Annotated in this window: 107 protein-coding genes, 3 tRNA genes and 6 pseudogenes; 48 read left to right on the forward strand and 68 right to left on the reverse strand. The window is 59.0% G+C overall.

The features are described from left to right. Positions 1-6: 6 nt before the first annotated feature. Positions 7-1053 (forward strand): ABC transporter substrate-binding protein, encoded by a 1047-nt coding sequence (locus PFAS1_RS02005; protein ID WP_076028010.1) that lies wholly within the window; start codon positions 7-9, stop codon positions 1051-1053. Positions 1054-1306: 253 nt separating this feature from the next. Beyond that, complete coding sequence (locus tag PFAS1_RS02010; protein WP_076028011.1) at positions 1307-2620, forward strand: leucine-rich repeat-containing protein kinase family protein; 1314 nt, start codon at positions 1307-1309, stop codon at positions 2618-2620. 118 nt (positions 2621-2738) lie between these two features. On the opposite strand, the gene PFAS1_RS02015 is transcribed toward PFAS1_RS02010, so the two are convergent. After that, positions 2739-3446, reverse strand: a complete 708-nt coding sequence (locus PFAS1_RS02015; RefSeq protein ID WP_074878420.1) for a YebC/PmpR family DNA-binding transcriptional regulator — start codon at positions 3444-3446, stop codon at positions 2739-2741. A 233-nt stretch (positions 3447-3679) separates the two neighbouring features. On the opposite strand from PFAS1_RS02015, the gene PFAS1_RS02020 reads away from it, so the two are divergent. Beyond that, positions 3680-5104: a type VI secretion system Vgr family protein gene (locus PFAS1_RS02020; RefSeq protein WP_076028012.1), complete on the forward strand. Its 1425-nt coding sequence runs from the start codon at positions 3680-3682 to the stop codon at positions 5102-5104. Position 5105: 1 nt separating this feature from the next. Here PFAS1_RS02020 and PFAS1_RS30265 read toward each other — a convergent pair. The 3 genes and pseudogenes from PFAS1_RS30265 to PFAS1_RS02030 all read right to left on the reverse strand — a co-directional run. Then, a pseudogene (locus tag PFAS1_RS30265) lies at positions 5106-5399 on the reverse strand (FAD-dependent oxidoreductase); the annotation flags it as partial. 54 nt (positions 5400-5453) lie between these two features. Further along, a pseudogene (locus PFAS1_RS30270) lies at positions 5454-5603 on the reverse strand (FAD-dependent oxidoreductase); the annotation flags it as partial. A 10-nt stretch (positions 5604-5613) separates the two neighbouring features. After that, positions 5614-6939 carry an MFS transporter gene (locus PFAS1_RS02030; RefSeq protein ID WP_076028014.1) on the reverse strand — a complete coding sequence of 442 codons (1326 nt, stop codon included), beginning with the start codon at positions 6937-6939 and terminating at the stop codon, positions 5614-5616. 268 nt (positions 6940-7207) lie between these two features. On the opposite strand from PFAS1_RS02030, the gene PFAS1_RS02035 reads away from it, so the two are divergent. Beyond that, positions 7208-8083, forward strand: a complete 876-nt coding sequence (locus PFAS1_RS02035) for a LysR family transcriptional regulator (RefSeq protein WP_074878428.1) — start codon at positions 7208-7210, stop codon at positions 8081-8083. A 169-nt stretch (positions 8084-8252) separates the two neighbouring features. Here the strand turns inward: PFAS1_RS02035 and PFAS1_RS02040 are convergent, their stop codons facing one another. Continuing rightward, a complete protein-coding gene (locus PFAS1_RS02040) occupies positions 8253-9116 on the reverse strand; it encodes a LysR substrate-binding domain-containing protein (protein WP_074878430.1) in 864 nt (287 codons plus the stop codon). Between the two features lie 109 nt (positions 9117-9225). Here PFAS1_RS02040 and PFAS1_RS02045 point away from each other — a divergent pair, with 109 nt between their 5' ends. Further along, the gene (locus tag PFAS1_RS02045) at positions 9226-10335 is read left to right on the forward strand and encodes a 2-aminoethylphosphonate--pyruvate transaminase (RefSeq protein ID WP_076028015.1); all 1110 of its coding nucleotides are present in this window, start codon (positions 9226-9228) and stop codon (positions 10333-10335) included. 151 nt (positions 10336-10486) lie between these two features. After that, positions 10487-11314: a phosphonoacetaldehyde hydrolase gene (phnX, locus tag PFAS1_RS02050; protein ID WP_074878433.1), complete on the forward strand. Its 828-nt coding sequence runs from the start codon at positions 10487-10489 to the stop codon at positions 11312-11314. A gap of 136 nt (positions 11315-11450) precedes the next feature. On the opposite strand, the gene PFAS1_RS02055 is transcribed toward phnX, so the two are convergent. Beyond that, positions 11451-12092 carry a hypothetical protein gene (locus PFAS1_RS02055; protein WP_076028016.1) on the reverse strand — a complete coding sequence of 214 codons (642 nt, stop codon included), beginning with the start codon at positions 12090-12092 and terminating at the stop codon, positions 11451-11453. Between the two features lie 378 nt (positions 12093-12470). Here PFAS1_RS02055 and PFAS1_RS02060 point away from each other — a divergent pair, with 378 nt between their 5' ends. Continuing rightward, the gene (locus tag PFAS1_RS02060) at positions 12471-13019 is read left to right on the forward strand and encodes a cytochrome b (RefSeq protein WP_076028017.1); all 549 of its coding nucleotides are present in this window, start codon (positions 12471-12473) and stop codon (positions 13017-13019) included. A gap of 10 nt (positions 13020-13029) precedes the next feature. Here PFAS1_RS02060 and PFAS1_RS02065 read toward each other — a convergent pair whose 3' ends face one another. Then, on the reverse strand, positions 13030-13947 hold the full coding sequence (locus PFAS1_RS02065) for a 1-aminocyclopropane-1-carboxylate deaminase/D-cysteine desulfhydrase (RefSeq protein ID WP_076028018.1): 918 nt from the start codon (positions 13945-13947) through the stop codon (positions 13030-13032). A 190-nt stretch (positions 13948-14137) separates the two neighbouring features. Next, positions 14138-16177, reverse strand: a complete 2040-nt coding sequence (locus PFAS1_RS02070; protein WP_076028019.1) for an oxidoreductase — start codon at positions 16175-16177, stop codon at positions 14138-14140. A gap of 209 nt (positions 16178-16386) precedes the next feature. Here PFAS1_RS02070 and PFAS1_RS02075 point away from each other — a divergent pair, with 209 nt between their 5' ends. Together PFAS1_RS02075 and PFAS1_RS02080 are read left to right on the forward strand one after the other, a co-directional pair. Then, positions 16387-17517, forward strand: coding sequence for a carbon-nitrogen hydrolase family protein (locus tag PFAS1_RS02075; protein WP_076028020.1), 1131 nt, complete (start codon positions 16387-16389; stop codon positions 17515-17517). A gap of 3 nt (positions 17518-17520) precedes the next feature. Beyond that, positions 17521-18561: an AraC family transcriptional regulator gene (locus PFAS1_RS02080; RefSeq protein ID WP_076028021.1), complete on the forward strand. Its 1041-nt coding sequence runs from the start codon at positions 17521-17523 to the stop codon at positions 18559-18561. 349 nt (positions 18562-18910) lie between these two features. On the opposite strand, the gene PFAS1_RS02085 is transcribed toward PFAS1_RS02080, so the two are convergent. From PFAS1_RS02085 to PFAS1_RS02135, 10 genes are all read right to left on the reverse strand, one after another. Then, positions 18911-19738, reverse strand: coding sequence for a DUF2242 domain-containing protein (locus PFAS1_RS02085; RefSeq protein WP_076028022.1), 828 nt, complete (start codon positions 19736-19738; stop codon positions 18911-18913). A 230-nt stretch (positions 19739-19968) separates the two neighbouring features. Next, positions 19969-21840, reverse strand: coding sequence for a SurA N-terminal domain-containing protein (locus PFAS1_RS02090; RefSeq protein WP_076028023.1), 1872 nt, complete (start codon positions 21838-21840; stop codon positions 19969-19971). Between the two features lie 233 nt (positions 21841-22073). Further along, complete coding sequence (locus PFAS1_RS02100; RefSeq protein ID WP_002552737.1) at positions 22074-22346, reverse strand: HU family DNA-binding protein; 273 nt, start codon at positions 22344-22346, stop codon at positions 22074-22076. A gap of 147 nt (positions 22347-22493) precedes the next feature. Continuing rightward, positions 22494-24890, reverse strand: a complete 2397-nt coding sequence (gene lon, locus PFAS1_RS02105) for an endopeptidase La (RefSeq protein ID WP_074878448.1) — start codon at positions 24888-24890, stop codon at positions 22494-22496. A gap of 161 nt (positions 24891-25051) precedes the next feature. Then, positions 25052-26335, reverse strand: a complete 1284-nt coding sequence (clpX, locus tag PFAS1_RS02110) for an ATP-dependent Clp protease ATP-binding subunit ClpX (protein ID WP_007946893.1) — start codon at positions 26333-26335, stop codon at positions 25052-25054. Between the two features lie 112 nt (positions 26336-26447). Continuing rightward, positions 26448-27083, reverse strand: coding sequence for an ATP-dependent Clp endopeptidase proteolytic subunit ClpP (gene clpP / locus PFAS1_RS02115; RefSeq protein ID WP_007901795.1), 636 nt, complete (start codon positions 27081-27083; stop codon positions 26448-26450). A 93-nt stretch (positions 27084-27176) separates the two neighbouring features. After that, the gene (tig, locus tag PFAS1_RS02120; protein ID WP_076028024.1) at positions 27177-28487 is read right to left on the reverse strand and encodes a trigger factor; all 1311 of its coding nucleotides are present in this window, start codon (positions 28485-28487) and stop codon (positions 27177-27179) included. A gap of 423 nt (positions 28488-28910) precedes the next feature. Then, positions 28911-28995: transfer RNA gene (locus PFAS1_RS02125), tRNA-Leu, on the reverse strand. Between the two features lie 54 nt (positions 28996-29049). Continuing rightward, positions 29050-29125, reverse strand: a tRNA-His gene (locus PFAS1_RS02130). A 40-nt stretch (positions 29126-29165) separates the two neighbouring features. Continuing rightward, positions 29166-29242: transfer RNA gene (locus PFAS1_RS02135), tRNA-Arg, on the reverse strand. A 279-nt stretch (positions 29243-29521) separates the two neighbouring features. Here PFAS1_RS02135 and folD point away from each other — a divergent pair. Continuing rightward, a complete protein-coding gene (gene folD / locus PFAS1_RS02140) occupies positions 29522-30376 on the forward strand; it encodes a bifunctional methylenetetrahydrofolate dehydrogenase/methenyltetrahydrofolate cyclohydrolase FolD (RefSeq protein ID WP_008148421.1) in 855 nt (284 codons plus the stop codon). A gap of 238 nt (positions 30377-30614) precedes the next feature. Next, positions 30615-31553, forward strand: coding sequence for a D-alanyl-D-alanine endopeptidase (pbpG, locus tag PFAS1_RS02145; protein WP_076028025.1), 939 nt, complete (start codon positions 30615-30617; stop codon positions 31551-31553). A gap of 54 nt (positions 31554-31607) precedes the next feature. Here pbpG and PFAS1_RS02150 read toward each other — a convergent pair whose 3' ends face one another. The 3 genes and pseudogenes from PFAS1_RS02150 to PFAS1_RS02160 form a co-directional block, all read right to left on the reverse strand. Further along, on the reverse strand, positions 31608-31823 hold the full coding sequence (locus tag PFAS1_RS02150; RefSeq protein WP_074878456.1) for a hypothetical protein: 216 nt from the start codon (positions 31821-31823) through the stop codon (positions 31608-31610). Positions 31824-31840: 17 nt separating this feature from the next. Continuing rightward, complete coding sequence (locus PFAS1_RS02155; protein ID WP_076028026.1) at positions 31841-32047, reverse strand: DUF6021 family protein; 207 nt, start codon at positions 32045-32047, stop codon at positions 31841-31843. 94 nt (positions 32048-32141) lie between these two features. After that, a pseudogene (locus PFAS1_RS02160) lies at positions 32142-32871 on the reverse strand (peptidase C39 family protein). A 167-nt stretch (positions 32872-33038) separates the two neighbouring features. Between PFAS1_RS02160 and PFAS1_RS29705 the strand changes: the two are divergent. Next, a complete protein-coding gene (locus PFAS1_RS29705) occupies positions 33039-33206 on the forward strand; it encodes a hypothetical protein (RefSeq protein WP_198044944.1) in 168 nt (55 codons plus the stop codon). A gap of 79 nt (positions 33207-33285) precedes the next feature. Here the strand turns inward: PFAS1_RS29705 and PFAS1_RS02165 are convergent, their stop codons facing one another. Together PFAS1_RS02165 and PFAS1_RS02170 are read right to left on the reverse strand one after the other, a co-directional pair. Then, on the reverse strand, positions 33286-34035 hold the full coding sequence (locus PFAS1_RS02165; protein WP_074878463.1) for a TerC family protein: 750 nt from the start codon (positions 34033-34035) through the stop codon (positions 33286-33288). A gap of 28 nt (positions 34036-34063) precedes the next feature. Continuing rightward, on the reverse strand, positions 34064-34306 hold the full coding sequence (locus PFAS1_RS02170) for a hypothetical protein (RefSeq protein ID WP_076028028.1): 243 nt from the start codon (positions 34304-34306) through the stop codon (positions 34064-34066). A 134-nt stretch (positions 34307-34440) separates the two neighbouring features. On the opposite strand from PFAS1_RS02170, the gene nhaR reads away from it, so the two are divergent. Next, positions 34441-35340, forward strand: coding sequence for a transcriptional activator NhaR (gene nhaR / locus PFAS1_RS02175; RefSeq protein ID WP_074878467.1), 900 nt, complete (start codon positions 34441-34443; stop codon positions 35338-35340). Between the two features lie 4 nt (positions 35341-35344). On the opposite strand, the gene PFAS1_RS02180 is transcribed toward nhaR, so the two are convergent. Further along, complete coding sequence (locus tag PFAS1_RS02180; protein ID WP_074878468.1) at positions 35345-36499, reverse strand: MFS transporter; 1155 nt, start codon at positions 36497-36499, stop codon at positions 35345-35347. Between the two features lie 279 nt (positions 36500-36778). On the opposite strand from PFAS1_RS02180, the gene sstT reads away from it, so the two are divergent. Further along, positions 36779-38011, forward strand: a complete 1233-nt coding sequence (gene sstT, locus PFAS1_RS02185) for a serine/threonine transporter SstT (RefSeq protein ID WP_076028029.1) — start codon at positions 36779-36781, stop codon at positions 38009-38011. Positions 38012-38074: 63 nt separating this feature from the next. On the opposite strand, the gene PFAS1_RS02190 is transcribed toward sstT, so the two are convergent. Genes PFAS1_RS02190 through PFAS1_RS02210 form a run of 5 tightly spaced genes read right to left on the reverse strand, consistent with a single transcriptional unit; the run spans position 38075 to position 42186 of the window. After that, positions 38075-38584 carry a DUF1993 domain-containing protein gene (locus PFAS1_RS02190; protein ID WP_074878472.1) on the reverse strand — a complete coding sequence of 170 codons (510 nt, stop codon included), beginning with the start codon at positions 38582-38584 and terminating at the stop codon, positions 38075-38077. 39 nt (positions 38585-38623) lie between these two features. Further along, the gene (locus PFAS1_RS02195; RefSeq protein WP_076028030.1) at positions 38624-40144 is read right to left on the reverse strand and encodes an ArnT family glycosyltransferase; all 1521 of its coding nucleotides are present in this window, start codon (positions 40142-40144) and stop codon (positions 38624-38626) included. A 3-nt stretch (positions 40145-40147) separates the two neighbouring features. Then, complete coding sequence (locus PFAS1_RS02200; RefSeq protein WP_076028031.1) at positions 40148-40426, reverse strand: lipid-A-disaccharide synthase N-terminal domain-containing protein; 279 nt, start codon at positions 40424-40426, stop codon at positions 40148-40150. Further along, the gene (locus PFAS1_RS02205) at positions 40423-41163 is read right to left on the reverse strand and encodes a glycosyltransferase family 2 protein (protein WP_076028032.1); all 741 of its coding nucleotides are present in this window, start codon (positions 41161-41163) and stop codon (positions 40423-40425) included. The genes PFAS1_RS02200 and PFAS1_RS02205 overlap by 4 nt, the downstream gene beginning before the upstream one ends. A gap of 45 nt (positions 41164-41208) precedes the next feature. Further along, a complete protein-coding gene (locus PFAS1_RS02210) occupies positions 41209-42186 on the reverse strand; it encodes an NAD-dependent epimerase (RefSeq protein ID WP_076028033.1) in 978 nt (325 codons plus the stop codon). A 310-nt stretch (positions 42187-42496) separates the two neighbouring features. Here PFAS1_RS02210 and PFAS1_RS02215 point away from each other — a divergent pair, with 310 nt between their 5' ends. Then, positions 42497-43144: a YceH family protein gene (locus PFAS1_RS02215; RefSeq protein WP_074878482.1), complete on the forward strand. Its 648-nt coding sequence runs from the start codon at positions 42497-42499 to the stop codon at positions 43142-43144. 126 nt (positions 43145-43270) lie between these two features. On the opposite strand, the gene PFAS1_RS02220 is transcribed toward PFAS1_RS02215, so the two are convergent. Beyond that, a complete protein-coding gene (locus PFAS1_RS02220; RefSeq protein ID WP_076028034.1) occupies positions 43271-43789 on the reverse strand; it encodes a cupin domain-containing protein in 519 nt (172 codons plus the stop codon). A 12-nt stretch (positions 43790-43801) separates the two neighbouring features. Continuing rightward, a complete protein-coding gene (locus PFAS1_RS02225; RefSeq protein ID WP_076028035.1) occupies positions 43802-44653 on the reverse strand; it encodes a shikimate 5-dehydrogenase in 852 nt (283 codons plus the stop codon). A 245-nt stretch (positions 44654-44898) separates the two neighbouring features. On the opposite strand from PFAS1_RS02225, the gene PFAS1_RS02230 reads away from it, so the two are divergent. From PFAS1_RS02230 to PFAS1_RS02240, 3 genes are all read left to right on the forward strand, one after another. Continuing rightward, complete coding sequence (locus tag PFAS1_RS02230) at positions 44899-45291, forward strand: hypothetical protein (protein ID WP_076028036.1); 393 nt, start codon at positions 44899-44901, stop codon at positions 45289-45291. A gap of 235 nt (positions 45292-45526) precedes the next feature. After that, entirely contained in the window at positions 45527-45721 is a 195-nt protein-coding gene (locus PFAS1_RS02235; protein WP_003179723.1) for a hypothetical protein, read from the forward strand. Positions 45722-45821: 100 nt separating this feature from the next. Then, complete coding sequence (locus PFAS1_RS02240) at positions 45822-46004, forward strand: hypothetical protein (protein WP_076028037.1); 183 nt, start codon at positions 45822-45824, stop codon at positions 46002-46004. On the opposite strand, the gene PFAS1_RS02245 is transcribed toward PFAS1_RS02240, so the two are convergent. After that, positions 46001-47062: an AI-2E family transporter gene (locus PFAS1_RS02245; RefSeq protein ID WP_076028038.1), complete on the reverse strand. Its 1062-nt coding sequence runs from the start codon at positions 47060-47062 to the stop codon at positions 46001-46003. The genes PFAS1_RS02240 and PFAS1_RS02245 overlap by 4 nt on opposite strands. A gap of 163 nt (positions 47063-47225) precedes the next feature. Here PFAS1_RS02245 and trhP point away from each other — a divergent pair, with 163 nt between their 5' ends. After that, positions 47226-48548 carry a prephenate-dependent tRNA uridine(34) hydroxylase TrhP gene (gene trhP / locus PFAS1_RS02250; protein WP_076028039.1) on the forward strand — a complete coding sequence of 441 codons (1323 nt, stop codon included), beginning with the start codon at positions 47226-47228 and terminating at the stop codon, positions 48546-48548. Positions 48549-48671: 123 nt separating this feature from the next. Here trhP and PFAS1_RS02255 read toward each other — a convergent pair whose 3' ends face one another. Continuing rightward, complete coding sequence (locus PFAS1_RS02255) at positions 48672-49535, reverse strand: LysR substrate-binding domain-containing protein (RefSeq protein WP_076028040.1); 864 nt, start codon at positions 49533-49535, stop codon at positions 48672-48674. 95 nt (positions 49536-49630) lie between these two features. Here PFAS1_RS02255 and PFAS1_RS02260 point away from each other — a divergent pair, with 95 nt between their 5' ends. Continuing rightward, the gene (locus PFAS1_RS02260; RefSeq protein WP_076028041.1) at positions 49631-50548 is read left to right on the forward strand and encodes a DMT family transporter; all 918 of its coding nucleotides are present in this window, start codon (positions 49631-49633) and stop codon (positions 50546-50548) included. 140 nt (positions 50549-50688) lie between these two features. Here PFAS1_RS02260 and PFAS1_RS02265 read toward each other — a convergent pair whose 3' ends face one another. Together PFAS1_RS02265 and PFAS1_RS02270 are read right to left on the reverse strand one after the other, a co-directional pair. Further along, positions 50689-50919 (reverse strand): hypothetical protein, encoded by a 231-nt coding sequence (locus tag PFAS1_RS02265; RefSeq protein ID WP_076028042.1) that lies wholly within the window; start codon positions 50917-50919, stop codon positions 50689-50691. A gap of 92 nt (positions 50920-51011) precedes the next feature. Continuing rightward, on the reverse strand, positions 51012-51725 hold the full coding sequence (locus PFAS1_RS02270) for a FadR/GntR family transcriptional regulator (RefSeq protein ID WP_076028043.1): 714 nt from the start codon (positions 51723-51725) through the stop codon (positions 51012-51014). Positions 51726-52009: 284 nt separating this feature from the next. On the opposite strand from PFAS1_RS02270, the gene PFAS1_RS02275 reads away from it, so the two are divergent. Both PFAS1_RS02275 and gudD read left to right on the forward strand, forming a co-directional pair. Then, positions 52010-53353 carry an MFS transporter gene (locus tag PFAS1_RS02275; RefSeq protein ID WP_076028044.1) on the forward strand — a complete coding sequence of 448 codons (1344 nt, stop codon included), beginning with the start codon at positions 52010-52012 and terminating at the stop codon, positions 53351-53353. Between the two features lie 37 nt (positions 53354-53390). Continuing rightward, positions 53391-54734, forward strand: coding sequence for a glucarate dehydratase (gene gudD, locus PFAS1_RS02280; protein ID WP_076028045.1), 1344 nt, complete (start codon positions 53391-53393; stop codon positions 54732-54734). Between the two features lie 127 nt (positions 54735-54861). Here the strand turns inward: gudD and PFAS1_RS02285 are convergent, their stop codons facing one another. Beyond that, a complete protein-coding gene (locus PFAS1_RS02285) occupies positions 54862-55740 on the reverse strand; it encodes a LysR family transcriptional regulator (RefSeq protein WP_076028046.1) in 879 nt (292 codons plus the stop codon). Positions 55741-55899: 159 nt separating this feature from the next. On the opposite strand from PFAS1_RS02285, the gene ampC reads away from it, so the two are divergent. After that, entirely contained in the window at positions 55900-57042 is a 1143-nt protein-coding gene (ampC, locus tag PFAS1_RS02290; RefSeq protein ID WP_335720574.1) for a class C beta-lactamase, read from the forward strand. Positions 57043-57121: 79 nt separating this feature from the next. Here the strand turns inward: ampC and PFAS1_RS02295 are convergent, their stop codons facing one another. Both PFAS1_RS02295 and PFAS1_RS02300 read right to left on the reverse strand, forming a co-directional pair. Continuing rightward, positions 57122-57490, reverse strand: a complete 369-nt coding sequence (locus PFAS1_RS02295; RefSeq protein WP_076028048.1) for a DUF6124 family protein — start codon at positions 57488-57490, stop codon at positions 57122-57124. A gap of 222 nt (positions 57491-57712) precedes the next feature. Then, complete coding sequence (locus PFAS1_RS02300) at positions 57713-58261, reverse strand: DUF4174 domain-containing protein (protein ID WP_076028049.1); 549 nt, start codon at positions 58259-58261, stop codon at positions 57713-57715. A gap of 178 nt (positions 58262-58439) precedes the next feature. Between PFAS1_RS02300 and PFAS1_RS02305 the strand changes: the two genes are divergently transcribed. Further along, entirely contained in the window at positions 58440-58808 is a 369-nt protein-coding gene (locus tag PFAS1_RS02305; RefSeq protein WP_076028050.1) for a VOC family protein, read from the forward strand. A gap of 42 nt (positions 58809-58850) precedes the next feature. On the opposite strand, the gene PFAS1_RS02310 is transcribed toward PFAS1_RS02305, so the two are convergent. Beyond that, complete coding sequence (locus PFAS1_RS02310; protein ID WP_074878514.1) at positions 58851-59636, reverse strand: sulfite exporter TauE/SafE family protein; 786 nt, start codon at positions 59634-59636, stop codon at positions 58851-58853. Positions 59637-59843: 207 nt separating this feature from the next. Next, the gene (locus PFAS1_RS02315; protein ID WP_074878517.1) at positions 59844-60593 is read right to left on the reverse strand and encodes a hypothetical protein; all 750 of its coding nucleotides are present in this window, start codon (positions 60591-60593) and stop codon (positions 59844-59846) included. A 253-nt stretch (positions 60594-60846) separates the two neighbouring features. Here PFAS1_RS02315 and PFAS1_RS02320 point away from each other — a divergent pair, with 253 nt between their 5' ends. The 3 genes from PFAS1_RS02320 (at position 60847) to PFAS1_RS02330 (ending at position 63409) form a co-directional block, all read left to right on the forward strand. After that, positions 60847-61995, forward strand: coding sequence for an aldose epimerase family protein (locus PFAS1_RS02320; protein WP_076028051.1), 1149 nt, complete (start codon positions 60847-60849; stop codon positions 61993-61995). Positions 61996-62087: 92 nt separating this feature from the next. Next, on the forward strand, positions 62088-62909 hold the full coding sequence (locus tag PFAS1_RS02325) for an aldo/keto reductase (RefSeq protein WP_076028052.1): 822 nt from the start codon (positions 62088-62090) through the stop codon (positions 62907-62909). A gap of 29 nt (positions 62910-62938) precedes the next feature. Then, positions 62939-63409 (forward strand): DUF1810 domain-containing protein, encoded by a 471-nt coding sequence (locus tag PFAS1_RS02330; protein WP_074878523.1) that lies wholly within the window; start codon positions 62939-62941, stop codon positions 63407-63409. Here the strand turns inward: PFAS1_RS02330 and PFAS1_RS02335 are convergent. After that, a complete protein-coding gene (locus tag PFAS1_RS02335; protein ID WP_198044964.1) occupies positions 63374-65734 on the reverse strand; it encodes a DNA polymerase II in 2361 nt (786 codons plus the stop codon). The genes PFAS1_RS02330 and PFAS1_RS02335 overlap by 36 nt on opposite strands. A gap of 358 nt (positions 65735-66092) precedes the next feature. On the opposite strand from PFAS1_RS02335, the gene PFAS1_RS02340 reads away from it, so the two are divergent. Then, positions 66093-66533: a CBS domain-containing protein gene (locus PFAS1_RS02340; protein WP_074878529.1), complete on the forward strand. Its 441-nt coding sequence runs from the start codon at positions 66093-66095 to the stop codon at positions 66531-66533. A gap of 1 nt (position 66534) precedes the next feature. Here PFAS1_RS02340 and PFAS1_RS02345 read toward each other — a convergent pair whose 3' ends face one another. Beyond that, positions 66535-67158, reverse strand: coding sequence for a glutathione S-transferase (locus PFAS1_RS02345; protein WP_076028054.1), 624 nt, complete (start codon positions 67156-67158; stop codon positions 66535-66537). Positions 67159-67455: 297 nt separating this feature from the next. On the opposite strand from PFAS1_RS02345, the gene PFAS1_RS02350 reads away from it, so the two are divergent. Beyond that, positions 67456-67740 carry a hypothetical protein gene (locus PFAS1_RS02350; RefSeq protein ID WP_076028055.1) on the forward strand — a complete coding sequence of 95 codons (285 nt, stop codon included), beginning with the start codon at positions 67456-67458 and terminating at the stop codon, positions 67738-67740. Between the two features lie 81 nt (positions 67741-67821). On the opposite strand, the gene PFAS1_RS02355 is transcribed toward PFAS1_RS02350, so the two are convergent. Continuing rightward, positions 67822-68916, reverse strand: coding sequence for a DUF1615 domain-containing protein (locus tag PFAS1_RS02355; protein ID WP_076028056.1), 1095 nt, complete (start codon positions 68914-68916; stop codon positions 67822-67824). 211 nt (positions 68917-69127) lie between these two features. Between PFAS1_RS02355 and PFAS1_RS02360 the strand changes: the two genes are divergently transcribed. Then, entirely contained in the window at positions 69128-70663 is a 1536-nt protein-coding gene (locus PFAS1_RS02360; protein ID WP_076028057.1) for an FAD-dependent oxidoreductase, read from the forward strand. Positions 70664-70706: 43 nt separating this feature from the next. On the opposite strand, the gene hemB is transcribed toward PFAS1_RS02360, so the two are convergent. The 3 genes from hemB to PFAS1_RS02375 all read right to left on the reverse strand — a co-directional run bounded on the left by hemB (position 70707) and on the right by PFAS1_RS02375 (position 73530). Then, entirely contained in the window at positions 70707-71681 is a 975-nt protein-coding gene (gene hemB / locus PFAS1_RS02365; RefSeq protein ID WP_046047616.1) for a porphobilinogen synthase, read from the reverse strand. A gap of 274 nt (positions 71682-71955) precedes the next feature. Beyond that, complete coding sequence (locus PFAS1_RS02370) at positions 71956-72798, reverse strand: PhzF family phenazine biosynthesis protein (RefSeq protein WP_076028058.1); 843 nt, start codon at positions 72796-72798, stop codon at positions 71956-71958. 18 nt (positions 72799-72816) lie between these two features. After that, positions 72817-73530, reverse strand: a complete 714-nt coding sequence (locus PFAS1_RS02375; protein ID WP_076028059.1) for a glutathione binding-like protein — start codon at positions 73528-73530, stop codon at positions 72817-72819. A gap of 370 nt (positions 73531-73900) precedes the next feature. Between PFAS1_RS02375 and PFAS1_RS02380 the strand changes: the two genes are divergently transcribed. Then, complete coding sequence (locus PFAS1_RS02380; protein WP_076028060.1) at positions 73901-74575, forward strand: histidine phosphatase family protein; 675 nt, start codon at positions 73901-73903, stop codon at positions 74573-74575. A 160-nt stretch (positions 74576-74735) separates the two neighbouring features. On the opposite strand, the gene mnmH is transcribed toward PFAS1_RS02380, so the two are convergent. Both mnmH and selD read right to left on the reverse strand, forming a co-directional pair. Beyond that, on the reverse strand, positions 74736-75839 hold the full coding sequence (gene mnmH / locus PFAS1_RS02385; RefSeq protein ID WP_076028061.1) for a tRNA 2-selenouridine(34) synthase MnmH: 1104 nt from the start codon (positions 75837-75839) through the stop codon (positions 74736-74738). Further along, positions 75839-76873 (reverse strand): selenide, water dikinase SelD, encoded by a 1035-nt coding sequence (gene selD / locus PFAS1_RS02390; protein WP_076028062.1) that lies wholly within the window; start codon positions 76871-76873, stop codon positions 75839-75841. Before selD ends, mnmH begins: the two co-directional genes overlap by 1 nt. Positions 76874-77216: 343 nt before the next feature. Between selD and PFAS1_RS02395 the strand changes: the two genes are divergently transcribed. The 3 genes from PFAS1_RS02395 (at position 77217) to PFAS1_RS02405 (ending at position 78914) form a co-directional block, all read left to right on the forward strand. After that, positions 77217-78173 (forward strand): nucleoside-specific channel-forming protein Tsx, encoded by a 957-nt coding sequence (locus PFAS1_RS02395; RefSeq protein WP_076028063.1) that lies wholly within the window; start codon positions 77217-77219, stop codon positions 78171-78173. A 196-nt stretch (positions 78174-78369) separates the two neighbouring features. Next, positions 78370-78597 carry a DUF6555 family protein gene (locus tag PFAS1_RS02400; protein WP_074880815.1) on the forward strand — a complete coding sequence of 76 codons (228 nt, stop codon included), beginning with the start codon at positions 78370-78372 and terminating at the stop codon, positions 78595-78597. 38 nt (positions 78598-78635) lie between these two features. Then, positions 78636-78914, forward strand: a complete 279-nt coding sequence (locus PFAS1_RS02405; RefSeq protein ID WP_074878551.1) for a hypothetical protein — start codon at positions 78636-78638, stop codon at positions 78912-78914. Between the two features lie 26 nt (positions 78915-78940). Here PFAS1_RS02405 and PFAS1_RS02410 read toward each other — a convergent pair whose 3' ends face one another. The 3 genes from PFAS1_RS02410 to PFAS1_RS02420 form a co-directional block, all read right to left on the reverse strand. Then, complete coding sequence (locus tag PFAS1_RS02410; RefSeq protein ID WP_074878553.1) at positions 78941-79105, reverse strand: metallothionein; 165 nt, start codon at positions 79103-79105, stop codon at positions 78941-78943. A gap of 73 nt (positions 79106-79178) precedes the next feature. Then, on the reverse strand, positions 79179-79634 hold the full coding sequence (locus PFAS1_RS02415) for a DMT family transporter (protein ID WP_074878555.1): 456 nt from the start codon (positions 79632-79634) through the stop codon (positions 79179-79181). Then, positions 79634-80119 (reverse strand): DMT family transporter, encoded by a 486-nt coding sequence (locus PFAS1_RS02420; protein WP_076028064.1) that lies wholly within the window; start codon positions 80117-80119, stop codon positions 79634-79636. The genes PFAS1_RS02415 and PFAS1_RS02420 overlap by 1 nt, the downstream gene beginning before the upstream one ends. A gap of 224 nt (positions 80120-80343) precedes the next feature. Between PFAS1_RS02420 and PFAS1_RS02425 the strand changes: the two genes are divergently transcribed. Continuing rightward, complete coding sequence (locus PFAS1_RS02425) at positions 80344-81279, forward strand: LysR family transcriptional regulator (RefSeq protein ID WP_076028065.1); 936 nt, start codon at positions 80344-80346, stop codon at positions 81277-81279. Positions 81280-81439: 160 nt separating this feature from the next. Here the strand turns inward: PFAS1_RS02425 and PFAS1_RS30275 are convergent, their stop codons facing one another. The 3 genes and pseudogenes from PFAS1_RS30275 to PFAS1_RS02435 form a co-directional block, all read right to left on the reverse strand. Next, entirely contained in the window at positions 81440-82261 is an 822-nt protein-coding gene (locus PFAS1_RS30275) for a methyl-accepting chemotaxis protein (protein WP_371922184.1), read from the reverse strand. 84 nt (positions 82262-82345) lie between these two features. Further along, a pseudogene (locus tag PFAS1_RS30280) lies at positions 82346-83122 on the reverse strand (cache domain-containing protein); the annotation flags it as partial. 207 nt (positions 83123-83329) lie between these two features. Further along, a complete protein-coding gene (locus PFAS1_RS02435) occupies positions 83330-84646 on the reverse strand; it encodes a Na+/H+ antiporter family protein (protein ID WP_198044965.1) in 1317 nt (438 codons plus the stop codon). A gap of 1589 nt (positions 84647-86235) precedes the next feature. Between PFAS1_RS02435 and PFAS1_RS30285 the strand changes: the two are divergent. Both PFAS1_RS30285 and PFAS1_RS30290 read left to right on the forward strand, forming a co-directional pair. Continuing rightward, a pseudogene (locus PFAS1_RS30285) lies at positions 86236-86292 on the forward strand (hypothetical protein); the annotation flags it as partial. A gap of 201 nt (positions 86293-86493) precedes the next feature. Then, positions 86494-87198 (forward strand): methyl-accepting chemotaxis protein, encoded by a 705-nt coding sequence (locus PFAS1_RS30290; protein ID WP_418329265.1) that lies wholly within the window; start codon positions 86494-86496, stop codon positions 87196-87198. Between the two features lie 119 nt (positions 87199-87317). On the opposite strand, the gene PFAS1_RS02445 is transcribed toward PFAS1_RS30290, so the two are convergent. Genes PFAS1_RS02445 through PFAS1_RS02460 form a run of 4 tightly spaced genes read right to left on the reverse strand, consistent with a single transcriptional unit; the run spans position 87318 to position 89919 of the window. After that, on the reverse strand, positions 87318-88631 hold the full coding sequence (locus PFAS1_RS02445) for a sensor histidine kinase (RefSeq protein ID WP_076028069.1): 1314 nt from the start codon (positions 88629-88631) through the stop codon (positions 87318-87320). Beyond that, positions 88628-89296 (reverse strand): response regulator transcription factor, encoded by a 669-nt coding sequence (locus PFAS1_RS02450; RefSeq protein WP_008152159.1) that lies wholly within the window; start codon positions 89294-89296, stop codon positions 88628-88630. The genes PFAS1_RS02445 and PFAS1_RS02450 overlap by 4 nt, the downstream gene beginning before the upstream one ends. A 3-nt stretch (positions 89297-89299) precedes the next feature. Then, complete coding sequence (locus PFAS1_RS02455) at positions 89300-89611, reverse strand: PepSY domain-containing protein (RefSeq protein WP_074878568.1); 312 nt, start codon at positions 89609-89611, stop codon at positions 89300-89302. Next, positions 89611-89919 (reverse strand): PepSY domain-containing protein, encoded by a 309-nt coding sequence (locus tag PFAS1_RS02460; RefSeq protein WP_074878570.1) that lies wholly within the window; start codon positions 89917-89919, stop codon positions 89611-89613. Before PFAS1_RS02460 ends, PFAS1_RS02455 begins: the two co-directional genes overlap by 1 nt. 244 nt (positions 89920-90163) lie before the next feature. Here PFAS1_RS02460 and PFAS1_RS02465 point away from each other — a divergent pair, with 244 nt between their 5' ends. The 5 genes from PFAS1_RS02465 to codA all read left to right on the forward strand — a co-directional run bounded on the left by PFAS1_RS02465 (position 90164) and on the right by codA (position 95559). Then, positions 90164-91243 carry a hypothetical protein gene (locus PFAS1_RS02465; protein WP_076028070.1) on the forward strand — a complete coding sequence of 360 codons (1080 nt, stop codon included), beginning with the start codon at positions 90164-90166 and terminating at the stop codon, positions 91241-91243. A gap of 94 nt (positions 91244-91337) precedes the next feature. Next, the gene (gene queD, locus PFAS1_RS02470) at positions 91338-91694 is read left to right on the forward strand and encodes a 6-carboxytetrahydropterin synthase QueD (protein WP_008152165.1); all 357 of its coding nucleotides are present in this window, start codon (positions 91338-91340) and stop codon (positions 91692-91694) included. Positions 91695-91856: 162 nt separating this feature from the next. Next, positions 91857-92681: an alpha/beta fold hydrolase gene (locus tag PFAS1_RS02475; protein ID WP_076028071.1), complete on the forward strand. Its 825-nt coding sequence runs from the start codon at positions 91857-91859 to the stop codon at positions 92679-92681. 345 nt (positions 92682-93026) lie between these two features. After that, a complete protein-coding gene (gene codB, locus PFAS1_RS02485) occupies positions 93027-94298 on the forward strand; it encodes a cytosine permease (RefSeq protein ID WP_076028073.1) in 1272 nt (423 codons plus the stop codon). 13 nt (positions 94299-94311) lie between these two features. Further along, entirely contained in the window at positions 94312-95559 is a 1248-nt protein-coding gene (gene codA / locus PFAS1_RS02490) for a cytosine deaminase (protein ID WP_076028074.1), read from the forward strand. Positions 95560-95672: 113 nt separating this feature from the next. On the opposite strand, the pseudogene PFAS1_RS02495 reads toward codA, so the two are convergent. Further along, positions 95673-96665 (reverse strand): annotated as a pseudogene (locus tag PFAS1_RS02495) (diaminopimelate epimerase). Positions 96666-96932: 267 nt separating this feature from the next. Between PFAS1_RS02495 and PFAS1_RS02500 the strand changes: the two are divergent. After that, positions 96933-98084 carry an MFS transporter gene (locus tag PFAS1_RS02500; RefSeq protein WP_076028075.1) on the forward strand — a complete coding sequence of 384 codons (1152 nt, stop codon included), beginning with the start codon at positions 96933-96935 and terminating at the stop codon, positions 98082-98084. A gap of 225 nt (positions 98085-98309) precedes the next feature. Here PFAS1_RS02500 and PFAS1_RS02505 read toward each other — a convergent pair whose 3' ends face one another. The 5 genes from PFAS1_RS02505 to PFAS1_RS02525 all read right to left on the reverse strand — a co-directional run bounded on the left by PFAS1_RS02505 (position 98310) and on the right by PFAS1_RS02525 (position 103217). Continuing rightward, positions 98310-100733 (reverse strand): TonB-dependent siderophore receptor, encoded by a 2424-nt coding sequence (locus PFAS1_RS02505; RefSeq protein WP_076028076.1) that lies wholly within the window; start codon positions 100731-100733, stop codon positions 98310-98312. Positions 100734-100830: 97 nt separating this feature from the next. Next, complete coding sequence (locus tag PFAS1_RS02510; RefSeq protein ID WP_076028077.1) at positions 100831-101814, reverse strand: FecR family protein; 984 nt, start codon at positions 101812-101814, stop codon at positions 100831-100833. A 40-nt stretch (positions 101815-101854) separates the two neighbouring features. Then, positions 101855-102355, reverse strand: a complete 501-nt coding sequence (locus PFAS1_RS02515) for a sigma-70 family RNA polymerase sigma factor (RefSeq protein ID WP_076028078.1) — start codon at positions 102353-102355, stop codon at positions 101855-101857. 176 nt (positions 102356-102531) lie between these two features. Further along, a complete protein-coding gene (locus PFAS1_RS02520; protein WP_074878600.1) occupies positions 102532-102798 on the reverse strand; it encodes a hypothetical protein in 267 nt (88 codons plus the stop codon). Continuing rightward, on the reverse strand, positions 102744-103217 hold the full coding sequence (locus tag PFAS1_RS02525; protein WP_335720575.1) for a DUF6124 family protein: 474 nt from the start codon (positions 103215-103217) through the stop codon (positions 102744-102746). The genes PFAS1_RS02520 and PFAS1_RS02525 overlap by 55 nt, the downstream gene beginning before the upstream one ends. A 461-nt stretch (positions 103218-103678) precedes the next feature. On the opposite strand from PFAS1_RS02525, the gene PFAS1_RS02530 reads away from it, so the two are divergent. Both PFAS1_RS02530 and PFAS1_RS02535 read left to right on the forward strand, forming a co-directional pair. After that, positions 103679-104275: a helix-turn-helix transcriptional regulator gene (locus PFAS1_RS02530; protein WP_076028079.1), complete on the forward strand. Its 597-nt coding sequence runs from the start codon at positions 103679-103681 to the stop codon at positions 104273-104275. Continuing rightward, positions 104268-105146 (forward strand): queuosine precursor transporter, encoded by an 879-nt coding sequence (locus PFAS1_RS02535; RefSeq protein ID WP_076028080.1) that lies wholly within the window; start codon positions 104268-104270, stop codon positions 105144-105146. Before PFAS1_RS02530 ends, PFAS1_RS02535 begins: the two co-directional genes overlap by 8 nt. Before the next feature lie 57 nt (positions 105147-105203). On the opposite strand, the gene queC is transcribed toward PFAS1_RS02535, so the two are convergent. Further along, positions 105204-105893 carry a 7-cyano-7-deazaguanine synthase QueC gene (queC, locus tag PFAS1_RS02540; protein WP_076028081.1) on the reverse strand — a complete coding sequence of 230 codons (690 nt, stop codon included), beginning with the start codon at positions 105891-105893 and terminating at the stop codon, positions 105204-105206. 261 nt (positions 105894-106154) lie between these two features. Between queC and PFAS1_RS02545 the strand changes: the two genes are divergently transcribed. Further along, positions 106155-107276 (forward strand): HlyD family secretion protein, encoded by a 1122-nt coding sequence (locus tag PFAS1_RS02545; RefSeq protein WP_076028082.1) that lies wholly within the window; start codon positions 106155-106157, stop codon positions 107274-107276. After that, positions 107273-108865, forward strand: a complete 1593-nt coding sequence (locus tag PFAS1_RS02550; RefSeq protein WP_076028083.1) for a DHA2 family efflux MFS transporter permease subunit — start codon at positions 107273-107275, stop codon at positions 108863-108865. Before PFAS1_RS02545 ends, PFAS1_RS02550 begins: the two co-directional genes overlap by 4 nt. A 10-nt stretch (positions 108866-108875) precedes the next feature. Here the strand turns inward: PFAS1_RS02550 and PFAS1_RS02555 are convergent, their stop codons facing one another. Continuing rightward, on the reverse strand, positions 108876-109316 hold the full coding sequence (locus PFAS1_RS02555) for a carboxymuconolactone decarboxylase family protein (protein WP_076028084.1): 441 nt from the start codon (positions 109314-109316) through the stop codon (positions 108876-108878). Positions 109317-109522: 206 nt separating this feature from the next. On the opposite strand from PFAS1_RS02555, the gene PFAS1_RS29395 reads away from it, so the two are divergent. Further along, the gene (locus PFAS1_RS29395) at positions 109523-109948 is read left to right on the forward strand and encodes a hypothetical protein (protein WP_156886693.1); all 426 of its coding nucleotides are present in this window, start codon (positions 109523-109525) and stop codon (positions 109946-109948) included. Here PFAS1_RS29395 and PFAS1_RS02565 read toward each other — a convergent pair. Continuing rightward, positions 109896-111338 carry a mechanosensitive ion channel family protein gene (locus PFAS1_RS02565; RefSeq protein WP_076028086.1) on the reverse strand — a complete coding sequence of 481 codons (1443 nt, stop codon included), beginning with the start codon at positions 111336-111338 and terminating at the stop codon, positions 109896-109898. The two genes, PFAS1_RS29395 and PFAS1_RS02565, sit on opposite strands and share 53 nt — an antisense overlap. Before the next feature lie 209 nt (positions 111339-111547). Then, a complete protein-coding gene (gene ycaC / locus PFAS1_RS02570) occupies positions 111548-112174 on the reverse strand; it encodes an isochorismate family cysteine hydrolase YcaC (RefSeq protein WP_076028087.1) in 627 nt (208 codons plus the stop codon). Between the last annotated feature and the right edge of the window lie 123 nt (positions 112175-112297).

Raw genomic sequence — 112297 nt, forward strand, 5'->3', positions numbered from 1 at the left:
GCGCTAATGAATAACGTCAAACGCACTGCACTGCTCGGTATCTCCTGCCTGGGCGCTCTGCTCGCCGCCACCCAGGCCCAGGCCGAACCGACGCTTTACCTGGGCATGAACGGCGGGACCATGGAGCGGCTCTACGCCGACAAGGTGCTGCCGGTTTTCGAGAAGGCCAACAACGTCAAAGTGGTGATCGTGCCCGGCACCTCCGCCGATATTCTGGCCAAGGTCCAGGCCAGCAAAGGCAACCCGCAGATGCACGTGATGTTCCTCGACGACGGCATCATGTACCGCGCCATCGCCATGGGGCTGTGCGACAAACTTGAAGACAGCGCACCGCTGGCGCAGATTCCGGCCAAGGGTCGCATCAAGGATCAAGCCGTGGCAGTCAGCCTCGGCGTGACCGGGTTGGCGTACAACACGCGGCTGTTCAAGGAGAAAGGCTGGTCCGCACCGACCTCGTGGATGGACATGGCCGACCCGCGCTTCAAGGACAAACTGGTGTTCCAGTCGATGGCGTCTTCGACCTTTGGCCTGCACGGTTTCCTGATGTTCAACCGGATTCAGGGCGGCAGCGAAACCGACGTCGAGCCAGGCTTCAAGGCGTGGCCGAACACCGTCGGGCGCAATGTGCTGGAGTACATTCCGAGCTCGGCGAAGATTTCTGAAATGCTTCAGACCGACGAAGCAGCGTTGTTCCCGTTGACGCCGACCCAGGTCACCGCGCTGAAACTCAAGGGCATGCCGGTGGAGTATGCGCAGCCGAAGGAAGGCGCCGTGGTGCTCAACGTGGCCGAATGTGCCATCGCCAACAACACTCAGCCGGAATTGGCACAGAAACTCGCCGCTTTCTTGCTGACGCCTGAAGCCCAGGCCGCCGCGCTTGAAGACGGTGACCAGATCCCGTCCAACCCGAATACCCCGACCACCGACAAGACTCGTGGCCAGGTCGAAGCGATGAAACAGTACCTGGCCACTGCCATTGCGATCGATTGGGATCAGGTCAACGAACAGCGCCCAGCGTGGAATGCGCGGTGGAATCGCAGTATCGAGCGCTAACCCGAGGCAACACAGAAAACCCTGTGGGAGCGGGCTTGCCCGCGAATGCGTAAGGTCAGGCAACCGAATGGTGAATGACACACCGCCTTCGCGAGCAAGCCCGCTCCCACATTGGATCGGTGTACAACACAACCTCAGTGTGGGAGCGAGCCTGCTCGCCATAGCGGTTTAACAGCCACCCCACATTTGCCGGTATCATGTCGCCCGCTTCCGGGCCTGCGCGCCCTCCTCTCGATCAATAGTGAATCTGTTCATGGATACCCTTGCCCAACTACGCGCCGGCCAACTGTCGGGCGTTACCCGCCTGGACATCACCGATGGCCTGACGGAGTTTCCGCGAGAAATCTTCGACCTGGCGGACTCGCTGGAAGTCCTCGACCTCAGCGGCAATGCCTTGAGCAGCCTGCCGGGCGACTTGCACCGCCTGACCCGTTTGCGCGTGTTGTTCTGCTCGGACAATCTGTTCACCGAACTGCCCGACTGCCTGGGCCAATGCGCCGCACTGACGATGGTCGGCTTCAAGGGCAATCGTATCGAGCGCGTGCCAGGCGCGGCCCTGCCACCGTTGCTGCGCTGGCTGATCCTGACCGATAACTGCATCACTGAGCTGCCGGCCGAACTGGGTGAACGCCCGCACCTGCAAAAACTCATGCTTGCCGGCAACCGCTTGCAAGGTTTGCCACAGAGCTTGCGGCATTGCCATCGACTCGAACTGATCCGCATCGCCGCCAATCAGTTGAGCGAGTTGCCCGAGTGGTTGCTGACCCTGCCCAGCCTGAGCTGGCTGGCGTACGCCGGCAACCCGCTGGAGACCGAAGCCGATGCGGCTGCCCTCGAAGCCACACCCCGCATTCCGTGGTCTGAACTGCGTCTGGAGCAGCAACTGGGCGAAGGCGCGTCAGGGGTGATTCATCAGGCTGTTTGGGATCGACCGAACCACCCGGCCACAGCGGTCGCCGTCAAGCTCTACAAGGGCGAAATGACCAGCGATGGCTCGCCGTTGCACGAGATGAACGCCTGCATCACCGCCGGTAGTCACCCCAACCTGATCCGGGTTAAAGGCCGCATCTTCGCGCATCCAGAAGCCCAGGCCGGGCTGGTGATGCAATTGATCGATCCGAGCTATCGCAATCTGGCCGGCCTGCCGAGCCTGGCGTCATGCACCCGCGACGTTTACGCCAACGGCACCCGGCTCAGCGCTGGCGTGGCATTGCGCATCGCCGCTGGCATCGCCTCGGCAGCCGAACATTTGCACCAGCATGGCATCACCCACGGCGACCTCTACGGCCACAACATTTTGTGGAACGAGCACGGTGATTGCCTGTTGGGGGATTTTGGCGCCGCGTCTTTCCATGCCATCTCGGACAGCCTTGAAAGCCGTGCGCTACAACGGATAGAAGTGCGAGCGTTCGGGATTTTGCTGGGGGAATTGCTGGAGCGGATCGACTCGGGGCTGAGCGATGAAGGTCGTGTGCATCTGGAGCAATTGCAGCAGCGCTGCTGTCAGCCGCAGGTGCTGGAGCGACCGGGGTTCGCGGAGATTGTACGAGTACTGGAAAATCGGTGACCGCTGCGCGGTCATTCGCGAGCAAGCCCGCTCCCACATTAGATCGCGTCCTTACAGACAACTTGGTCAATTGTGGGAGCGAGCCTGCTCGCGATAGCGGTATCACTGAAAAATCAAATTACCCCGCCAACCCGACAAACATGTCCTGCACGTCATCGTGGTTATCGAGGCCTTCGAGGAAGGCCTCGACTTCAGCCATCTGCTCATCGCTCAGACCGCTGACCGGGTTTTTCGGCTGATAGCCCAGCTTGGCCGACAACACGGTGAACCCTTGCTCGGGCAGGGCTTTCTGCACGGCGTCCAGGTCCGCAGGCTCGGTCAGGAACAGGGTCGTGCCCTCTTCGTCACCCGCCTCGAAATCCTGGGCGCCGGCTTCGATAGCGGCCATTTCCGGATCGGCGTCCGGGCTGTCCGGGGACGCCTCGATCATGCCGACATGGTTGAAGTCCCACGCTACCGAACCGGAAGCGCCCAATTGGCCCTTGCGGAACGCAACGCGGATTTCAGCGACGGTGCGGTTGATGTTGTCGGTCACGCATTCAACGATCAGCGGCACCTGATGCGGTGCGAAGCCTTCATAGGTCACGCGATGGTATTGCACGGTTTCACCCAACAGGCCCGCGCCTTTCTTGATCGCGCGATCCAGGGTTTCCTTGGGCATCGAGGCTTTTTTAGCCTGTTCAACCACCAGCCGCAGATGTGCGTTGGTAGCGACATCGGCACCGTTACGCGCAGCAATGGTGATTTCTTTTACCAGTTTGCCGAAGATCTTGCCCTTGGCGTTAGATGCCGCTTCTTTGTGTTTAACCTTCCACTGTGCGCCCATTACTCACTCTCTTGATCTGTGGCGCCGAGACATCTATTGGCCGACGCATGGGCGCAAGTTTATACGCCCTAAAGTTGGCAATCGACCAAAAAATCCACCCTGTTGACCCGCATGACCAATCGACATCTTCACCGTCAGTTGTAGGGCGATTCTGAAACTTCGATTTGCGGTGACTATAAAGGGCTATGGTTTCGTACCCTCTGCGCCCGAATTCCATGGCAGAAGCGCGTTCGATGCACAACGACAAGGAAAGCCCCTTCACCCTGACACTTCTCGACGGCGATTTGAGTTTGCAGGTGTTGCAGTTCAGTGGTCGAGAAGCCCTCAACCAGCCCTATCGATTCGACATCGAAGTGATCGGCCTCGCACCGGCCATGAACCTCGACCGACTGCTGCAACAACCGGTGTTCCTCAGCCTGATGGAGGGCCAGGGTATTCATGGCGTACTTCACAGTGCCAGTCGCGAGCATCGCGGCCCACACCGGATCGGCTACAAACTGGTGCTGGTGCCCTACCTTCAATGGCTCGACCGGCAGCGTTCACGCCGGGTCTTTCATCACCTCAGCGTACCGATGATCCTGCGCCAACTGCTGGAGGAACATGATGTGCCCGAGGCGAGCTATCGCTTCGAATTATCCAGCGGACACTATCCCGTCCGGCCTTTTTGCATTCAGTACGAGGAGAGCGACCTGGCATTACTGCAACGGCTGTGCGAAGAAGAAGGCATTCACTATCACTTCGAACATCAGCGCGAAGGGCATGTGCTGGTCCTGGCAGATGACAGCCTGAGCTTCCCCCAGGACCCCGTCCTTACGCCATTCCAGGGCAACGCGCCCGAAGACAGTGACGGGCCGACGATCAGTGAGTTGTTCCAACGCCATGACTCGCCGCCCATTCCCTCACGACTGGAGGCCAGGAACCGTGGCTCGCATAAACCCGACGATGGCGCGGCCAACCACGCGTTCAGCAAACCATTGCCGGTCATGGTCCGCCCCGCGCCCGAGCACATCCATCACGATCAGTTGAGCCGACGACAACTGGAACGTCTGCGTTGCCAGTACCTGCAGATCCACGGTCAAAGCAACCAGAGCGCACTGCGCAGTGCACGGATCGTGCAAGTGTCAGAACATCCACTGGCGAATTTCAACGATCAGTGGCTGCTCACCGAAACCCGACATCAAGGGCAACAACCTTCGATTCTTGCCACCGACAAACCGGTCACTGTCGGTCATTACCGCAATCAGTTCACCGCCATTCCCTGGTCAACGGTATTCAGGCCGGCACTCAAACAGACCAGGCCGAGCATCCCGGGTTACCAGCCCGCCCAGGTACTGGGCCCTGCCGGGCAACCGCCGGCGCTGGATGATCAAGGTCGAATACAAGTCAGGCTGTGGCCAACCGCGCAAGCGGATCCGCTTGAATCTGTGGGTATCTGGTTACCGGTGGCCTTTGCAGCGCCGGACGGTCGGATTGATGCGTCCAGCCTGCCAAAGGCCGGCAGCGACGTGCTGATCAGTTTTCTCGACAGTGACCCGGACCGACCGGTGCTGTGTATCGGCATGGGCCATCACCCGCGCACCCGGCCTGATCCCGAGCCACGCCGCGATAGCGATTTGCTGCTCGATTGGCTGGTCAATCGCTCGGACCCATCGCCCTGACTCAGCCCTTGTCGGCCTTGCCTGCCGCCGCCGCGAATTTCGCCAGACGCACATCCAGATGCCGCGGCCGATGCCCATGATCTTCGGCGCGCTCCTTGCGGCGGATGGCCTTGCGCACCATCAATGAGCCAAGGTAACGAATCGGTTCCGGCGGAAACAAGCCCAACGGGCCGTTGACCAGAGGCGAACGGGTCCAGGCATTGTCCAGCCCTTGAACCATCGAGGCGAGAATCTGCCCACCCATATGACACGGGCCAACCCCGCTGCCGGAGTATCCGAAACCATAAAACACGTTGCCACTGGCGCCGGCGCCGCAGATATCGGCTTCGATCAGCAGCACATCCAGTTCGGGGTTCTGTTGCTTGAGCATGATCGCCGTCCACAACCCGGTGTAGCCACCGCCGACGATGCAGACATCGGCGCGGGTGTCGCCCGCCAAGGGTTCGCATGGCGCGCAGGACTCGGCCGCCAGCGCCTGTTCCAGCCAGAAAGGTCTCATGGGTCAATCCTTAAGTACGCAGAGGTTTTACGCTGATCGGTTGGTTAGGCACGAAAGCGCTTTCGGCACGCAGGGCAGCCGGGCGGCTGTTCCAGTGTGGGATCAGCACCAGGGCCGAAAACAATGCGCAGCCCGCGAAGACGATGAACACCGTGACCGAGTCGAAGTAGCCCGGCAGCAATCCGCCGAGAATCGCCCCGACCGAGCCGCAACCGTTGACGAAACCGGCCGCTGTGGCGCCCGCCTTGGCGGTGCCGAAATCGATCGCCGCCGCGCCGCTGATCATCGAGTCAGGTCCGTACAGGGTCAGGCCCATGACGAACAGCAGCGCCACCACCAGCATCACGCTGCCGGTATGCAGGGCACCCATGAACAACGCCAGGGTCACGGTCAGCGCCAACAGGCTGAGCACACACGCTGGCATGCGTCGGGCGCCGAACAGTTTGTCCGATGCCAGCCCCAGCAGAATCGGCCCAAGCAACCCGGCCAGTTCAAAGGCAGTCGGAATGATGGCCGCGCCGACCTTGCCCACCGAGGGCATCTGCTCGAAGACGATCACCGGGCCCCAGAGCAGAATCGCGTAGCGTGCCGGTTTCAGCAGAAAGTACGCGAGCCCCAGGACCAGCACGGTGCGGTTGCGCAGGATTTCTTTCAACGGTTCCAGAATGCTGATCCTGCTTTGCGCATCAGCCTCTTGCGCCGTCAGTTGCGGCTCCGGTTCCACCGCCGGCAAGCCAACGTCTTCGGGTTTGTTGCGCTGAAAAATAAAAAACAGCACGGCGACCAGCCCAACCACCGCCGCACTGGAAAAGAACGCCGCATGCCAGGTGCCGATCAGCGTATACGCCCACCAGCCAGCAAACGGCGACGCCACCAACCCACCAAAGGCGTAGCAGGAACTCCACAGCCCCAGCACCCGCCCGCGCTGTTCAGAGGGAAAGAAACTCCCGAGGTTCTTGCACAGCCCGGACCAGCCGGTGGACTGGGCAAACCCTTGAATCAACATGCAGGTAGCGAAGATTGGCAACGTCGCAAAACTGCCCATCACCAAGGCTGCCGCCGCTGAAATCAGCAACCCGCCAAACACTACGACCCTTGGACCAAAGCGGTCGGCCAGGATGCCCCAGGTGAATTGCCCGATGGCGTAAGCCGTGAGGTAGATGGCGTCGAGGTTGGCCATGGCCATTTTGTCGAGCATGAAGGTGGGATCTTCGGCGATCCCCAGTTTTGCCACGGAAAAGGCTTTGCGGGTGAAGTAGAACGCGGCGTAAGCGAGCCAGGTGATCGCGAAGATCTGCACGCGCCAACGCTTGATGGTGCCGATGTGCTTGTTCATGGTGGTTCTGACCTCAGGGTGTGAGTGTGCCGGCAGAAATTGAGAAATAACGCCTGTTTTTTTATTGTTGAGCACTTCGATATCGCAGCTTCCCTGAGGCGATATCGGTCAGATGAGTCCTGCTGTTGCACGCACAGGCTCATGACCGCCGACGCTGTTCGACTGACCAGTCACCGGGGCTGAGGTGGATAAAAACAATTACTGATTAATAAGTGAAATCGATTTATCGTATTTCCAATATAAGCTCAGCTTGTTACTGGAGTTTTCGATGTCGGTTTCCCACGCCCAGCTCAAAGCCTTCCATGCCGTGGCCGTCCACGGAAGCTTTACCAAAGCCGCCGAGCGGCTATTCCTCACGCAACCGGCGATTTCCGACCAAGTGCGCAAGCTCGAAGAGCGTTTCGGTGTGCTGCTGTTCCACCGCAACAAACGCTCGGTGCGCCTGACGGATCTGGGTGAGCGCTTGTTGAGCATTACCCAGCGGCTGTTCGTCATCGAGGCCGAGGCTCAAGAGTTACTTCAGGAATCCCAGGCATTGCAGACGGGCACCCTGATTCTTGCCGTCGATGCGCCGGTGCATGTGCTGCCACAGATCGCGCGGTTCTGCGAACGCTACCCCGGTATCAGCGTGAAGATCGAAACCGGCAACACCGATGAATCGCTGTTCCGGTTGTTCAATTACCAGGCCGACCTGGCGTTGCTCGGTCGCGATGTCAGTGACGAACGTCTGATCTCGCTGCCGCTGCGCAATGACCCGATGGTGGCGTTCGTTTCGCGCAATCACCCGTGGGCCGGCCGTGAGTCGATTTGCCTCGCGGACCTGGATGACACGCCTTTGGTGCTGCGGGAAATCGGTTCGGTGACGCGCCAGACGCTGGAAGAAGAAATGGCTCAGGCAGGCTTTCGCATTCGCCCGGCGATTCAGGTTGAAGGCCGGGAAGCGGCGCGGGAAGCGGTGGTGGTGGGGATTGGCGTTGGTGTGGTTTCTGCTGCCGAGTTCGGTGCAGATTCGAGGGTTTGCGCGTTGCCTATTACCGACTGCAAACGGCGGTTGACCGAGACACTGGTGTGCTTGCGCGAGCAGAGTTCGCGGCGAGTGGTGGCGACGTTTCTGCAGATGGTTCGCGAAAGCCTCCCCCAATGATCGTTCCCACGCTCTGCGTGGGAATGCAGCCCGGGACGCTCCGCGTCCCAAAGCGGACGCAGAGCGTCCATTGAGGCATTCCCACGCAGAGCGTGGGAACGATCCAGACGATCCAGCGCTCACAAAATCCCTGTGGGAGCGGGCTTGCTCGCGAAGGCCGCACCTCGGTCTATCGGCCGGGTGCCAACTCGAAAAACGCCTGTATCAAGCGCAAATCCCGCCGCCGCTCCATGCAGCCAATCATGTGTCGGTTTACCAACCCTTCACCAACAATCGGCACCGCCGCCACCCGCGGGTCGTGGCTGACCTCCACCGACGACACCACGCCAACCCCCAACTCTGCGGCGACGGCTTCGGTCACCGCTTCGCGACTGTCCAGCTCCAGCAACACCCGTGGACTGACCATCGCCGCGGCGCACGCCTCGTCGAAGGTGCGCCGGGTGATCGAACTGGGCTCGCGCAACACCATGATCACCTGATCCAGCGCCTTGAGCGGTACGCCCTTCGACATCTGCGCCCAGGGATGGCCATCAGGCACCAGCGCACAAATCCGTGATTCGCTCAAGTCTTGCAAATGCAGGCCCTTGCGCGGTTCGACCTCGGTCAGCACCGCCACGTCGGCATGCTCCGACAGCAACGCCGCCAAGGTTTCCTGAGCATTGCCCAGTCGCAGGTTCACGGTGATGCCCGGATACCGCGCCCGCAAACTCGCCAGCATCGGCATCACCATGTGCGGCCCGTCCGCCGCAACTTCCAGACGCCCTGTCAGCAACTGTCGGTTGGCCTCGAGCATCACCTGCGCTTCTTCGGCCAGACCGAACATCGCCCGGGTGATCGCGGCCAGTTTGGTGCCCTCCTCCGTCAGTTCCACCCGTCGCGCGGTGCGCCGCAACAGGGTGATCTGGTAATGCTCCTCCAGCGCCTTGATGTGCCCGGTGACCGCCGGTTGGCTGATGAACAGTCGCGCGGCGGCCCGGGTGAAACTGCCCTCGCGGGCCACCGCATCGAATGCGCGGAGCTGGAACAGGTTCATGAATAACCCTCACTGATGACTGGCATAACAACAAACAATTTGATTGATAGCTCGGCAAATTGCAATTTAAGCCCCGTAGCTTCATCCCATCGATTGCGAGGACACGAGAATGAGTACTGCCGAACCCATCCTGCTCACCCCCGGCCCACTGACCACATCGGCCCGCACCCGTCAGGCGATGATGGTTGACTGGGGTTCATGGGATGACCGCTTCAATCAACTGACCGCCAGCCTGTGCGAACAACTGCTGGCGATCATCAACGGCGGCGACAGCCACCATTGCGTGCCCCTGCAAGGCAGCGGCACGTTCGCGGTCGAAGCGGCGATCGGCACGCTGGTGCCGCGCGACGGCAAAGTCCTGGTGCTGATCAATGGCGCTTACGGCAAACGCCTGGCGAAAATCTGCGAAGTGCTCGGCCGCTCCTTCAGCACCTTCGAAACCGCCGAAGACGAGCCGACCACCGCCGCCGACGTTGACCGCCTGCTGCGTGCCGACGCCAGCATCACCCACGTCGCGCTGATTCACTGCGAAACCAGCACCGGCATCCTCAACCCGCTGCCGGAAATCGCCCACGTCATCGCGCAACACGGCAAACGCCTGATCATCGACGCCATGAGTTCTTTTGGCGCCTTGCCGATCGACGCGCAACAGGTGCCGTTCGACGCACTGATCGCCGCTTCGGGCAAATGCCTGGAAGGCGTGCCGGGAATGGGCTTTGTCTTCGCTCGCAAAGAAGCGCTGGCCAATGCCGCCGGTAACTCGCATTCGCTGGCAATGGACCTTTTCGATCAGCACACCTACATGGCCAAGACCGGCCAGTGGCGCTTCACCCCGCCGACCCACGTAGTCGCGGCGTTGCACGAAGCCCTGCTGCAATACAACGAAGAAGGTGGCTTGCCCGCCCGGCATCAGCGCTATGCCAACAACTGCCAGGTGCTGCTCGATGACATGGCCAGACTGGGGATTCGCAGTTTCCTGCCTGCCGCGATTCAGGCGCCGATCATCGTCACCTTCCACGCGCCGAAAGATCCGCGCTACCAGTTCAAGGAATTCTACGAACGCGTCAAGGCCAAGGGTTTCATCCTCTACCCCGGCAAATTGACCCAGGTCGAAACCTTCCGTGTCGGTTGCATCGGCCACGTCAACCAGGCCGAGATGCACGCGGCGGTGGCGGCTATCGCCGAAGTACTGCGCGAGATGGAAGTCCTCGAAATATAAACCACACCGCATTCCCCTGTGGGAGCGGGCTTGCTCGCGAAAGCGGACTGACATTCAACATTTATGTCAGCTGGCATACCGCCTTCGCGAGCAAGCCCGCTCCCACCAAACGCAGCTCTCCTTTAGCCAGTTGCCACAGGATTTGATCACCATGAACTATACAAACCCAACCAAACTGCAAGCCGCCATCCTCGACTGGGCCGGCACCGTGGTCGATTTCGGCTCCTTCGCCCCGACCCAGATTTTTGTCGAAGCCTTCGCCGAGTTCGACGTCCAGGTTTCCATCGAAGAAGCCCGCGGCCCGATGGGCATGGGCAAGTGGGACCACATCCGCACCCTCTGCGATCAGCCGCAAGTGGCCGAACGTTATCGCGCCGTGTTCGGCCGTACGCCGACCGATGACGACGTCACCGCCATCTACAAACGCTTCATGCCCCTGCAAATCGAAAAAATCGCCGAGCACTCGGCGCTGATTCCGGGCGCGCTGGACACCATCGCCAACCTGCGCCAGCAAGGGATCAAGATCGGTTCCTGCTCCGGCTACCCGAAACAGGTCATGGACAAAGTGGTCGAACTGGCCGCCACCAACGGTTACGTTGCCGATCACGTGGTCGCCACTGACGAAGTGCCTAACGGTCGCCCATGGCCGGCCCAGGCGCTGGCCAACGTGATCGCCCTGGGCATTGATGATGTCGCAGCCTGCGTGAAGATTGACGACACCGTGCCGGGCATTCTTGAAGGTCGTCGCGCCGGCATGTGGACCGTGGCGCTGATCTGCTCGGGCAACGCGCTGGGCCTGGACTACGAAGGTTACCGCGCCCTCGGCAGCGACCAACTGGACAGCGAACGCAAGCGCATCCACGGAATGTTCGAGGGCTCGCGCCCGCACTACATGATCGACACCATCACTGATTTGCCGGAAGTGATTGCTGATATCAACAAACGTCTGGCCAAGGGCGAGATGCCACAGACTGCATAAAATCGCGACTATAAAAAACGCCGTAACCCTGGAAGGGTACGGCGTTTTTTTATAATCGAACTTTTATTAATGACGCTCTAACTTATAAACTAAGCATCCGAACGATACTGTCAGAGCGCCTTCTATCCGCTCGAATTCACTCCTCATTTATTTGATTACCGCTGGCATCAAAAATTGAGCCGTCCGCATACTTTACACGGCCATCGGGGTACTGCTCGGTGCCATCCTTCCAGACCAGGCGACCATCCGGATATTCAATCGTTTCATCTGGCCATACGATGCGACCGTCTGGGTACTCTACCCTTCCGTCCGCGTGCTGGATAATGCCGTCCGGGCGTTTCACCGAGTTTTTATCGGCGTTGACCAGACTGCCATCGGGTAGGGAAGTCGTCCCGTCACTGTTTCGAATGCTGCCGAGGGTGTTCAGCAGGTTAATGAAGGCTATCGGATCAATGTTGATGTTAAGGGTTGGCCACTGCAGCGGCGGCCGGACGGGCCCCACTGGCTTGGTCGGCGGGATCGGCGCCTTCCCGGGAGGCAAGGCAGGCTTGACCGGTGGTTTAACGGGTACGGTCGGTTTTACGGGTGGCTTGACGGGCACTGTCGGTTTGACCGGAGGTTTGACAGGTACGGTCGGTTTGACAGGCGGCTTGACGGGCACGGTGGGTTTGACGGGTGGTTTGGTTGTTGGTTTTGGTTTGGGGATCGGCGCTTTAGCCATCATCTTTTTTACAACGCCGGCATAGATCTTATTATTACTTGTCATTTTAACACTCATAAAAATCCTTTTTAGCCGCTCGACAAATACTATGATTTTCGAACTTTTCAGTTTGTCTCCCTGACAAACTTTACGCCTTCAAAATAACCAACCTCTTTGAGCGATGCAAACTCCTCCCAAATACCAAATATAAACAACAAACAGTTACACTCCTCTTAACACCACCTCAGTACTGATACTAAATTCAAGACTTACTTACAACAACTGCATGGATGAATTCAGGTGAACCCGGCAAACACTGATGCAATGTCTGCATATCACCGACGACATCTGATAAAAAATTGACTCAACTCAGGCAGAAAGAAATTAAGAGGATTACAGTTAAAGCACACCGTCGAATTAGAACGGTGGCTCGACCTGACCTGTGAGGAACACCGTATGCCCTGGAAGAATTCCGACTCACGCTACAGCACCGTATCGATCACGCTGCATTGGTTGATGCTGGTCCTGCTGGCGCTGGTTTACGCCTGCATCGAATTTCGCGGGATCTTTCCAAAAGGCAGTGGGGGGCGGACGCTGATCACCGAATCGCACTTCATGTTGGGCTTGACGGTGTTTGTGCTGGTTTGGCTGCGCTTGTTTGCTCGTAGCCTGGGCCCGGCACCGCAAATCTTCCCGGCATCGCCTCACTGGCAGACCGTATTGGCCAGACTGATGCACTGGGCGCTGTACATTTTCATGATCGCCATGCCGATACTAGGCTGGCTGGTCACCAGCGCAAAAGGTCATCAAGTGATGTTCTACGGCTTCGACCTGCCGCTGCTGATCCCGGAAGACAAGGCGTTGGCCAAGCAGATCGAGGGCTGGCATGAACTCGGCGGCACCATCGGTTACTGGCTGATCGGCCTGCATGCCTTGGCGGGGATTTATCACCATTACGTGGTGCGCGATAACACCTTGCTGCGGATGATGCCCAAGCGCGGGTGATTTCCGTCGTTCACTGGAAACCCCGGCGGCCCTGCAAACCGCCGGTATGAATGAAGATCAGGCGCGTGCCGCTTGCGAATCTTCCCGCTTCTACTTGCAGCTTGAGCGCCAACAGAGCTTTGCCGGTGTACAGCGGTTCGAGGGGAACGCCGCTGGCCTGTTCGGTCCGATCGATGAATTCGAGTAACAGCGGATCGACTTTGGCAAAGCCGCCACGACTGGCGTCGAACCATTCATAAGCACGATCCGGCAAACCCGCCTCTTGCATAACTGATTCGACCTGCTGCGCAGCGCCATGATCGTCGGGCACCGCCAATGCGCCATATACCGGGTGCTCGCCCGCCTCGGCCAGCACCAGGCCGGCCAGGGTGGTACCCGTTCCGCAGGCCAGCCACCAGCCGTCGTAGTCGCTCCAGCCCAGACCGTTCAGTTGCTCGCTGACCATTGTCCTCAAATGCACGCAGCCCTTGGCTCCCTGCACACCGCCGCCCCCTTCCGGCACCGGATGCAGATCGGGATACTGCGCCTGCCATGGCAACCAGAAACCCGGCTCGTGCCGCGCTCGATAACCGCCATAACCCAGCCAATGCAACTGCATGCCGAACGCCTGCAAGTCTTTCACCGTCGGCGTTTCTTGCGGATGACCGCGCAGCAGGCCAACGGTGCGAAAACCAAATCGCTTACCCGCCGCGGCCAGTGCATGCAGATGATTGGAGTGGGCACCGCCCAGACTGATGATGCCTTTGGCACCGATCCGGTCAGCGGCTTTCAGGTGCTCAATGAGTTTGAACCACTTGTTGCCACTGATCAGTGGGTCGATCTGGTCGAGGCGCAGGATCGCGACTTCGATGCCAGCGTTGGTCAGCCAATCGAGATGAAAGGGTTCGAGGGGGGCCAGGGGTAGCCAGTCTGTTGGTGGGGAAAGCATTGACGCCGGCTCTGGGTAAAGAGCCGGTATCTTAGCAGCAGACTTGTGGCGAGGGAGCTTGCTCCCGCTTGGCTGCGCAGCAGCCACAGAATCAGCGACGTTGATTAACCTGACACTACATCATCGCTGATAGAGGGAGTCCTTCGGCCTCCAGCGGGAGCAAGCTCCCTCGCCACAGATTTTGTGTTGATTACAACTGCGCAGCCAACCGCGACCCCTGGTCGATCGCGCGTTTGGCATCCAGCTCCGCCGCTACATCCGCGCCGCCAATCAAATGCACGTTCTGCCCGGCTGCCACCAGACCCTCGTGCAATTCGCGCAGCGGATCCTGCCCGGCGCAGATCACGATGTTGTCCACCGGCAGCAGCTGCGGCTCGCCGGTTTCGCCGATGCGAATGTGCAAACCTTCGTCGTCGATCTTCAGGTACTCGACGCTGTTGAGCATCTGTACCTGCTTGTTTTTCAGACCGGTGCGGTGAATCCAGCCAGTGGTTTTACCCAGGCCATCGCCGACCTTGGATTTCTTGCGCTGCAACAGGAACACTTCACGCGCCGGTGCGTGCGGTTCAGCCTTGATGCCGGCGACACCGCCGCGCGCTTGCAGATGCGTATCGATGCCCCACTCCTTCCAGAACGCCTCGCGATCCAGGCTGGTGGCGACGCCTTGGTGAACAAGGAACTCAGAGACATCGAATCCAATACCCCCGGCGCCGATCACCGCAACGCGCTTGCCCACCGGTTTGCGCTCAAGGATCACGTCCAGGTAGCTCAGCACCTTGGCGTTCTCGACACCCGGAATCGCCGGGGTTCTTGGCGCGATGCCGGTGGCGAGAATGATTTCGTCGTAACCGCCCTCAACCAGTTTCGCCACGTCGACACGGGTGTTCAGGCACACCTCAACGTGGGTGGTCTGCAGTTTGCGGTTGAAGTAGCGCAGGGTTTCGAAGAACTCTTCCTTGCCCGGTACACGCTTGGCGATGTTGAACTGGCCGCCAATTTCGCTGGCCGAATCAAACAGTGTCACCTGATGACCACGCTCGGCGGCCACAGTCGCTGCGGACAGACCCGCAGGACCGGCACCGACCACCGCGATTTTCTTGATCTGCTGCACCGGCAGGTAATTGAGCTCGGTTTCGTGACAGGCGCGTGGGTTCACCAGGCAACTGGTCAACTTGCCGCCAAAGGTGTGGTCCAGGCAAGCCTGGTTGCAACCGATGCAGGTGTTGATTTCATCGCCACGGCCGGCCGCGGCCTTGTTGACGAAGTCCGGGTCGGCGAGGAACGGCCGCGCCATGGAAACCATGTCGGCATCGCCTTCGGCCAAAATCTGCTCGGCCACTTCCGGGGTATTGATCCGGTTAGTGGTGATCAGCGGAATGCTCACCGAGCCACGCAGCTTGGCCGTGACTTTGCTGAACGCCCCGCGCGGCACTTTGGTGGCGATGGTCGGGATCCGCGCTTCGTGCCAACCGATGCCGGTGTTGATAATCGTCGCACCGGCCTGCTCGATGGCCTTGGCCAGCGTCACGATTTCTTCCCAGCTGCTGCCGCCTTCCACCAGATCGAGCATCGACAGGCGGAAGATAATGATGAAGTTCGGGCCTACCGCTTCGCGCACCCGACGGACGATTTCCACCGGCAGGCGCATACGGTTTTCATAGCTGCCACCCCAGCGGTCGGTGCGGTGGTTGGTGTGGGCGGCGAGGAACTGGTTAATGAAATAACCTTCGGAGCCCATGATCTCGACGCCGTCGTACTCGGCCTGTTGCGCCAGGGTCGAACAGGTGACGAAATCGCTGATCTGCTTCTCGATGCCTTCCTCGTCCAGCTCTTTAGGCTTGAACGGGTTGATCGGTGCCTGAATGGCGCTCGGCGCGACCTGTTTCGGGCTGTACGCATAACGCCCGGCGTGAAGGATCTGCATGCAGATCTTGCCGCCCGCCTCGTGCACCGCGCGGGTGACGATCCGGTGCTTGAGCGCTTCTTCCTCAGTGGTCAGTTTAGCTGCGCCGGAGTACACCCCGCCCTCGTCGTTCGGGCCGATACCGCCAGTGACCATCAGGCCGACGCCGCCACGGGCACGTTCGGCGAAGTACGCCGCCATGCGCTCGAAACCACCGGGCTTTTCCTCAAGACCGGTGTGCATCGAACCCATCAGGGTACGATTGCGCAACGTGGTAAAACCCAGGTCCAGCGGGGCCAACAGGTGCGGGTAATGAGCGGCGGCCATCGGTAACTCCACATCGAGCGATCACGGAAAAAGTGCAGGAGCTCTACGGCCCCCGTCAGTCATGCTGGACAGACTAAGAGTCGCACCGCTGTCACTCAATGACCGTAACTGACAACTTATTGATCCAAATGTGCAGCGCCCCTTGGCAAGCGCCGGTATGCGCCCTACCCTAGTCGCGAATCCTGCACACGGCCGTTGACTGTTTCCCCATGCGCAAACTTCTGTATCTGACCTTCTCCATGGCATTGATTGCCGCCCTTACGACCTACGCCATGTGGGCCGCGGACCGTCCGGTGGGTCATTACCTGTCGGACCTGCGCATCAACCTCGCGGTCGACCAAGGCACACCCGCCGATCGCGGCAACCTGCTGGGCATCCAGCCCGAACTGTTTCCCACTGACTATCAAAGCCCCGAGCGCCTGCACCGCAAGCTCGCGGCTTATTTGCAAAAGGCCCAGGAGCAGGGCCTGCTGAATGAAAAAACCATCGTCGTCCTGCCCGAACATGTCGGCACCTGGTTGATGGTCAGCGGCGAGAAAGATGAGCTGTACCAGGCCACCACGCTCAAGGAAGCCATGAACTGGCTGGCGGTCAGCAACCCACTGAAGTTCCTCCGCGCTCTGATCAGCGCCGAGGGCGACAAACGTCTGGACGACGCGCATCTGCGCATGAAGGCCAAAGGCATGGCCAAGGACTACCAGGCACTGTTTGGTGGACTGGCGAAAGAATTCCACGTGACGTTGGTGGCGGGTTCTATCGTGCTACCTGAGCCCAGCATCATCGACGGCACCCTGAAAATCGGCCGCGGCGCGTTGTACAACAGCAGCGTGGTATTCGGTCGCGATGGCTCGCCGATCGGCCAACCCCAGCGCCAGATGCACCCGATTTTCGATGAACATGAAGTCATTGCCGCCAATGGCGAGCATACGCTCAACGTCGTCGACACCCCGGCCGGACGCCTGGGCGTGCTGATCGGCAGCGACAGCTGGTACCCGGACAATTACCGCAAGCTCGACCGCCAGGGTGCACAGTTCGTCGCAGTCCCGGCGTTTGTGCTCGGGCGCGGCACCTGGGACCAACCGTGGCGCGGTTACAAGGGGCTGTCGACGCCTGGCTCAGTCAGTCTCAAGGCCGGCGAACTCAGCGAAGGCCAAGCCTGGCATCGCCTGACACTCACCGCTCAACCGCCCAGCAGCCAGGCAATCGCCGGCATGAGCGTGTTCCTGCGCGGTCAGTTCTGGGATCAGGGCAGCGCCGGTCAAAGCTTTCTCAGCAGTAATGGGCAGCAGTTCGTCGACGGCAATGCCCGTGGCGCGCGTTTGCTGAACCTCTGGTTGTAACCGATGAAACCGTTGCCGATGCGCCTCGGCGATCTGTCGGTGGGCTTTGTTCATAGCCTGGCCGACGCCGTGCGCAGCCATGGCGTGGATCCTCAGCCGCTGCTCGAACAATACGGCCTCGACGCCGCGCGCCTCAGCGAAGCGGGGGCTCGGCTCTCGATCCCGCGTTACATGCGCCTGGGCCACAGCGCCATTCAACTGACCGACAACCCGGCACTCGGTTTGCGCATGGGCCAGCTCAGTCGCCTGAGCCAGGTCGGCCTGGCCGGGGTCACGGCCGCTCAGGCGCCGACGGTACGTGAAGCCGCGCGCTGCCTGATTCGCTTCGAAGCCTTATATGGCTCCAACTATCGCGGACAATCGAGTTTTCACGAAGACGCCCAAGGTGCCTGGCTGCGGTTTTACTCCATCAGCCCCTACAACGCCTATAACCGCTTCGTGGTGGACTCGATCATCGCTGGCTGGTTGCAGCAATTGTCCAGCATCAGCCCTGCCCCATTGCGGGCCGAACGTATCGAGATCGAGTTTGAAGAGCCGGATTACCGCACGGCGTATGAAGTGCTGGGTGACTGCCCGATCCAGTTTGGCTGCGAGCACAATCAACTGCGCTTGAGCCTTGCCAGTCTGGCCCAGCGCAACCCGGAACACTGCCCGAGCACCTGGCGACACTTGCTGCAACTGTGTGAGCGGGAACTGGAGCAACTGACACGCACCCGCAGCCTGCGTGAACGCATCACTCAGTTACTGGGGCCGTTGCTCAATGGTGGCCGGGAACCCGACCTGGAAGAAGTGGCGGCACGCCTGAAACTGCCAACCTGGACCTTGCGGCGCAAACTCGCCGAGGAAGGCACGCAATTTCGCGCGATCCTCAATGACACGCGTCGCGACCTGGCCATGACCTACATCCGCGATACCGAACTGGCGTTCGGAGAAATCGCCTACCTGCTGGGCTTTGCCTCAGCCGAAGCCTTTCAACGGGCCTTCAAACGCTGGAGCGGTCAGACTCCCGGCGAGTTTCGCCGCAGTCATCGCCAATCCGCTTGACGCTTATAGCTCGGTAGCGTCTTCGGCCGGTTCCAGCGGGTCCAGTTCAAACGCCTGATACTCGAGCAGCTCTTCTTGATACTCATCCATTTTGAATCTCCCACGGCTCGTTGAAAAAACGCCTGAATAAATGACCAGCGCCCCGAGCATAAAGTGCCCACGTGAAAGAAAAATGACGCAGACACACCGCCCAGCGGCTACTTAATAAAACGTAGCAGGCGGTCAGGAATTTATCACAGGATTTTTTCGATACAGGCTGTAGGACAACGGCCTGGTTGACGCGGATCAATTTAACAGCGCACTACGGGAGCGGATTTGTCTGAACCGGTCCCGCAGCGTCAGAGCACGATTACTGGCCTGAAACAGGAATGGCCGAAATAGGCTCGGTGGGTGGCGGCAGGCTTGATTGGGGCGGCGGAGTGACCGTTTCCGTGGTCGATGCCGGCTCGGCGTTGTCGGCCGGAGCAATCGGAGCGGCTTCAGGCGGCGGTGCCACAGGCTCAGAGGCTGCTGGAGCAGCTTCAGCAGGCGCCGGCGCGGGTTCTGCCGCAGGTGCCGGAGTCGGCGCTAACGGAGCCGGTGCGGCCTTGGCTTCAGGCACGCCGAGATCGGGTTTCGGCTTTTCCTGGATGTGCGCGGCTTTTTTCGCTTCCGGCGGCAGGAACAATTCGACCAAGGTAAAGAAACGTTCGTAGAACTTGGGCGACGATACGGTTTCGCTGGCAACCTTGACCATCGAGTCGTCGGACGAACCGATCGGCATCGACACAGAACCCAGCACGCCCACACCAACGCTGGCGGAGTTGTTGGTCTTCTTCAGCGCATAACGATCCTGCAAGGCGTTGGCGAACATGGTCGCGTGGCGCCCCTCACTGCCGTCATCGGCACAGACCACACTGAAGCTGATCTCCATGTGGGTCTCGCCGGTCTGCTGGAAGCTTTTGTGTCCGCTGACCAGTTTCGGGTCCGAGCTGGTGATGATGTAGCCCTGGCTGAGCAACGCCCGACGGGCGGCTTCGCACGTCTGCGCATCAGTCACCGGGTAGCTGCGCGAAAACGTTCCGGAGTCGTCGAAGTTCTCATGCTCGTAGATAGGGGCTTTCTTCGACGAGCAACCGGCCGCGGCGGCCAGCACCAACGCCAGCCCTGCAACACGCATGGGAATTGATTTAAACATTGAACATCCTGAGGAAAACGGTCCGGGGCGTATTGTGCAACAGATCGATGCTTAGCGGAGTATCGATTAGTGTCTTAAAACAGTTACAAGTCTACTGACTGTCATTTACAGCAAAAAGTCGCACGGTAAATTATTCAGGCGACGGATAACCCGTGCTGCTTTCGTTTCACCCATAAAAAACCCCAGCCTTTCGGCCGGGGTCTTTGTGTAGCGCAAAACTCAGTCAGGCATCAGAAGCGTTTGATCTCAGCCTGGCTTTCCAGCAGTTTGCGGTAGGCCGCAAAGTCTTGCTGGCCAATGCGCGAAGCGAGGAAGCGACGGTATTGAGCCTTCTCTTCTTCGGTCGGCGCAGCCGCTTCGTTCACGCCGTCCAGACGCACAATCACCAGGCTGCCATCAGCCAGAGTCACGTTGCTGAAGGTCGGCTTGTCCTTGGCGACGGGCTTCGGCATGCGGAACAGCGCCTGCAGCACGGTTGGGTCAACCCCTTCCTGGCCACGAGTAGCGGCCTGGGTCACTTTCCAGCTCTGACCGTCGATCGCCTTGTCCAGCGGAGTCTTGCCTTCGCGCAGGCTGACAATCAGCTCTTCAGCCTTGGTCTTGGCGGCAGCACTGGCGTGCTCCTTGGTCAGTTGCACGCGAATACTGGCAGCGACGCTTTCCAGCGGCAGTTGCGCAGGCTTCAGGTGCTCCTTGGCGCGCAGCACGATCACGGTTTCCGGATCGAGCTCGATGGCGGTGCTGTTGGCACCCTCATCCAGCACTTCAGGACTGAACGCTGCAGTGATCACGGCACGGTTGGCCGCAACACCTTCGCCACCTTCACGGCCGAACGGTTTGGACGTATGCACAGTGAGCTTCAGGTCCTGCGCCGGCTGAGCCAGATCGGAGGCTTCGAACGACGAGTCTTCGAGTTGCTTGGTCGCCTCGACGAAACGCTGCTCGACCTGCTGGGTTTTCAGCTCACGGGTCAGCTTGTCTTTCAGGCTGGCGAACGTCGGCACTTCAGGTGCCTCCACGCCCAACAGCTTGATCAGGTGGAAACCGAAGTCAGTACGGATCGGCGCCGAAACCTGATCCTTGGCCAGCGCATACAGCGCTGTTTCGAAGGCTGGATCGTAGACGCCAGGACCGGCATAGCCAAGGTCACCGCCGTTGCTCGCCGAACCAGGATCCTGGGAGAACTCCTTGGCCAGGGCTTCGAACTTCTCGCCTTTTGCCAGACGTGCCTGGATCTCTTCGATCCTGGCCTTGGCTTGCGCTTCGGTCACCTTGTCGTTCACTTCGATCAGAATGTGCGCGGCCCGACGTTGTTCCGACAGGTTCGCGATTTCTTTCTGATACGCCGCTTGCAAGTCTTCGTCCTTGACGCTGACCTGATCAAAGAAGGAAGCCTTCTTCAACTCCACGTAATCAATGACCACCTGATCCGGCGTCATGAATTCCTTGGCGTGTTCGTCGTAATAGGCTTTGACTTCATCGTCGGTCAGCTTCACTGCCGCCGGGTCAGCCTTGACGTTCAGCGAAGCGAAATCGCGGGTCTGTTTTTCCAGACGGGCGAATGCCAGAACCTGTGCGTCGGTAACGAAACCACTGCCTGCCAGGCCCGCGCGCAACTGACCGATCAGCATTTCCTGAGCCAGCATCTGGCGGAACTGCATGCGGCTGTAGCCGAGTTGGCGAATAACCTGGTCGAAACGCTCTGGGCTGAACTTGCCATCAACCTGGAATTCAGGCGTTTGCAGGATCACCTGGTCCAAAGCAGTTTCGGAAAAAGCGAACTTCGAGTTTTCTGCGCCTTGCAGCAGCAGCTTGCGATCGATCAGGCCTTTGAGGGCCGATTCGCGCAGCATTTTTTCGTCGAGCAAGGAAGCATCGAAATCCTTGCCCAGCTGTTGCATGAGCTGACGGCGTTGCATATCGACCGCCTGGCTCAGCTCGTTCTGGCTGATTTCTTCACCATTGACCTTGGCCGCATCCTGGCTGTTGGTCGTCGCCTGAAAAATGGCCTCGATACCGGTGAAAGCCATCAGTACAACGATGATCCCGATAATGGTCTTGGCAATCCAGCCTTGTGAATTGTCCCTGATATTCTGCAGCATGCGTCCCCCAGAAACGGTTGAACTTCAAAATTAGGCAACCGTGGAGCGTGGGTAGAATCCGGATAGAAGAAAGGCGCATCCGAGGATGCGCCTTCTCGTAACTGGCGGAGCGGACCGATGACTCGAACGTGCGAGCCTCGGCGTCTCGGATCGACGACTCGTCGACTGGACTACCGCTCCGCTGCCAGGTCAGGCATGACCCCGACCCGGATAGGCAAAAACCTGAATCGAACTTAGTTGACAGCTTCTTTCAGTGCTTTACCGGCTTTGAAACCTGGTTTTTTGGCTGCTGCGATTTCCAGCGTCTTACCGGTCTGTGGGTTACGACCAATGCGAGCTGGACGATCGGTAACGGAGAAAGTACCGAAACCAACCAGAACAACAGAGTCGCCAGCCTTGAGAGCGCCAGTGACGGATTCGATTACAGCGTCCAGCGCACGGCCAGCAGCAGCTTTCGGGATATCAGCGGATGCAGCGATAGCATCAATCAGTTCCGACTTGTTCACTCTAAGTCCCCTTATATCTATTTGAGTATGATTCTAAGTTTTTTGGTGAAAGCAAAAACGAGTGCTGAATGGCCTACAGACACTTAAGAGCCGCTTTATAACAAGGGCTCTAAAAAGCTGTCAACAAGCCACCCAGGCAAATGCGTACTAATGCGTGCTAATTCTTTCCTTAGAGTCAGACTCGCGTTTTTCATCCTTTGCAACTATCTCTGGAGCTACATCTGGCAAGGGCTCCGGCGCGTATTGCAGCGCAATTTGCAGGACCTCGTCAATCCATTTAACCGGTTTAATCTGCAGATCTTGCTTGATGTTGTCAGGAATTTCCTTCAGATCGCGTACGTTCTCTTCAGGAATGATCACCGTCTTGATTCCTCCACGGTGAGCTGCGAGCAGTTTTTCTTTCAAACCACCAATCGCCAGCACCTGGCCACGCAGCGTAATTTCGCCAGTCATGGCGACGTCCGCGCGCACAGGGATCCCGGTCAATGCCGACACCAGAGCCGTGCACATGCCCACACCGGCGCTAGGGCCGTCCTTCGGGGTTGCCCCTTCCGGCATGTGGATGTGCGTGTCGCGCTTCTCGTGGAAGTCCAGGGGAATCCCCAGGCTCTTCGCACGACTGCGAACAACGGTCAGGGCCGCAGTGATCGATTCGACCATGACGTCACCCAGGGAACCGGTCTTGATCAATTGGCCTTTACCCGGCACGACGGCGGCTTCGATGGTCAGCAATTCGCCGCCCACTTGAGTCCACGCCAACCCGGTGACCTGACCGATCTGATCCTGCGATTCGGCCAGACCATAGCGGAATTTGCGCACGCCCAGGAAGTGTTCGAGCATCTCGGCAGTGACCTTCACCGAGAAGCGTTTTTCCATCGCGTGCTCTTTGACCGCCTTGCGGCAAACCTTGGCAATCTGGCGCTCCAGCCCACGTACACCGGCTTCGCGGGTGTAGTAACGGATGATGTCGCGGATCGCTTCGGCGTCGAATTCCAGCTCGCCTTTTTTCAAGCCGTTGGCAGCAATCTGCTTTGGCGAGAGGTACTTGACGGCGATGTTGATCTTTTCGTCTTCGGTGTAGCCCGGCAGGCGAATCACTTCCATCCGGTCCAGCAAGGCGGGTGGAATGTTCATGGAGTTCGAGGTGCAAAGGAACATCACATCGGACAGGTCGTAGTCGACTTCCAGATAGTGATCGTTGAAGTTGTGGTTCTGCTCAGGATCGAGCACTTCCAGCAACGCCGATGCCGGATCGCCACGCATGTCGCTGCCCATTTTGTCGATTTCATCGAGCAGGAACAGCGGGTTGCGGACGCCCACTTTTGTCATCTTTTGAATCAATCTTCCCGGCATCGAACCGATATAGGTACGGCGATGACCACGAATTTCCGCTTCATCACGCACGCCACCGAGGGCCATGCGCACGAATTTGCGGTTGGTGGCGTGAGCAATCGACTCCGCCAGAGAGGTTTTACCCACCCCAGGAGGACCGACCAGGCACAACACCGGACCACGAATTTTCTTCACGCGTTTTTGCACGGCGAGGTATTCAAGGATGCGCTCTTTGACTTCTTCCAGACCATAGTGGTCTGCATCGAGAATGTCTTCTGCGCGCGCCAGATCCAGGCGCACTTTGCTCTGCGCCTTCCATGGCACCTGAACCAGCCAGTCGATATACGAGCGCACCACGGTCGCTTCCGCAGACATTGGCGACATTTGTTTTAACTTGTTCAGTTCACCCTGGGCTTTGGCCAAGGCGTCTTTCGGCAAACCGGCGGCATCGATGCGCTTTTTCAGCTCTTCGATTTCGTTGTGGCCTTCGTCGCTGTCGCCGAGTTCTTTCTGAATGGCCTTCATCTGCTCATTCAGGTAGTACTCGCGCTGGCTGCGCTCCATTTGTTTTTTGACGCGACCACGAATGCGTTTTTCGACTTGCAGCAGGTCGATCTCGGCATCCAGCAACGCCAGAACGTGCTCGACCCGGGCCGACAAATCAATGATTTCGAGAATTTCCTGCTTCTGCTCGATCTTCAGGGCCATGTGTGCGGCCATGGTGTCGACCAGGCGGCCTGGCTCGTCGATGCTGTTGAGCGACGACAGGACTTCAGCCGGGACTTTCTTGCCCAACTGCACATATTGTTCGAACTGAGCCAGCAGGCTGCGTACGAACACTTCCGACTCGCGCTCTGGCGCGTCGACTTCGTCGATCAATGAGACTTCGGCACGGCAGTGGCCGTCCACTTCGCTGAAGCGCTCAACGGCGCCCCGCTGCTCACCTTCAACCAAAACCTTGACCGTGCCGTCAGGCAGCTTGAGCAGCTGCAGAACGGTAGCAATGGTACCTACACGATAAAGTGCTTCTTCACCGGGATCGTCGTCAGCAGGGTTTCTCTGAGCCAGCAGAAGGATCTGCTTGTCGCCCGTCATCGCTGCCTCAAGGGCTTCGATGGATTTCTCGCGCCCCACGAACAGCGGGATAACCATGTGCGGATAAACCACAACATCACGCAATGGCAGGAGAGGCAATTCGATGGTTGTCTTCATGATTTCGCCTCTACGGCGGCCATAAGGCCGTAAACAGATGGAAGTGAGCTTGAAACCAAGATGGGGGCTACCTTCAAAAAAAACAAGCTTAAAGAAGGTGTTAAAACGCGCTAAAAGCAAAGGGGCCCGAAGGCCCCTTCTTTATTCCAGCAGCTGGACGCTTAGGCGTCTGGCGCTGCTTTGGCAGCCGGCTCACTGTTTTCATAGATATACAGTGGCTTGGACTTGCCTTCTATAACGCTTTCGTCGATCACTACTTTACTCACCTCGGACTGCGAGGGGATTTCATACATAGTGTCGAGCAATACACCTTCGAGAATCGAACGCAGTCCACGGGCACCGGTTTTACGTTCCAAGGCACGTTTGGCGACCGATTTCAGAGCGTCGGCCCGGAATTCCAGGTCTACACCTTCCATCTCGAACAGCTTGGCATACTGTTTAGTCAGGGCATTTTTTGGCTCGGTGAGAATCTGCATCAACGCAGCCTCATCAAGCTCGTCCAGCGTGGCAAGTACCGGCAGACGACCGACGAACTCAGGGATCAGACCGAACTTGACCAGATCGTCAGGCTCGACTTCACGCAGGGACTCACCGACTTTCTTGCCTTCTTCCTTGCTGCGCACTTCCGCGTTGAAACCGATACCGCCCTTGGTGGAACGGTTTTGAATAACCTTTTCCAGACCGGAGAACGCACCACCGCAGATGAACAGGATGTTACGGGTGTCGACCTGAAGGAATTCCTGCTGCGGATGCTTGCGACCACCTTGAGGCGGGACGGAAGCGACCGTGCCTTCGATCAACTTGAGCAGGGCCTGCTGCACGCCTTCACCGGAAACGTCCCGGGTGATCGACGGGTTGTCAGACTTGCGCGAGATCTTGTCGATCTCATCGATGTAGACAATACCCATTTGGGCCTTTTCTACATCGTAATCGCACTTCTGCAGCAGCTTCTGAATGATGTTTTCGACATCTTCACCCACGTAACCTGCCTCGGTGAGGGTGGTTGCGTCGGCGATGGTGAACGGAACGTTCAGCAAGCGAGCCAGTGTTTCAGCAAGCAGGGTTTTACCCGAGCCTGTCGGGCCGATCAGCAAGATGTTGCTCTTGCCAAGTTCGACATCGTCATTCTTTTTGTCACGCTGGTTCAGGCGCTTGTAGTGGTTGTACACCGCTACGGCCAAAACCTTTTTCGCACGCTCCTGACCAATTACGTACTGATCAAGGATGCCGCTGATTTCTTTAGGCGAAGGCAATTTATGCGCGCTGCTTTCGGCCTGGGCTTCCTGCACCTCCTCACGGATGATGTCATTGCACAGGTCGACGCACTCGTCGCAGATAAAGACCGAGGGGCCGGCAATCAATTTGCGCACTTCATGCTGGCTTTTGCCACAGAAGGAGCAATAGAGCAGCTTGCCGTTGTCCTCGCCGTTGCGGGTGTCAGTCATTCGTTCGATCCAAATCCGATAGGCTTGCAACACAAGATGAAGGCTATTGCGGGCTTTTTCAAGCCCGCTGGTGATCGGACGCGCCGACCAACCCTATTTTGAGCTGCTTATTTTAAGCGGGGCGCTGATTGATCACTTCATCGATCAACCCGTACTCACGCGCGGCTTCTGCACTCATGAAATTATCGCGGTTGGTATCGCGCTCGATTTCTTCAAGAGTGCGCCCGCTATGCTTGGCCATCAGCGTGTTGAGACGCTCACGAATGAAGAGGATTTCCTTGGCATGGATTTCGATATCCGAAGCCTGGCCCTGGAAACCGCCCAGTGGCTGGTGAATCATCACACGCGAGTTCGGCAGGCAATAACGCTTGCCCTGGGCACCGGCGGTCAGTAGAAACGCGCCCATGCTGCACGCTTGACCGATACAGGTGGTCGACACGTTGGGTTTGATGAACTGCATGGTGTCATAAATCGACATGCCCGCCGTTACCGAACCGCCCGGGGAGTTGATATAGAGATGGATGTCCTTGTCCGGGTTTTCCGCTTCAAGGAACAGCAATTGCGCACAGATCAGGTTGGCCATGTAGTCCTCTACCGGACCAACCAGAAAGATCACTCGCTCCTTGAGAAGGCGCGAGTAGATGTCATAGGCGCGCTCGCCACGAGCAGACTGCTCGACAACCATCGGGACCAGGCCGCCTGCGGCCTGGATATCAGAGTTCTGCTGAATATACGAATTACGGAACATGCTCTGCAGTCACTCCCAAATAGTTATGTCTTGAATACGCATAAGCCAGCACGAAGGCTGGCTTATGGTGTGTGCTTCTTACCGCAAAAACGATCAGTCGGCTTGTGGAGCTTCTACCGGCTTGACTGCTTCTTCGTAAGAGACCGATTTGTCGGTCACGCTAGCTTTCTGCAGAACAGTATCCACAACTTGTTCTTCCAGCACAACCGAACGAACTTCGTTCAGTTGCTGGTCGTTCTTGTAGTACCAGGACACAACCTGCTCAGGCTCCTGGTAAGCCGAAGCCATTTCCTGAATCATTTCACGAACGCGGGCTTCGTCAGGCTTGAGGTCGAATTGCTTGACCACTTCAGCCACGATCAGACCCAGCACGACGCGACGCTTGGCTTGCTCTTCGAACAGCTCGGCCGGCAGTTGCTCAGGCTTGATGTTGCCACCGAACTGCTGAACGGCCTGCACGCGCAGACGGTCAACTTCGTTGGACAGCAGAGCCTTCGGCACTTCGATCGGGTTGGTGGCCAGCAGACCGTCCATTACCTGATTCTTGACCTTGGATTTGATTGCCTGACGCAGCTCACGCTCCATGTTCTTGCGAACTTCAGTGCGGAAGCCTTCCAGGCCAGTTTCCTTGATGCCGAATTGAGCGAAGAATTCTTCGTTCAGTTCTGGCAGCTTTGGCTCGGAAACAGTGTTCACGGTTACGGTGAACTCAGCGGTTTTGCCTGCCAGGTCGAGGTTCTGATAGTCCTCTGGGAAAGTCAGGTTCAGAACGCGCTCTTCGCCGGCTTTAGCACCAACCAGACCGTCTTCAAAACCAGGAATCATGCGGCCGGAACCCAGAACCAGCTGAGTACCTTTGGCGGAACCGCCAGCAAACACTTCACCGTCGACCTTGCCAACGAAATCGATGTTCAACTGGTCTTCGGTTTGAGCAGCGCGATCGGCCACTTCGAAACGAGTGTTCTGCTTGCGCAGCACTTCCAGCATTTTGTCCAGATCGGCATCAGCCACGTCAGCGCTCAGGCGCTCAACCGCGATACCTTCGAAACCGGCAACGGTGAACTCAGGGAACACTTCGAAAATCGCGACGTATTCCAGGTCTTTGCCAGCTTCCAGCGATTTAGGCTCGATCGACGGAGCGCCAGCCGGGTTCAGCTTCTGCTCAACGACAGCTTCGTAGAAAGAGGACTGGATCACGTCGCCGACCGCTTCCTGACGTGCATCAGCACCAAAACGGCGCTTGATTTCACTCATTGGCACTTTGCCTGGACGGAAGCCAGCAATCTTGGCCTTTTGGGCAGTCTGCTGCAGACGCTTGTTGACCTGAGTCTCGATGCGCTCAGCCGGCACGGTGATGCTCATGCGGCGCTCAAGAGCAGAAGTATTTTCAACAGAAACTTGCATGGATATTCCTCGTTGCACAGACGTTAGCCGGCCGTTTCCGACCCCAGAATCAAGGGCATGCATTCTAGTGGGTCAAACTCAAGAAGTCACCCTACTGAAAACGGGTAAAAAAGCAGCAGGCAATTTATAGGCGGGGACAAACGGTTGTGCCTCGCCCTGTTAGCAAATACAGCCAATCATGCCAGGGCTCTGCACCAATCCTTCTATATATAGAAGGCATCGGCAATCCATCCCTGACAGTCGACCCCACAAGGGGACCAACGGGCGAATCAGCATCATCGAGAAACATAAATTCGACGATCCTAGCCGCCCTCTCGACCCAGAACCTGCGGCCGCTTTGAAAATTCAGACTTCTGAAACAAAAACGGCGCAGCCCTTTTCAGGTGCTGCGCCGTTTTCTGCTATTAAATAGCTACTTGTAAATGGTGCGGACGGAGAGACTCGAACTCTCACACCTTGCGGCGCTGGAACCTAAATCCAGTGTGTCTACCAATTCCACCACATCCGCATCAAGCTTTTAAAGCAAAGGCGCCAGACTGTTAATCTGGCGCCTTTCTAAATATGGGGTGGACGAAGGGGATCGAACCCTCGACAACGGGAGTCACAATCCCGTGCTCTACCAACTGAGCTACGCCCACCATATTGCCATGTTGCGTTACTTGTGCCAAAGCTGCCTAATGGCGCACCCGGCAGGACTCGAACCTGCGACCATCCGCTTAGAAGGCGGATGCTCTATCCAGCTGAGCTACGGGCGCCTTGTTAATCTGTATTCTTGGACGATTACAAACTAAGTGCTTTCAGCCTCACCGAATTAAACATCAACTCTGCTCGACCTTCTTAACCAGTGCTAGGCTGTGCCCGACAAGTGCGACGAATGTTATAGGTGACCCTGAAGGTCGTCAACTCTTTTTTAAAAAAAATTCATTTAATTAAAGGGGTTAGGGGAATTTGCAGACCAAGCGCCTTTGCCCTCACCTCATGACATGCGAGAATGCGTTCTCTTTTTTTCCCCTCTCGATGGTTAATCACGCGCAATGACTGCACAACTAATCGACGGCAAATCGATCGCCGCCAGCCTGCGCCAGCAGATCGCCAAACGCGTCAACGAGCGTCGCCAGCAAGGTCTGCGCACGCCCGGTCTCGCGGTGATCCTGGTCGGCAGCGATCCCGCCTCTCAGGTTTATGTCTCGCACAAGCGTAAAGACTGTGAAGAGGTCGGCTTCATTTCCCAAGCCTACGACCTGCCTTCCGAAACCACTCAAGAAGCACTGACCGATCTGATCGATCGCCTGAACGACGACCCGGCGATTGATGGCGTTCTGCTTCAGCTTCCTTTACCTGAACACCTGGACGCTTCCAAATTGCTGGAACGCATTCGTCCAGACAAGGACGTCGACGGTTTCCACCCTTATAACGTCGGCCGCCTTGCCCAGCGTATTCCGCTGCTGCGTCCGTGCACCCCTAAAGGGATCATGACGCTGCTGGAAAGCACTGGTGTCGATCTCTACGGGATGGACGCAGTGGTTGTCGGGGCTTCCAACATTGTTGGCCGCCCGATGGCAATGGAGTTGCTGCTGGCTGGCTGCACTGTGACCGTCACCCACCGCTTCACCAAGGATCTGGCAGGCCACGTCGGTCGTGCCGATCTGGTGGTAGTCGCTGCCGGCAAGCCGGGTCTGGTAAAGGGTGAGTGGATCAAGGAAGGCGCGATCGTGATCGACGTCGGCATCAACCGCCAGGAAGACGGCAAACTGGTCGGTGACGTGATCTACGACACCGCCCTGCCCCGCGCCGGCTGGATCACTCCAGTCCCGGGTGGCGTTGGCCCGATGACGCGCGCTTGCCTGCTGGAAAACACGCTGTACGCAGCCGAAACACTGCACAGCTGAGTTCGCAACTTCATTGCTGCGACGAACAAAGGAACCCTGCCATTGGCGGGGTTCTTTTTGCCTGGATTTAAAACACTACCACTCGCCGGAAACCTACAGGTTGTAGGGGTTTTCAAGGACTTTGACCTGTTCATTGATCAACCATCGACAGTTCTTCAGCCATACTCCTAAAATGCGTCGTTTTTAAAGAAACAACCCGTTACAGAACGGCTTATCCACACCTAACGAGTCTGCCAGCGTGAAAATCCGTCTTTCCATCCTGAGCCTATTTTTTGCATTTACAGGGACTTTCACCACGCCAACCGTCAACGCTGCCGACACCACTTCGGCGCCGCGAGATACGTCAACATTGAAGATCGCTTCCAGCAGCGCATTGCTGATGGATCTGCAGACCAACAAAATCATCTATGCCAGTAATCCTGACGTGGTTAAGCCGATCGCTTCCGTCAGCAAGTTGATGACTGGGCTGATCGTGGTTGAAGCCAGACAGAATATGGACGAATACCTGTCGATCAACATCAGCGACACGCCGGAAATGAAAGGCGTGTTCTCCCGGGTGAAACTCAAAAGCGAATTGCCGCGCAGGGAAATGCTGCTGATTGCCCTGATGTCCTCGGAAAATCGTGCGGCTGCCAGCCTGGCCCATCATTATCCAGGTGGCTACGTCGCGTTTATTGCCGCAATGAATGCCAAAGCGAAAGCACTGGGCATGACCAGTACACACTTCGTCGAGCCCACCGGGCTCTCCCCTCGCAACGTGTCCACGGCCCGCGACCTGAGCAAACTGCTGATCGCTGCACACAAATACCCGCTACTGACTGAGCTGAGTACGACCAAGCAAAAAACCGTCTCGTTCCGTAAACCCAACTACAGCCTGGGTTTCCGAAATACCGACCACTTGGTCAACAAGCCGAACTGGGACATCAAGCTGACGAAGACCGGCTTCACCAACGAAGCCGGTCACTGCCTGGTGCTGGTCACCAGCATGGGCAATCGCCCGGTTGCGCTGGTCATCCTCGACGCCTTTGGCAAGTACACACACTTTGCCGATGCCAGCCGTATTCGCAGCTGGGTTGAAACTGGCAGAGGCACCAACGTGCCGTCTGTAGCCTTGCAGTACAAATCCGACAAGAATCTCAAGCATCGTCAGAGCGGCGTGGTTGAAGCCTCGAAATAAATAAACAGCTGGTAAAAGTAAGCCCCGATTGTTCGGGGCTTTTTTCGTCCAGCGTTAATCATTGGGCAACGGCATCTGGTCGTCATCCGGAATGCCATCCCCGGCACTCGGATCTCTCGTGCCGTGGGGATGTTCCGTTGGCACTACCATCGGACGCGCCAAGGGATCCCTTAATGGATCGTTCGGATCCATCACAGGGTCGATGTCTTTTTCAGGCGTGGTTGGAACGCTGTCCGGACGTTTGTCGTTGAAACTCGAATCGGTAGACATACGCACCTCACTCAGGCTCAGGGTTTCAGATCGGCGAGTGGATCGTAAGGCTTCGCAGGAGCCTTGGGATTGTCGCCCGGCTTCACATCCCTGGGTGCCTTGGCAGGTCCGATGGGATCGACCTGCGGATCGGCGAGGTCCGGTGAATCGGGATCGAACCCCAACTCATCACCCGAAGAATGCTCAGACGAATGCGGGCCGACAGGGGTCGTGGAATTTGCCATGGGCGCCTCCGTTGAATCCAGCCCGGAGAAATCCGGGCCCTATTCCATTAGAAGTCGGCAAAGTGCAAGGGTGCCCGGCACATGACGAACGGACTTATTGCGCGTTCAGCGCTTTCTTCGCCCTGGCGGCTGCCTGCTCCTGACCTGCCTGAGCAAGGTCGTTCGCGGCCTTGAGCCATCGCTGCTGATCGACATTGGCCGGCAATTGATTCGGCTTCTGGATCAGCACGGCCCAGCCACCGGCATCCTTGAGCGCCGCTTCAAACGAACCAAAGCCCATCAACTCTCGACGGTTCATGCCCGAGCGCAGCAGCACGGTCTGCTTCTGGCGGTTGTACCCGGCAAGAATGGCGTAACGCGGTTCAGCCCAGAACGCCGAGCCTTCGGTGAAACGCACCATGACCGGGTAACCGGCCGCAACCTGGGTCAACAGTGCCGGCAGATTGCTGTCGAGGGGATAGACGACCATGCCGTACTCGCGAGCGAGGTTCTGCATGTTCTGCTGCAACTGGGCTTCGGCACCCGGCAAATGCAACGGTTTTTCGAGCAAACCTGGCGTAATCACAATGCCTTGCTGGGACAACATGCTGGCCAGCACTTGCGGCCCACTCTGATTCGCCACGCCACGATAGAACGTGCCACTCAGCTCGACACGCTCCGGCAGCCGCTTGATTTCCGGTGCCACACTCCCCGCGCAACCCGCCAGACCGGCAACGCAGCCAACGACCAGCACTAAAGACCGAACTCGAGAAAATACCCGCACCATCATCACTCTCTTGATTTAGACGCCAGGCATCCGCGCTCCCGGCTTGGCCGTCGATCATAGGACGCCGCGCGGCAGCGGTATAGCCTTAAGCGGCAGATGATGGCATTCGATAGAGCGAACTGATTGGTGACAGCCGACCTTTGGTCAATAGTCTGAAACACAGCAGCGACTAGACTGTCATGTGCAAAGAGTGTGTGCCCGCAGCAGGGCGAAGAGGAGGCACTGATGAGCCTGGCGATGACCATTGTGATGTTGATTTCTGGCTGGCTGGCCGTTGCCGCCGCCATGTTATGGGGAGTCCTGCGTATTACTCGTCGGCACCATCATCCGGTTCAGTCGGCTCCAATGGCGAAACCCGATAAAACCCCTGAACAGCACGCTGCCGCGCACTGACCGACACCCCTTACGTATCCAAACAAAAACGGCCGCCTGGGCTCTTTCGAGCGCAGGCGGCCGTTTCGTTTGACGCGAGTTAAGCTTCAGCGGCTAAACGCTTCTGCTTCGCCCGCCGCGACATCATGTTCAAACTCTCGATCGTCGCCGAGAACGCCATGGCCGCATACACGTAGCCTTTCGGTACATGGGCGCCAAAGCCTTCGGCGATCAGCGTCATGCCGATCATGATCAGGAAGCCCAGCGCCAGCATCACCACTGTCGGGTTGTCGTTGATGAACTTGGCCAGAGGGTCAGCTGCCAGCAACATCACCAGCACCGACACCACCACCGCGATGATCATGATCGGCAAATGTTCGGTCATGCCGACAGCGGTAATGATGCTGTCGATGGAGAACACCATGTCCAGCATCAGGATCTGACCGATAGCGGCAGCGAAGCCCAGGGTCACGGTCGAGGTGGCCGACGTTGGATCATCCGGCGCCGGGTCCATGCTGTGATGGATCTCGGTGGTCGCCTTCCACAACAGGAACAGGCCGCCGGCGATCAGGATCATGTCCTTCCAGGAGAACGTCTGGCCGAAGATATCGATCACAGGCTCAGTCAACTGGACGATGAACGCGATGGTGCTCAGCAGCGCCAGTCGCAGGATCAGCGCCATGCCGATACCAATGCGCCGCGCCTTCTGCCGGTGCTGCTCGGGCAGTTTGTTGGTCAGGATCGAAATGAAGATCAGGTTATCGATGCCGAGCACGATTTCCATGACGATCAATGTAGCCAGGGCGACCCAGGCAGTGGGGCTTGCAGCAAGTTCTAAAAGGTATTCCATGGGTCAGTCCTGACTCGTTTAAGACGGTTTAGATTTCCTGGGACGAAGATTCGGTTTTGTCCGTTTCCTTGGCCGATTGTTCTTTCTTGCTGATCAGACCACCCGTGGCATCGCTGATCGCTTGCTCTGCGGCTTTGTGGGTTTCGTCGATCGCTTGTTTGGCGGTTTCGGCAGCCTTGCCCATCAGTTGCTGAGCGCTTTTTTCGGCCTGGTCACAACCGGCCAACACCAGTAAAGACGTGATCAGCAGTGCCGTGGTTTTAAGCTTCATGATGCTTTCCTCGATAGAACAGACAGGGCGAAAAGGCCACCCGTCGATAGCGGGGCATTCTAGGGAGGCAAACACTTCAGGAAAATTCGTATTTTTAGCGGCTATACTTCGGGTTTAACGAACTGTAGGTCGTCATGCTCAACTATCGACAGCTGCATTACTTCTGGGTGGTGGCCAAGACCGGCAGCATCGTGCGCGCCTGCGAGCAGCTGAATCTGACGCCGCAGACCATCAGCGGGCAGATTTCCCTGCTCGAACAAACCTATGGCATCGAGCTTTTTCGACGGGTCGGCCGGCAACTGGAACTCACCGAAGCCGGTCGTCAGACCCTGCCCTACGCCGAGCAAATGTTTCAGTTGGGCGGCGAACTGGAGCTGATGCTGCGAGCCCAGCCCAACGAACAGCAGATTCTGTTTCGGGTAGGCGTGGCCGATGTGGTGCCCAAATCCATCGTCTATCGCCTGATTGCGCCGACCATGGAATTGAGCGAGCCGCTGCGCATCACCTGTCGCGAAGACAAACTGGAACGCCTGCTCGCCGACCTGGCGATCCAGCGGCTCGATCTGGTGATTTCCGACAGCCCGATGCCCTCGCACCTGGACATCAAGGGCTACAGCCAGAAACTCGGGGAATGCGGGATCAGCTTCTTCGCCACTGCTGGACTGGCGGCGCAATACGGTCAGGATTTCCCCCGCGGCCTGCACGGCGCACCGCTGCTGATTCCAGGACCGGAGACCGTGGTGCGCAGTCGCTTGCAGCGCTGGTTTGCCGAGCAGCAGATCCAGCCGCGCATCGTCGGCGAGTTCGATGACAGCGCCTTGATGCAGGCTTTCGGCCAATCCGGCAGCGGGATCTTCATCGGCCCGAGCGTGATTGCCGATGAAGTGATACGCCAATACGGCGTGGAACTGATTGGCCAGACCGACGCGGTGACGGAGTCGTTCTACGCCATTTCGGTGGAACGCAAAGTCAAGCACCCCGGCATTGTCGCCATTACCGAAGGTGCCCGACGCCAGCTGTTCACCGAGATGTGAGGTGTCAGGCGCAGACTTCGCGGGGCTTGAAGGTCATCAGCGCGATGGCCAGGAGGATCGAGGCGAGGATAAACGCGGCCGCCGCGAAACCAAGACCTTGCAGGCCTACGCCGTCGATGACCCTGCCGCCGATCATCGCGCCCAGGCCGATCCCCAGGTTAGCCCCGGCAATGTTCAGCGATGCCGCGAACGCTGGCGCTTCGGGTGCAGCCTTCATCAAGCGCACATGGCTGACCAGGAACAACGCCGCCTGGGTCACGCCCCAGATCCCCATCGCCGCGGCCAGACCCAGCGGCGAATGAATGTTCGGCACCAACGCCACCAGGCCGGCGATCATGAACGCGCAGAACATCATCGAGGCGATCAACGGATGACGATCCACCGCACGGCCGCCCAGTGAGTTGCCGATCAAGCCGACCGCGCCGAAGCCCATCAGGCACCAGCCGACCACCGTGCCGTTGAAACCGGCCAGGCGCTCAAGAATGTCCGCCAGGTAGGTGTAGGCGGTAAACATGCCGCTGAACACCAGGACCGACAGCAGTACATGCCCCACCATCAGCGGGCTGCGCAGGATCCTGAACTGCGAACGAAAGCTCACCTGATGCTGATGCAGATTGGTTTTCGGCAGGTAGATAAACAGCAGCAACGCCTTGGCAAACGCGATCACCGCCAGAATGCCGAAGGCACTGCGCCAGCCGAACGCATCGGAGATCAGTGTGCCCACCGGAATGCCGAACACCGTGGCGCAGACAATCCCGAAACCGATCTTGGCGATGGCACGACCGGCGTAGTCCGGGCCGACAATGTCCACCGCGGTTTCACTGGCCAGCGCCCAGAACACCGGCAGCCCCAGCGCGGGAATCAACCGGGCGACGGACATCACCCAAATGTTCGGCGCAAACGCCGCAAGGGTGTTGGCCAGGCCAAACATGATCAGCACCGAGATGAACAATTTTCGGCGCTCGAACCTTGCGAAATACGCGGTCAGGAACGGCCCGAATGCGGCGACCGTGAACGCGAACAAGGTCACCAGCAAACCCGCCTGGGGAATGCTGACTTCAAGGTCTCGAGCGATCGCCGGCAATAGGCCGACGATGACGAATTCCGTGGTCAGTACCGTGAAACCGGCGGCAGACAACAGAAGGATGGGCAACAGCATGCACAACTCCAGAAAACGACAACACCAGCGATAGCCCGAAGGCCCACTGGCATGACTTGAAAATGAGGATGGCGAATCTTAACAGAGTGTTTCCGATCAGGGTTGCACGAACCTGCCGATCTCGTTGATCCGCGGGCGGCAGATCGTCACAGGTCTGAAGGACAAGGACCACGCTGTGATAAAGTCCGCGCCCTGCGATACGTACACCCTGCTCATCGGCCATTGATTGGCATTGATGTCGCGATACCCCGCACCTAATAAAATCAGAGATGCCGTTTTATGACCGCTTTATCCCCTTCGCTATGGTTCCGCCTGAATCGCTTGAGCCTGGTCGCACAAATCATCATCGGCCTGATTGCCGGGATTGCCCTGGCCCTGTTCGCGCCAGAGGTGGCCAAGTCCACCGCATTCATCGGCAAAGTCTTCGTTTCGGCGCTTAAAGCTGTCGCACCGATTCTGGTGTTCGTGCTGGTCATGGCCTCGATTGCCAATCACAAGCACGGCCAGGAAACCCACATCCGGCCGATTCTGTTTCTGTATCTGCTGGGAACGTTTGCGGCGGCGGTGGTGGCCGTTGTCGCCAGCATGTTGTTCCCGTCGAGCCTGGTATTGGCCACTCACGACGTTGCGGTCAGCGCACCGGGCGGTATCAGCGAGGTGCTGCAAAGCCTGCTGTTGAGCGTGGTCGACAACCCGGTCAGCGCACTGATGAATGCCAACTTCATCGGCATTCTGGCGTGGGCGATTGGCATGGGCATTGCCATTCGCCATGCCGGTGACACCACTCGTGAAGTGCTCGGCGACTTGTCCAACGGCGTGACCCTGATCGTACGCCTGGTGATCCGTTTTGCGCCGCTGGGTATTTTTGGCCTGGTGGCTTCGACCCTCGCCACTTCCGGTTTTGGTGCCTTGATCGGTTACGTGCATCTGCTGGCGGTCTTGCTGGGCTGCATGCTGTTTGTGGCGCTGGTGATGAACCCGGCCATCGTGTTCTGGAAGCTGCGTCGCAACCCGTATCCACTGGTGATCACGTGCTTGCGCGAAAGCGGCATCACTGCGTTTTTTACCCGCAGCTCGGCGGCGAACATTCCGGTCAATCTGGAGTTGAGCAAGCGCCTGGGCCTGCACGAAGACACTTACTCGGTCTCGATCCCGCTGGGCGCAACGATCAACATGGCGGGCGCGGCGATCACCATTACCGTACTGACCCTGGCCGCCGTGCATACGCTGGGCATCGCCGTGGACATTCCGACCGCCATCCTGCTGAGCATCGTCGCGGCGATCTGTGCCTGTGGCGCTTCGGGAGTGGCGGGCGGCTCGTTGCTGTTGATTCCACTGGCGTGCAGCCTGTTCGGCATCCCCAGTGAAATCGCCATGCAGGTGGTGGCCGTCGGGTTCATCATCGGTGTGCTGCAGGACTCGGCGGAAACCGCGCTGAACTCCTCCACCGACGTGCTGTTCACCGCGGCGGCGTGCCTGGGCGAAGACGAGAAAGCCCAACGGTTGGCGTAAAACCCGCGCACTAAAAAGCCCGCCAAGGTGCACACCTTGGCGGGCTTTTTTACGTCGGGAGGTTTAGAACGCGCCCATGTAATCGCGCTTGCCCACTTCCACACCGTTGTGACGCAGCAATGCGTAGGTGGTGGTGACGTGGAAGAAGAATTGCGGCAGACCGTAGCTCAGCAGGTAAGCCTGGCCGGTGAAGCGCTTTTCTTTCGGCGTGCCCTGACGGGTGATGATTTCGATGCCTTCCTTGCCGTCGATCTGTTCCGGTTTGATCTCGCCAATGAAGGCCAGCACTTTGGCGATCAGCGCTTGCAGCTCGGCAAAGGTGGTTTCGGTGTCGTCGTATTTCGGCAGTTCGACTTCGGCCAGACGCGCGGAAACGCCCTTGGCGAAATCAACGGCGATCTGCACCTGACGGACCAGTGGGAACATGTCCGGGTACAGACGGGCTTGCAGCAAAGCATTCGGGTCGATGTTCTTGGCAGTGGCGTGGGCTTCGGCCTTGTTCAAGACGTCGCTCAGGGCGTTGAGCATTTGTTTGAAAACCGGAACGGAAGCGGCGTACAGGGAAATAGTCATGGCAGTCTCGTGTTGTGACAGGAGGGAAACGTGGGGCGATTATAGCGATGCGCGGTCCCAGGTGAAGCGATAGATATTGGCTGGCTGTCCGGGATGACAACGGCCGTTGTCGGCATCGGCACCGACAATCGACCACTGTGCGCGCGAAGTTTCCCCCAGTTCACGGGCGGCCTGCGGATTGAAACACCGGCTCAGCAGTTCGTCCGGCACCAAGGCGTACGCCTGACGGTGTTCGCGCAGCCATTGAGCGGCCTGCTCGACCGTGGAGCCGATCATCCCGAAATGCACGATCGGCTGTCGGGCGAATAACCAATGGCCCTCACGCCAGTTGACCAGCACCAGGTCTGCGCCCTGGGTCATCGCCGCTGCTTGCACCATCAGCGCCTCGTGGGGATTGGGCCCGTCCTTGACCGGATCGACGAAACCGCGCGCAAACCACAGCGCGAACCACGTGACGGCCAACACCTGGAACACCCGCCGACCGCGCGGGCGCTTGCCGAACCAGCGCTTGAACAGCCACGGAATCAGCGGCGCCGCAACCAGCACCAGCGCCGGTAACGCCGGATAGATGTACAACTTGCGCTTGCCGCTGCTCAGGCAGAAAAACAAAACCACCAGTACGACCCAGCCCAGCAGTACCAGCACTCGACCGTCGCGCTTGCGCAACTGCCTGCGCCAGGCGGGCACGAGCCATGGCAAGGCCAGCACCAACGGCATCCAGTATTGCGGGATGACGTTGACGAAGAAGTACCAGAACGGTTCTCGGTGATCCCACGCGGCGGCATAGCGCCCCGCTGTCTGGCGCAGCAGAATTTCCCGTGCATAGGCGATTTCATCAGCGGCGCCATTGAAGGCGATGGACACCGCCAGGGGCAGCAGCCAGATCGCGACGGCGCCAAGCACCACCAAAAAACCCAGGCACCACTTGCGCGCCTCGCCCGGCATGGCCACCACGCCAGGCCAGCCTTTGCGTACTGCATAGGCATACGGAATCAGCATCAACGCCGGGAGAAAGCCGACCCCTTTGGTGATCACGCCAATGCCCATGGCCGCGCAACCCGCGTAGAACCAACGCCAGGCGGGCCCGAGCAACAAGTGACGGGCCAGGCCGTACAGGCCCAGAGAGGTGAACAGAATCAGAAAGCTGTCGATCTGACCGGTCCGCAGAATGCTGTACGTCTGATACGTGGCCAGGTACAGCAGCGCGGCTGTTCGTCCGGCCTGCTGATTCCACAACCGGCGCCCCAGGTCATAGAGCATGGCCGTGACCGATGTGGCCGACAAAAGCCCCGGAATATAAAGGGCAAGGGCGGGCATCCCGGTGATCCAGGTGAAAAACGCCACCGTCCACATGAAAATCGGCGGTTTATCGCCGTAGATTTCGGCGGCTCGATGCGGAATCAGCCAGGAACCGTTGTGCAGCATCTCCAGCGCAACGCCGAGGAATCGCTCCTCGTCGACATTCTGCGGCTGGCGCAGCCCAAACCCGGCGCCGACCAATAAAAGAGCAAGCAACATCAACCCCAGGCATTCGACGCTGGGTGACAGGGTTCGGCGCACGGTTCAGTCCTTCAAGGTTTTGCTGCGGGCAATCAATTGCAGGTTGCGCAAATAGACGATGGAACCAAACGCCTGACCGGCGATGAAAACCGGGTCCTGTCGGTAAATGGCGTAAGCGAACAGCAGCGCGCTGCCGACGATGCTCAGGTACCAAAAGCTCACCGGAATCACGCTGCGTTTCTTGTATTCGCTGTACAGCCACTGCAGGACAAAGCGACCGGTGAAGGCGATCTGGCCACTGAAACCGACCACCAGCCACAGGGTTTCGCGGGACAGGTTCATCCTTCGATCTCCTGCGCACGGGCATGCAGGCGCGTGCGCCTGATCAGCCACCAGACGCCGATCAGATCGAGAATGCCCACCAGGGCGCGGTCGATGTTTCCGTATTTGGAAACCCCGGCCGTGCGAGGCCGATGGTTGACCGGATGGGTGATCATCCGGCCGTTATGACGCTGGATCAGCGCAGGAATGAACCGGTGCATATGGTCGAAGTACGGCAAGCGCAGAAACGCCGCCCGCTGAATCAATTTCAGCCCGCAGCCGGTGTCCGGCGTCTGGTCCTTGAGCATCCGGCTGCGCAACCCGTTGGCAAAACGCGAGGCCCAACGCTTGCTCGCGGTATCGCGACGGTTGACCCGGTGCCCGGCAACCAACTGAAGGTCGACGCGGCCCTGCTCGCTGCGCACTAATGCCAGCATGCCGGGGATATCCGCCGGGTCGTTCTGACCGTCGCCATCGAGCGTGGCCAGCCATTGGCCCCGGGCGACAAGCGCCGCATGGTAGAGCGAAGTGCTCTGCCCCAGCGAACGCTCATGGCGCAGGATACGCAACGTACTCAGGCCGCTGTGCCGCGTCTGCCGTAGCTCCTGCAAGGAAGCGTCAGTACTGCCATCGTCCACGACGATGATTTCATACGCCTCATCGGCCAGTGCGATACGGATTTCTTCGAGCAGCAATTTGAGATTGCTCGCCTCGTTCTTTGCCGGAATCAGGACGGATACAAATATGTCTTGGCTCATAGAGGCCCCTATTTCCCTGGATTTTTATGATCAAGGGCCGACGTTTTATCTCTGATAAAAGTGGCTGTACCACTTCACAAATTCGGCTACGCCGGCTTCAACTGTCACTTGAGGACGGAAATCGACCCACTGCGCCAATGCCGACACATCCGCCCAGGTTTTGACCACATCGCCAGCCTGCAGCGGCAGGAAGTTGCGCCGGGCTTTCCTGTCCAATGCCGACTCCAGACACTCGACGAAATCCAGCAGCGCCACTGGCGTGCCGCGCCCGATGTTGAAGATCCGGTTGGCGCCATCGCCAGGACCGTCCGATAACGGCGGTCTCGGGCACAGGCGCGCAATGCTTTCGACGATGTCGTCGATGTAGGTGAAGTCGCGCGACATCTGGCCTTGGTTGTAGAGGTCAATCGGCCTGTCGTTGAGGATCGCGTCGGTAAATTTGAACAGCGCCATGTCGGGGCGCCCCCAAGGTCCGTAAACGGTAAAAAAACGCAGGCCGCTGGCCTTCAGTCCAAACAGATGGCAATAGCTGTGGGCCATCAGCTCGTTGGCACGCTTACTGGCGGCATACAACGAAATCGGATGATCGACAGCGTCTTCGACGCTGAACGGCATTTTGCTGTTGGTGCCGTACACCGAACTGCTCGATGCATAAATCAGATGCTCGGGGCGATGGTGCCGGCAGGCTTCCAGCACATTCAAGAAACCGGTCAGGTTCGATTGCGCATACACGTCCGGGTTGTCCAGCGAGTAGCGAACGCCCGCCTGGGCAGCCAGATGGATAACCTCTGTGAAGCCGTGATCCTTGAACAAAGCCATCAAGGCCGGTTTGTCGACGATATCCAGTGCCTGGAAATGAAAGCCCGACAGATTCTTGAGTTCGTTGAGCCGTGCGTGTTTGAGTTCCACGCTGTAGTAGCCGTTGAGATTGTCGATACCGACCACCTCAAGACCTTCCTGACACAAGCGCTTGACCGTGTGATACCCGATGAAACCGGCGGCGCCGGTGACCAGTACGGTCATATCGGGCGCGCGCCGATCAGCGCATTATTGCGGGTCGATACCCACGTCAGCTTCATGCCTTGCTCCACTGCACAATTAATAAGGCCGGTGACGTCGTCGATAGGAATTTTCGCCGTACCCGTGATGAACCGCAGTCATCTGCAGCCATGCATACGGTGCACGTCTGATTGTTAAGATGGCGTAACAGATTGATTTAGGTTTTGTGACCATTGCCAAGGGGCGGCGACGAATTCAGTTGCCATTGGCACACGTCTATCTAAAGTGCATGCCAGCAGGAGAAAATCATGAATCCGGGAAGGAATACACAATCATGAGCACCGAGCAAGAAACGACCTTCGACGAACCGCGACTCAACAGCACGGAAATCCGCATTCTGGGTTCGTTGATCGAGAAACAGGCCACCAGTCCGGAAACCTATCCGCTAACCCTTAATGCGCTGGTGATTGCCTGCAACCAGAAAACCAGCCGCGAGCCGGTGATGAACCTGACCCAGGGTCAGGTCGGCCAAAGCCTGCGCGCGCTCGAAGGCCGCGGCTTTACCAAACTGGTGATGGGCAGCCGTGCGGATCGCTGGGAACACAAGGTCGACAAGGCCCTGGAACTGGTGCCGGCTCAAGTCATTCTTGCGGGGCTGCTGTTCCTGCGCGGTCCGCAAACGGTCAATGAACTGCTGACCCGCAGCGGCCGCATGCATGACTTCGAAGATGCCGAACAGGTGGTGCATCAACTGGAACGCTTGATCGCTCGCGGTCTGGCGCTGTTGATTCCGCGCCAGGCCGGTCAGCGTGAGGACCGCTACATGCACGCCTTGGGCGACCCGGCGGACATCGAAGTAATCCTGGCGGCACGGCAGAACCCGACCGAACGTGGCGCAGGTGGTGGCGTATCGGTTGAGCGGATCGAAGAGCTCGAGGCGCGAATTGCAGCGCTGGAAGAGCGCCTGGCCCGCCTCGAATAAACTGACAACAAAGATCAAATGTGGGAGCGGGCTTGCTCGCGAAGGGGCCATGTCAGTCAATATTGATGTCGACTGACACTCTGCATTCGCGAGCGAGCCCGCTCCCACATCAGGTTTGCGGTGCTTCTACTCGCCGTCCCAATAATCCACGCCGTCCGCCGGCCTGGCGACGGCGACGAAGCCCGAGGCATTGCCCTGGGCATCGACCTTGAAATCGTCCATCACCGCGTACTTGCCGGAATCCGGGTATTCGCAAATCTCGGGTGATTGTTGGGTACTGACCGCCAGGTAGCGCAGTTCAGCGTTGCTGGTGTTGATGATCTGGTGCGCGGCTTCAGGGCCACCCGGCGGGCAGGCAATGACATCTCCGGCGCGAATGGGGAAGTGCTCGGTGCCCAAGCGAATCTCCCCTTCCCCGGCCACGATGTAAAACATCTCCTCGTTGACCCGATGACTGTGAAACGGGCTGCCACGCATCCCCGGTTCCAGCGCGTACAGGCGATAACCCAGCTTCTGCGCGCCGAGTTGCTGGCCGATGCGTGCCTGCCGTTGCCGATAGCGGTCGGCGGTGTCTCCCGTCGGCGCAAACGCTTCGGGCAGCGGCTCAAGTTCGGCCTGATCCAGATTAAGAATGGCAGGATGCATGAGTCACCCCAGTCACGGTTTCGCTTGCGGGGCAGCAGGATAGCCAAGGCCGCTTCGGGCAAATTCCACGGCTTTGTGAAACTGCTCAGCGGTCGGCCGCACGCCGGTGTACAGCACGAACTGCTCCAGCGCCTGGATCGCGATCACTTCCAGGCCGGTGATCACTCGCTTGCCTTCAGCACGAGCGCGCACGATCAACGGAGTTTCCGAGGGGACTGCCACCACGTCGAAAACCGTCTCGGCAGCAGCGATGGATTCAGCATCGAATGCCAGCTGATCGGCCTCGGGGCCGGACATGCCAATCGGTGTGACGTTGATCAACATCTGCGGCCGCTCCGAGCCCAGCTCCGCTTGCCATCGATAGCCCAGCGACTCGGCCAACGCCCGCCCGGAACGCTCGTTACGAGCAACGATCAGGCCATTTTTGTAGCCACCATCGCGCAAGGCACTGGCCACCGCCTTGGCCATGCCGCCGCTACCGCGCAGGGCAAAGGTCAATTCCTTCGGCACCTGATGGGTGTCAAGCAACTGGGCGATTGCGATGTAGTCAGTGTTGTAAGCCTTGAGATGGCCATTAGTGTTGACGATGGTGTTGATCGATTGAATGGCCGCGGCGGAAGGGTCCAGTTCATCGACCAGCGCAATGCACGCCTCCTTGAACGGCATCGACACGCCGCAACCACGAATCCCCAAGGCGCGAATGCCGCCAACGGCGCCTGGCAGGTCCTGACTGCTGAAGGCCTTGTAGTAAAAATTCAGGTCCAGTTGCTCATACAGATGATTGTGAAACCGCAGGCCGAAGTTCCCGGGACGTGCGGAAAGCGACATGCACAGCTGGGTGTCTCTGTCGGGGTTCATCTGCATGAAAAATCTCCTTGAGTAGCACTTTCAGATGGACGGGATTAGCCAATCCATCGGGTCTGATCGATCATAACGGCGTGCCTGCACGCGGCATCTCTGGACTGTAAAGATGCTAGTACAGACCTTACACAAAATTTACCCAACGGCTGTGCTGATTTTGAAAAAAACGCTGTCTTAGAAGTATCCCCGCGACAATCCTTGGGTCTATTGCAGACACAAGCGCCGGGGCGAAGAACCGAGGAACTATCATGATCCGGAAAATCCCCACAGTAGCCTTGCTGGTCGGTGCTCTTGCTATCGCAGGGCAGGCAGAAGCTGGCGGCGGTCACCACGGTCACGGTTGGGAAGGACCGGCGGTATTTGGTGCGATCGTTGGCACAGCCATCGTTGGTTCAGCCCTCATCAACAGCAACCGCCCAGTCTATGTACAGCAACCGGTTTACGCTCAGCCACAACCGGTTTACGCTCAGCCACAACCGGTTTACTACGGCCCACCTCCGGTTTATTACCAGCCAGCACCGGTCTACGTGCAGCAACCGGTCTATTACGGCCCACCGCCGGTTTATTACGGCCCCCCTCGCGGGTATTACGGTCCACCGCGCGGTTACTACGGCCCTCCCCGCGGTTATGGTCGCTGGTAACGGAATCAGCAGGCCCCGCCTCAACAGCGGGGCCTTTTTTGTGACCGTCCGTCGGCAGAGGTCTGGATAAATCTCGCCAAGGTCGCTGTCGGGACAGTCTTTGCGGCGCAAATTGGCAAGATTGACTCGCCATCCTTCCCCCGCGCTGGGGAAAACGGTCATATTTATGTCATGTCGGGTCCGCACTCTTGGACTTGTCCGTTAACAACAGGTTGATAAAAACAAGGACGACCTTATGCCCACGCAAAACCCGCACCGTATTGTCGGCTTGTGCACTTCCAGCAAGGTGTACAACGCATTGACCGAACTCAAGCACCTGGAAGGCCATCGCAGCGCCAAGTTTCTTTCGCTGCTGGCAGAAAACCTGGTGCGCAAAGGCCTGCTCAACGAGCAGGAAGTGGTTCATATGCTGGATCTGGTGGTCGACTGAAGCGAAGCCTCATTGGCATCAATGACGACTATCGAAAGCGTTGATTGTCCGATCAGGCGCTCGGTCCGTAAGGTAGCTCCAACGTTTGATGGAGGTACTTATGTCCCAGGTTCAGATCATGTCCGTTATCGGCAGCGCCGTTCCCGCACCGCTCAGAGCGCTAGGATTGCTTGCCTGTTGGTACCTGGTGCAGGACGGCGAACCGATCAGCGGCCCGCTCACCTCGCTGCCAGCCGCCCAGGCTCTGTCGCAACGTTTCGACCAAGGCCAAATCAGCGTTTAAGGTAGCTGCACCCGCGGTTTGGTTTCAATGAAGATTGACCAGCTCGACATGAACAGCGCTGCGATCAGCGGCCCGATCACAAAGCCATTGAGGCCGAAGATCGCCAGACCGCCCAGGGTCGAGATCAGGATCAGGTAGTCCGGCATCTTGGTATCCTTGCCGACCAGGATCGGTCGTAGCACGTTATCCACCAGGCCAATCACAAAGATCCCGAACAGCACCAGCACCACGCCCTGCCAGATCGAACCGGCGAACAGGAAAAACGCCGCCACCGGCGCCCAGACAATCCCCGCCCCCACCGCTGGCAACAGCGACAGAACCGCCATCAGCACCGCCCAAAGCAACGCGCTCGGAATATCCAGAAACCAGAAAATCAGACCGCCCAATGCGCCCTGTGTGATCGCTACCAACAGGTTGCCCTTCACTGTCGCTCGAACCACACGATTGAACTTGAGTTGCAAACGGCGTTTCTGGTTGTCCTGCAGTGGCACGGCAGCCCGCACTTTGCGGGCGAGTTCGGCACCGTCCCGCAAAAAGAAGAACAGCAGGTAGAGCATGATGAAAAAGCTCACCACAAACTCGAACGTGCCTTGGCCAAAACTGAAAGCCTTCGTGGCGATAAACTCATTGCCGGTCACCGCACTCTTGATGATTTTCTCCCGCAGCCCGTCCAGCTCGCCAACCCCCGCCCGATCGAGCAAGTGCTGGAAATACGGCGGCAGGCTGTGTTTGAAATGCGTCACATACCCGGCGATGTCCAGTTCGCCGCTTTCGATGCGGTTGTAGACCGAGGCCCCTTCTTGCACCAGCAAGATACTCAGGGCAATCACCGGCAGAATCGCGATCACCAGGCAGATGCTCAGGGTGAACAACGATGTCAGATTGCGTTCCCAGCCGAACTTCAGTTGCAGTCGTCGGTGCAAGGGCGCGAAAAGGATGCCGAGGATCACCGCCCAGAACACCGCGCCGTAAAACGGCAGCAAAATCCAGATGAAGGCGGCAGTGACCAGCCCCAGCAAGATCACCAGTGATTTGTTTTGTACTGTCTCTTCGTTCATGTCCGATCCATGTCAGTCCGCAAGGACACAATGCCGCGCCCTGATGCTTAGTCCGCCACGGTTCGCGCGAGTGCCATCCGTTTGTTCATCAAGCATAGATCCAGATCAATGAACTCCGCGGACAAGCCGCTTACTCTCGGCAGCTTTTGTGACCGACGCTGCCATGACTCTCCTGCCTCCAGAACTGCTGGCCCCCGCCGGCACCCTGAAAAACATGCGATATGCCTTCGCCTACGGCGCCGATGCGGTGTACGCCGGTCAGCCGCGCTACAGCCTGCGGGTGCGCAACAACGAATTCGATCACGCCAATCTGGCCCTCGGCATTCACGAAGCCCAGGCTCAAGGCAAGCGCTTCTATGTGGTGGTGAACATCGCCCCGCACAACGCCAAACTGAAAACCTTCCTCAAGGATCTGGCGCCGGTAATTGCCATGGCGCCGGACGCGCTGATCATGTCCGACCCGGGCTTGATCATGCTGGTCCGCCGGCATTATCCGCAGATGCCGATTCACCTGTCGGTACAGGCCAACACGGTGAACTGGGCCAGTGTCGAGTTCTGGCAGCAACAAGGCTTGAGCCGGATCATCCTGTCGCGGGAACTGTCCCTGGAAGAAATCGCCGAAATCCGCGAGCAAGTCCCGGCGATGGAGCTGGAGGTGTTCGTCCATGGCGCCTTGTGCATGGCGTATTCCGGTCGCTGCCTGTTGTCTGGCTATATGAACAAGCGCGATGCCAATCAGGGCAGTTGCACCAACGCCTGTCGCTGGAAGTACTCGGCGCAAGAGGCTACGGAAAACCAGCTCGGCGAAATCGTGCAGACCTTCCAGCCCGAACCGACCTTGGGCATCGGCGCCCCGACCGATCAGGTGTTCCTGTTGCAGGAAGCCAATCGGCCCGACGAACTGATGCCGGCCTTCGAAGACGAACACGGCACTTACATCATGAACGCCAAGGACCTGCGCGCGGTGCAGCATGTCGAGCGGCTGACGCAAATGGGCGTGCACTCACTGAAAATCGAGGGCCGGACTAAATCCCATTTTTATTGCGCACGCACCACCCAGGTTTACCGTCGGGCGATCGACGACGCGGTGGCCGGTCGCGCGTTCGACCGCAGCCTGATGACGGACCTGGAATCCCTCGCCCAACGCGGCTACACCGAAGGGTTTCTGCGGCGGCACGTGCATGACGAATACCAGAACTACCAGCACGGCAGTTCGGTGTCGGAGCGCCAGCAGTTTGTCGGCGAGCTGACCGGCGCGCGGCGTGACCGGATGGCGGAGGTCAAGGTGAAGAATCGATTTGGTTTGGGCGACCACATGGAACTGATGACGCCCAAGGGCAACTTCCAATTCGATTTGCAGCAACTGCAAAACGTCAGGGGCGAGCCTGTCGAAGTGGCACCGGGGGATGGGCACACCGTGTATTTACCGATTCCGGATGCGGTGGATTTGCAGTTTGGGTTGTTGATGCGGGATGTCGCGAGCTGAATATCATCAAACGACACAAAACCTTGTGGGAGCGGGCTTGCTCGCGAAGACGGACTCACATTCAACATCTGAGTTGCCTGACAAACCGCATTCGCGAGCAAGCCCGCTCCCACAGGTAACGAGTCAAGCGAACTCTTCGCGCAACATCCCCACAAACGCCTCTCGCGCCGGGTGTACCCCGGCGTTTTCATGCCAGTAAAACAGGTTGTCGATCGCCGTCAGCTCGGGGAACTCATACCCCGCGCAACCTGCCCCTTTGGCGTACTGATCAAACACGCCTTTTGGCACCAGCGCGACACCCGCCCCGGCACTGACGCAGCCGACAATCGCCCCGTAACTGGCCAGGCTGACAATCGGCAACGCCTGCCCCTGCCGCAGCAACCAATGCTCCAGCGCCGCCCGGTAGGGACAGCCCTGGGGCCACATGAACACGGTTTTGTCCTGCAAATCCGCGATATCACGTACCGGGCCCAGGGACTTCGAGGCGATCAACAAAAGCTCCTCGCGGTACATCGGCGTGCGCTTGAGGTGTGAGCGCTCGACATCCACCGCGACGATTGCGCCGTCGAGCCGGTGATTGAGCGTGTCGTCGAGCAATTGGCCCCAGGCGCCGGTGGTCAGTTCCAACGCAACGCCGGGGAAACGTTTGTGGAATTTCGCCAGCAAACGCGGCAATCGGCCGGTTGCCGACGACTCGATGGCGCCAATGCGCAACGGCCCGGAGGGCTCGGCCGAAGGGTCCACCGCACGTTTGGCTTCCGCCGTCAGGGCGAGAATTTTCGAGGCATATGCCAGGAAGGTTTGCCCCGCCGGGCTGATTCGCAGCCCTCGGCCCTCGCGCAGAAACAGCGCGACGCCCAGCTCCGCTTCCAGGGACTTGAGCCGTGCCGTGATATTCGACGGCACGCAATGCAACAACTCGGCCGCCCGGGCGATGCTGCCGACCTCGGCGACGGTCTTGAACATGCGTATCTGTGCCAGCTCCATACATCACCCAAAGTGAAGAGTTGACGCACTATAAGTCAGTTGTGGAGAACAGTCAGGCTTCTGATACTGGGTGCATCCGCCTACAGGTCCCGATCATGAAGCTACTCACGCCCTCCCCCGGTTCGCCGGTCAAAATCTTCCTGGCCATGGCATTTGTGGTCGGCTGCTGGGGTTACTCACCGACCGGGATTCACATCGGTTTGCAGGCCTATGAGCCTGGTCATCTGGCCTTGCTGCGGTTTCTGCTGGCGTCGGCATTCATGGCGGTCGTCGCGGTGTTCCGAGGTATCAACCTGCCGAAAATTCGTGACCTGCCACTGCTGTTCGCGCTCGGTTTCTTTGCCGTGAGCCTGCACCATGTGGCGCTGAATTTCGGCCAGCAAAGTGTCAGCGCCGGCGCCTCCAGTGTGTTGGCGCAATCGGCGCCGTTGTTCAGCACGCTGCTGGCGCGTTTCGTGTTCAAGGACCGGGTGAGTGCGTGGCGCTGGGGCTGCATTTTTCTGGGATTGATCGGCGTGGTGATTGTGGTGGCCGGGGATCATGGACTGGGGAGCATCGACGCCCATGGTGTGTTGATCCTGCTGGCGGCGGTGTCGTGGAGTTTCTACTTTGCCTTGCAGAAGCACTACTCGCGGCGCTACGACGGGCTGACATTGGTGTGTTACACGGTCTGGTTCGGGACACTGCTTCTGTTGGTTTATCTACCGGGGCTGGTGAACCAGGTCATCACCGCGCCGGTTGAAGTGCAGCTGGCCGTCATTGGGCTGGGCATTTTCCCAAGTGCCCTGGCGTATCTCGCCTGGGCCTATGTGCTGGCGCATGTGGATCTGAGCCGCGCGACGATGACGCTGTATCTGATTCCACCGACCGCCATGGCGATTGCCTCTTTTGCACTGGGCGAGCGGCCGACGTTGATGATCGTTGCGGGCGCACTGGTGGTGCTGGTCAGCGTGTTGGCATTGAATCTGGAGCGCAGGCCGGTGGCGATTCGAGGGCTAGTGTCTGATCGATGATTTGTGTTGAGACGCAGAACCTGTGGGAGCGAGCCTGCTCGCGATAGCGGTCTTACATTCAACATCAATGTTGGCTGATCAGGCGCTATCGCGAGCAAGCTCGCTCCCACAGGTTCTGCGTCTTAACTGACTGGTATTTTTTATCGCCTGTCATCGGACAGCGGTGTTGGTTCATCTGCCGGAGGCACGTCCTCGGCCGCATCAGGGTCCATCCAGTCTTCAGGTCGATCAGTGTCTGCGTCAGCCGGGTCCCGCGAAGGGTCCATGCCGGGTGGCGCGTCGTGATCCATGCGCGGCTCGTCGGTGCCGGAAATGGGTCGGGTTGGGTCGGTGTTGGGCGTTGCGCCCTGGAACATTGAATCGTTAGCCATGACGCACCTCACTGATGAGGTCCAGCAAATCTGGGCCGTACTCGTTGGAATCAGGGCCGAGGATGCGGTGCTATCGAGTAGACAAACGGTGGTCAGCCATCGGCCGAAAACCGGTCGCGGCTGTTGGTCAGGTGCAGCCACATGGCCGCCCGCGCCGCATCCGGGTCCTGGCGTTTGATCGCATTGAGAATGGCCTCGTGCTCAAGGTTGGCCAGTTGCCCCAGCTTGCTCAAATCTACTACGCCGCGCTCGGCGGCATTGACGCGGGTGCGCGGGATCATGGCGCTGCCCAGGTGCTGCATGATTTCGCTGAAGCACACGTTGCCGGTGGCTTCGGCGATCAGCAAGTGGAAACGCTTGTCGGCTTCGACGCAGCTGTCGTTGTTGGCCAGCAGGCTTTGATAGTCGTCCAGCGCTTCGCGCATCTGCGCCAATTGATGCTCGGTGCGACGGGTTGCCGCCAGTGCGGCGGCCTGGGTTTCCAGGCCCATGCGCAACTCCAGAATGCTGCGCACCCCCAGCGCGGTATCGACGTTCAACCGCAGTCCCTGCTCCGGCGCTCGCTCGATAACAAAGGTGCCGATGCCGTGGCGGGTTTCCACGAGACCGGACGCCTGCAATTTCGAGATCGCCTCGCGCACCACCGTTCGACTGACCCCGTGCTCCTGAACAATCGTGTTCTCGGACGGCAGCTTGTCACCGGGCAGCATCTGCCCGAGCAAGATGCTCTGGGTCAGTTTGGCGACCAGGTCATAGGCCAGGTTATGGGTGCGCTTGCGGGCAGGCGCGTCGAGGTCTTCTTGCATGGCGGTCATCCGAAAGCAGGGCTATCGGAATCGTAGCACTGCGCCGGGCGGGAATCTCAGCAAAAACGCGCCGACCAACTTGTATGACAACACTCAACAAATCAAGCCTAAACGATCGAAACCAAGCTCATCCATTCGGCAGAAAGACTAATAAATCTCCTGAATAACGCTATTTTGTTGGACGAAGGCACTTGCAGGACGAAAAAACGTAGTTGTATGATGTCTATCAACATCGCAACACCCAGTCACACCCCGCATAAAAATAATCAGTGGGAGATAACGCAGTGAATACATCCATATCCGGGATGAACGATGGCGCCGATTCGGTCCTCAAGTCCGCCATCTCAAAAGTGAAACGCCATGTCCTGCCGCTGTTCGTGATCATGTTCATCGTCAACTACATCGACCGCGTGAACATCGGCTTCGTCCGCGCCCACATGGAACATGACCTGGGCATCGGTGCCGCCGCCTACGGCCTCGGCGCCGGTCTGTTCTTCATCGGTTACGCGCTGTTTGAAGTCCCCTCCAACATCCTCCTGCAAAAAGTCGGCGCGCGAATCTGGCTGACCCGCATCATGCTGACCTGGGGCCTGGTCGCCGCTTGCATGGCGTTCATCCAGAACGAAACCCACTTCTACATCCTGCGATTTCTGCTCGGCGTGGCCGAAGCCGGTTTCTTCCCCGGCGTGATTTACTACTTCACCCGCTGGTTGCCTGGCGTTGAACGCGGCAAGGCGATTGCCATCTTCCTCAGCGGTTCGGCGATTGCTTCGCTGATCTCCGGCCCGTTGTCCGGGTTACTGCTGCAAATCAGCGGTTTGGGCATGCACGGTTGGCAATGGATGTACTTCATTGAAGGGATGTTCTCGGTCGGGCTGTGCGTGTTCGTCTGGTTCTGGCTGGACTCCAAACCCCACGACGCCAAATGGCTGAGCCGCGCCGAACAGGACGCGCTGGTCAAGGCTATCGACGACGAACAACTGGCCCGCGAAGCCGCGACACCGATCAAACCGTCGCTGGGCAAGCTGCTCAAGGATCGCCAGATCATCCTGTTCTGCCTGATCTATTTCTTCATCCAGTTGACCATTTATGCCGCGACCTTCTGGCTGCCGAGCATCATCAAAAAGATGGGCGACCTGAGCGACATTCAGGTCGGGTTGTTCAACTCGATTCCGTGGCTGCTGTCGATCGTCGGCATGTACGCCTTCGCTTCGCTGTCGGCCAAATGGAAACACCAGCAAGCCTGGGTCGCCACTGCCCTGCTGATCGCGGCAGCAGGGATGTTCATGTCCACTACCGGCGGACCGATTTTCGCCTTCGTTGCGATCTGCTTTGCTGCGCTGGGCTTCAAATCGGCGTCGTCGCTGTTCTGGCCGATTCCTCAGGCCTATCTGGACGCACGGATCGCGGCGGGCGTCATCGCGCTGATCAACTCGGTGGGCAACCTCGGCGGCTTCGTCGCGCCGACCACGTTCGGTCTGCTGGAAGAACGCACCGGTTCGATTCAGGGCGGGCTGTACGGCCTGGCCGCGACCTCGATCATTGCCGCAATCATCGTCTTCGCCGCACGCAATAAACCGAAATCAGCACCTGCTGCACTGGCCAAACCAGCGCCCAATCACGCCTGAACACTCATGTAAGAGCACTGTTTTGAAGGACATGAAAATGAACCCACAAGAAACCGCCAAAGCCCCGATCATCACCAGCATGCAAGTTGTTCCGGTGGCCGGCCACGACGGCATGTTGCTCAACCTGAGCGGCGCCCACGGGCCGTTTTTCACCCGCAACATCGTGATCCTCAAGGACAACGCCGGTCACACCGGCGTCGGTGAAGTGCCGGGCGGCGAGCGCATTCGCCAGACCCTCGAAGACGCTCGCTCGTTGGTGGTCGGCAGTCCGATCGGCACGTATCAGAAGATCCTCAATCAAGTGCGCCAGACTTTCGCCGATCGCGATGCCGGCGGTCGCGGGTTACAGACGTTCGATTTGCGCATCACCATCCACGCCGTCACCGGCCTGGAAGCTGCATTGCTCGATCTGCTCGGCCAGCATCTGGATGTGCCGGTCGCGGCCTTGCTCGGTGAAGGTCAGCAGCGCGATGAAGTGAAGATGCTCGGTTACCTGTTTTATGTCGGTGATCGCAACGAAACCGACCTGGCCTACCGCAGCGAACCGGACGCCGACAACGACTGGTTCCGCGTACGTCACGAAAAAGCCATGACCGCCGACACCGTGGTGCGTCTGGCCGAAGCCGCCCACGCCCGCTACGGTTTCAAGGACTTCAAACTCAAGGGCGGCGTGCTCAGTGGCGATCAAGAAATCGAAGCCGTCACCGCCCTGGCCGAACGCTTCCCCGATGCGCGCATCACCCTCGATCCGAATGGCGCGTGGTCACTCAAGGAAGCCATTCGCTTGTGCCGGGATCAGCATCACGTACTGGCTTACGCCGAAGACCCGTGCGGCGCGGAAAACGGTTATTCGGGCCGTGAAGTCATGGCGGAATTCCGTCGCGCCACAGGTCTGAAAACCGCCACCAACATGATCGCCACCGACTGGCGGGAAATGGGCCACGCGATCCAGTTGCAATCAGTGGACATTCCACTGGCCGACCCGCACTTCTGGACCATGCAGGGTTCGGTCCGCGTGGCGCAGATGTGCCATGAGTGGGGCCTGACCTGGGGTTCGCATTCCAACAACCACTTTGATATTTCCCTGGCGATGTTTACCCACGTCGCGGCCGCCGCGCCGGGTGACATCACCGCCATCGACACCCACTGGATTTGGCAGGAAGGCCAGCGCCTGACCAAAGCACCGCTGCAAATCGTTGACGGCTGCGTGCAGGTGCCGAAGAAACCTGGATTGGGCGTCGAACTGGACATGGATCAACTGGCCAAGGCCCATGAGTTGTACAAAGGCATGGGACTGGGCGCGCGGGATGACAGCGTGGCGATGCAGTTTCTGATTCCGGGTTGGAAATTCGATAACAAGCGGCCGTGCCTGGTGCGCTAGCAATCTGAAAAACACCGCAGTACCTGTGGGAGCGAGCTTGCTCGCGATGAGGCCATAACATTCGACATCTCCTCTGCCTGTCAAACCGCTATCGCGAGCAAGCTCGCTCCCACAGGAATGGCATTCGCTAAACCATCTGTGTCACTTGCAGCAGCCAGCCCTTGAACGCCGCCATCGCCGACGTTTCAGGGCGCGACTGCAAACGGGTCAGCCAGTAACTGCCGGTAGTGATCCCGATGGCGAACGGTTGCTCGATTGCACCCGCCGCCAGTTGCCGGGCGAACATCAGCGGCGGCGCCAATGCCACGCCCGCCCCTTGCAGCGCCGCTTCCATCATTGCCAGCGATGAGTCGAAGACGATGCTTCGGTGCGGCGCTGCGTGGGTCGAAAGGCCGGTGGCCTGAAACCATTCGGGCCACTCGTCCGTACGATAAGAACGCAACAGCGTTTGCTGCAACAGGTCTATCGGTGTTTTCAGTTGCCGGGCAATTTCGGGAACGCACAATACCGATAACGGCGCCTCGATCAACCTGACTGCTTCAATCCCGTGCCAGGCTCCCGCACCAAACCGAATCGCGTAATCCAACCCTTCAGCCGCCACATCCACGCGATTGTTGTTGGTCGACAGGCGCAAATCTATGAACGGATGTTTCGCCTGGAAGTCCGCCAACCGTGGCAACAACCAGCCTACCGCGAACGTCCCCACCACGCCGACCGTCAATACCTCACGAAAATGTCCGCCCTCGAATCGCTCAAGAGTTTGCGCGATACGGTCGAAAGACTCGCGCAACACCGGCAGCAGGGTTTCGCCCTCGCTGGTCAGCATCAGCCCGCGGGGCAAGCGCTTGAACAGGGTCACACCTAGTTGAGACTCAAGGCTCTTGACCTGATGGCTCACCGCCGCCTGTGTGACACACAACTCAACGGCCGCCCGTGTGAAACTCAAATGCCGGGCGGAGGCCTCGAAGGCGCGCAATGCATTGAGCGGTAATTGAGGCCGGATCATACTCACTCCCAAATTTTTCTAATGGCTCGTCCCAAATATCATCGGTTGTCGAACCTCGGCAGGCTGCATAGATTTGGCTCGCCCATCAGCACCCCGGATTGAAAAGCCGCTCGAAGTGTAGCGGTTAACACCCTTGAACTCATGGAAAGTGAATCCATCATGCAGAACAAACTCGCGTCCTACAGCGCTTTCGCACTTTTCCTCAGCACCGGTCATTGCGTTGCTGATGACCGCATTGAAGCCATCGTGAAGGGCGCCATCGAACCGGTGATGCAGCAACAGCAGATCCCCGGTGTCGCGGTTGCGATTACCGTCAACGGCCAACCTCATTACTTTAACTACGGCGTGGCCTCGAAGGAAAACGGCAAAGCCGTCACCGAAGACACCCTGTTCGAGATCGGCTCGGTGAGCAAAACCTTCACCGCGACCCTCGCCGCCTACGCTCAGGCCACCGGCAAACTGTCCCTGTCGGACAAGGCCAGTAGCGTGCTGCCGGAGCTGCGTGGCAGCGCGTTCGATAACATCAGCGTGCTGCAACTGGGCACCTACAGCGCCGGCGGCCTGCCGCTGCAATTCCCCGACGCTGCCGATGCACCGGACAAGATGCTCGGCTATTTCCAGCAGTGGAAACCGACTTATGCCGCAGGCACCCATCGGTTGTATTCGAACCCGAGCCTGGGGTTGTTCGGTTATCTGGCAGCCAAAAGCATGGGCGCGCCGTTTGATGACGTGATGGAAAAAACCCTGCTGCCGAAACTCGGGCTGAAACACACCTACCTCACAGTGCCGCAAGCTCAAATGGGGCTTTACGCTCAGGGTTACAACAAGGAAGACAAACCTGTGCGGGTTGGACCGGGGGCACTGGATTCAGAGGCTTATGGCGTGAAAACCAGCGCTGCGGATCTGATTCGGTATGTTGAGGCGAACATGAAACCGTCGGGGCTTGAAACGCCGATGCAGCAAGCAGTCGCCATCACTCACACCGGCTACTACAAAGTGGGCGATATGACTCAGGGGCTGGGTTGGGAGTTCTACCCCTATCCGGTCAGCCTCGATAAATTGCTGGCGGGTAACTCGACGCAGATGGCGATGGAGGCTCACGAAGTCCAGTGGCTGACCCCGCCGCAACCTCAACCGGAAAGCGTGCTGATTAACAAAACCGGTTCAACGGGCGGCTTCGGTGCCTACGTGGCGTACGTGCCGTCGAAAGACATCGGCATCGTGATCCTGGCCAACAAAAACTACCCGAACCCTGAGCGGATCAAGATTGCTCATACGATATTGAGTGCGCTGGCCAAATAGCCAAGAGGCGCGACTTCTCGCAGCGGTAGACAAAATGGGCGACCCCTTTGAGGTCGCCCATTGTCGTTACTGCGTCAGCTCAATGCAGAGTCGGCGGCTGAGCGTCAGGTACACCACTTCTCGGATCAAGATTTTCCCGCGCCTGATTCACCAACAACTCGGTGACCGCCGCCAATTGCTGGATCGACAGCAGCAGCTGGCGGTTCGAACCTTCCAGTTTTCCGGCAAAACTCGCAATCAGCACATTCAGGGAGGCAAGGTTTTCGCAGGCCTGATTCAGCAGGGTCAGCGTGTCGACACCAGGCGCAACAGTGAAAACCTGCCGGGTCGTGGGGGTACGCCTGGGGCTTTGGGTAACGGCGCCTTTTGCGGTTTCACACGGCTTCGCGGGATTGAGTTGATCGGCATCGTTTGGGGTTTGCGATGGATGCTTGCTGATCTTTTTCACAGACGAGGCTCCTTTTTGTGCCATTGGTGTTTACGTCCCTGGATCCCCCAGTGTCGCGGATTCCCACGTCCGACCGCTATTTCGCGGTGGCTGACGAAGGCTAGCCGTGCTCTCTGACAGAAACCAGTTCATAAACACCGACAGGACTTGCAGGAAACTTCCGAGACCAATGGAAATCGGTACATCGCCCCCCGAAACACGCGATTTTTTTAGCCGCCGAGTTCAATCATCCGGCATTTCAGGCGGCTTGGCAGGCTTCGCCGGTTTGCCCGATTTTGCGCCTTTGGCGCCGTTGGCCGGTGCGGCTTCAGTGACCGGCGGCGGTGTCGGTACCGTGGCTTCTCGCTCTGTCGCCGGCAATTGGTCGACAGCGGCGAAAATCTCCTTCAGCTCGATCGTTCCCGATTGCTCAAGTTTCTTTTCCCCGTCCTTGCCCACCAGGATGACTTTGCTCTTGGCACCAGCCCCCAACTTGAGCGAACGGATCAATGCCGCCGTGTCTTGCGGCCCCAGGTCTTTGCCCTCGCGCTGGCCCATCAGATTAAGCACGGTGTACAGGACCATGTTTCGCTCGGTGAACCCCTTGCGATTGGCCGGTTCATCCAGCGATTTTTTCAGACTGACCCACGTGGGATCGACCGTGCTCGGCGCGATGACAATCAACGGCCGGGACCTGCCCTTCTCCATGTCCAGCGGTGAGCCGTCATCGGCAGCGAGCAAGGGGCCGGCGAAAGCCAGCAGGGTAGTCAGGGTCAAAGACCTGATGAGCATGCGCATCTCCTTTTGATATCCACGCTCTAATGATTGCGCATCGCGGCGTTCGTTCCGGGTGACGCACGCAATTATGTCTCGCCTGCCCCAAGCTTAGGTCAGGGCGGTCATTGCGCAACAGCCTGAGCTAATCTCATAAATCAATAACATCGCCCTGATCCGCCGTGAGGACCTCTGCATGAGCGCTCAGTTGAACCACACCATCGTCTGGTGTCGCGACAAGCAGACATCAGCCAACTACCTGGCAGACATCCTCGGCCTGCCCAGCCCCGAACCCTTCGGCCCGATGCTGATCGTCAAGTTCGACAATGGCGTGTCGCTGGACTTCTACGACAATGACCCGCCGATTGCCTCTCAGCACTACGCGTTTTTGATCGGCGACGAGGATTTCGATGCGGCCTTCGCCCGCCTGCAAGCCCGCCAGCAACCCTGGTGGGCCGACCCCAGCAAACAACGACCGAACGAGATCAGCGATTACGGCGGTGGCCGGCGGGTTTACTTCGATGACCCGGACGGGCATCTGCTGGAAATTCTGACACGGCCCTGAGCGCGCCTGCCAAGCTGGTTTGTTTGTGCAACCGCGGCCCGATCAAAAGGCCAGTTTGTACCCGATCAGCACCAGCATCGTGGCCAGGCAAGGTCGCAGCACTTCATCGGAGATGCGGCCAGTGAGGTGGCTGCCCAAGTAAATTCCCGGTAGCGAACCGATCAGCAAGTAACCCAATACGTGCCAATCCATGTTGCCCATGCTCGCATGGCCGAGGCCGGCCACCAGGGTCAGCGGTACGGCGTGCGCGATTTCCGTGCCCACCAGGCGGCGGGTCGGCAGCATCGGATAGAGAATGAATAACGCAACGGTGCCCAGGGCGCCGGCGCCGATGGAGGTCAGGGCAACCATGGTGCCGAGGACCAGGCCAGTGATCACGGTCAGCGCATTCAAGCGATTGCCGCTGGGGTTGTAATGACCGCCCGCGCGTTTGTGGGCGAAATCGAGCAGGCGTTTCTTGAAGAAAATCGCCAGCGCCGTGGCAAACAGGACAAAGCCCAAGGCTTGTTTGATGACCGCGTTCATCGCCTCCGGGGACGTTTGCAAGGTGCTCAGGAACCACAACGTCAGCGCAACCGCCGGCACGCTGCCGAGGGTCAACCAACCGGTGATGGCCCAGTCGATGTTCTTGTTCTTTCGATGAACCAGCACGCCACTGGACTTGGTGATCGCCGCGTACAGCAAATCCGTCCCCACTGCGGTGGCCGGATTGACACCGAACCACAACAGAATGGGGGTCATCAACGAACCGCCACCCACGCCTGTCATCCCGACAATAAAGCCGACCACCAGACCTGCCACGACTAAACCGAAATTACCGAATTCCATTAACACGCCCACAAAAACGCATGAAAAATCAGGCCCGCAGCATAGCGATTTTTCTTATAACCACTTATATCGATGCGAACTATCGTTATACCTAAAGCCCACACACGCTCCTGTGGGAGTGAGCCTGCTCGCGATGACGGACTCACAGCCAGCATCATTGCTGAATGTTAAACCGCTATCGCGAGCAGGCTCACTCCCACAAGGGGTTCACTGTACTGGCAAGAAATTGAGAAACAGCAAACTCTGCGCGTAATTCAAGCCGATCCGGCGGTAGCGCTCGTCCAGCATCTGCGTCAGCAGGTCCAGCCGGGCGACGATCTTGCCGAACTCCACGGCAAAACTCAGGTTGCTGCCCTCCTCCGAGATTTCGTTGGAAAACAGTAAAGGCTCGCCGTTCCTGTTTTGCCGCTGGCTGAGGATCCAGGTGGCTTTCTCGATGTTGCGGGCCGCATTGCTGACGAACGTGGGATTGATCGCATCCGTCATGTAGAACTCAAGCCGATTACCGTGAGCAGTGACGAGCATGCTGCCGATGGCATAGATGAAAGCACCGACCCGGTCGCCGAGAAACTCCGGGCTCATGGCATAGCTCAGCGCTGCCAGGTCTTTTTTGCCTCCCAGGGTCGGCAGCGGCTGTTGCTGTTCGATGGCCATGCGCACTTGTTTGCCCGCGGTGCGGGCGTCAAGGAAGCCGGATTTTTTCAACTCGTCCGGGTTGCGCAGGTAGAGCTTGCTCATCAGCAGGTAGAGGCTGTCGAGGTTGTCGCGCATCGCCAGGGTCGCCATGCGGTCGACGCTGGTCTGGAGGAATTCCTGGGGTTTGCCTTCGCGGAACTGGTTGACGATATCGCTGCCCTGCTGCTGGCTGCACCCGGAGGCGGCGAGCATCGACAAGCAAGCCAACAGCAGGCAACGGCGGCGGATTCGCGGGGTGGTGCGGGGTAAAACTCGAGCCATGGGTTATCGAACTTGGGCATGGGCCGGCGGTGGGGATTCGCCGCAGGCTGGCCAAGGATAGAGCCGTGAATCCTGGAAAAGTGCAGTGCCGACCGTCCGCAAGCGTTGGAACCCGTTAAGCGGCGCCATCAAATTAGTCATACTTTATAATTGCAACATCGCCTGCATAAGCTATAAATCCTTCCTTGCTCCTATTAAAAACCGATTAGTAGTATGACTACTTTGTCAAAAACAATAAAAAGGAAGGTCAACCATGCTTCAATCCCGATACCCGTTCTGCGCCCTTGGACTGTCTCTGATGATCGCCACCCTCTCCGCCCAGGCCGCCGGCCTGTCCAGCGAACACAAGGCCTTTGGCAAAACCAATGACGGCACGCCCGTCGAGCAATACATTTTGCGCAACAGCCATGGCCTGACCGCCACGGTCATTACTTACGGCTGCATTTTGCAGTCGCTGAAAGTGCCGGACAAAAACGGCAAGTTCGACGACGTGGTGCTCGGTTTCGATGACGTGCAGGGCTACCAGAGCGGCACGGCGTATTTCGGTGCGACCATCGGGCGCTTCGGCAATCGCCTGGCCAACGGTGCTTTCGAACTGGACGGCAAGCGTTATCAGGTACCGCTCAACGACAGTTCCAATTCGCTGCACGGCGGCCCCCGGGGTTTTGACAAGCACGTCTGGAAAGCCCAACCGAGCAACGGCAAGGATTCGGTCGGCGTGACCCTGACCTACCTGTCGGCAGACGGTGAAATGGGCTTCCCCGGCAACCTGAAAACCGAGGTGACCTACAGCCTCAACGAGCAAAACGAGTTGCGCATCGACTACAAGGCTTCCACCGATAAAGCCACAGTGTTGAACCTGACCAATCACAGCTATTTCAACCTGGCCGGCGCCGGCAACGGTGATGTGCTGAAACAGCTCGCCACCCTGCACGCCAGCCATTACACGCCAGTCACCGGCAAGCTGATCCCGACCGGCGAACTGGCCCCGGTGGCTGGCACACCGATGGACTTCACCCAGCCGACCGCCATTGGCAAGCACATCAAAGCCGATCACCCACAGTTGAAATTCGCCGAACCGAAACAGGGCGGCTTCGATTTCAACTGGGTGCTGAACGCCGCGGGTGATGTGGGCCAACTCGCCGCCGAGGTCAGCGATCCGCAATCCGGTCGGCGCTTGCAGCTCTACACCACCGAGCCTGGTGTGCAGTTCTACACCAGCAACTTCCTCGATGGTTCGGTCAAGGGCAAGGCTGGCAAGGTCTACCCGCACTGGGGCGCGTTCACGCTGGAGACCCAGCACTACCCGGATTCACCGAATCAGCCGAACTTCCCGTCCACGCGCCTGGACCCGGGCAAGACCTATGCCCAGAGCACGGTGATGAAGTTTTCTGCCAACTAACCCTGTGGCAGCTGCTACAGGTCGATGGAACCACCGGGGTATTCTGTTGCCAACCGAAGGAGTACTCATCGATTCAAAATAAGGAGATTTGAATGCGCACCCTCGAGCTGGCTGGCATCAATGTACCGGTGATCGGCCAAGGCACCTGGCGCATGGGCGAAGACCGTTCCCGGCACACCCAGGAAGTGGCGGCATTGCGCCTGGGTATCGAACTCGGCATGACCCTTATCGATACCGCTGAAATGTACGGCGAGGGCGGCGCTGAGGAAGTGGTCGGTGAAGCCATCACCGGCAGGCGTGATGAAGTGTTTCTGGTCAGCAAGGTGTACCCGCACAACGCCAGCCGCAAAGGGATTCCCCTGGCGTGCGAACGCAGCCTGCGGCGGCTGGATACCGATTACATCGATCTCTACCTGCTGCACTGGCGCGGCCAGTACCCCCTCGAAGAAACGGTCGAAGCCTTCGAACGCCTGCGCGAAGAAGGCAAGATCGGTCGCTGGGGCGTTTCCAATTTTGATGTCGATGACCTAGAGGAACTGGCCTCACCGGCCTGTGCCACCAACCAGGTGCTCTACAACCTGGAAGAGCGCGGCATCGAGTTTGATCTGCTGCCCTGGAGCCGCCAGCATCGAATGCCGCTCATGGCCTACTGTCCGATCGGTCAGGGTGGGCCTATGCTGGACCATATAACGCTCAAGCAAATAGCCGCCCGTCACCGTGTGACGCCGGCCCAAGTAGCGCTGGCATGGATGCTGCGTAACGAAGGCGTGATCGCCATCCCCAAAGCGGTCCGCCCCGAGCACCTGCAACTCAATGCGCAAGCGGCGCAATTGCAACTGGAGGCTGGGGATCTGGAGGCGCTGGAACAGGCGTTTCGCGCGCCACAACGCAAACAGCGGTTGGCCATGGTCTGAGCCATCGCAGTCTGTCAGAGGGCTTCGGCATGAGAAGCACTGATCAGGACGATTCCTTTAATCTGCAACGCTTTATCCAGGCACAGGACCCGGTGTACAAACGGGTCCAGGCCGAGCTGAACGCCGGCCACAAGCGCAGTCACTGGATGTGGTTCATCTTTCCGCAATTCGCAGGGTTGGGCGGCAGCGAGATGTCCCGCCACTTTGCCATTCGTTCCAAAGAGGAAGCTGCGGCGTACCTCAATCATCCACTGCTGGGCTCACGGTTGCACACCTGCACGCAAATGGTGCTGAACATCGAAAAAAGCTCGGTCGCCAGCATATTCGGCCATCCCGACGATCTCAAGTTTCACTCTTCCATGACACTGTTCGCCCAGGTTGCCGGCGCCAACAGCGACTTTCATCAAGCACTGGACCAGTATTTCCACGGCATCCTGGATGACTGGACGTTGTTGCTGCTGGACTCAAAACAGGCCCAGTTGCCCACCAATCAACGTTGAAAAGTCGTCGTCCACGAAGGGCAGAATGGCGTCCGCCACCGGTTGCAGTTGGCGGGTGACATAGTGGTCGTAGTCGATGGGCGCGCTGCGGATTTCCAGCGGCTCGGGCCCGGCGACGGTGATCACGTAACTGATCCAGCCACCGTTCTGGTATTGCCGCGGACGGCCCTGCAGGTCGTTGTACTCATCGGCAATCCGCGCGGCACGCACGTGGGGCGGCACGTTGCGCTGATAGTCATCGAGGGTGCGGCGCAGGCGCTTGCGGTAGATCAGGCGATCGTCGAACTCCCCCGCCAAGGTCTTGCGCACGTAGTCGCGCACATACTCCTGATAGGGTTTGCGATTGAAGATGCGCAGGTACAGCTCCTGCTGGAATTGCCGGGCCAGCGGCGACCAGTCGGTGCGCACGGTTTCCAGGCCTTTGTAGACCATTTCGTCGGTGCCATCGGCGCGGGTCACAAGCCCGGCATAACGCTTCTTGCTGCCCTCCTCGGCGCCACGAATGGTCGGCATCAGAAAGCGCTTGTAGTGGGTTTCGAACTGCAACTCCAACGCACTTTCCAGACCGTATTGCTGCTGCACATGCTCGCGCCACCACTGGTTGACGTGATCCACCAGCGCGTGGCCGATCTGTGCGGCTTCTTGCTGACCGTGGGCACGACGCAGCCAGACGAAGGTCGAGTCGGTGTCGCCGTAAATCACCGTGTGGCCCTGGGCTTCGATCAGCTGTCGCGTACGCAGCATGATTTCGTGACCGCGCAGCGTGATGGACGAGGCGAGGCGTGTGTCGAAGAAGCGGCAACCGCTGGAACCGAGCACGCCGTAAAAGGCGTTCATGATGATTTTCAGGGCCTGGGACAGGGGCGCGTTATGTTCGCGCTTGGCGGTTTCACGCCCTTCGGCGACCCGGGCGACGATGGCGGGCAGGCAATGCCGGGTTCTGGAAAAACGCGCACCGCGAAAGCCTGGCACCGACTCGCTGTCATCCGGATGTTTGAGCCCCTCGATCAAGCCCACCGGGTCGATGAGAAAGGTACGGATGATCGACGGATAGAGGCTTTTGTAGTCGAGCACCAGCACCGATTCGTACAGGCCCGGTTGCGAGTCCATGACAAACCCGCCGGGGCTGGCTTGCGCAGGTTTGTTCCCAAGGTTCGGCGCGACGAAACCCTGGCGGTGCATCAGCGGCATGTACAGGTGCGTGAACGCAGCCACCGAGCCGCCGCTGCGATCCGCCGGCAAACCGGTGACGCTGGCCCGTTCCAGCAGAAAGGTCAGCAGCTCGGTCTTGGCGAAAATCCGCGTTACCAGCTCGCAGTCTTTGAGGTTGTACTTGGCCAGGGCCGGTTTGTTCTCGGCGAACATGCGGTTGATTTCGTCCATGCGCTGGTACGGGTTGTCGATCGACTTGCCCTCGCCAAGCAGGGTTTGCGCGACGTTTTCCAGACTGAACGAGGGGAAACTCCAGGTCGCCGAACGCAGGGATTCGATGCCGTCGATGATCAGCCGGCCCGCGGCCGAGGCGAAGTAATGGGTGCGGCTACCGTGTTCGCGCCACTGCATTTCTTCGCCGCCACGCCCCAGTTTCAGCGGCACCGCCAGGCGCCGGGCGTGTTCGTGGAGCACGCGCAGGTCGAACTGCACGACGTTCCAGCCGATGATCGCGTCGGGATCATGGCGGGCGAACCATTCGTTGAGCTTTTTCAGCAGCAGGGTTCGGGAATCGCAGTATTCGAGCTGGAAATCCACCTCGCTGTCGTCGCCATTGGGCGGACCGAGCATGTAGACCTGGCGCTCGCCGCAGCCTTCCAGGGCAATGGAGTACAGCTCACCCTGAGCGGTGGTTTCGATGTCCAGGGAGACCAGCCTGAGGCTAGGGCGATAGTCGGGGTCGGGTTTCATCTGGGCATCGAGCAGCAGGCCCTCGGCGTTCGGCGTGCCACTGAACCGGGCCGGCGCGGTGATGAAACGCTCCATCATGTAGCGTTCCGGCGGGCGCACATCGGCTTCGAACACGTCGACGCCGGCCTTGCGCAGTGCGGTTTCAAGACGCATCAGTTGACCGTGCTGCTGGCAGTACAGACCGAGTACCGGGCGGTGTTCGAAATCCAGTAACGCCAACGGCCGCAGCTCGACGTTCTTTTCGCCGCGCAGCAGCGTTTCGGCCTGCTCGCGCTGGGCAGCGGGGATGAACGCCACCGAGGGTTGATGAGGCAGGCGGATCCGCTGGGGACCGGTGTCGGTCGCCAGCCAGAACTCGACTTCCGTACCGGCCGGGGTATCGCGCCAATGCCGGGTCAGGACGAAGCCCCGCTGTAAATCCACCACTGCAACCTCTAGATTTGATTCAAGGCGCAATTCTACGCGTCATCGAAGGCGATAGCCCTCTCTGCGAGGTGGATGCAATCCCTGTGGGAGCGGCGGTGCGGCGATCCGACTTGCTCGCGAAAGCGGTGTATCAGTCGACACCTGTATTGGCTGACCCGCGGTCTTCGCGAGCAGGCTCACTCCCACATGGATCGAGTCAGCCCATGGATCAATGAATAACAGTGGAAAACTTCAGGTTTACCGAATAAAAACCTCTGAATGGCGTTTTTTGAGCGTTATCTGCCGCTTTCTGCCTTGCCCTCAGCGCCGGTGTCTACGATTCTTCAAGGACAACGACAACACCTGAGAAACTGCCATGAAAACCGTCGCCCAACTGCTGAAGTTAAAGGCTGAACAGAATCATGAGGTCCACACCATTGCACCGCATCAAATGGTGCTGGAAGCCCTGATGGTCATGGCCGCCAAAAACGTCGGCGCCTTGCCGGTCCTGAGAAATGGCGAGGTCGTCGGCATCATCAGCGAGCGTGACTATGCGCGCAAACTCGTGCTCAAGGGCCGCTCCTCCGTCGGTACACCGGTCGAAGACATCATGGTGTCGCCGGTGATCACCGTGGACACCCGTCAAACCGTCGAAACCTGCATGGGCATCATGTCCGACAAACGCCTGCGCCACTTGCCGGTGGTGGAAAACGGCCAGTTGATCGGTTTGCTGTCGATTGGCGACCTGGTCAAGGAAGCCATCGCCGAACAGGCTGAATTGATTCGCCAGCTGGAGCAGTACATCCGCGGCGAATAGATCAATCCGGCCAATGCCGCGCAAAGACCGGTGCCAATGTCGGGTGCCGGTCAATGCGCGTAAGCCACGCGAAAAATCCGGGCCTTGCACTGCGTAAATACTCGCGACTGCCCGCCCATCTTGAAACCACCGCCGCCAGCACATCCAGTGCCCCCGGCGTCTCGTCGCCCAGATACAAATCGCCCGAGAACTGATCGGCAAACACCTCCCAACTCCGGTGCAGTCGCGCGCGGGCGCCGGCCATGAGGTTTTGCCTGGACGATTCATCCGTCTCGGCCAGCCAGCGCTCGGGGTAGTCGATGATGCCAATCGCCGAATAGCAATTGCTGACGATGTACACCAGGCCGCGAATGGCCTGATCCCGCTCGGCGGCGTTTTTCGGCAACAGGTTTGATTGCGGGAACGTGAGACCCAGGTGAATCAGAATCGCCGCGCTCTCGGTGAGAACGCTGCCATCGGGCAATTGCAGGGTCGGGACCTGCTTGAGCGGATTGAGCTTCTCCAGCGCGTGGGTCGCCTCGGGAGAGGTTTCAACGTCGATGAAGCGGTAAGGAATTTCGCACAGCTCCAGTGCCGCTTCTATCGCGGCAGCGCCGGAGTTCTGGTGTCCGTATAGCTGGTACATATCGCGCGCTCCTGGCGAAACGAAAATAGAGTCAGCAGACGAGCGAATACTCGTCATCGGCCAGTCTAGCCGGTGAACAACGGGGCGGTGGCGCCATGCTCGCCTATGAGCATGGCGTCGAACGCTGGTCACGATGGCGGCCGAGGTGGGGAACTGGAACATCACGCTCATGTGGGGTGAGTCGTCCTTCCTATCATTGCCGTCGATGTTCACCATCACGGCAATGAAGTTCTCATAAAAAATCCGCGGCGTAACATCAGCCTCACACCAAACAACTACACCCCGGAGCACACCATCATGAAACGCCAAACTATCCTCAGCATTGCTTTCTCGGTTTTCGCAGTTAACGCTTTCGCCGCTACCTCTGTTCACCCGGTTGTCGCTGAAGGCGGCTCGGATCGTCTGATTGAAAGTCGTGTGGCCGAAGGTGGCTCCGATCGTCTGATCGAAAGCCGCGTCGCTGAAGGTGGCTCCGATCGTCTGATCGAGAATCGCGTCGCTGAAGGTGGCTCCGATCGTTTGATCGAGAATCGCGTCGCTGAAGGTGGTTCGGATCGTCTGATCGAAAGCCGCGCGGTATAAATGAATGGTTTTTACCGCGGTACTCAATAAAAAACCCGGCCTTATCAGCCGGGTTTTTTTACGTCTGTTTTTAGCGCTCGGTCACTTGCCGGCCCGCGCCATGCAACGCTGATAACGCTCATCGACCCGTTTGGCAAACCACGCGGTGGTGAGTTTTCGGGTGATTTTCGGGCTTTGCAGCACAATCCCCGGCAACACCGCACGCGGTAATGGCCGACCTTCCGCCTGTTCGGCCAGGGCAAAAACCCGTGCATAGAGCTGGGTGTTCTCGAATTCGAAGTTTTTGCCCTCCTCCAATTGGTCCCTAATGGTCGGATTGCGCATGCCCAGTTGCTTGCCGAGGGTGCGCACCGCCAATTCCGTGGTGCCAGGCATGATCGAATCGTAGCGGACCAGGTCACCATCCAGCGCCAGCGGTATGCCCGACGCGCGACTCACCGCGTTCTGAAACGCGGCATTGCGACTGGCGTACCAACCGGCATTGAAATCGGCGAAGCGATACAACGGTTGTTTGTAGCTCACCGGATAACCGAGCAAGTGGGCTATACCGAAGTACAGGCCGCCGCGACGACTGAATACTTCACGACGGATCGAGCCGTTCACCGGGTACGGATAGGCCTTCGCCTGTTGCTCGGCGAAATCGATGCTGACCTGCATCGGCCCACCGGTGTGCACCGGGTTGAACCCACCGAACAGCGTCCGGCCCATGGGCACCATGCCGATGAAGTCATCGAAAATCGCGCTGAGCTCTTTTTCACTGCGCGCCGCATTGAGTCGATCGCTGTAGCTTTTGCCATTGGATGAACTCACCTGCAGCGCACCGCTCACCAGCAAGCCGGGAATGTGGGCTTTGTCGGCACGGCGGTCGATCTCCGCGCGGGCGATTTTGCCCAGGCCCGGTACCGGCGGATCCACCTGGAAAGTCGATTCCTGCTCGGTGACCGCCAGGACCGAGCACAGGTTTTGGGTGGATGGATAAATGTTCTGGGCAGCAAATGCTACGTAAATATCGGTAGCCCAGCCCTGGCGATCGGTGGTTTTGGCCGGCAGCAGGCGCACGATCTCGGCCTTGACCTCGGCAGGCTTGCGCGCCGGGAGCTCTTGCGTGCGCTGAGTACCGCAACCCGCCAGCACCAGCAGCGCGGCGACGCTCATCATCAATCGATTGGCTTGCATGTTGCTCCATCAAATCCGTTGAGGCCGGTTAACCATACGATCAATGGCATGGCGCAGGCTATGACTCTCGTCGCCGCGCCGTGTTCCGTAGAGACCGAGCCTGCGAGGCTGCTTTCAGCTGGGTCTGCGTGCCTTTCTCCGTTTGGCAGACAACCCGCCCGTCCGTCGCGGCTGAACCATACTTGAGCCACACACCGAGGAGGACAGGCTCATGAACCGTAGCGACGTACTGATCATCGGCGCCGGCCCGACCGGACTGGTGTTGGCGCTGTGGCTGAGCAAGCTTGGCGTGCAAGTGCGCATCATCGACAAGACCTCGGCCCCCGGAACCACGTCGCGTGCGCTGGCCGTCCAGGCGCGGACGCTGGAGCTGTATCGCCAGCTCGACCTCAGCAATGCCGTGGTGCAGAACGGTCATCGAGTGGCCGCCGCCAATTTCTGGGTCAAGGGCGAACCCGTCGCGCGCTTGCCACTGAGCCGCATCGGCGAAGGCCTGACGCCCTATGCGTTCCTCGAAATCTTTCCTCAGGACGAACACGAACGGCTGCTGATAGAGCGCCTCGAAGCCTTTGGCGTCCAGGTTGAACGCAACACTGAGCTTGAGAATTTCGTGGAAACCGGTGACGGCATCACCGCCTTTTTGCGCTTGGCCGATGGTCAGGAGCAAACCTGCCAGGCCTGCTATCTGGCGGGTTGTGACGGTGCCCGGTCGATCGTGCGCAAGACCCTGGACACCGGTTTCCCTGGCGGCACCTACCAACAGGTTTTCTACGTCGCCGACGTGCAAGCCAGCGGGCCGACGTTCAACGGCGAACTGCACGTGGATCTCGATGAAGCGGATTTTCTCGCAGTGTTTCCCTTGGCCGGTGAAGGCCGCGCTCGTCTGATCGGCACCGTACGCGACGAACGCGCCGACCAGGTCGACACCCTGCAATTTGAAGACGTCAGCAGCCGGGCCATCGAGCATATGAAAGTGAAGATCGAGCAACTGAACTGGTTCTCGACCTACCGCGTGCATCATCGGGTGGCGGATCACTTTCAAACCGGGCGCGCGTTTCTATTGGGTGACGCCGCCCACGTCCACAGCCCCGCCGGGGGCCAGGGCATGAACACCGGCATTGGCGATGCCATCAACCTCGCCTGGAAACTCGCGGCGGTGTTGAGCGGCGGCGCTGAGGCCAAACTCCTCGACACTTACGAAACCGAGCGCATCGCGTTTGCCCGCAAACTGGTCGCCACCACCGATCGGGTGTTCAGCTTTGTCACGGCCGAAGGGCGCATCGCGGATTTACTGCGCACGCGCCTGACGCCGTTGTTGATTCCGAAAATGGCATCGTTTGAGGCGTCCCGCGAGTTCCTGTTTCGCACGGTGTCGCAGATCACCCTGAATTATCGCGGGATGCCGTTGAGCGCGGGCGTTGCCGGCCATGTTCACGGTGGCGACCGCCTGCCGTGGGCTCACGACGGTGAGGGGGACAATTTCGAATCGCTGAAGTGTCTGACCTGGCAGGTGCATGTGTATGGCGACACCAGCGACGAAATGATCGCCTGGTGCCACGAACATCATTTGCCGTTGCATGTGTTTGACTGGCGGCCGGCGTTTGAAGCGGCGGGGCTGGGGCGTAACGGGTTTTACCTGTTGCGGCCGGACACGTATGTGGCGATTGCCGACAATTCTGCCGATCCCAAGGTGATCGAGCGGTACTTGCGGGATCACGGGATCAGGCCGTTTTTTGGCGTCCGCTGATGATCGTTCCCACGCTCTGCGTGGGAACGATCACGTCAAGATCTCAGATCCCGGCCAGCGCCAGGTCCATCGCGAAGTAAGTGAAGATCAGATCCGCCCCGGCCCGCTTGATCGCGCCAAGGCTCTCACGCACCACGCGATCTTCATCGATCGCCCCGGCCTGGGCGGCGAATTTGATCATCGCGTACTCGCCGCTCACCTGATACGCCGACAGCGGCAAGCGCGAGGCTTCACGGATGTCGCGGATGATGTCCAGGTACGCCCCGGCCGGTTTGACCATCAGTGCGTCGGCGCCCTCCTGCTCGTCCATCAGGGATTCGCGCACGGCTTCGCGGCGGTTCATCGGGTTCATCTGGTAGCTTTTGCGATCGCCCTTGAGCGCGCTGCCGCCGGCTTCACGGAACGGACCGTAGAGTGCCGAGGCAAACTTGGTCGAATAGGCCATGATCGCGGTCTGGTTGAAACCCGCTTCATCGAGTGCCCGGCGAATGGCCTGAACCTGCCCGTCCATCGCGGCCGACGGGGCGATCACATCGGCGCCGGCACGGGCGGCAGCCACCGCTTGTTTGCCGAGATTGATCAGGGTCTGGTCGTTGTCGACTTCATGGTTGTGCAACACGCCGCAATGGCCGTGGTCGGTGTACTCACAGAAGCAGGTGTCGGACATCACAATCATGTCCGGCACCGCATCCTTGGCGATGCGCGACATGCGCGACACCAGACCGTTATCGCTCCAGGTGTCGCTACCGTTGCCGTCCAAATGGTGCGACACGCCGAACGTCATCACCGACTTGATCCCGGCGCGGGCATATCGCTCGATCTCACCTGCCAGTTTCGACTCCGGGATACGCATCACGCCGGGCATGCTTTTGATCGGGACGAAGTCATCGATCTCTTCTTCGACGAAAATCGGCAGCACCAGATCGTTCAAGCTGAACTCGGTTTCCTGGAACAGGCTGCGCAGGCTCGCATTGCGGCGCAGGCGGCGTGGACGTGCTTCGGGGAACTGACTGGACATGTTGATTTCCTGAAAAACGGAGGACGAGACGAAAGTCGTAGGGGGCGAAGCTTATGCCCTGGACCTTGCAGGGCACAAACCTCAGGTGAGGAAAAACCCTTACCGGTTCGGCAATAATCACCGCTCCCCATCAGATGATCGTTCCCACGCTCTGCGTGGGAATGCAGCCAGGGACGCTCTGCGTCCCAAAAGCGTGACGCGGAGCGTCACAAGAGGCATTCCCACGCGGAGCGTGGGAACGATCAGCGCAGGCTCGGCATCTGCCACATGTCGCTTACAGTGTCAGCGTTCCACTGATGCAGGTCACCACCGCGCCGCCGATCCAGATCTCGTCGCCCACTTGCTCGACCTGAATGCGTCCGGCGCGGCCCATGGTCAGGCCCTGGCTGACCACATAGGACGCCGGCGCCAGTCCTGCGCTGAGCAGCCATTGGGCAATTCCGGCGTTCAGGCTGCCGGTGGCGGGGTCTTCCGGCATGCCGTCGCCGGAGATGAACGCCCGCACTTCGAACTGTGCGTCATCACCATCACGCTCGGGATGCCAGGGCGCGATGACACCGACGGCCAGGCCAAGCATTTGCGAATGATCCGGTTGCAGGTCCAGCACCTGCTGGCGATCCTCGACCATCACGGCCAGCCACCCCGCACCGTTGTCGACCCACTGAGTGCGCACGATCGCCCCCGATTCCAGGCCGAGCCCCCGCCGCACCCGTTCCATCACATCGGCTTCAACCTGCCCGGTTTTGAGCAATGGCGGTGCGAGAAAGGCCAGCTCTGCCCCTTGTCGACGAACCCGCACCAGCCCCACGCCGCATTCCTGAATGATCTCTTCGCCCTTGGGCACGCCACCGGCTTCCAGCCACGCATGGCAGGTGCCCAGTGTCGGATGACCGGCGAATGGCAATTCGCTCAGGGTGGTGAAGATCCGCACGCGATAGTCGGCGCGAGGATCGCGCGGTTCGAGTATGAATGTGGTTTCGCTGAGGTTGGTCCAGCTGGCGAATGCCGCCATGCGCTCATCGCTGAGCTCATCGGCGTCGAACACCACCGCCAATGGATTGCCCTTGAGCGCCACACGGCTGAAGACATCTACTTGCTTGAAATCGAATGAGTGCATGGCCTTCCTTGGTATTGATCAAATCGAAGCGTTCGGCTTGGGGATTTCCAGCCCGCGCATCACCGCCGGCCGCGCCAGAAAGCGCTCCAGCACCCGCGTGACGTTGGTGAAGTCGTTTATGCCCACCAGCTCGCCAGCCTCATAGAAGCCGATCAGGTTTCGCACCCAGGGGAAGGTTGCGATGTCGGCGATGGTGTAGCGCTCGCCCATGATCCAGTTGCGCCCTTCCAGGCGGTTATCGAGGACATTGAGCAGGCGTCTGCTTTCATCGACGTAGCGGTCACGGGGACGTTTGTCCTCGTAGTCCTTGCCGGCGAATCTGTTGAAAAAACCGAGCTGGCCGAACATTGGCCCGATGCCGCCCATCTGAAACATCAGCCACGCAATGGTCTCGTAGCGAGCCGCCGATTCCTGGGCCAGCAGTTGCCCGCTCTTGTCGGCCAGGTAAATCAGAATCGCCCCGGACTCGAACAGTGCCAGGGGTTGGTCCCCCGGGCCGTGGGGGTCGAGGATCGCCGGAATCTTGTTGTTGGGGTTCAGCGAAAGAAATTCGGGGGACATCTGGTCATGGGTTTCGAAGCCCACCCGATGCGGTTCGTAGGGCAGTCCGATCTCTTCGAGCATGATCGACACCTTGACGCCGTTGGGTGTCGGCAAGGAGTAAAGCTGGATCCACTCGGGGTATTGAGCCGGCCATTTTTGGGTAATCGGGAACGCGGACAGATCGGTCATGGGAAGCATCCACACGGAAAAAGTCGACGCTGATCATAATGGAGGGCTGGCGAAGGCCGCGAATTTTTGGCGTTATCAATATTGCTGATGAGCAAGATCAGAAGATCGCAGCCTGTAAATGGGGCCAACACCTGTACTGTGTCCATAAATCCGCAACATCCTGTCGATAACCTCTGCTCTAACCCATCTCAGGTTGCCGCTACAGTGCTGCGCACTCGCTCGGATCGAACCAAATGGGCTTCAGAGGACTCTGAGCATTGCCCTTTCGGAAACGGACCGGCCCAACGACATGGAAAACACCCGATGCACGGAGCTGGCGGTGTAAAGGTTTGTCAGCCTTAACTGAATGCGCTGAAGATCACCTATTCAAATGATGAACCTTTTCAAATTAGCCCAACGCTTCAAACATCGCGCGTATGTCCTCCTGCCTTCCCTGTTGGCGGTCAGCGCGCTGTTCCTGTCCCTTGAATCCAGCGAAAGCCGCGCCCAACCGGCGGACGGTACCCAGACGCTGGTGTTCCTGCGCCATGCGGAAAAACCCGCCGGCGGCCTCGGCCAGCTCAACTGCCAGGGCCTGAACCGTGCCATCGACCTGGCCACCTTGCTGCCGGAAAAATTCGGCAAGGCCAACTACGTGTTTGCCGCCAACCCGACGCGCAATGTCGAAGAAGGCGAACTGGACAATTCCTACAGTTACATCCGCCCCCTGATGACCATCAGCCCCAGCGCGATCAAGCTCGGGTTGCCGGTGAACATCAATTTCTCGGCCAACGACACCAGCGACCTGGCCGATGAACTGCTCGACGACAAATATCACAACTCGGTCATCTACACCGCCTGGTCCTCCGGCTACCTGCCGGAGCTGATCAACAGGGTTGCTGGAGAAGCCGTTGGCAAGAAACAGAACATTACCGATGACTGGGAATCCAGCGACTACGACTCGCTGTACGTGCTCACCCTGACCTGGCACAACGGCAAGGCCAGTGTGCAGAGCCATGCCTACAAGCAAGGTCTGGATAATGGGCAGGAGACTTGTCCGACATAAGCTCCGAGGGATTTGGTGCCTGCCAGGGCCTCATCGCGAGCAGGCTCACTCCCACACTGAATCTCGGTGATACACAAAATCTGAGTTCACTAAAAAACTAATGTGGGAGCGAGCCTGCTCCGGGCGGCGTTCCGACAATGGGGCCGGCAAATCCAACAGATTACTTCTGATTGATGCGCCGCTCGCGCAGGTATTCAAGCACCGCAGCCCGCTCCCCGGCGAATTCAATGCGCCCCCCTTTCTTCTCCCGCTGAAACGCATACATCGGGTCGTAATACTCGCGAAGCAACCCTTCGATCCAGCCCCGGTGCAAGTCCACGGCCCCGCTGCTCGCCTGCTCCGCCAGCGCGTCTTCCATCAACATCAACAGCCGCCGATGGCGCTCACCGCCCAGACGTTTCTGCACATTGTTCAGGCTCTCCAGCAAGCGCTCGGAAAACAGCGCGAAGCCTTCATCGCCATGCACGCCGATGAACTCGGCACACAAGTCCACCACGTAATCGCGCAGGATCCGTTCGACCCGCCCTTCCAGGCTATCTTCCAGCCAGACCAACGGAAACTGCTGCATGCCCTGAAACAGCGGCAGCGGTAGCGCACAACTGCCGATCGCGCGGCTCTCGTCTTCCAGCACAAACTGCTCGATGCCCTGGGCGCGCTTCTTCAGCACGTCCACCGCCAGGCAGTTCTCAAAATCGATGTTGGAGGGCTGGCCGGTGGCGCGTTTACCGAAACTGGAGCCGCGATGATGGGCATGACCCTCAAGGTCCAGGCCGTTGCTCAACTGCGTGAGCACTTCGGTTTTGCCGGTGCCGGTCATGCCGCCCAGCAAGACGAAATCACACTGGGCAACCGCCTGATCGAGCGTGTCGAGCAAGAAAGTGCGCATGGCCTTGTAGCCGCCACCCACTCGCGGATAGTCGATGCCCGCCTCGTCCTTGAGCCATTGCTGGACGATCTGCGAACGCAAACCACCGCGAAAACAATACAAATACCCATCAGGATGAGCCCGGGCAAAATCGGCCCAGGCCTGGACGCGCTCGGCTTTTATCTCGCCGGACACCAACTGGTGACCCAGCGTAATGGCCGCTTGCTGGCCGTGTTGCTTGTAACAAGTGCCGACCCGTTGCCGCTCATGGTCATTCATCAGCGGCAGGTTGATCACGCCGGGGAACGAGCCTTTGAGAAATTCGACCGGCGCACGGGCATCCATCATCGGTCGGTCGTTGAGGAAAATGTCGCGGTAATCGGTGAATTCGATGGACATCAAAACACCTCGACCGCGTTTGTCTGTCGCTCGATCAGTTCACCGATCGGCTCGAGGGTCAGGCCCAGCTCGGTAGCCACTTTGAGGAAGTGTTCGTTGCCTTCGGGGGTGACCGCAACCAGCAGGCCACCGCTGGTCTGCGGATCGCAGAGCACGCGCTTGTGCATTTCCTGAAGACGCCCCAGCTTGCTGGCGTAGCTGTCAAAGTTGCGCAGCGTCCCGCCCGGCACGCAGCCTTGGTCGAGGTAATACTCGACACCCGGCAGACGCGGCACACGGTCGTACTCGATGCGCGCGGTCACGTTGCTGCCATCGGCCATTTCCACCAAATGCCCCAGCAGGCCGAAACCGGTGACATCGGTCATCGCGGTGACGCCTTCGAGTTTGCCGAAACGGCTGCCGGGTTTGTTCAGGGTGCACATCCAGTCGCGGGCCAGGCCGATGTCGGCAGGGCGCAACTTGCCCTTCTTCTCGGCGGTGGTGAGGATGCCGATGCCCAGCGGTTTGGTGAGGTAAAGCAGGCAACCGGCGGTAGCAGTGTCGTTGCGCTTCATGTGGCGCTTTTCCACCAGACCGGTCACGGCGAGGCCGAAGATCGGCTCTGGCGCGTCGATGGAATGCCCACCGGCCAACGGAATGCCGGCTTCATCGCAAACCGAACGCCCGCCGCGAATCACTTCCCGGGCAATCTCCGGGGCCAGCACGTTGACTGGCCAGCCGAGGATCGCAATCGCCATCAACGGGTCGCCGCCCATGGCGTAGATGTCGCTGATGGCGTTGGTGGCGGCAATGCGGCCGAAGTCGAACGGGTCGTCGACGATCGGCATGAAAAAGTCGGTGGTCGAGACCACGCCGCGTTCTTCATCAATGGCGTATACCGCCGCGTCATCGCGCGAGGCGTTGCCGACCCAGAGTTTCGGGTCAAGGTTCTGCGCCCCGCTACCGGCCAGGATCACTTCCAGCACCTGGGGAGAAATCTTGCAGCCACATCCAGCACCATGGCTGTATTGGGTCAGACGAATCGGTTCGCTCATGGGGGAGGCACATCTCGTGAAGTCAGTGCCGAGGAGTTTACATCAACCCCTATTTCGCAGGCGCGATCGTTCCCACGCTCCCGCGTGGGAATGCCTCAACGGACGTTCCACGTTCGGCTTGGGACGCAGAGCGTCCCGGGCTGCAGGCTCATGCAGAACGTGGGAAACGATCATCTGACCGAAAGGACAGTTAAACCAGCAATTTCCTAGCCTTTTCCGTGCCTTGAGCAAAATTGGTATGCGTTGTGCAAACGTTTGCGAGTCGCTGATACAAGCGTTTTCGCGACATAACTGCGCAAGCCCGCGGAACCGGGCGTTCGATCCGCACAAAAAGGGACTTTTAATGCACCACACCACCAGCCGCGTGACTTGCACGCGCACTTTGGCTGTTTCCTTGCTGCTGGCCAGCGTTACAGGATTACTCAGCAGCACCGTATTGGCGCAACCCGCTCCCGCCGAAGAATCCGCCCAAGGCGAAAGCCTCAGCCCCGAAGCCAGCCCACCGAAAAAAGATGTGTACCTCTCGGACTGGTTCAATCAGGACCTGACCGTCATCGGCAGCAAAGACATCAGTTTCGGCCCGCAACCGGCCGACGATATCTACCTGGAATACGAGTACTTCGGGCGCAAGGGGCCGTTCGAGTTGTACGGCTATATCGACATTCCAAAGATCTTCGACATCGGCAACAGCCATGACAAAGGCGTGTGGGACCACGGTTCCCCGGTGTTCATGGAGCACGAACCGCGGATCTCGATCGATTACCTCGCCGGCCGCAGCCTGGCCGCCGGGCCATTCAAGGAATGGTACGTCGCCTTTGACTGGATCTACGACCACGGCAGTAACAGCGCCAACCGTGCCAATACGCTCTATAGCGGTTTGGGCACCGACATCGACACCCATTCGCGGGTCAACCTTTCGGCCAACTTCTATGGGCGCTACCAATGGGAAAACTACGGCGCCAGCAACGAATATTCATGGGACGGCTATCGCGCCCAACTCAAATACATCGTGCCGATCAGCAGCTTCAGCAACGGCGCATCACTGACCTACATCGGCTTCACCAATTTCGACTTCGGCTCGGACCTGCACAAGGACAACCCGGCTCGCACCGCCAACGCCACCGTCGCCACCAACGTCCTGCTGTACTCGTTCACCCACGTGCGTTTCACCCTGGTCGGCCGTTATTTCCACAACGGCGGCAATTGGGAGGATGGCAGCGAGTTGAATTTTGGCGACGGTAACTTCCGCGCCCGTTCAGATGGCTGGGGTTACTACGCCGGCGTCGGTTATCAGTTTTGAGACTTGTTTGAACATCGATTTCACTCAGCCCTGGAGGACGACAAGGGCCATGGGCAGCAATCATTGGGGGGTTTCAGAGATTGCAGGGTAACGAACCAGCAGTCTGTCGGCATTGGTGGTATCCGTCTGACAATCCGAGTGAATTTTCCGCCCCCCCAACGATCCTTGTATAACCACAGGGAGGAATATGGGCTTTATGAACAACGCAAAACTTTTCGTCATTGAATACACCCTTCATGGCGCGCCCAAGTCTTTCATCATCCGCCTGGACAAGATGGATAACGCGGAGGCTTGGCATTGGGCAAGTTGCGACGCGGGGATCGGACGAATCCCCCGCTTCGGCCGAGAGAAGGTGCAAAAAACCAGCAAGCCGATGGCAGAGAAGTTCGGCGTGGAAAACGTCAAGTGGCGGCCGGCGAATTAACGGATGGCGCAGCCTTGGACTTTTGGGAGGGATCGGGCATGACAACGACGCAACTTACCAGCAAGGCACACCTGGACTATGGCCTCGATACGCTGTTTGGCCGAATCACCAAAAGTGCCGAGTGTGAGGTCGGCCTTGAACAAGTCGAGCATGACCCGACCCGCTTCGCCCTCCGCGTCCAGTCACCTGTACCGCAAGATCTGGAACAGGCAAAAACGCTGGTGGTGAAGGTGGATGGGCGACGACTCAATGGAATCATCCGCCATACCGAACGGCTGGAAGATCAAAGCCTGAAGCTGGAAGTGGAGCCTGATTAGGCTCCACATTCTGTGCGTCATGGGTGTCAGCCCTTGGCGCACTTACAACCTTTGGTCGCGCATTCTTCGCCGTGTTCATGGTGTTTGGCGCAGGCCTCACAGCAATAGTGCTTGCCGTGTCGCGCGATCGGATGTTCGCCCAGTTTGCAGGAGCACTTGGGGCAGTCGCATTTACTTTCACTGTCGATCATGAGCCTGACTCCATTGGTGGTGGTCGTCCGGGTTTCGCACATGCGACCCGTATCACCAGTGTAGGAGCTTGCGTCACCCCTGCCGGGCACTGCTGCGATACATGAACAGCAATGCCAATGCCAGACACACCATCGCCAGTATCCGGCTGCTGGACAACTCGATCGCCGGGTTGCCCAGCCAGCCGAAGTTATCGATCAACATCCCCATCCCCAATTGCCCCACGATCACCGCCACCGTGGCGACCGCCGTGCCGACCCGCGGCACCGCGCCAACCATCACCAGCATGTACACCACCCCGAACAGTGCACCGCTGAGCTGCCATTTCGGCACGTCCAGCAAACTCACGGCATGGGCCGGCTCGAAAAACAGGATCAGCAGCCCGGTGGTCACTGCACCGACCACGAAGGTCAGCAAACTGCTACGCAACACGCCAACCGTTTCGCCCAATCGCCCATTGATCGCCGCCTGGACACTCAGCACCGCACCGGCCGCCACGACCACCGCCAACAAAATAATCAGATTCATCATCAACCCCGAGCGATCAGAACAAGTGCCGCGACAATCAGCAGCAAGGCCAGCCAACGTTCACCGTTGACCTTTTTGCGGGTAGCGCCGAACCAGCCGAAGTGGTCGATCAACACGCTTTTGCCGACCTGCCCGGAGAGGATCGCGATCATGGTCATGGCAATGCCGATGTGCGGCGTGGCCAAGGTCAGCACGATTACGTACATCGGCCCCAAAAAACCGCCGATCAACTGCCAGCGCGGCAGTTCATTCAAGGCGGGCCCCTGTTGCGGACCGCTGAACAGCAACAGCAAGAACAGAATCGCCGAGCCGACACCGAAGATGCTCAAGGTCGCCCACAAGTGCCCGACCTGAACCCCGAGCGGCCCGAGCAGTCCGGCCTCCACGGACAGGCCCATGCCGGCCAGGATCACCAGCGGGAGCAGCAACAGTCGCAGCACTGGTTGGGGCGCTGGCGTTTCAGCGATGTCGATTGAAGAAGATTGCATAGAGAAGCACCTGCCAGTCATCAGATAAAACACGGACCCATGTGGGAGCGGCGGTGCGGCGATCCGACTTGCTCGCGAATGCAGTGTGTCAGTCGATACAAATATTGGCTGGAAGACCGCTTTCGCGAGCAAGCCCGCTCCCACAATTATCGGCTGGCGATCCTTTGCGATAAATGGGAGCATCCCGACAACACTTTTGCGCAACTCGCACAGCAGGATTCCTCATGCATGGCCTCAACGAACTGGGATTCAAGGCACTTCGGCTGTTTGTAGCGGTGCTGGACCACGGCAGTTTTTCCGAAGTCGCCCGTCGCGAAGGCCTGGCCCCTTCTTCGATTTCCCGGCAGATCCAATTGATGGAGCAAGCCCTGAGCCAGCAATTGCTCTACCGCCACACCCGCGCCGTCTCACCTACCGAAGCCGGGCGCATGCTGGGTCATCACGCGCGGCTGGTGCTGGTGCAACTCGAAGAGGCCGAGCAGGCCCTGCAGGAACAGCAAAGTGAACCGAGCGGACTGGTGCGGATCAACGCGCCAGTGGTGTTCGGTCACCGGCACCTGACGCCGTGGCTGGGGCGGCTCTGCGAGCGCTACCCGAAACTGCAACTGGATATCCAGCAGACCGACAGCTACGTCGATCCCTTGCAGGAAGGCGCCGACCTGCTGTTTCGCATCGGCGCGCTGCACGATTCGAGCATGCAGGCGCGGATTCTGGCGCCCCATCGTTTTCAAGTCGCCGCGAGCCCGGCCTATCTGGAACGTCACGGCACACCGCAACATCCCGAAGAACTGGCCGCGCATCAGTGCCTGGCCTACAAGGGCGTGACCGGCCAGCAACGCTGGTTTTTCCGCAAGGATCAGCAGGACTGGACGCCCTGCTCGGTGAAGGGTCCGATCACCGGCAACCACGCCGACACCCTGACGCAAGCCGCCGAACAAGGCTTGGGGCTGGTGATGTTTCCGTCGTGGCTGATCGGTGAGGCGGTGCGCAAGGGCACGCTGGTGCCGGTGCTGGGGGCGTATCAGGTGTCCAACAGTCCGGAACCGCAGCAGATTGCGGTTCTCTGGCCTGGCAGCCGACGGTTGTCGGTGAAGGTCAGGACGGTGATTGATTTCTTTGTCGAATGCTTCGGCACGGTGCCCTACTGGGACAGACCGTAGCGACCAAGTCGAACACGGCACTGTGGCGAGGGGGCTTGTCGGAACGCCGCATCGCCCCGTTCGAGTGCGCAGCGCTCGCAAGATTTTGGGGCCGCTGCGCAGCCCAACGGGGGCAAGCCCCCTCGCCACACAAGCCCACTCGCCACAAAGGCATCGTCCGTCAGATACGGAACTGGCCCACCAGTTTGCCCAGCCGCTGACCGAGGTCGGCCAGGCTGCGGGACGTCTGGGCGCCGAGTTGGGTTTCGTCGGCGACACTGTCTACGGCCACAGCGATCTGATGCACGCTGCGGTTGATCTCTTCGGCCACGGCGGTCTGCTCTTCGGCGGCGCTGGCGATCTGCGCGTTCATCGAGTTGATGGTGCCGATCAGCTGGGCCATGGTGTCCAGCGAGGCACCCGCTTCGTTGGCCTGGGCCGAAGTGCCGTCCCCGGCTTCGCTGGAACGGCGCATCGCTTCCACCGCCGACTGAGTGCCGGCCTGCAAGCGATCGATCATGCCCTGGATTTCCTGGGTGCTGATTTGCGTGCGACTGGCCAGCGCCCGAACCTCGTCGGCCACCACCGCAAAACCACGCCCGGCCTCACCGGCACGGGCGGCTTCGATGGCGGCGTTGAGCGCCAGCAGGTTGGTCTGCTCGGCAATCGAACGGATCACGCCGAGTACACTGACAATCGACGACACGTCTTTTTGCAAGCTGTCCAGCGACACGCCACTGCTGCGAATATCGTCCACCAACGCATGAATCTTCACGATGCTGCCGGCCACCACACGCTTGGCAGCCTGGCCTTCTTCGTCGGTCTGCTGGGCAGCCACAGCGGCGTTTTGCGCACTTTTCGCCACTTCCTGAGCCGCGGCGGACATTTGGTTGATCGCCGTGGCGACCTGATCGGTCTCGTGACGCTGACGCTCCATGGCCTGATCCGAGCGCTGCGCCTGGTCGGAGACCTGATTCACCAGCCCGGTCAGTTGCGAAGTCATTTCGGTGATCTGCCGTACCAGGCCATGGATCTTGTCGACGAAGCGGTTGAACGAGCCGGCCAGTTCGCCGAGTTCGTCCTGGCTGGTGATGGTCAGGCGACGCGTCAGGTCGCCCTCGCCCGCCGCGATGTCATCGAGGTTGGCTTTCATCAGGTTCAGCGGACGCAAGATGGTGTTGGCCAGCAGCATCCCGGCAGCGGCAATCACCAACAGCACCACCACGGCAATCCCGACGATGCTCAGCACCACGCCTTGCATGCGCTCCTGGACCTTGATTTCGACCAGCGCCACTTGCGCTTCGATGCCGTCGAGGTTGACCGAAGTACCGACCGCCATGTCCCACTTCGACAGGTATTCGGTGTAGCCGAGTTTCGGCACCAGCACTTGGGTGTTGCCGGGCAGCGTCGAGCTGTATTGCAGGTAGTGGGTGCCGTCCTTGGCAACTTTCACCAGGTCGCGGTTGACGTAGACGCCGTTCGGATCGCGGTTGTCCTTGAAGCTCTGGCCCACGCCTTCCGGGCTGTTGGCCTTGAACAGGCGCACGGTGTTGGAGTCGTAGCCGAAGAAGTAGCCGTCCTTGCCATAGGTGATGCTCGACAGCAACTTGACCACCTGGGCCCGCGCCGCGTCATCACCGGGGGCGGCCGCGTCGTAGAGCGGTTTGATCGTGGTCATGGCCACGGCGACGTAACTTTGCAGGGTTGCCTTGGCATCGCTGAGCAGGCGCTGACGGGTTTCCTCGACTTCCTTGCGGGCCTGCTCCTGCAGAATGAACAACGTGGTCAGGCTGATGACCAGCGCAAAGAGCAACACCGGGAGGACGGCAAGGGACAGGACTTTAGCCTTCAGGCTCATGCGCATGACGGTTCACTCTTTTGATTTTATTGGCGTGGTTAGAGGCTTTAACGGCACGCAGCATCAAAAGTTGAATGCGGCTCTTGTTGATCGTTCCCACGCTCTGCGTGGGAATGCAGCCCGGGACGCTCCGCGTCCCATCAAGAGCCGAACGCGGAGCGTCCGTTGAGGCATTCCCACGCAGAGCGTGGGAACGATCGGTGGTGGGCCGGCTTAGAGGACCATCGCCGCTACCCAGCCGAACGCCAGCAACGGCAGGTTGTAGTGCAGGAAGGTCGGGACCACGGTGTCCCAGATGTGGTGATGCTGGCCGTCGATGTTCAAGCCCGAGGTCGGGCCGAGGGTCGAGTCCGACGCGGGCGAACCGGCGTCGCCCAGCGCGCCGGCAGTGCCGACGATGCACACGATCGCGATCGGGCTGAAGCCCAGTTGCACGCACAACGGCACAAAAATCGCGGCCAGGATCGGCACGGTGGAGAACGACGAACCGATGCCCATGGTCACCAACAGTCCGACCAACAACATCAGCAACGCGCCAATGCCTTTGCTGTGGCCGATCCACGAAGCCGATGTTTCGACCAGTGTCTGCACTTCACCCGTGGCTTTCATCACCTCGGCAAAACCGGAGGCGGCGATCATGATGAAACCGATCATCGCCATCATTTTCATGCCTTCGGTGAACAGGTCGTCGGTTTCACGCCACTTCACGATGCCTGACACCGAAAAAATCAGAAAGCCCGCCAGCGCACCGATGATCATCGAGTCCAGCAACAGCTGAATGATGAACGCCACCGCGATGGCCAGACCGGCGATCATCAGGCTCAGCGGGTTGTACTGCACCGCGACCTGTTCGACTTGCTCGATCTTTTCCAGATCGTAGACGCGCTTCTTGCGGTAGCTGACAAACGCTGCCGCGAGCCCGACGACCATGCCCAAGGCCGGAATCCCCATGGCATGGGTAACGTTGATGCCGCTGATGTCCACCCCGCTACGGGCGACGTTGGCCAGCAGGATTTCATTCAGGAAAATGTTGCCGAAGCCCACGGGCAGGAACATGTACGGCGTGATCAGACCGAAGGTCATGACGCAGGCAATCAACCGGCGGTCCAGCTGCAGCTTGGTCAACACATATAAAAGCGGCGGCACCAGCAGCGGAATAAAGGCGATATGTATCGGCAGGATGTTCTGCGAAGCGATGGCCACCACCCACAGCAAACCGATCAACAGCCATTTGACCTGACGGCCACCGCTGGCGTGCTGACGATCGACCATCAGCAAGGCTTTGTCTGCCAGCGCGTGCGCCAGCCCGGACTTGGCAATGGCCACTGCGAAAGCGCCAAGCAATGCGTAGGACAACGCGACTGTCGCACCGCCACCGAGGCCGCTATTGAAGGCTTTGAGTGTGGCGTCGACGCCCAGGCCACCGGTCAAACCACCCACCAGGGCACCTACGATCAGCGCGATTACGACGTGCACGCGGGACAGACTGAGGATCAGCATGACGCCGACCGCAGCAATTACAGCATTAATCATCGTTACCTCAAGGCAAACGGAAGAGCCCGGCCGGCAGTCTGCAAAGAGCCGCCAGCGGATGGAATGTGGGGGTTTTATTAGAGGGCGCGCACTTTGCCGCAGAGTCGGCCCGGTGTCAAAGCGTGTGGCCGGTGATGATGTGTCACTCCTTATGATGACCTGTGGCGAGGGAGCTTGCTCCCGTTGGGTTGCGAAGCGACCCCCTGCATTCCGTCAGCCACAACGCATCGGCAGGTTTTGCGACTGCTTCGCAGCCGAGCGGGAGCAAGCTCCCTCGCCACAGGTAAGCACTCTCGCCACAAAATCAGCGGCGAGCCTTATTCGGATTGCGGCATAAAGAAAGCCGAATTGCGGCCGTTACAGTGCAAAGTCTCAGATAAATATCGAATAAGGACGTCTCCATGTCGCTCAGACAACTTTCCATTCAATGGAAAATCACCCTGCTGGCCGGGCTGTGCCTGGCCGGCATCGTGACCCTGCTGGTGGGTCTTTCGCTGTATCGCATGGAGCACAGCTCCGAGATGGTGAAAGCCTCCAGCATGGAGATGCTCACCGAGGCAGCCCAGGCCCGGATCGAATCCCAGGGTGAAAACCAGGCGTTGGGGATTCGCCAGCAGTTCATGGACGCCTATCAATACGGCCACGGTTTTTCGCGTCAGGTGCTGTTCCTGCGCGACCAGGCCGAGAAGCGTTTCCTCGATGCCTTTGACCTGCGTGAGGACCTGACGCGTCAGGTCAAGTCGGCCCTGCAAGCCAACCCCGACCTGCTCGGCCTCTCGCTGGTGTTCGAAGCCAACGCGCTGGACGGCAAGGACGATCTGTTCGCCGGCCAGGCCGAGCTGGGCAGCAACGACAAGGGCCGTTTCGCGCTCTATTGGTCGCAACCTGTGCCTGGCAAGGTGACGTCGATGGCGCTTCCTGAAAGCGACATGGCCGACACCACCACCGGCCCGAGCGGGGAACCGGCCAACGCCTGGTTCACCTGCCCGCGCACGACCCTCAAGCCCTGCGTGATCGAACCTTACTTCTACGTGATCGACGGCCACAACGTGCTGATGACCAGCATCGTTTTCCCGCTGATGGTCAACGGCAAGGTCATCGCGTCGCTGTCGGTGGACATCAACCTCAACAGCCTGCAAGCCATCAGCCAGGGCGCGAGCAAAAAGCTCTATGACGGCCAGACCAACGTCAGCATCATCAGCTCGGTCGGGTTGCTGGCCGGTTACAGCCCGGACGCCAGCAAACTCAGCCAGCGCCTGGACGCCGTGGACAAAACCAACGGTGCCGAGCTGATCCGCATGCTCGCCGCCAGCAGCAAGACCGAAAGCCTGCACGGCAATCAACAGCTCAAAGTGCTGTCGCCGTTCCAGCCGATTCCCGGTGGCAAGTCCTGGGGCGTGTTGCTCGAGGTGCCGGAGAAAGTTTTGGTCGGCCCCGCCGAAGCGTTGAAAAAGCAACTCGATGAAAGCAACACCGCCGGCACCCTGATCGAACTCGGCCTGGGTGTACTGGCCGCATTGATTGGCCTGTTGCTGGTGTGGCTGATGGCCCGCAGCGTGACCAAACCGATTTTGGGTGTGGCGCAGATGCTCGAAGACATTGCCAGCGGCGAAGGCGACCTGACCCGCCGCCTGGCCTACGACAAAAAGGACGAACTCGGCCAATTGGCCGGCTGGTTCAACCGCTTCCTCGACAAGCTGCAACCGATCATTGCCGAGGTCAAACGCTCGGTGCAGGACGCGCGCAACACGGCGGATCAGTCGTCCGCCATCGCCACCCAGACCAGCGCCGGCATGGAGCAGCAATACCGTCAGGTGGATCAGGTCGCGACCGCTTCCCACGAAATGAGCGCCACCGCTCAAGACGTCGCGCGCAGCGCAGCGCAAGCGGCACAGGCAGCGCGGGACGCGGATCAGGCCACCCGTCGCGGTCTGACCGTGATCGACCGCACCACCACCAGCATCGACAACCTCGCCGCCGACATGAGCGCGGCGATGGTGCAAGTCGAAGGCCTGGCCGCCAACAGCGAGAAGATCGGTTCGGTGCTGGAAGTGATTCGCGCCATCGCCGAGCAGACCAACCTGCTGGCGCTGAACGCCGCCATCGAGGCCGCTCGTGCCGGTGAAGCCGGACGCGGTTTTGCCGTCGTGGCCGATGAGGTGCGCAACCTGGCACGCCGGACCCAGGAGTCCGTCGAAGAAACCCGCCTGGTGATCGAGCAGTTGCAGAGTGGCACTCAGGACGTGGTCGGCTCGATGAACAACAGCCATCGTCAGGCTCAGGGCAGTGTCGAACAGGTCGGTCAGGCGGTGACGGCGCTACGCCAGATTGGTGAGGCGGTGACGGTGATCAGCGACATGAACTTGCAGATCGCCAGCGCCGCGGAAGAGCAAAGCGCGGTGGCCGAGGAGATCAACAACAACGTGGCGACGATTCGGGATGTGACAGAGTCGCTGTCGGGACAGGCCAATGAATCGGCGCGGGTGAGTCAGTCACTCAATAGCCTGGCGAATCAGCAGCAGAGCTTGATGGATCAGTTCAGGGTTTGACCTGACGCCGATCGTTCCCACGCTCCGCGTGGGAATGCCGCCAGGGACGCTCCGCGTTCCGCTTTGGGATGTGACGCAGAGCGTCACGGGATGCATTCCCACGCGGAGCGTGGGAACGATCATCGACGAGGTAATTCGATTACAACCTTCAACCCGCCCCACTCACTCTCCTCCAGCCGCAACACCCCGCCCCACGTATCGACGATGTCCCGCACAATCCCCAATCCCAACCCATGCCCATCCGTTTGTTCATCAAGCCGAGTACCCCGGCCGAACACCTGATCGCGCTGGTTTTCGGGAATCCCCGGCCCATCGTCTTCCACGCTTAACTCAAACCCTTCGGCCGTCTCGACCACGCTCAACCGAACTTCGGCATCCGCCCACTTGCAGGCGTTGTCCAGCAGGTTACCGAGCAGTTCGAGCAAATCTTCGCGATCCCAAGGCAGTTGCAACCCCTTCGGCGCCCTATAGCTGAGGTCCAGATGCTCGCCATGAATCATGTTCAAGGTCGCCAGTAACCCAGGCAATTCGGCATCGCAATCAAACAGCGCCCCCGGCAACGCATCGCCGGATAACCGTGCACGATTGAGCTCGCGATTGAGTCGCTGCTGGACTTGTTCCAGCTGCGCCTTAATGACCTTGCGCAGTTCTGGCTGCGCATCGAGCTTCTCGCTTGAGGCCAGGCTCAACAACACCGCCAGCGGGGTTTTCAAGGCGTGACCGAGGTTGCCCAGCGCATTGCGCGAACGCTTGAGACTGTCTTCGGTGTGCGCCAGCAAATGGTTGATCTGCGCCACCAGCGGCTCAAGCTCTACCGGCACCTGATCATCAAGTTGCGAGCGCTGGCCCTGCTGCAACTGGGCGATCTGCTCACGGGCCTTTTCCAGCGGGCGCAAGGCGCGGCGCACGGTGATGCGTTGCAGCAGCAGAATCAGCAGCAGCCCCGCCAAACCAAGCCCCAGACCGACTTGCTGCATGCGCCGGAAACTCTCGCGCACTGGCGTGTAATCCTGGGCCACGCTGATCGAAATCGATTGGCCGAGCCGTCGATAGTCTGAACGCAGCACCAGCAATTGCTGGCCTTCCGGCCCCAATTGCAGGTTGCTGTGCAGGCCGGCATGGTCGAGGCGCGGCAGTTCCTGATCCCACAGCGAACGGGAACGCCAATGCTTGTCGGCAAAATCGATGCGGAAATAATGCCCGGAAAACGGTCGCTGATAGGCCGGCGACAGGTGTCGCTCGTCCAGCTGTAAACCCTGCGGCCCACGCACCAGCGCCACCAACAGGTTTTCGCTGTCGTTGCGCAGCCCGGCTTCGAGGTAGCGATGCAAACCCATTTCGAACAGCCACAGGCTGGTCTGCGCCAGCACCAGGCCGACGATCACCATCACGCTGATCAAACCCAGGCTCAAGCGGCGCTGGATCGACCTCACTGGGCTTGCCCGCCGAACAGGTAACCCTGGCCGCGACGGGTTTCGATGACGCTGCGCCCGAGTTTGCGCCGCAGGTGGTTGACGTGGACTTCGAGCACGTTGGAGTCGCGCTCGGTTTCACCGTCGTAAAGGTGTTCGGCGAGGTGGCTTTTGGAAAGAATCTGCTCGGGGTGCAGCATGAAATAACGCAGCAGGCGAAATTCAGCGGCGGTCAGCTGGATGTCGGCGCCGTCGCGGGTCACGCATTGGCGGCCTTCGTCCAGGTGCAGCCCGGCGGCTTTGAGCGTCGGCTGGTTGGCATGGCCATGGGAACGGCGCAACAGCGCCTGGACGCGCAAGTGCAGTTCTTCGGGGTGGAAGGGTTTGGTCAGGTAATCGTCGGCGCCGGCCTTGAGGCCTTCGATCCGTTCGGCCCAGGAATCACGGGCGGTGAGGATCAGCACGGGCGTCGACAGGCCAGCGGCCCGCCATTGCGTCAGCACGTCGAGCCCTGGCAAACCCGGCAGGCCGAGGTCGAGGATGATCAGGTCATAGGGCTCGCTGCTGCCCTGATACACCGCGTCGCGACCGTCGGCCAGCCAGTCCACGGCGTAACCCTGCCGGTTGAGGCCGGCCATCAGTTCGTCGGCCAGCGGCACATGGTCTTCCACCAGGAGCAAACGCATCGATCAATCTTCCTTGTCTTTCAGTAACTGGCCGGTAATGGCGTCGAGGTCCAGTTCGCGGACCACACCTTCGCTGGTCAGCAATTCGACTTCATAAATGTAGACGTCGTGTTTCTCTTCAAGCTCGGCTTCCAGCAATTTGGCCCCGGGATAGCGGTCCAGCGCTTGCTGCAACAGCTGCTCCAGCGGCAGGATCACGCCCTGTTGGCGCAGGCGCAGGGCCTCGTCCTGATCCAGGTCGCGAGCCATGACCACCGAGCAAAAAGCCAGAAGCACCAGGGCCATTCGACCTCTGGCGCATAGATTTACGTTCATTACGTATCCTGATGATCCTTGAGAACCTGCCCGCTGACGGCGTCCAATTCCAGATCCCACTCGATACCCTGAGGGTCACGCATTTCGACCTGATAGATGTACTTGCCGTACTCTTCTTCCAGCTCGGTTTCGGTGATGGTGGCACCCGGGTGTTTGGTCAGGGCGGTAGCGTTGAGCTTCTCGAAAGACACAATGGTACCAGCGTCGCGCAGTCTCAGGGCTTCGTCGGGACCGAGGTCGCGAGCGTGGGCGATGCTGGCGGTCATACCGATGATGGACGCGGTGAACAGGGCAGTCAGGGTTTTCATGGGGTGTCTCCGAGTTTTTTTATGTGTTGCCTACGGAGTGCACCTTAACGGGGCGAACTTAATTGAAACTGAATTGCCATCATTGGTGATGACAACGCGACATCACCGGCATACACAAAACCCTGTGGGAGCGGGCTCGCGAAAGCGGTGTGTCATTCAACATTAAATATCGACTGATACACCGCTTTCGCGAGCAAGCCCGCTCCCACATAATCCGCACCGCTTGCCTGCATTCGAGACCGGTATGACCGCCATCCACATCAAGTTCCCTTCCCTGACCCTCAAGGCCGGTCCTCGCGCCTTGGCGCGCATTCGTGAAAGCGGTCTGAGCGCCGCCGATGTCGGCACACTGCCGGGTGCCGCCGGTGGTCCCAAGGCGTTGGGGATTCAAGGCCTGGACCTGGCGTTGTTCGGCGAATGGCTGCCGGCGGCACCGCGGGAGCGCTCGTTGATCGGTGCGTCGGTGGGTTCCTGGCGCTTCGCCAGCGCGTGTCTGCCGGATGCCGCCGAAGGTATCCGCCGCCTCGGTCACCTCTACACCGAGCAGAACTTCGCCAAGGGCGTGACCATGGCGCAGATCAGCCAGAGCTCCCGGCGCATGCTCGATGAGCTGCTCGACGGCCGCGATGCGTCGATTCTGGACAACGCCCATTACCGCCTGAACATCATGGTGGTCAAAAGCCACGGCCTGCTGGCCGACGATCATCGCGGCCGACTGGGGTTGGGCCTGTCATCGGTGATCGCCGACAACCTGCGCGGCCGGGCGCGCCTGTCGCGGCATTTTGAGCGGTTGATCATTCACGATCCGCGCCTGGCACCGCCGGTCAATGCGCTCAACGACTTCCCCTCGCGCTTCGTTGCGCTGGAGGCCGGCAACCTGCGCCAGGCCTTGCTCGCGTCGGGCTCGATCCCGATGGTAATGGAAGGCGTACGTGATTTACCGGGTGCCGGTGCCGGGACGTTTCGCGATGGCGGTCTGCTGGACTATCACCTCGACCTGCCCTACAGCGGCAACGACATCGTGCTCTATCCGCATTTCACCGACCGGGTGATTCCCGGCTGGTTCGACAAGACCCTGCCGTGGCGCCGCGCGTGTCCTGCGCGCTTGCAGGATGTCTTGTTGCTGGCGCCGTCGAAGGATTACCTGGCGCGCCTGCCCTACGGCAAACTCCCGGACCGCAACGACTTCAAACGCTTCATGGGCGATGCCCCGAGCCGGCAGAAATACTGGCGCACGACGATGGATGAAAGCCGTCGCATGGGCGATGAGTTCCTCGAACTGGCTGCCAGCGGTCGTCTTGGGGAACGCTTGCTGACCCTTTAGTCAGTGTTTTCCCGCAACGCCAAACGCAAACTGTTAAACTCGCCGCCTGCCCACATCGCCACGGCGATCGCCACCTGACAGAGCTGAAATCACTTTGGAAATCTTCAAGGAATTTACCTTCGAATCCGCCCACCGCCTGCCCCACGTGCCGGAAGGCCACAAGTGCGGCCGCCTGCACGGTCACTCGTTCAAAGTGGCGATCCACCTGAGCGGCGACCTCGATCCGCACACGGGCTGGATCCGTGATTTCTCGGAAATCAAGGCAATCTTCAAGCCGCTCTATGAGCGCCTGGACCACAACTACCTGAATGACATTCCTGGCCTGGAAAACCCGACCAGTGAAGTGCTGGCCAAGTTCATCTGGAAGGAATTGAAGCCACTGCTGCCGGAACTCAGCGCGATCCGTATCCACGAGACGTGCACCAGCGGCTGCATCTATCACGGCGAGTAAGCTGATTTAAAAGACAACAAAATCCCTGTGGGAGCGAACCGGCTCCGGGCGGCTCACTCCCACAGTGAACTGCGTTTCGTCAGTGAATATAAAAACAGCCTTCATCGGCTGTTTTTTTATGCCTATGCTTTTTGGCTTCCCCACGCCAAGAGGACACCCCCAATGACTGACTGGCCGCTGCCTCAGACCTATCGCTTCAATGGGCGCTCCGTTCGTTACGCCGTAAGGGGCGACGGTCCTCCGTTGGTGTTCGTGCATGGCACGCCTTTTTCTTCTTACGTGTGGCACCGGATTGCGCCGCACTTCATCACCACCCATCGGGTGCATTACTTTGACCTGCTGGGTTATGGGCTATCGGAGAAAATCGAGGGCGATGTGTCGCTGGGCGTGCAGAACGACCTGCTGGCTCATTTGCTCGATCACTGGGGCCTGGAACGGCCAGACGTGGTCGCTCACGACTTCGGCGGCGCCACCGCTCTGCGTGCTCACCTGCTGAACGGCAAGGATTACCGCAGCCTGACGCTGATTGATCCCGTGGCGCTGACGCCCTGGGGTTCGCCGTTTGTGCAGCATGTGCGCCAGCATGAGGCGGCGTTCAGTGGCCTGCCCGATTACATTCAGCGGGTGATCGTGCCGGCCTATATACGCGGGGCGATCAAGCGCGAGATTCCTGATCATGAACTCGCGCCTTACGTGCAGCCGTGGCTCGGCGATCCGGGACAAGCGGCGTTCTATCGGCAGATCGCGCAGATGGACGAGCGCTATACCCGTGAGGCCGAAGGGCTGTACCCGACGATTCGTTGTCCGGTACAGATTCTGTGGGGGGAAGACGATCAGTGGATTCCCATCGAGCGTGGGCAGGCGTTGCATCAGATGATCCCCGGGTCGCGGTTTCAGGCGATTGCGAATGCCGGGCATCTGGTTCAGGAAGATGCGCCGGAAGCGATCGTCGCAGCGCTCCTTCGGTTCCTCCCTTCGGCTGATTGATGATGATCGTTCCCACGCTCTGCGTGGGAATGCAGCCCGGGACGCTCCGCGTCCCTGCCGAAGCGGACGCGGAGCGTCCATTGAGGCATTCCCACGCAGAGCGTGGGAACGATCAAAGCGGGCTTGCTCGCGAAGGCGGAGTGTCAGTCAATACAAGTGTCTACTGACACTCCGCCTTCGCGAGCGAGCCCGCTCCCACATGGGTTCTTTGTTCCTTCAGGTGCACCGCTTTTGTGCCTCCCCGCGCCAAATCCCCCCGCTCGGCTATAAATAACTGCACCACCCCACGCTTGGCACGACCACTGCAACACACCCCCGCGTCACTCATTCAGCAAGGAACGCCCCATGACGCAGAACGATCCCGGCAACGACTACCCCCTCAGCGAAGTCCCGATGCATGCCCGCAAAGGCCTGGCATCAACGGCCATGGTCCTGCTGGGTTTCACCTTTTTTACCGCGACCATGTTTGCCGGCGGCAAGCTGGGTGTGGCGTTCAGCTTCGGCGAGATGATGGCGGTGATCGTCGTCGGCAACCTGCTGCTGGGGATTTACGCCGCCAGCCTGGGTTACATCGCCTTCAAGAGCGGTCTGAATTCGGTGCTGATGGGACGTTTTTGCTTCGGTGAAGTGGGCAGCAAGCTCAGCGATCTGATCCTCGGCTTTACCCAGATCGGCTGGTACGCCTGGGGCACCGCCACTGCCGCCGTGGTGCTGGGCAAGTATTTCGAATTGAGCGAGGGCACCGTTCTGGGGCTGATGGTGCTGTTCGGCCTGCTGTTTTGCGCGACCGCGTATGTCGGTTATCGCGGGCTGGAGATTCTGTCGTACATCGCCGTACCGGCAATGATGTTGCTGCTGATGCTGTCGATGTGGGTGGCCACGGTGAAGGTCGGCGGGCTCGACGGTTTGCTCGCAGTAGTCCCGACGGGAACACTGGATTGGTCGACCGCGATTACCCTGGTGTTCGGCACCTTCGTCAGCGGTGCAACCCAGGCGACTAACTGGACGCGCTTCTCCCGTTCGGCACGCGTCGCGGTGCTGGCGAGCCTGATCGGCTTTTTCATCGGCAACGGCCTGATGGTATTGATCGGTGCTTATGGCGCCATCGTCTACCAGCAACCGGACGTGGTCGAAGTGTTGCTGTTGCAAGGCTTCGCCATGGCAGCGATGGCGATGTTGCTGCTCAATATCTGGAGCACCCAGGACAACACCATCTACAACTTCGCCGTCGCCGGTTGCAACCTGCTGCGCACCGGCCGTCGCAAAACCGTGACCCTGGCGGGCGCGGTGATCGGCACATTGCTGGCATTGCTGGGCATGTACGACCTGCTGGTGCCCTACCTGATTTTGCTGGGTACCGTGATTCCGCCGATTGGCGGCGTGATCATGGCGGACTTCTTCTACCGCTATCGTGGTCACTATCCACGTCTGGCCGACGCCCGGTTGCCGGCGTTCAACTGGTCTGGCTTGGCCGCTTACGCAGTCGGCACCGTGGCTGCGTTCAGTTCACCGTGGGTCGCGCCGCTGGTAGGGATTGCCGCTGCCGCGTTAACGTATGTAGTACTGACCGGCGTGCTGGGTGCCCGTACTGCCGACGCACCATTACAAGATCTATAAAAGGATTCACCTGATGCACATCATCAACGCCCGCCTGCGCAACCAAGATGGCCTGCATGAGTTGCACCTGGAAAACGGCCTGATCAGCAACATCGCCCGACAGACCGAAGCCCCGACCCTGGGGCCCGATGATCTGGACGCCGGCGGCAACCTGGTGGTGCCACCCTTCGTCGAGCCACACATCCACCTCGACGCCACGCTCACCGCCGGCGAACCGCGCTGGAACATGAGCGGCACGCTGTTCGAAGGCATCGAGTGCTGGGGCGAGCGCAAGGTGACCATCACCGAAGAGGACACCAAAACCCGCGCGAAGAAAACCATCCAGACCCTCGCTGCCCACGGCATCCAGCACGTGCGCACCCACGTCGACGTCACCGACCCGCAGCTCACCGCGCTCAAGGCGATGCTCGAAGTGCGCGAGGAAAGCCGTCACCTGATCGACATGCAGATCGTTGCGTTCCCGCAGGAAGGCATCGAGTCATACCGCAACGGTCGGGACCTGATGGAAGAAGCGATCCGCATGGGCGCCGATGTGGTCGGCGGCATTCCACATTTCGAGTACACCCGCGATCAAGGCGTGAGCTCAGTGAAATTCCTGATGGACCTGGCTGAGCGCACCGGTTGCCTGGTGGACGTGCATTGCGATGAAACCGACGACCCACACTCGCGCTTTCTTGAGGTGCTGGCTGAAGAAGCCCGCAGCCGCGACATGGGCTCGCGGGTCACCGCCAGCCACACCACGGCCATGGGCTCTTACGACAACGCTTACTGCGCCAAACTGTTTCGCCTGCTCGGGCATTCAGGGATCAGTTTTGTCTCCTGCCCCACCGAAAGCATTCACCTGCAAGGGCGCTTCGACAACTTCCCGAAACGCCGTGGCGTGACCCGAGTGAATGAGTTGCTGGAAGCGGGCATGAACGTGTGTTTCGGCCAGGATTCGATCGTCGATCCGTGGTATCCGCTGGGCAACGGCAATATCTTGCGGGTGCTCGAAGCCGGCCTGCACATCTGCCACATGCTCGGTTACCGCAACCTGCAAAGCGCGCTGGACCTGGTCACCGACAACAGTGCCAAAGCCATGAACCTGGGTGAGCGTTATGGACTGGAACGCGGGCGGCCAGCGAATTTGCTGATTCTATCGGCGGACAGCGATTACGAAGTGATCCGCAGCCAGGGCCTGCCGCTGTATTCGGTGCGCGATGGCAAGGTGTTGATGAAGCGGCAGATGCCGGTGGTCGAGTTCTTCGGCGATCAGGGCTGAGATTTGCGTTGGCTGGGCTTGCCTCATCGCGAGCAGGCTCGCTCCCACATTTGATCTGTGTCGTTCACAAATCCCCTGTGGGAGCGAGCCTGCTCGCGAAGGCAATCTTGAATTCAATCCATCAACCGCGCCGTGCCGAACAACCTGACCCGACTCAACTCACCCTGCTCTTCCTCCAGAAGAATCGGCGCCGTACCGCCAGGCATGACCACCTTCACCTCCCCGGCACTGACCCACCCCACCCGCCACGCCGCGCAAGCCACCGCACTGGCGCTGGTACCCGACGACGCTGTCGGCCCCTCTCCGCGCTCGAATACCCGCGCGACGACTCATCCTTCAGATTCAAGCATCGCCCATTGCAGGTTGACGCCAGCAGCACACGGCTCCCCTGCCCCGGCCGGCATGGCGTAAGCGATACGCGTCAGCTCTTCGGACAACTCCGGTTCGCGCATTTGCTCATTGCTCGGTAATGCATCGGCGCTCTCTAAAAGCGTCACGCAATGCGGATTGCCGATACGCACGAACTGGCTGCGCGACCAGGAGAAATCAAGCGCCGACAACGCCTGCACATGGCTGACATCGCGATCGTTCAACAGCACGTCATCAACCCCTTTTGCCCCCACCGCGTCAGGCCCGAACGAGGGTTTGCCCAAATCCAGCCAGAACCCTTTCACACCCTCGACCTCGGCCGGTTTCACCGAAGTACCCACTGGCGAAACCGCATCAGCCTTGTCGTGATGAACCCTGAGCAAACAAACCTCATCCCCCGGCAGCCGCCCTTGCTCACTCAGGGCCTGAGAGAAAATCGTCAGCCCGTTGCCACTGCGCTCGGCCAGGGTGCCGTCGGTGTTGACGATCAGCAGGTCAAACGGTGGCAAGTCTTGAAACGGCCCGATCAGCAAGCCATCGCAACGATGATCCTTGCTACCCGGCGGTTGTGTACCGGGTGCCCAGCCACAAAAAGCCTCGATAGCCGAAACCGCCCATGCCGCGCGGGTTTGCGCAGCGCGACTGGCCTGCGCGGGTAAATCCATACCTGCCCGGCGCACGGCGTCGGGCGCCACAACCGCATAGATATTGCCTCGAGCATCGTAGAACGGCGTCATGGTTCGGTCCTGAAGTCAGCCAGAAAGTGCCTGAAAAATGCATCAACGCTATTTCAACCGTCAATCTTTCCCTTCATCGAATAAAGCCTGAGGGGGATGGTCCATATCGCCTCCAACCGGACATTGACGGCACTTGCGCTCGCGGCAGAGGGTCACGCTGTGCAACGATGGCGCCCTGCCTGACTGCCAATCCCGCGGACTGGATATCGAACCCTTACAGGTCGATCACTGTCCCTTGGGTACGCGACGCTTTTGCCAAGGATTGATATGACCAACCTCAACACCCAAACCGCATTTGTTCCCGGACGCCTGGAGCAGATGTCCACGCGCATCGCCTTTTTCATCGCCGGTTTCGGCATCGCTGCGTGGGCACCGCTGGTGCCTTATGCCAAGGCTCGGGCCGGGCTGGATGAAGGGACGCTCGGTTTGCTGCTGTTGTGCCTGGGGGTGGGGTCGATTCTGGCGATGCCGTTGGCGGGGCTTTTGGCCACGCGTTTCGGTTGTCGACGGGTGGTGAGCGCCGGGGTATTGCTGATCTGCGCGGCCCTGCCGCTGCTGGCGACGGTGACGTCGATTCCAGCGTTGATTGCTGCGTTGTTCATGTTCGGCGCGGGCCTTGGCACGGTGGATTCGACGGTGAACCTGCAAGCGGTGATCGTCGAGCGGGCCAGCGGCAAGACCATGATGTCGGGCTTCCATGGGCTGTTCAGCCTCGGCGGGATTGTCGGTGCGGCGGGCGTCAGCGCCCTGCTCGGCTTCGGGGTTTCACCGCTGGGAGCAACGCTGGTAGTGATCGTGATGCTGCTGATCGCCTTGGCCAAGGCCGCGCCGCACCTCTTGCCTTACGGCAGCGAAAGTTCGGGGCCGGCGTTTGCCGTTCCCCATGGCATCGTGCTGTTCATCGGCGGGATGTGTTTCATCGTGTTCCTCGCCGAAGGCGCGGCGCTCGACTGGAGCGCAGTGTTCCTGGCGCAGGAACGCGGGATCGACACCGCTTATGCGGGACTGGGTTACGCGGCGTTTGCGCTGACCATGACCGTCGGACGGTTGACCGGTGATTCGATCGTGCGTCGCCTCGGCGCCACGCGGGTGATTGTGTTCGGTGGGTTGACGGCCGCAGCGGGTCTGTTTGTAGCGACCTTCGCCCCGAGCTGGGAAGCGGCGCTGGTGGGTTATGCAATGTTGGGGGCGGGTTGTTCGAACATTGTGCCGGTGCTGTACACCGCCGTGGGCAAACAGACGGTGATGCCCCAAAGCGTCGCCGTACCGGCCATTACCACACTGGGTTATGCGGGGATTCTTGCGGGGCCTGCGTTGATCGGGTTTATCGCCCATGGCAGCAGTTTGAGTTTTGCCTTCGGGTTGATGGCGGTGTTGCTGGTGGCGGTGGCTATTGGCGGAAAGGTGTTGAAAGTCTAAAAGCATCGCGAGCAGGCTCACTCCCACAGGGATCTTCTGTGAACACAAAATTTGTGTACGGCATGGATCAAATGTGGGAGCGGGCTTGCTCGCGAAAGCGGTGTGTCAGGCGACGTCTTTATCAACTGGACGGCCGCCTTCGCGAGCAAGCCCGCTCCCACAGGGGATCTTCAATGAACACAAAACTTGTGTTCGGCATGGATCAAGTGTGGGCAGCCGGGTCTATCAGAACCCGACGCTAGCCTGCACAAAGAACGTGCGCGGAGCGCCAACGTACATCCCCGAGTTGTTGTCGCTGGAACGGGTGAAGTACTGCTTGTCGAAAATGTTCTTCACCCCGGCACCGACTTTCAGGTTCGAAAGCGTCGCGCCGAAGTCATAACCGCCGCGTACGTTCCAGGTGACGTAACCCGGAATGTCGCCGTACTGGCCGTCCGCAGTGCCTTCGGTGATGTAGTTGCCGCTGAAACTGCCATCAGCGTTCACCGCCACGCCCGGCGAACGCTGCTTGGACTGGGCAAAGGCATCGAGGTTGTAGGTCCAGCGGTTGATGTCGTAACGCAGGCCGGCCGTCGCCACCTGACGCGAGTAGAACGGCAGGTCACGGCCCTTGAAGCCCGGGATCTCGCCTTCATAAACGGCGCGCGTGTAGGTGAAGCCGGCATTGGCGGTCAGTCCATCGAGCCGTGGGTCCAGCGCCGTCATGTCGTAGTGCACCGAGGCTTCAAGCCCCTGGTGCGTGGTCGCGCCGAGGTTGGTCCAGCCCGCATCGTTGCTGATGTATTGCAGCTCTTTATCGAAGTCGATGTAGAACAGCGTCACTTCCCCGCCCCACACATCATTGTTGTAGCGCGTGCCGACCTCGTAGGTCTTGGCCTTTTCCGGTTCCAGGCCATTGGCGGGTTCGTCACCCGAGCCACCCTGGCCGAGCTGGAAATACTGCAGGCTGCCGAACGAGGTTTCGTAGTTGGCAAACAGCTTCCACTCTTCCGACACGTGATACATCACGCTCAGGGCCGGCAGCGGCTCGTTGCTTTCGATGCTGCGGTTCTTTTCCGGCACAGGTCTGCCGGCGGTGTCGAGCACCGGGCGGTCGTGCCAGTCGGTGCTGATGTGTTCAAAGCGGATGCCGGGGGTGATGGTCCAGTTGCCGACGTCGATTTTGTTATCGACGTACACCGAGTTGGCTTCAGTGCCGCCGGTGCGGTCCTGATACACATGGCCGTCCGAGCTCCTGGTCGCGACCGGCTCGTTGTTGACCAGCGCCAGGCGGCTCGCCTCTTCGTGCATGCCTTCCTTGAGGTAGCGATAACCGACACTGACTTCCTGGGTGGTCGGGCCGACATCGAACACACGGGACACCCGCGGTTCAATCCCGAAGGTGTAGTAAGTACGCGGGAACGAGCCGAGGGTTTTCTGATCGCGAGCGGCGATGTTGCTGCCACGGAAGCTGTCGGAATAGTAAGTCAGCACTTCGGCCTGGGTGCGGTCGTCGATCTGCCGTACCCACTTGAACGAGACGTCCTTGCGGCGGCCGCTGAAGTTGTCGTTGTTGCGGTCGGACTGGTACGGATCGGCGTCGTACTGCGCCTGGGTCAGGCCGCCGGGCATGTCGGCGCTGGCGTCGTAGTAGTGAAAGTTGAGGCTGAAATCGTCGACATCGGTGGGTGCCCAGTGGGTCTTGAGGATCACGTCGTCGATGTCGTTGCCGTTGTTGCGTTCACGGTAACCGTTGCCGTTCACGCCCGAGTACAGCAGCGCCATGCCGATGCCGTTGTCCGCGGTGCCGCCGAGAAACGCCGTGTCGATGTGCTTCCAGCCACCGTGCTGGGAAGTTTCCAGGGTCGAGCCGATTTCACCAGTGGCTTTCTCCGGAATCGCGCGAGTGACGAAGTTGATCACGCCACCGACGTTCTGCGGCCCGTAACGCACGGACCCGGCGCCACGAACCACGTCGATGCTGTCGAGGTTGCCGGAGGAAATTGGCGCCATGGACAACTGCGGCTGGCCGTACGGGGCGAACGCTGCCGGCACGCCGTCAATCAACACGGTGGAACGTGGCGACAGGCGTGAAGTCAGGCCACGCACGCCGACGTTCAGGGAGATGTCGCTGCCGCCGGTGCCGTTGGCGTCCTGCACTTGCACACCGGGCACGCGCTTCAGCACGTCGCCGACGTTCATCGCGCCCTGCTCGACCATCGCCTCGCGGCGAATCACCGTACGCGCGCCGGGGTGGTTCTGCACCACAGCGGCATCGGCGTCACCGAGCCAGTTGCCGACCACCTTGATGTCGGTCACGCCCAGCTCCAAAGGGCCGTTGCCAGCGGAGGTCGGCGCCGGCATCAAGGTGACCGAACCTTCATCGATCTGGTATTGCAGACCGCTGCCGTGCAGCAGTTGACGCAGCGCGTCTTCTGGCGAAAGGTTGCCGTCCACCGCCGGGGCCTGTTTGCCGGCGACCAGCTCAGGGCTGAAGAACACCTGCAGCGAAGTTTGCTGACCCAGTTCACTCAGGGCCTGACCCAGAGGTTGCGCCGGGATGCGGATCGCGTCGGCGGCAAAAGCCTGGGGCAGTGCCGCAGTGACAGCCAGGGCGAGAGCGAGGCGTAACCAAGGTGATTTATTGTTTTTAGCGGTGGATTTTTTCACGTCGAACGTAGTCCTGTGGATCGCAAGAGTGTGCGCCTGTTAATGCAAACCAGTTGCAGTTGGACAGGAAGACGATCAACTCAAAAAAAACCTGAATTTATTTTGAAATTATTTCCTGACTGCCGTCATCGAGGGTACGCACGGCCACCGGCAGAATGCTCGGCAAGGCCTTGAGCAGTGCGTCGGTGTTGTCGGATTTGAACACGCTGGTCAGACGCAGATTGCCCACTTTGTCGTTGCCGACGGTGAGCGGCTTCTCTCGATAGCGCGAAACTTCCTCGGCGACGTCGCTGAGCCTGGCGTTGCTGAACACCAGTTTGCCGCTGCGCCAGGCGGTCAGCTCGGCAGGATTGACCGCGTAGGCAGCGGCCACTTTGCCTTGGGCATCGATGTGCGTGCCAAGACCGGCCGTGAGGCTGATGAAATCGCTGTCCGCCGCAGCGTGCCCCTGAACCTTGACGGTGCCCTGCTCCACCACGACCCGGGTTTGGTCAGTGTCGCGGCGCACATCAAAACGGGTGCCGGTGACCGTGACCTTGCCGCTGCCCGCCTCGACCACGAAGGGCCGGCGAGTGTCGTGCTCGACGCTGAACATCGCTTCGCCCTGCGTCAGCTCGATGCGGCGGCGGTCGTTTTCATAGCGCACCTCAACGCGGCTGCGGCTGTTCAAGTCGATCACCGAACCGTCCGGCAACGCCACATGACGTCGCTCGCCGAGGGCCGTGGAAAATTCGGCGGTGTAGATCGCCGGGTGATTCAAACCGCTGAACAACCCCAGGCCGAGCGCGACGGCCAACACGCTGGCCGCCACCGCATAACGCACCAGCGGACGACGCTTGCTGCGCACCGGCGGGGTTTCACACAAGGCTTGCAGACGCGCCGCCGGCAGCAAATCCGCTGCCGACCACAAGCCCTGGAGCAACTGGAATTCATCGCGATGCTGAGGGTGTTCGTCCAGCCAGGCTTCGAAATGCCGAGACTCTTCGACACTGATCGCAGGTTCCTGCAAACGCACAAACCACCGCGCCGCATCGTCGCGAACCGCTGTTTGCCCGCACGCACAATCACGAGTATCCATCATGGAAGTTCCTGTTTGGCTGGGGATGAAAAGGCACCGCCGATCATGGCTGCAATCCGTCAAGGCGGTCGCGCAGATGCCGCAGCGTGCGGATCATATACTTTTCCACCATGTTCTTGGACAGCCCCAGGCGTTCGGCGATTTCGGCCTGGGTCAGGCCTTCGATCTTCTGCCAGACAAACACTTTGCGGCAGTTGACCGGCAACTCGGTGAGCGCCCGTTCGATGGAGTCAGCCAACTGGATCGCCTGCATGAAATGCTCCGGGTCGCCGGACGACGACACACTGTGATCGATCGCCTCCGACTCCATGGCGCTCCGCCGATCCTCCCGCCGATAACCATCCACGGCGATGTTGCGCGCGGTCTGGTGCAAATACGCCCGAGGTTGTGCGACCGCCGCCGAATCGGACTCAAGCACCCTCACGAAGGTGTCGTGGGCCAGGTCCTCGGCCTGCTGACGATTTCTCAGGCGACGGGTCCAGGTCCCGACCAACTCTTCGTAATGCTCGAAAAAGCCGTGTCTGCGGGGCAGCTTGGGGGTCATTGCGATGTGCTGTGAAGACGGGGCGTGAATAGTAATGCTTCCTATTAACCGGAAGCAACGGGATTAACCCGCCGCAGGAACCGGCCGTCGGAGCCGCTCAGTCAAGGAACGGCACCGACCGTAGCAGCTGGCAAAGCCTGCTGCTACGGATCGGATTACGGCTTAATTGATCGGCACTACCTGTTCTCCTGCACGGAAACCTGCCCCTGCAACCGTCGTCCAACGACATCCAGCAAATCACAGCCATCGCGCAATGAAGTCACCAACACCCGCGCCAGCTCACTGTGGACACCCTCGCCAAACGCAAAGCTCTCCAGCAGTTGCGTTGCGGTACGAATGCGGTAGGCCGCCGTTTCATGCAACACATCCAGGGGTGCTTCAGTGTCGATCAGCAATGATGGGACGTTGCAGTCGACGCCGGTAACGGGCATGTATCGATCCATGACAAAAAACCTCCATTGGGAAAAGGCACACGATTATTCAGCACTGGCAGTTGCACGACCTTCAGACGATCCCCGGGGCGGCTCCAGGTTGTCCAGCGCTCGATTGACCAGCAATTCCCCAGCGCGGACAGTTGCTGAATACCCACAATGACATGGCGACGAGGGCCTTCCAGCTCACGGGCAAGATCGGTGGCCATGACACTGAGGGAGGCAAGGGTTTCAGAGGCGTGACAGAGCAGAGCTTCCGTGTCGACATCCGGAACGACGGCGAAGAAATAGCTGGCAGATGCAGGACGTGTGTGAGTGCGCAGGGGCACGCTGACGAGTTGTTCGGCGACTTTGGCGGGACGGGATGAATCGATGGTGTCGTTGGGAGAAACGTTTGGTGATTCTGCGGATTTGGTGGCGAATTTTTTCATAACAGAGCTCCTTGCAAAGTTAAAAATGCAAGTCCCACACTGCCAGCCGGGACAAGGCTGCTTACTGTACGCATGTTATTTGAGAGGTAAATACATTAATAATAAATTTAACCTTGTTAATCAAACAATTGAACATCTGTGCAAAAGAATGTTTATAAGTGGTTAATATTCATACATCCCTATTGAAGTCGATGACCGCAAAAAAAAATAGACGGTTCTGCCGTTTAAAACCGTGCCACACACAAAATCATTATTACTTCCTGATTTCTGTAAGAAAATTCCTTGATTTCCCCGCGCACCCCGTCATGAAACATTATTTAACGTTTGCCCACGTGCTTGCGACATTATTTTGCACATAATTCAGGCACTCAGGATGAAGGGCTCTCTGAAACAACACCACCATCGTTACTCAGCTGTACCTGGGAGGTTTTCTCTAGCAATATACAAACGGTGATTTTTCAATGCACAGAAAAGAAAAAACAGAAAACTTGAAAAATAATATTAAGTATTTGATAAAAAGCCGCGGAGAAACACAACTATCACTGTGCAACTCCATAGGCTTAACCAGAACCACGATATATAACATATTGGAGGGCAAGGTTGTAAACGTTCAACAGACCACAATTCGCAAGATCTCTGATTTTTTCGGAGTATCCTACAAAGAAATAGAAAGCATTGATTTTGAGAAGAAAGAGATAATAGAAAGTAGTATTTCCCTTCACGGAAACATGAACCCAGCAGCAGTCCCCATAATAAAAGAAAGCTTGCTTATTCAGAACCTGGACAAAAGAATCGGTGAGCTAGCGACACTTCACCCTTTGACGTACTATTTCGGCGCAGCGTGTAATTTAATCGGAGTTCTTCTTGAGAGCGAAATCAGTGGAGCCAATGAACCTGGAGATCTGCTGATAATAAACAAAGGACTTTTGAATGGCGATAGAGAAAAATTAATATATAACAAGACCACAAGAAAATTATTTATAGCCAATGATTGCGCTCTTGCCTCTGATGTTTTCTGTGTAGTAGGGGAAATCGTTGAGGAAAGGTTTAATGATTAACAAGGATGAGATCGAGAACAGCAAATACAAATTATTAGGATTTGAAAACGATAAAAACCTAGCAATAATTATGATTCTCTCTACTGGAAAAGTTATCAAAATAACGCTAAGCGCACTGTTAAAAAGCGAGATACTGGACAATTTAAACAAAGGAGAAATTAAAAATGTGTATCGGAAATACTATTCTCGTGGGACAGCACTGACCGCATACGAAATAAATGATCGTCACGAAGGAGCGTGGATTATTTTTGTTGCTCTGAATCTGATACTTTTTACACTGTACATCTTTACAAACTTTGCGACGGCAAAACTGTTTTACCTAGAACAATTCGACGTTATTGTCACGCCTGGCGTATTCCTGTATCCACTAACATTTCTAATAGTCGACTTATTGAACGAGTTTTATGGATTCAGGCTGGCAAGAAAAGCTATTTTGTTTGCCTTCTTAAGCAATGCGTTTGTTTTTGTTCTGTTAAATGCCACTAGCTATCTTCCAGGACTACCTAGCTGGAAGTTTGATAGTTCCTATGGTGAGCTCATCAGCCATGTTTCATCCGTATCAGTGGCGTCTTCCATTTCTTTTCTTTTTTCCGAGCACGTAAATTCTTATTTGCTATGCAAAATAAAAAAACTTACAAACTCTAGGCTTCTTTTTCTACGAGTATTTTTCAGCACATTCTTCGCAGTGATAATCGACAGTTTCATTTTTTGCTTTATTGCGTTTTATGGAACCATGCAAAACAGCGAAATACTACATCTGGTCTATGTACAGATTGCTATAAAAATGTGTTTTGCTGTTTTTAATATTCTGCCAGCCTACGGGGCAAGATCATTATTTAAAAAATACGCATCTGAAGCTAAAACCGCATAAGGTTTAGGGGAGTATTAATTAGCTGCTAATCACTACTCCCCTCCTGCACATTACCTCCTATAGCTCTAATTTAGTTTTTAGGCTTTGAACATGCTCAGTTCTACTCTCCAAAAACTCACTCAACCCTTTCGCACGAAGAGCACACGCATCACAGTCGCCGCACCCACTCCCCATTATTCCGTTATAGCAAGTCAATGTATGGCAACGAACCAGATCCAACTTCTCATGATAATCAGCCAAAGCCCAGGTCTCAGCTTTATTCAGCCACATAAGCGGCGTCTCAACTCGCAATTTATAATCCATTCCCAACTCAATAGCTTTATTCATAGCCTTCACAAACTCATCTCGACAATCCGGATAGCCAGAGAAATCCGTTTCACAAACACCCGCGATGACAGCTTCGGCACCCACTTGATAGGCGTAAATAGAAGCCAACGTTAAAAACAGAATATTCCTGCCCGGCACGAACGTATCAGGCACGCCCTCCCCTGTACTCCTTGCAATGGGAATGTGATCGCGCGTCAAGCTGCTGATAGCCAGTTCGTTTAGCAATGAAGTGTCCAATACTTTGTGCACCTTCACGCCAAGCTGCTTTGAAAGCTGTTGCGCCACTTCGATTTCTGCACGATGGCGCTGGCCATAATCAAACGTAATGCAATGAATTTCATCGTACAGCGGCAATGCGTGGATCAAGCAGGTGGTTGAATCTTGTCCGCCGCTGAAAACGATAACGGCCTTTCTGGTCATGGTGCGTTCTTCCTTGGGAGGCTCGGCACATTGCCGGGGCCATTGACCCTACCGGGAAGCTCAAATGCTGGATGTGGGAAGTTTCCGAAATGACCGTCTCCGATTTCCGTTTGTGTCATTTCCATGCTGGATTCTCGAGCGTCCACAGCTCGCCCTCCTCCGCTAGCAACTGACGACCGGCACCAAAAATCAATTGCCACAAAATATTACCTACGTCATATTACATACATAATAAAGCCCCACATCCCACAGGTAATCGCTATGACCAGCATGCCCACCCTTGAACCCGACCTTGCTGTCCCGGTGAGCACACCCAAGCCTCCCCTGCTCAAACGGTTGATCTTGCTGGCTGCGGTTATCGCTGCCCTGGTGTTCGCCGGGCTGTATGCGACTCATTGGTGGACCGTTGGCCGTTTCATCGAAGAAACCGACGATGCTTACATCGGCGGTGACGTGACGGTGATCGGGCCGAAGGTAGCGGGTTACATCGAAGAGGTGCTGGTCACCGACAACCAGAAGGTCAAGGCCGGCGATGTGCTGATTCGTCTCGACTCCCGCGACTACCGCGCCAACCTGGCCAAGGCCGAAGGTGCGGTGGCCGCCGAAGAAGCGCTGCTCGCCAATCTCGATGCCACCGAACAATTGCAACACGCGGTGATCGGCCAGGCCCGCGCCGGAATTGATGCCGCCGGCGCCGAAACCACCCGCTCCCGGGATGACGATGCTCGCTATAAAAAACTGATCGGCAGCAACGCTGTCTCGGTGGAAAGCGCCCAACGCGCCAACGCCACGTTCAAGACCGCCCAAGCCCTCAGCGCCCGGGCCCAGGCTGAGTTGCTCGCCGCACAACGTCAGTTGAATGTGATTGCAACCCAGAAACAACAAGCTCGCGCGGCGCTGATGCAGGCCCGTGCCGAACGCGATCTGGCGCAGTTGAATGTGGGCTACACCGAACTGAAGGCCCCGGTGGACGGCGTGATCGGCAATCGCCGAGCGCGGGTCGGCGCGTATGCCCAGGCGGGTTCGCAACTGCTGTCGGTGGTACCGGCCAGCGGGCTGTGGGTCGATGCCAATTTCAAGGAAGATCAGCTATCGCGAATGACACCGGGGCAACGGGTGATCATTCATGCCGACGTGCTCTCGGGGCAGGAATTCCACGGTCATCTGGACAGCCTTGCGCCGGCCAGTGGTTCGCAGTTCAGCGTGCTGCCGCCAGAAAACGCCACCGGCAACTTCACCAAAATCGTCCAGCGGGTGCCGGTGCGCATCGCGCTTGATCCGGCCGATGGCGTGCTCGGCCATCTGCGTCCGGGCCTGTCGGTCACCGCTGAAGTGGACACTCGCAAGGAAGCCGAAACGCCAGCCGTGGCCAGTGCGCCATGAGCCGCACTCTCGCCGCCCCCGCGCAACCGTTCAATGCCGCCGACATGGCAACGGCGACCAAGGTTTTCGCCTTCGCCACGATGTGCATCGGCATGTTCATTGCGCTGCTGGACATCCAGATCGTCTCGGCCTCGCTGCGCGACATCGGCGGCGGGCTCTCGGCGGGAACCGACGAAACGGCGTGGGTGCAAACCAGTTACCTGATTGCTGAAATCATCGTGATCCCGCTGTCCGGCTGGCTGTCCCGAGTGTTCTCGACACGCTGGCTGTTCTGCGCTTCTGCGGTGGGTTTCACCCTGGCCAGCCTGCTCTGCGGCGCGGCCTGGAACATTCAGAGCATGATCGCCTTCCGCGCCCTGCAAGGGTTTCTCGGCGGTTCGATGATCCCGCTGGTGTTCACCACCGCGTTCTTTTTCTTCACCGGCAAGCAACGGGTGATCGCGGCTGCGACCATTGGCGCGGTGGCGTCGTTGGCACCGACCCTGGGGCCGGTCATCGGTGGCTGGATTACCGATGTTTCCTCCTGGCACTGGCTGTTCTACATCAATTTGGTGCCGGGGATTTTCGTCGCGGTGGCGGTGCCGATGCTGGTGAAGATCGATCAGCCGGAATTGTCGCTGCTTAAAGGGGCTGACTACTTGAGCATGGTGTTCATGGCGCTGTTTCTCGGCTGCCTGGAATACACCCTCGAAGAAGGCCCGCGCTGGAACTGGTTCAGCGACAGCACGATTCTGACCACGGCATGGATCAGCGCACTGGCCGGCCTGGCGTTCATTGGTCGAACCTTGCACGTCGCCAACCCGATCGTCGATTTGCGCGCCCTGAAAGACCGTAACTTTGCCCTTGGCTGTTTCTTTTCGTTCGTCACCGGGATCGGCCTGTTCGCCACCATTTACCTGACGCCGCTGTTTCTTGGCCGGGTGCGTGGCTATGGCGCGCTGGACATTGGTCTGGCGGTTTTCTCCACCGGGGTGTTCCAGATCATGGCGATTCCGCTGTACGCCTTTCTGGCCAATCGCATCGATCTGCGCTGGGTCATGATGATCGGCTTGGGGTTGTTCGCGTTGTCGATGTGGGATTTCAGCCCGATCACCCATGACTGGGGGGCCAAGGAATTGATGCTGCCGCAAGCGTTGCGCGGGATTGCCCAACAATTGGCGGTGCCGCCAGCGGTGACGTTGACCTTGGGTGGTCTGGCACCGGCGCGGCTCAAACATGCTTCGGGGTTATTCAACCTGATGCGAAACCTGGGGGGTGCCATCGGCATCGCCGCGTGCGCGACCATTCTCAATGACCGCACCAACCTGCACTTCACCCGGTTGGCGGAAAACCTCAACAGCACCAACGAAGCACTGAACCAGTGGCTGTCCCAGGTCGGCAACAACTTCGCCGCCCTCGGCCAAAGCGGTGACGAGGGCGTCACCGCCAGCCTGCATCAACTGTGGCTGCTGACCTATCGCGAAGCGCAGACACAAACCTATGGCGATGCGTTCCTGATGATCATGGTCTGTTTCATCATCGCCACGGCGATGGTGCCCTTGATGCGCAAGGTGCAACCACCGGCCGCGCCGAGTGCGGATGCGCATTGAGCCTCGGGAGTCACTCCTGAGGCATTTTACGGAAACCTACCGCCAGACGGTTCCAGCTGTTGATGGTGCTAATCGCCACGGTCAGGTCGACCATTTCCTTGGGCGTGAACTGCACGGAGAGCAGTTCGTAGTCCTCATCCGGTGCGTGGGTCTGGCTCAGCAGCGTCAACGATTCGGTCCAGGCCAGCGCCGCACGTTCGCGGGGTGTGAAGAACGGCGTTTCACGCCAGACCGACACCGCGTATAGCCGACGTTCGGTTTCGCCACCCTTGCGGGCATCGGCGGTGTGCATGTCGACACAGAAGGCGCAGCCATTGATCTGGGAGGCGCGCAGCTTGACCAGTTCAATCAGGGATTTTTCCAGAGGCAGCTTCGAAACAGCGGTTTCCAGCGCGATCATGGCTTTGAGTGCATCTGGGGACGCGGTGTAGAAATCGATACGCGGTTGCATGGTGGGCTCCAGTCAAAGAAGTGTGGAGCTACGTTAATCCCGCACTGAGATGCAGCAAATAGCCAATTCTTGGGAAGATGAGGATGCCAATGGGCTGGCTTGAAAATAATCTAGATGGGTAATTGCCATCACCCCGCCGACACCCATAGAATGCGACTCATTCCTGATAACGCGGCCGGGACGCCGAAATCGAGTACCTCCTGCTCATGTCGTCCTCATCCGAAATGCCTTTGTCACCTGCTGTTTCGCCGATTTCCGAATCGCGTTGGCACCTGGAATCCATGTTGTGGCAAATGCCGGAACAGGCGCGCGAAGCCTTTTTGCTCGCCCAGATGCATGGCCATGGCCGCGCCCGGATCGTAGTGCGGCAGTCGGCGCGCAAAAAACCGCTGACCCGTCGACAAACCCTGGCTTACCTGGCCTTGCTGTTGATCGCCGGCCCCGTTGGTATGATTTGGCAACATGCCCCGTTCGAGTACTGGAACCGTGATGACCGTACCTTGGTCGGCGCACAGCTTGTTCGCCAGGCGCCGGCTGATGGCGCACTCGATTGCATCCGCGCCCATGACCTACAAGCCCTTACGCTCGATTGCGCAGCCACTGCAAAAACCCCTTCTTCTGCACAACCCTAGGCGCTTCCTGGGTCAACGTCTGCGCCTTGTTCAAGCGGAAATCCAGTAACGCCTTCATCGCTTCGCTGATGTCGTGTCGTGCATCCAGACACGGTGTGAGGTATTCCTTTTCGATCCGGTACAAGCTGCAGAACGTCTTGGCGCTGAAGTCCGCCGGTAGCGCCGTATCGGATAAGATCCCGCCTTCGCCGATCACCTGACCCGGGCCCATGCGCCCGGACTCGAACTTGACCCCGCCACGGCTCAGCTCCACCGACACCACGCCGGATTCGATGATGAACAAATGATCGCTGACCTCCCCCGCCGGCAGGATCATTTCGCCAGCGCGGAAGGTTTGCAGTGTCATGTTCTGGCTGAAGGTTTCTTTCTCTTCCTGACGCAGGGTCGAGAAAATGTTCGACGCGTCCAGCAATGCCCGTGGCCGCGACAGGTTGGCAGGAGCAATGGGTTCGACGCTCGACAACAGGCTGACACCGCTGGCCTGCAAGTGCCGGAATGCCAGGTCGAACAGCAGGTTTCGGACCATGCGTTTCTGGTCCATGGAGACCACGAAACCACTGATTTCGTATTCCACGCCAGTGGCGCTGGAGCCTTTTAGCGCGACACATGGCGCCGGTTTGTTCAACAGATAGCGACACCCCTCCATCGCCCTTTCCAGTGCTTCGATGACGGTTTGCGGACGTGCGTGCGGGCTCAGTTGCAGGCTGATGGACACACCAAAAATGTCACTGGGCCGGCTGAAATTGATGATCTTGGCCTTGGCCGCCAGGGAGTTGGGGATTACCGCCATGCTGCCTTGCGAGGTTTGCAGGCGCGTCGCGCGCCAGTCGATATCGGTGACCCGACCTTCGGTGCCGTCGATCGAGATCCAGTCATCCAGTTGATAGGGTTTTGTGGTGTTCAGGACGATGCCGGAGAACACGTCGCTGAGGGTACTTTGCAAGGCCAGGCCGACAATGATCGCCAACGCGCCGGAGGTCGCCAGCACGCCCTTGACCGGCAGGTCGAGGACATACGCCAGAGCCGCGATGATCGCGATCAGGAAAATCACCGCGCCGAGCAAATCCTGGAGCAAGCGCCCCGTGTGCCCGACCCGTTGCATCATCCCCGCGCCGATCAGTACCGTCAGGGTGCGCGCACCAAACAACCACCAGCCGATCTGCAATCCGGTCGCCGCCAGGTGCAGCGGGACGTTGTCGGCCCAGGGCGCCGGCTCCATGGGGTTCAGGCCTTCGTTGAACAGCAGGACACTGAACAACGAAAAAATCACCAGCCGCACCAACAGTTTCCAGTTGCTGCCATTGGCACTGAGCAGGCGCCACAGCCCCAGATCGATAAGGACCAAAGCCATCGCACAGATCAATGGGTGATCGGTAAGCAGTGACAGCATCAAGCAACTCCAGCAAGGACCAGTGGCGCGAAGATCGCACAGATTGGGCACAGTGTAGGAGTGTTTGATGCCTTCAGAACAATGCAAAACAATGTGGGAGCGGGCTTGCTCGCGAAGGCTGACTAACATTCAACAACTATGTTGACTGTTACACCGCTTTCGCGAGCAAGCCCGCTCCCACATTTGATTGGTATATGGCCCCAATCGGGTTATTTGCTGTTGGTCAGGGTGTTGTAGCTGGTCATCAGGTTGCGATAGTCCGGGATGTGGTTGGAGAACAAGGTGCCCAAGCCTTCCACGTCGTTGCGCCAGTCGCGATGCAGTTCACAGGCCAGGCCGAACCAGGTCATCAACTGCGCGCCGGAGGCCGACATGCGATCCCAGGCCGATTGACGGGTCAGTTCGTTGAACGTGCCGGAAGCGTCAGTCACCACGAACACCTCGAAGCCTTCAGCCAGTGCCGAGAGCGCCGGGAACGCCACGCACACTTCGGTCACTACGCCAGCGATGATCAGTTGTTTCTTGCCGGTGGCCTTGATCGCCTTGACGAAGTCTTCGTTGTCCCAGGCATTGATCTGGCCAGGACGGGCGATGTATGGCGCGTCCGGGAACAGCGCTTTGAGCTCAGGCACCAGCGGACCGTTGGGACCGGTTTCGAAACTGGTGGTGAGAATGGTCGGCAACTTGAAGTACTTGGCCAGGTCAGCCAGGGCCAACACGTTGTTCTTGAAACGGTCCGGCTCGATGTCGCGCACCAGAGAAAGCAGACCCGCCTGGTGATCGACCAACAGAACGGCGGCGTTATCCTTGTCGAGACGTTTGTAAGAAGTAGTCATGGGAGTAATCCTCGCTTTTTATCGATGCCGAACGGGTCGGCGTGAGAGAAACCTGATAGTTCGTTAAAACGCGGCCAAGCAAGGGTAGTCGCCCTTGTCCGGCACGCCACAGCATTACAACGT

Source organism: Pseudomonas frederiksbergensis, assembly GCF_001952935.1.
GTDB lineage: Bacteria > Pseudomonadota > Gammaproteobacteria > Pseudomonadales > Pseudomonadaceae > Aquipseudomonas > Aquipseudomonas frederiksbergensis.

What these genes read in the sequence shown, in the direction of transcription:
- PFAS1_RS02005 (WP_076028010.1), top strand. Translation starts at nt 7, where the DNA reads ATGAATAACGTCAAACGCACTGCACTGCTCGGTATCTCCTGCCTGGGC.
- PFAS1_RS02010 (WP_076028011.1), top strand. Translation starts at nt 1,307, where the DNA reads ATGGATACCCTTGCCCAACTACGCGCCGGCCAACTGTCGGGCGTTACC.
- PFAS1_RS02015 (WP_074878420.1), bottom strand. Translation starts at nt 3,446, where the DNA reads ATGGGCGCACAGTGGAAGGTTAAACACAAAGAAGCGGCATCTAACGCC.
- PFAS1_RS02020 (WP_076028012.1), top strand. Translation starts at nt 3,680, where the DNA reads ATGCACAACGACAAGGAAAGCCCCTTCACCCTGACACTTCTCGACGGC.
- PFAS1_RS02030 (WP_076028014.1), bottom strand. Translation starts at nt 6,939, where the DNA reads ATGAACAAGCACATCGGCACCATCAAGCGTTGGCGCGTGCAGATCTTC.
- PFAS1_RS02035 (WP_074878428.1), top strand. Translation starts at nt 7,208, where the DNA reads ATGTCGGTTTCCCACGCCCAGCTCAAAGCCTTCCATGCCGTGGCCGTC.
- PFAS1_RS02040 (WP_074878430.1), bottom strand. Translation starts at nt 9,116, where the DNA reads ATGAACCTGTTCCAGCTCCGCGCATTCGATGCGGTGGCCCGCGAGGGC.
- PFAS1_RS02045 (WP_076028015.1), top strand. Translation starts at nt 9,226, where the DNA reads ATGAGTACTGCCGAACCCATCCTGCTCACCCCCGGCCCACTGACCACA.
- phnX (WP_074878433.1), top strand. Translation starts at nt 10,487, where the DNA reads ATGAACTATACAAACCCAACCAAACTGCAAGCCGCCATCCTCGACTGG.
- PFAS1_RS02055 (WP_076028016.1), bottom strand. Translation starts at nt 12,092, where the DNA reads ATGAGTGTTAAAATGACAAGTAATAATAAGATCTATGCCGGCGTTGTA.
- PFAS1_RS02060 (WP_076028017.1), top strand. Translation starts at nt 12,471, where the DNA reads ATGCCCTGGAAGAATTCCGACTCACGCTACAGCACCGTATCGATCACG.
- PFAS1_RS02065 (WP_076028018.1), bottom strand. Translation starts at nt 13,947, where the DNA reads ATGCTTTCCCCACCAACAGACTGGCTACCCCTGGCCCCCCTCGAACCC.
- PFAS1_RS02070 (WP_076028019.1), bottom strand. Translation starts at nt 16,177, where the DNA reads ATGGCCGCCGCTCATTACCCGCACCTGTTGGCCCCGCTGGACCTGGGT.
- PFAS1_RS02075 (WP_076028020.1), top strand. Translation starts at nt 16,387, where the DNA reads ATGCGCAAACTTCTGTATCTGACCTTCTCCATGGCATTGATTGCCGCC.
- PFAS1_RS02080 (WP_076028021.1), top strand. Translation starts at nt 17,521, where the DNA reads ATGAAACCGTTGCCGATGCGCCTCGGCGATCTGTCGGTGGGCTTTGTT.
- PFAS1_RS02085 (WP_076028022.1), bottom strand. Translation starts at nt 19,738, where the DNA reads ATGTTTAAATCAATTCCCATGCGTGTTGCAGGGCTGGCGTTGGTGCTG.
- PFAS1_RS02090 (WP_076028023.1), bottom strand. Translation starts at nt 21,840, where the DNA reads ATGCTGCAGAATATCAGGGACAATTCACAAGGCTGGATTGCCAAGACC.
- lon (WP_074878448.1), bottom strand. Translation starts at nt 24,890, where the DNA reads ATGAAGACAACCATCGAATTGCCTCTCCTGCCATTGCGTGATGTTGTG.
- clpX (WP_007946893.1), bottom strand. Translation starts at nt 26,335, where the DNA reads ATGACTGACACCCGCAACGGCGAGGACAACGGCAAGCTGCTCTATTGC.
- clpP (WP_007901795.1), bottom strand. Translation starts at nt 27,083, where the DNA reads ATGTTCCGTAATTCGTATATTCAGCAGAACTCTGATATCCAGGCCGCA.
- tig (WP_076028024.1), bottom strand. Translation starts at nt 28,487, where the DNA reads ATGCAAGTTTCTGTTGAAAATACTTCTGCTCTTGAGCGCCGCATGAGC.
- folD (WP_008148421.1), top strand. Translation starts at nt 29,522, where the DNA reads ATGACTGCACAACTAATCGACGGCAAATCGATCGCCGCCAGCCTGCGC.
- PFAS1_RS02150 (WP_074878456.1), bottom strand. Translation starts at nt 31,823, where the DNA reads ATGTCTACCGATTCGAGTTTCAACGACAAACGTCCGGACAGCGTTCCA.
- PFAS1_RS02155 (WP_076028026.1), bottom strand. Translation starts at nt 32,047, where the DNA reads ATGGCAAATTCCACGACCCCTGTCGGCCCGCATTCGTCTGAGCATTCT.
- PFAS1_RS29705 (WP_198044944.1), top strand. Translation starts at nt 33,039, where the DNA reads ATGAGCCTGGCGATGACCATTGTGATGTTGATTTCTGGCTGGCTGGCC.
- PFAS1_RS02165 (WP_074878463.1), bottom strand. Translation starts at nt 34,035, where the DNA reads ATGGAATACCTTTTAGAACTTGCTGCAAGCCCCACTGCCTGGGTCGCC.
- PFAS1_RS02170 (WP_076028028.1), bottom strand. Translation starts at nt 34,306, where the DNA reads ATGAAGCTTAAAACCACGGCACTGCTGATCACGTCTTTACTGGTGTTG.
- nhaR (WP_074878467.1), top strand. Translation starts at nt 34,441, where the DNA reads ATGCTCAACTATCGACAGCTGCATTACTTCTGGGTGGTGGCCAAGACC.
- PFAS1_RS02180 (WP_074878468.1), bottom strand. Translation starts at nt 36,499, where the DNA reads ATGCTGTTGCCCATCCTTCTGTTGTCTGCCGCCGGTTTCACGGTACTG.
- sstT (WP_076028029.1), top strand. Translation starts at nt 36,779, where the DNA reads ATGACCGCTTTATCCCCTTCGCTATGGTTCCGCCTGAATCGCTTGAGC.
- PFAS1_RS02190 (WP_074878472.1), bottom strand. Translation starts at nt 38,584, where the DNA reads ATGACTATTTCCCTGTACGCCGCTTCCGTTCCGGTTTTCAAACAAATG.
- PFAS1_RS02200 (WP_076028031.1), bottom strand. Translation starts at nt 40,426, where the DNA reads ATGAACCTGTCCCGCGAAACCCTGTGGCTGGTGGTCGGTTTCAGTGGC.
- PFAS1_RS02205 (WP_076028032.1), bottom strand. Translation starts at nt 41,163, where the DNA reads ATGAGCCAAGACATATTTGTATCCGTCCTGATTCCGGCAAAGAACGAG.
- PFAS1_RS02210 (WP_076028033.1), bottom strand. Translation starts at nt 42,186, where the DNA reads ATGACCGTACTGGTCACCGGCGCCGCCGGTTTCATCGGGTATCACACG.
- PFAS1_RS02215 (WP_074878482.1), top strand. Translation starts at nt 42,497, where the DNA reads ATGAGCACCGAGCAAGAAACGACCTTCGACGAACCGCGACTCAACAGC.
- PFAS1_RS02220 (WP_076028034.1), bottom strand. Translation starts at nt 43,789, where the DNA reads ATGCATCCTGCCATTCTTAATCTGGATCAGGCCGAACTTGAGCCGCTG.
- PFAS1_RS02225 (WP_076028035.1), bottom strand. Translation starts at nt 44,653, where the DNA reads ATGCAGATGAACCCCGACAGAGACACCCAGCTGTGCATGTCGCTTTCC.
- PFAS1_RS02230 (WP_076028036.1), top strand. Translation starts at nt 44,899, where the DNA reads ATGATCCGGAAAATCCCCACAGTAGCCTTGCTGGTCGGTGCTCTTGCT.
- PFAS1_RS02235 (WP_003179723.1), top strand. Translation starts at nt 45,527, where the DNA reads ATGCCCACGCAAAACCCGCACCGTATTGTCGGCTTGTGCACTTCCAGC.
- PFAS1_RS02240 (WP_076028037.1), top strand. Translation starts at nt 45,822, where the DNA reads ATGTCCCAGGTTCAGATCATGTCCGTTATCGGCAGCGCCGTTCCCGCA.
- PFAS1_RS02245 (WP_076028038.1), bottom strand. Translation starts at nt 47,062, where the DNA reads ATGAACGAAGAGACAGTACAAAACAAATCACTGGTGATCTTGCTGGGG.
- trhP (WP_076028039.1), top strand. Translation starts at nt 47,226, where the DNA reads ATGACTCTCCTGCCTCCAGAACTGCTGGCCCCCGCCGGCACCCTGAAA.
- PFAS1_RS02255 (WP_076028040.1), bottom strand. Translation starts at nt 49,535, where the DNA reads ATGGAGCTGGCACAGATACGCATGTTCAAGACCGTCGCCGAGGTCGGC.
- PFAS1_RS02260 (WP_076028041.1), top strand. Translation starts at nt 49,631, where the DNA reads ATGAAGCTACTCACGCCCTCCCCCGGTTCGCCGGTCAAAATCTTCCTG.
- PFAS1_RS02265 (WP_076028042.1), bottom strand. Translation starts at nt 50,919, where the DNA reads ATGGCTAACGATTCAATGTTCCAGGGCGCAACGCCCAACACCGACCCA.
- PFAS1_RS02270 (WP_076028043.1), bottom strand. Translation starts at nt 51,725, where the DNA reads ATGCAAGAAGACCTCGACGCGCCTGCCCGCAAGCGCACCCATAACCTG.
- gudD (WP_076028045.1), top strand. Translation starts at nt 53,391, where the DNA reads ATGAACCCACAAGAAACCGCCAAAGCCCCGATCATCACCAGCATGCAA.
- PFAS1_RS02285 (WP_076028046.1), bottom strand. Translation starts at nt 55,740, where the DNA reads ATGATCCGGCCTCAATTACCGCTCAATGCATTGCGCGCCTTCGAGGCC.
- ampC (WP_335720574.1), top strand. Translation starts at nt 55,900, where the DNA reads ATGCAGAACAAACTCGCGTCCTACAGCGCTTTCGCACTTTTCCTCAGC.
- PFAS1_RS02300 (WP_076028049.1), bottom strand. Translation starts at nt 58,261, where the DNA reads ATGCTCATCAGGTCTTTGACCCTGACTACCCTGCTGGCTTTCGCCGGC.
- PFAS1_RS02305 (WP_076028050.1), top strand. Translation starts at nt 58,440, where the DNA reads ATGAGCGCTCAGTTGAACCACACCATCGTCTGGTGTCGCGACAAGCAG.
- PFAS1_RS02310 (WP_074878514.1), bottom strand. Translation starts at nt 59,636, where the DNA reads ATGGAATTCGGTAATTTCGGTTTAGTCGTGGCAGGTCTGGTGGTCGGC.
- PFAS1_RS02315 (WP_074878517.1), bottom strand. Translation starts at nt 60,593, where the DNA reads ATGGCTCGAGTTTTACCCCGCACCACCCCGCGAATCCGCCGCCGTTGC.
- PFAS1_RS02320 (WP_076028051.1), top strand. Translation starts at nt 60,847, where the DNA reads ATGCTTCAATCCCGATACCCGTTCTGCGCCCTTGGACTGTCTCTGATG.
- PFAS1_RS02325 (WP_076028052.1), top strand. Translation starts at nt 62,088, where the DNA reads ATGCGCACCCTCGAGCTGGCTGGCATCAATGTACCGGTGATCGGCCAA.
- PFAS1_RS02330 (WP_074878523.1), top strand. Translation starts at nt 62,939, where the DNA reads ATGAGAAGCACTGATCAGGACGATTCCTTTAATCTGCAACGCTTTATC.
- PFAS1_RS02340 (WP_074878529.1), top strand. Translation starts at nt 66,093, where the DNA reads ATGAAAACCGTCGCCCAACTGCTGAAGTTAAAGGCTGAACAGAATCAT.
- PFAS1_RS02345 (WP_076028054.1), bottom strand. Translation starts at nt 67,158, where the DNA reads ATGTACCAGCTATACGGACACCAGAACTCCGGCGCTGCCGCGATAGAA.
- PFAS1_RS02350 (WP_076028055.1), top strand. Translation starts at nt 67,456, where the DNA reads ATGAAACGCCAAACTATCCTCAGCATTGCTTTCTCGGTTTTCGCAGTT.
- PFAS1_RS02355 (WP_076028056.1), bottom strand. Translation starts at nt 68,916, where the DNA reads ATGCAAGCCAATCGATTGATGATGAGCGTCGCCGCGCTGCTGGTGCTG.
- PFAS1_RS02360 (WP_076028057.1), top strand. Translation starts at nt 69,128, where the DNA reads ATGAACCGTAGCGACGTACTGATCATCGGCGCCGGCCCGACCGGACTG.
- hemB (WP_046047616.1), bottom strand. Translation starts at nt 71,681, where the DNA reads ATGTCCAGTCAGTTCCCCGAAGCACGTCCACGCCGCCTGCGCCGCAAT.
- PFAS1_RS02370 (WP_076028058.1), bottom strand. Translation starts at nt 72,798, where the DNA reads ATGCACTCATTCGATTTCAAGCAAGTAGATGTCTTCAGCCGTGTGGCG.
- PFAS1_RS02375 (WP_076028059.1), bottom strand. Translation starts at nt 73,530, where the DNA reads ATGACCGATCTGTCCGCGTTCCCGATTACCCAAAAATGGCCGGCTCAA.
- PFAS1_RS02380 (WP_076028060.1), top strand. Translation starts at nt 73,901, where the DNA reads ATGATGAACCTTTTCAAATTAGCCCAACGCTTCAAACATCGCGCGTAT.
- mnmH (WP_076028061.1), bottom strand. Translation starts at nt 75,839, where the DNA reads ATGTCCATCGAATTCACCGATTACCGCGACATTTTCCTCAACGACCGA.
- selD (WP_076028062.1), bottom strand. Translation starts at nt 76,873, where the DNA reads ATGAGCGAACCGATTCGTCTGACCCAATACAGCCATGGTGCTGGATGT.
- PFAS1_RS02395 (WP_076028063.1), top strand. Translation starts at nt 77,217, where the DNA reads ATGCACCACACCACCAGCCGCGTGACTTGCACGCGCACTTTGGCTGTT.
- PFAS1_RS02400 (WP_074880815.1), top strand. Translation starts at nt 78,370, where the DNA reads ATGAACAACGCAAAACTTTTCGTCATTGAATACACCCTTCATGGCGCG.
- PFAS1_RS02405 (WP_074878551.1), top strand. Translation starts at nt 78,636, where the DNA reads ATGACAACGACGCAACTTACCAGCAAGGCACACCTGGACTATGGCCTC.
- PFAS1_RS02410 (WP_074878553.1), bottom strand. Translation starts at nt 79,105, where the DNA reads ATGATCGACAGTGAAAGTAAATGCGACTGCCCCAAGTGCTCCTGCAAA.
- PFAS1_RS02415 (WP_074878555.1), bottom strand. Translation starts at nt 79,634, where the DNA reads ATGATGAATCTGATTATTTTGTTGGCGGTGGTCGTGGCGGCCGGTGCG.
- PFAS1_RS02420 (WP_076028064.1), bottom strand. Translation starts at nt 80,119, where the DNA reads ATGCAATCTTCTTCAATCGACATCGCTGAAACGCCAGCGCCCCAACCA.
- PFAS1_RS02425 (WP_076028065.1), top strand. Translation starts at nt 80,344, where the DNA reads ATGCATGGCCTCAACGAACTGGGATTCAAGGCACTTCGGCTGTTTGTA.
- PFAS1_RS30275 (WP_371922184.1), bottom strand. Translation starts at nt 82,261, where the DNA reads ATGACTTCGCAACTGACCGGGCTGGTGAATCAGGTCTCCGACCAGGCG.
- PFAS1_RS30290 (WP_418329265.1), top strand. Translation starts at nt 86,494, where the DNA reads ATGAGCGCCACCGCTCAAGACGTCGCGCGCAGCGCAGCGCAAGCGGCA.
- PFAS1_RS02450 (WP_008152159.1), bottom strand. Translation starts at nt 89,296, where the DNA reads ATGCGTTTGCTCCTGGTGGAAGACCATGTGCCGCTGGCCGACGAACTG.
- PFAS1_RS02455 (WP_074878568.1), bottom strand. Translation starts at nt 89,611, where the DNA reads ATGAACGTAAATCTATGCGCCAGAGGTCGAATGGCCCTGGTGCTTCTG.
- PFAS1_RS02460 (WP_074878570.1), bottom strand. Translation starts at nt 89,919, where the DNA reads ATGAAAACCCTGACTGCCCTGTTCACCGCGTCCATCATCGGTATGACC.
- PFAS1_RS02465 (WP_076028070.1), top strand. Translation starts at nt 90,164, where the DNA reads ATGACCGCCATCCACATCAAGTTCCCTTCCCTGACCCTCAAGGCCGGT.
- PFAS1_RS02475 (WP_076028071.1), top strand. Translation starts at nt 91,857, where the DNA reads ATGACTGACTGGCCGCTGCCTCAGACCTATCGCTTCAATGGGCGCTCC.
- codB (WP_076028073.1), top strand. Translation starts at nt 93,027, where the DNA reads ATGACGCAGAACGATCCCGGCAACGACTACCCCCTCAGCGAAGTCCCG.
- codA (WP_076028074.1), top strand. Translation starts at nt 94,312, where the DNA reads ATGCACATCATCAACGCCCGCCTGCGCAACCAAGATGGCCTGCATGAG.
- PFAS1_RS02500 (WP_076028075.1), top strand. Translation starts at nt 96,933, where the DNA reads ATGACCAACCTCAACACCCAAACCGCATTTGTTCCCGGACGCCTGGAG.
- PFAS1_RS02510 (WP_076028077.1), bottom strand. Translation starts at nt 101,814, where the DNA reads ATGATGGATACTCGTGATTGTGCGTGCGGGCAAACAGCGGTTCGCGAC.
- PFAS1_RS02515 (WP_076028078.1), bottom strand. Translation starts at nt 102,355, where the DNA reads ATGACCCCCAAGCTGCCCCGCAGACACGGCTTTTTCGAGCATTACGAA.
- PFAS1_RS02520 (WP_074878600.1), bottom strand. Translation starts at nt 102,798, where the DNA reads ATGGATCGATACATGCCCGTTACCGGCGTCGACTGCAACGTCCCATCA.
- PFAS1_RS02525 (WP_335720575.1), bottom strand. Translation starts at nt 103,217, where the DNA reads ATGAAAAAATTCGCCACCAAATCCGCAGAATCACCAAACGTTTCTCCC.
- PFAS1_RS02530 (WP_076028079.1), top strand. Translation starts at nt 103,679, where the DNA reads ATGCACAGAAAAGAAAAAACAGAAAACTTGAAAAATAATATTAAGTAT.
- PFAS1_RS02535 (WP_076028080.1), top strand. Translation starts at nt 104,268, where the DNA reads ATGATTAACAAGGATGAGATCGAGAACAGCAAATACAAATTATTAGGA.
- queC (WP_076028081.1), bottom strand. Translation starts at nt 105,893, where the DNA reads ATGACCAGAAAGGCCGTTATCGTTTTCAGCGGCGGACAAGATTCAACC.
- PFAS1_RS02545 (WP_076028082.1), top strand. Translation starts at nt 106,155, where the DNA reads ATGACCAGCATGCCCACCCTTGAACCCGACCTTGCTGTCCCGGTGAGC.
- PFAS1_RS02550 (WP_076028083.1), top strand. Translation starts at nt 107,273, where the DNA reads ATGAGCCGCACTCTCGCCGCCCCCGCGCAACCGTTCAATGCCGCCGAC.
- PFAS1_RS02555 (WP_076028084.1), bottom strand. Translation starts at nt 109,316, where the DNA reads ATGCAACCGCGTATCGATTTCTACACCGCGTCCCCAGATGCACTCAAA.
- PFAS1_RS29395 (WP_156886693.1), top strand. Translation starts at nt 109,523, where the DNA reads ATGTCGTCCTCATCCGAAATGCCTTTGTCACCTGCTGTTTCGCCGATT.
- PFAS1_RS02565 (WP_076028086.1), bottom strand. Translation starts at nt 111,338, where the DNA reads ATGCTGTCACTGCTTACCGATCACCCATTGATCTGTGCGATGGCTTTG.
- ycaC (WP_076028087.1), bottom strand. Translation starts at nt 112,174, where the DNA reads ATGACTACTTCTTACAAACGTCTCGACAAGGATAACGCCGCCGTTCTG.